The 98,434-nt window shown below is 44.5% G+C and carries 73 protein-coding genes, 1 tRNA gene and 4 pseudogenes (1 of these 78 running past the window's edge); 42 read left to right on the top strand and 36 right to left on the bottom strand.

Annotated features, from left to right (window positions below; translation table 11 throughout):
- Positions 1–37: 37 nt before the first annotated feature.
- Positions 38–916 carry a hypothetical protein gene (locus tag QUA80_RS06335; RefSeq protein WP_333422445.1) on the top strand — a complete coding sequence of 293 codons (879 nt, stop codon included), beginning with the start codon at positions 38–40 and terminating at the stop codon, positions 914–916.
- Positions 917–1,128: 212 nt separating this feature from the next.
- Positions 1,129–1,847, top strand: a pseudogene (locus QUA80_RS06330) (IS1 family transposase).
- Positions 1,848–2,160: 313 nt separating this feature from the next.
- On the opposite strand, the gene QUA80_RS06325 reads toward QUA80_RS06330, so the two are convergent.
- The 4 genes from QUA80_RS06325 to QUA80_RS06310 all read right to left on the bottom strand — a co-directional run bounded on the left by QUA80_RS06325 (position 2,161) and on the right by QUA80_RS06310 (position 20,635).
- Positions 2,161–8,067 (bottom strand): AAA family ATPase, encoded by a 5,907-nt coding sequence (locus tag QUA80_RS06325; protein WP_333422443.1) that lies wholly within the window; start codon positions 8,065–8,067, stop codon positions 2,161–2,163.
- A 64-nt stretch (positions 8,068–8,131) separates the two neighbouring features.
- A complete protein-coding gene (locus tag QUA80_RS06320) occupies positions 8,132–13,981 on the bottom strand; it encodes an AAA family ATPase (RefSeq protein WP_333422441.1) in 5,850 nt (1,949 codons plus the stop codon).
- Positions 13,982–14,066: 85 nt separating this feature from the next.
- Positions 14,067–19,484: an ATP-binding sensor histidine kinase gene (locus QUA80_RS06315; protein WP_333422439.1), complete on the bottom strand. Its 5,418-nt coding sequence runs from the start codon at positions 19,482–19,484 to the stop codon at positions 14,067–14,069.
- 161 nt (positions 19,485–19,645) lie between these two features.
- Positions 19,646–20,635 (bottom strand): AEC family transporter, encoded by a 990-nt coding sequence (locus tag QUA80_RS06310; RefSeq protein WP_333422437.1) that lies wholly within the window; start codon positions 20,633–20,635, stop codon positions 19,646–19,648.
- Between the two features lie 212 nt (positions 20,636–20,847).
- Here QUA80_RS06310 and QUA80_RS06305 point away from each other — a divergent pair, with 212 nt between their 5' ends.
- The 3 genes from QUA80_RS06305 to QUA80_RS06295 all read left to right on the top strand — a co-directional run bounded on the left by QUA80_RS06305 (position 20,848) and on the right by QUA80_RS06295 (position 25,327).
- The gene (locus tag QUA80_RS06305; protein ID WP_333422435.1) at positions 20,848–23,379 is read left to right on the top strand and encodes a VWA domain-containing protein; all 2,532 of its coding nucleotides are present in this window, start codon (positions 20,848–20,850) and stop codon (positions 23,377–23,379) included.
- A gap of 287 nt (positions 23,380–23,666) precedes the next feature.
- Positions 23,667–24,659, top strand: coding sequence for an ImmA/IrrE family metallo-endopeptidase (locus QUA80_RS06300; RefSeq protein ID WP_333422433.1), 993 nt, complete (start codon positions 23,667–23,669; stop codon positions 24,657–24,659).
- Positions 24,660–24,661: 2 nt separating this feature from the next.
- Positions 24,662–25,327, top strand: a complete 666-nt coding sequence (locus QUA80_RS06295) for a hypothetical protein (RefSeq protein WP_333422431.1) — start codon at positions 24,662–24,664, stop codon at positions 25,325–25,327.
- A 33-nt stretch (positions 25,328–25,360) separates the two neighbouring features.
- Here QUA80_RS06295 and QUA80_RS06290 read toward each other — a convergent pair whose 3' ends face one another.
- The 3 genes from QUA80_RS06290 to gyrA all read right to left on the bottom strand — a co-directional run bounded on the left by QUA80_RS06290 (position 25,361) and on the right by gyrA (position 30,360).
- Positions 25,361–26,653 carry a ribonuclease D gene (locus tag QUA80_RS06290; protein WP_333422429.1) on the bottom strand — a complete coding sequence of 431 codons (1,293 nt, stop codon included), beginning with the start codon at positions 26,651–26,653 and terminating at the stop codon, positions 25,361–25,363.
- A gap of 220 nt (positions 26,654–26,873) precedes the next feature.
- Positions 26,874–27,530, bottom strand: coding sequence for a Uma2 family endonuclease (locus QUA80_RS06285; RefSeq protein ID WP_333422428.1), 657 nt, complete (start codon positions 27,528–27,530; stop codon positions 26,874–26,876).
- A 118-nt stretch (positions 27,531–27,648) separates the two neighbouring features.
- The gene (gyrA, locus tag QUA80_RS06280) at positions 27,649–30,360 is read right to left on the bottom strand and encodes a DNA gyrase subunit A (RefSeq protein ID WP_333422426.1); all 2,712 of its coding nucleotides are present in this window, start codon (positions 30,358–30,360) and stop codon (positions 27,649–27,651) included.
- Between the two features lie 276 nt (positions 30,361–30,636).
- Between gyrA and QUA80_RS06275 the strand changes: the two genes are divergently transcribed.
- The 6 genes from QUA80_RS06275 to QUA80_RS06250 all read left to right on the top strand — a co-directional run bounded on the left by QUA80_RS06275 (position 30,637) and on the right by QUA80_RS06250 (position 34,482).
- On the top strand, positions 30,637–31,560 hold the full coding sequence (locus tag QUA80_RS06275; RefSeq protein ID WP_333422424.1) for a histone deacetylase: 924 nt from the start codon (positions 30,637–30,639) through the stop codon (positions 31,558–31,560).
- Between the two features lie 335 nt (positions 31,561–31,895).
- Complete coding sequence (locus QUA80_RS06270; protein ID WP_242716917.1) at positions 31,896–32,084, top strand: hypothetical protein; 189 nt, start codon at positions 31,896–31,898, stop codon at positions 32,082–32,084.
- A gap of 495 nt (positions 32,085–32,579) precedes the next feature.
- A complete protein-coding gene (locus QUA80_RS06265; RefSeq protein WP_333422457.1) occupies positions 32,580–33,602 on the top strand; it encodes an ATP-binding cassette domain-containing protein in 1,023 nt (340 codons plus the stop codon).
- A 190-nt stretch (positions 33,603–33,792) separates the two neighbouring features.
- The gene (locus QUA80_RS06260; RefSeq protein ID WP_333422422.1) at positions 33,793–34,122 is read left to right on the top strand and encodes a DUF433 domain-containing protein; all 330 of its coding nucleotides are present in this window, start codon (positions 33,793–33,795) and stop codon (positions 34,120–34,122) included.
- Positions 34,123–34,131: 9 nt separating this feature from the next.
- A complete protein-coding gene (locus tag QUA80_RS06255) occupies positions 34,132–34,308 on the top strand; it encodes a DUF5615 family PIN-like protein (protein ID WP_333422420.1) in 177 nt (58 codons plus the stop codon).
- Between the two features lie 6 nt (positions 34,309–34,314).
- Positions 34,315–34,482, top strand: a complete 168-nt coding sequence (locus tag QUA80_RS06250) for a hypothetical protein (protein WP_333422418.1) — start codon at positions 34,315–34,317, stop codon at positions 34,480–34,482.
- Positions 34,483–34,503: 21 nt separating this feature from the next.
- Here the strand turns inward: QUA80_RS06250 and QUA80_RS06245 are convergent, their stop codons facing one another.
- Positions 34,504–35,916, bottom strand: coding sequence for an NB-ARC domain-containing protein (locus QUA80_RS06245; protein WP_333422416.1), 1,413 nt, complete (start codon positions 35,914–35,916; stop codon positions 34,504–34,506).
- A 199-nt stretch (positions 35,917–36,115) separates the two neighbouring features.
- Between QUA80_RS06245 and QUA80_RS06240 the strand changes: the two genes are divergently transcribed.
- The 4 genes from QUA80_RS06240 (at position 36,116) to QUA80_RS06225 (ending at position 37,943) form a co-directional block, all read left to right on the top strand.
- Positions 36,116–36,328: a hypothetical protein gene (locus QUA80_RS06240; protein ID WP_333422414.1), complete on the top strand. Its 213-nt coding sequence runs from the start codon at positions 36,116–36,118 to the stop codon at positions 36,326–36,328.
- Positions 36,329–36,499: 171 nt separating this feature from the next.
- Positions 36,500–36,730, top strand: coding sequence for a hypothetical protein (locus QUA80_RS06235; RefSeq protein ID WP_333422412.1), 231 nt, complete (start codon positions 36,500–36,502; stop codon positions 36,728–36,730).
- 109 nt (positions 36,731–36,839) lie between these two features.
- Positions 36,840–37,160, top strand: a complete 321-nt coding sequence (locus QUA80_RS06230; RefSeq protein ID WP_333422410.1) for a hypothetical protein — start codon at positions 36,840–36,842, stop codon at positions 37,158–37,160.
- 54 nt (positions 37,161–37,214) lie between these two features.
- A complete protein-coding gene (locus QUA80_RS06225) occupies positions 37,215–37,943 on the top strand; it encodes a GUN4 domain-containing protein (protein ID WP_333422408.1) in 729 nt (242 codons plus the stop codon).
- Between the two features lie 93 nt (positions 37,944–38,036).
- Here QUA80_RS06225 and QUA80_RS06220 read toward each other — a convergent pair whose 3' ends face one another.
- From QUA80_RS06220 to QUA80_RS06205, 4 genes are all read right to left on the bottom strand, one after another.
- The gene (locus tag QUA80_RS06220) at positions 38,037–38,501 is read right to left on the bottom strand and encodes a DUF433 domain-containing protein (protein WP_333422406.1); all 465 of its coding nucleotides are present in this window, start codon (positions 38,499–38,501) and stop codon (positions 38,037–38,039) included.
- A gap of 446 nt (positions 38,502–38,947) precedes the next feature.
- The gene (locus tag QUA80_RS06215; RefSeq protein ID WP_333422405.1) at positions 38,948–39,283 is read right to left on the bottom strand and encodes a XisI protein; all 336 of its coding nucleotides are present in this window, start codon (positions 39,281–39,283) and stop codon (positions 38,948–38,950) included.
- Positions 39,271–39,396, bottom strand: a complete 126-nt coding sequence (locus QUA80_RS06210; RefSeq protein ID WP_333422455.1) for a hypothetical protein — start codon at positions 39,394–39,396, stop codon at positions 39,271–39,273. The genes QUA80_RS06215 and QUA80_RS06210 overlap by 13 nt, the downstream gene beginning before the upstream one ends.
- A 2-nt stretch (positions 39,397–39,398) precedes the next feature.
- Complete coding sequence (locus QUA80_RS06205; RefSeq protein ID WP_333422403.1) at positions 39,399–39,707, bottom strand: XisH family protein; 309 nt, start codon at positions 39,705–39,707, stop codon at positions 39,399–39,401.
- Positions 39,708–39,881: 174 nt separating this feature from the next.
- Between QUA80_RS06205 and QUA80_RS06200 the strand changes: the two genes are divergently transcribed.
- Positions 39,882–40,772 (top strand): ABC transporter permease, encoded by an 891-nt coding sequence (locus QUA80_RS06200; protein ID WP_333422401.1) that lies wholly within the window; start codon positions 39,882–39,884, stop codon positions 40,770–40,772.
- Positions 40,773–40,901: 129 nt separating this feature from the next.
- On the opposite strand, the gene QUA80_RS06195 is transcribed toward QUA80_RS06200, so the two are convergent.
- From QUA80_RS06195 to petN, 3 genes are all read right to left on the bottom strand, one after another.
- Positions 40,902–41,138 (bottom strand): DUF167 domain-containing protein, encoded by a 237-nt coding sequence (locus QUA80_RS06195; RefSeq protein WP_333422399.1) that lies wholly within the window; start codon positions 41,136–41,138, stop codon positions 40,902–40,904.
- Positions 41,135–41,734: a DJ-1/PfpI family protein gene (locus QUA80_RS06190; RefSeq protein ID WP_333422397.1), complete on the bottom strand. Its 600-nt coding sequence runs from the start codon at positions 41,732–41,734 to the stop codon at positions 41,135–41,137. The genes QUA80_RS06195 and QUA80_RS06190 overlap by 4 nt, the downstream gene beginning before the upstream one ends.
- Before the next feature lie 90 nt (positions 41,735–41,824).
- Positions 41,825–41,914, bottom strand: coding sequence for a cytochrome b6-f complex subunit PetN (petN, locus tag QUA80_RS06185; RefSeq protein WP_071883976.1), 90 nt, complete (start codon positions 41,912–41,914; stop codon positions 41,825–41,827).
- Between the two features lie 82 nt (positions 41,915–41,996).
- Here petN and QUA80_RS06180 point away from each other — a divergent pair, with 82 nt between their 5' ends.
- Both QUA80_RS06180 and QUA80_RS33700 read left to right on the top strand, forming a co-directional pair.
- Entirely contained in the window at positions 41,997–42,476 is a 480-nt protein-coding gene (locus QUA80_RS06180; protein ID WP_333422395.1) for a hypothetical protein, read from the top strand.
- A gap of 150 nt (positions 42,477–42,626) precedes the next feature.
- Entirely contained in the window at positions 42,627–42,980 is a 354-nt protein-coding gene (locus tag QUA80_RS33700) for an IS4/Tn5 family transposase DNA-binding protein (protein ID WP_445302207.1), read from the top strand.
- A 54-nt stretch (positions 42,981–43,034) separates the two neighbouring features.
- Here QUA80_RS33700 and QUA80_RS06175 read toward each other — a convergent pair.
- Positions 43,035–43,447: pseudogene (locus tag QUA80_RS06175) on the bottom strand (transposase); the annotation flags it as partial.
- A gap of 166 nt (positions 43,448–43,613) precedes the next feature.
- Here QUA80_RS06175 and QUA80_RS06170 point away from each other — a divergent pair.
- Positions 43,614–44,692, top strand: a pseudogene (locus tag QUA80_RS06170) (IS4 family transposase); the annotation flags it as partial.
- 5 nt (positions 44,693–44,697) lie between these two features.
- Here QUA80_RS06170 and QUA80_RS06165 read toward each other — a convergent pair.
- Positions 44,698–45,816 (bottom strand): annotated as a pseudogene (locus tag QUA80_RS06165) (IS630 family transposase).
- A 442-nt stretch (positions 45,817–46,258) separates the two neighbouring features.
- On the opposite strand from QUA80_RS06165, the gene QUA80_RS06160 reads away from it, so the two are divergent.
- Entirely contained in the window at positions 46,259–46,558 is a 300-nt protein-coding gene (locus tag QUA80_RS06160; protein ID WP_333422393.1) for a hypothetical protein, read from the top strand.
- A gap of 245 nt (positions 46,559–46,803) precedes the next feature.
- Here QUA80_RS06160 and QUA80_RS06155 read toward each other — a convergent pair whose 3' ends face one another.
- Positions 46,804–47,301 carry a pentapeptide repeat-containing protein gene (locus tag QUA80_RS06155; protein ID WP_333422391.1) on the bottom strand — a complete coding sequence of 166 codons (498 nt, stop codon included), beginning with the start codon at positions 47,299–47,301 and terminating at the stop codon, positions 46,804–46,806.
- 109 nt (positions 47,302–47,410) lie between these two features.
- On the opposite strand from QUA80_RS06155, the gene QUA80_RS06150 reads away from it, so the two are divergent.
- Complete coding sequence (locus QUA80_RS06150) at positions 47,411–47,779, top strand: phage holin family protein (RefSeq protein WP_333244809.1); 369 nt, start codon at positions 47,411–47,413, stop codon at positions 47,777–47,779.
- A 4-nt stretch (positions 47,780–47,783) separates the two neighbouring features.
- On the opposite strand, the gene QUA80_RS06145 is transcribed toward QUA80_RS06150, so the two are convergent.
- Positions 47,784–48,614: a cobalamin biosynthesis protein gene (locus QUA80_RS06145; RefSeq protein ID WP_333422389.1), complete on the bottom strand. Its 831-nt coding sequence runs from the start codon at positions 48,612–48,614 to the stop codon at positions 47,784–47,786.
- Between the two features lie 114 nt (positions 48,615–48,728).
- Here QUA80_RS06145 and QUA80_RS06140 point away from each other — a divergent pair, with 114 nt between their 5' ends.
- Complete coding sequence (locus QUA80_RS06140; protein WP_333422387.1) at positions 48,729–49,091, top strand: hypothetical protein; 363 nt, start codon at positions 48,729–48,731, stop codon at positions 49,089–49,091.
- An 8-nt stretch (positions 49,092–49,099) separates the two neighbouring features.
- Here the strand turns inward: QUA80_RS06140 and QUA80_RS06135 are convergent, their stop codons facing one another.
- Positions 49,100–49,621 (bottom strand): GNAT family N-acetyltransferase, encoded by a 522-nt coding sequence (locus tag QUA80_RS06135; RefSeq protein ID WP_333422385.1) that lies wholly within the window; start codon positions 49,619–49,621, stop codon positions 49,100–49,102.
- 24 nt (positions 49,622–49,645) lie between these two features.
- Positions 49,646–50,263, bottom strand: a complete 618-nt coding sequence (locus QUA80_RS06130; RefSeq protein WP_333422383.1) for a helix-turn-helix domain-containing protein — start codon at positions 50,261–50,263, stop codon at positions 49,646–49,648.
- A 281-nt stretch (positions 50,264–50,544) separates the two neighbouring features.
- Between QUA80_RS06130 and QUA80_RS06125 the strand changes: the two genes are divergently transcribed.
- Positions 50,545–52,140 (top strand): pitrilysin family protein, encoded by a 1,596-nt coding sequence (locus tag QUA80_RS06125; protein ID WP_333422381.1) that lies wholly within the window; start codon positions 50,545–50,547, stop codon positions 52,138–52,140.
- A 221-nt stretch (positions 52,141–52,361) separates the two neighbouring features.
- Positions 52,362–53,840: a pitrilysin family protein gene (locus tag QUA80_RS06120; RefSeq protein WP_333422379.1), complete on the top strand. Its 1,479-nt coding sequence runs from the start codon at positions 52,362–52,364 to the stop codon at positions 53,838–53,840.
- An 80-nt stretch (positions 53,841–53,920) separates the two neighbouring features.
- Here the strand turns inward: QUA80_RS06120 and asnS are convergent, their stop codons facing one another.
- Together asnS and QUA80_RS06110 are read right to left on the bottom strand one after the other, a co-directional pair.
- Positions 53,921–55,312 (bottom strand): asparagine--tRNA ligase, encoded by a 1,392-nt coding sequence (gene asnS / locus QUA80_RS06115; RefSeq protein WP_333422377.1) that lies wholly within the window; start codon positions 55,310–55,312, stop codon positions 53,921–53,923.
- A gap of 131 nt (positions 55,313–55,443) precedes the next feature.
- Positions 55,444–55,818: a DUF2203 domain-containing protein gene (locus QUA80_RS06110; protein ID WP_333422375.1), complete on the bottom strand. Its 375-nt coding sequence runs from the start codon at positions 55,816–55,818 to the stop codon at positions 55,444–55,446.
- A 123-nt stretch (positions 55,819–55,941) separates the two neighbouring features.
- On the opposite strand from QUA80_RS06110, the gene QUA80_RS06105 reads away from it, so the two are divergent.
- Positions 55,942–56,217, top strand: a complete 276-nt coding sequence (locus QUA80_RS06105; protein WP_333231368.1) for a DUF6439 family protein — start codon at positions 55,942–55,944, stop codon at positions 56,215–56,217.
- 249 nt (positions 56,218–56,466) lie between these two features.
- Here QUA80_RS06105 and QUA80_RS06100 read toward each other — a convergent pair whose 3' ends face one another.
- Complete coding sequence (locus tag QUA80_RS06100) at positions 56,467–56,955, bottom strand: anti-sigma regulatory factor (RefSeq protein ID WP_333422373.1); 489 nt, start codon at positions 56,953–56,955, stop codon at positions 56,467–56,469.
- A gap of 697 nt (positions 56,956–57,652) precedes the next feature.
- Between QUA80_RS06100 and QUA80_RS06095 the strand changes: the two genes are divergently transcribed.
- Together QUA80_RS06095 and QUA80_RS06090 are read left to right on the top strand one after the other, a co-directional pair.
- The gene (locus tag QUA80_RS06095; RefSeq protein ID WP_333422371.1) at positions 57,653–58,564 is read left to right on the top strand and encodes an alpha/beta fold hydrolase; all 912 of its coding nucleotides are present in this window, start codon (positions 57,653–57,655) and stop codon (positions 58,562–58,564) included.
- 344 nt (positions 58,565–58,908) lie between these two features.
- Positions 58,909–59,895 carry an aldo/keto reductase gene (locus QUA80_RS06090; protein WP_333422369.1) on the top strand — a complete coding sequence of 329 codons (987 nt, stop codon included), beginning with the start codon at positions 58,909–58,911 and terminating at the stop codon, positions 59,893–59,895.
- A gap of 589 nt (positions 59,896–60,484) precedes the next feature.
- On the opposite strand, the gene QUA80_RS06085 is transcribed toward QUA80_RS06090, so the two are convergent.
- Together QUA80_RS06085 and QUA80_RS06080 are read right to left on the bottom strand one after the other, a co-directional pair.
- On the bottom strand, positions 60,485–60,625 hold the full coding sequence (locus QUA80_RS06085; protein ID WP_333422367.1) for a hypothetical protein: 141 nt from the start codon (positions 60,623–60,625) through the stop codon (positions 60,485–60,487).
- A gap of 108 nt (positions 60,626–60,733) precedes the next feature.
- Complete coding sequence (locus tag QUA80_RS06080) at positions 60,734–62,425, bottom strand: transglutaminase family protein (protein WP_333422453.1); 1,692 nt, start codon at positions 62,423–62,425, stop codon at positions 60,734–60,736.
- A 422-nt stretch (positions 62,426–62,847) separates the two neighbouring features.
- Between QUA80_RS06080 and QUA80_RS06075 the strand changes: the two genes are divergently transcribed.
- From QUA80_RS06075 to QUA80_RS06050, 6 genes are all read left to right on the top strand, one after another.
- Positions 62,848–63,717, top strand: coding sequence for a DUF928 domain-containing protein (locus QUA80_RS06075; protein ID WP_333422365.1), 870 nt, complete (start codon positions 62,848–62,850; stop codon positions 63,715–63,717).
- A gap of 101 nt (positions 63,718–63,818) precedes the next feature.
- The gene (locus QUA80_RS06070) at positions 63,819–63,947 is read left to right on the top strand and encodes a hypothetical protein (RefSeq protein WP_333422363.1); all 129 of its coding nucleotides are present in this window, start codon (positions 63,819–63,821) and stop codon (positions 63,945–63,947) included.
- 73 nt (positions 63,948–64,020) lie between these two features.
- Complete coding sequence (locus QUA80_RS06065) at positions 64,021–66,177, top strand: ShlB/FhaC/HecB family hemolysin secretion/activation protein (RefSeq protein ID WP_333422361.1); 2,157 nt, start codon at positions 64,021–64,023, stop codon at positions 66,175–66,177.
- Between the two features lie 379 nt (positions 66,178–66,556).
- Complete coding sequence (locus QUA80_RS06060) at positions 66,557–69,229, top strand: NHLP bacteriocin export ABC transporter permease/ATPase subunit (protein ID WP_333422359.1); 2,673 nt, start codon at positions 66,557–66,559, stop codon at positions 69,227–69,229.
- Positions 69,230–69,582: 353 nt separating this feature from the next.
- Positions 69,583–69,975, top strand: a complete 393-nt coding sequence (locus tag QUA80_RS06055; protein WP_333422357.1) for a hypothetical protein — start codon at positions 69,583–69,585, stop codon at positions 69,973–69,975.
- A gap of 164 nt (positions 69,976–70,139) precedes the next feature.
- Positions 70,140–71,549 carry an NCS2 family permease gene (locus QUA80_RS06050; RefSeq protein WP_333422355.1) on the top strand — a complete coding sequence of 470 codons (1,410 nt, stop codon included), beginning with the start codon at positions 70,140–70,142 and terminating at the stop codon, positions 71,547–71,549.
- A gap of 172 nt (positions 71,550–71,721) precedes the next feature.
- Here QUA80_RS06050 and QUA80_RS06045 read toward each other — a convergent pair whose 3' ends face one another.
- The gene (locus QUA80_RS06045; RefSeq protein WP_333422352.1) at positions 71,722–73,947 is read right to left on the bottom strand and encodes an NHLP family bacteriocin export ABC transporter peptidase/permease/ATPase subunit; all 2,226 of its coding nucleotides are present in this window, start codon (positions 73,945–73,947) and stop codon (positions 71,722–71,724) included.
- Positions 73,948–74,158: 211 nt separating this feature from the next.
- Between QUA80_RS06045 and QUA80_RS06040 the strand changes: the two genes are divergently transcribed.
- The 5 genes from QUA80_RS06040 to QUA80_RS06020 all read left to right on the top strand — a co-directional run bounded on the left by QUA80_RS06040 (position 74,159) and on the right by QUA80_RS06020 (position 79,230).
- Positions 74,159–75,304, top strand: a complete 1,146-nt coding sequence (locus QUA80_RS06040; RefSeq protein ID WP_333422351.1) for a phosphotransferase — start codon at positions 74,159–74,161, stop codon at positions 75,302–75,304.
- 42 nt (positions 75,305–75,346) lie between these two features.
- Positions 75,347–76,465 carry a T3SS effector HopA1 family protein gene (locus QUA80_RS06035; protein WP_333422349.1) on the top strand — a complete coding sequence of 373 codons (1,119 nt, stop codon included), beginning with the start codon at positions 75,347–75,349 and terminating at the stop codon, positions 76,463–76,465.
- Positions 76,466–76,556: 91 nt separating this feature from the next.
- Positions 76,557–76,778 (top strand): hypothetical protein, encoded by a 222-nt coding sequence (locus QUA80_RS06030; RefSeq protein WP_333422347.1) that lies wholly within the window; start codon positions 76,557–76,559, stop codon positions 76,776–76,778.
- 153 nt (positions 76,779–76,931) lie between these two features.
- Entirely contained in the window at positions 76,932–78,080 is a 1,149-nt protein-coding gene (locus QUA80_RS06025) for a hypothetical protein (protein WP_333422345.1), read from the top strand.
- Between the two features lie 55 nt (positions 78,081–78,135).
- Positions 78,136–79,230 (top strand): T3SS effector HopA1 family protein, encoded by a 1,095-nt coding sequence (locus QUA80_RS06020; RefSeq protein WP_333422344.1) that lies wholly within the window; start codon positions 78,136–78,138, stop codon positions 79,228–79,230.
- Positions 79,231–79,339: 109 nt separating this feature from the next.
- Here QUA80_RS06020 and QUA80_RS06015 read toward each other — a convergent pair whose 3' ends face one another.
- The 3 genes from QUA80_RS06015 to QUA80_RS06005 all read right to left on the bottom strand — a co-directional run bounded on the left by QUA80_RS06015 (position 79,340) and on the right by QUA80_RS06005 (position 82,785).
- Positions 79,340–81,112, bottom strand: coding sequence for an NHLP bacteriocin system secretion protein (locus QUA80_RS06015; RefSeq protein ID WP_333422342.1), 1,773 nt, complete (start codon positions 81,110–81,112; stop codon positions 79,340–79,342).
- A 598-nt stretch (positions 81,113–81,710) separates the two neighbouring features.
- Positions 81,711–82,109 carry an alr0857 family protein gene (locus QUA80_RS06010; RefSeq protein WP_333422341.1) on the bottom strand — a complete coding sequence of 133 codons (399 nt, stop codon included), beginning with the start codon at positions 82,107–82,109 and terminating at the stop codon, positions 81,711–81,713.
- Positions 82,110–82,269: 160 nt separating this feature from the next.
- Positions 82,270–82,785, bottom strand: a complete 516-nt coding sequence (locus tag QUA80_RS06005) for an HNH endonuclease (RefSeq protein ID WP_333422339.1) — start codon at positions 82,783–82,785, stop codon at positions 82,270–82,272.
- Between the two features lie 581 nt (positions 82,786–83,366).
- Between QUA80_RS06005 and QUA80_RS06000 the strand changes: the two genes are divergently transcribed.
- Both QUA80_RS06000 and QUA80_RS05995 read left to right on the top strand, forming a co-directional pair.
- Complete coding sequence (locus tag QUA80_RS06000) at positions 83,367–83,723, top strand: ribbon-helix-helix domain-containing protein (RefSeq protein ID WP_333422337.1); 357 nt, start codon at positions 83,367–83,369, stop codon at positions 83,721–83,723.
- A 742-nt stretch (positions 83,724–84,465) separates the two neighbouring features.
- Positions 84,466–85,815, top strand: coding sequence for a D-alanyl-D-alanine carboxypeptidase (locus tag QUA80_RS05995; RefSeq protein ID WP_333422335.1), 1,350 nt, complete (start codon positions 84,466–84,468; stop codon positions 85,813–85,815).
- 283 nt (positions 85,816–86,098) lie between these two features.
- On the opposite strand, the gene QUA80_RS05990 is transcribed toward QUA80_RS05995, so the two are convergent.
- Entirely contained in the window at positions 86,099–87,205 is a 1,107-nt protein-coding gene (locus tag QUA80_RS05990) for an N-acetylmuramoyl-L-alanine amidase-like domain-containing protein (RefSeq protein ID WP_333422333.1), read from the bottom strand.
- A gap of 521 nt (positions 87,206–87,726) precedes the next feature.
- Here QUA80_RS05990 and QUA80_RS05985 point away from each other — a divergent pair.
- The gene (locus tag QUA80_RS05985; protein WP_333422331.1) at positions 87,727–88,884 is read left to right on the top strand and encodes a serine hydrolase; all 1,158 of its coding nucleotides are present in this window, start codon (positions 87,727–87,729) and stop codon (positions 88,882–88,884) included.
- A 273-nt stretch (positions 88,885–89,157) separates the two neighbouring features.
- On the opposite strand, the gene QUA80_RS05980 is transcribed toward QUA80_RS05985, so the two are convergent.
- Both QUA80_RS05980 and QUA80_RS05975 read right to left on the bottom strand, forming a co-directional pair.
- A tRNA-Gln gene (locus QUA80_RS05980) sits at positions 89,158–89,229 on the bottom strand.
- 101 nt (positions 89,230–89,330) lie between these two features.
- Entirely contained in the window at positions 89,331–92,138 is a 2,808-nt protein-coding gene (locus tag QUA80_RS05975; protein WP_333422329.1) for a GAF domain-containing protein, read from the bottom strand.
- A 742-nt stretch (positions 92,139–92,880) separates the two neighbouring features.
- Here QUA80_RS05975 and QUA80_RS05970 point away from each other — a divergent pair.
- Complete coding sequence (locus QUA80_RS05970; RefSeq protein ID WP_015175702.1) at positions 92,881–93,267, top strand: response regulator; 387 nt, start codon at positions 92,881–92,883, stop codon at positions 93,265–93,267.
- A 127-nt stretch (positions 93,268–93,394) separates the two neighbouring features.
- Here QUA80_RS05970 and cheB read toward each other — a convergent pair whose 3' ends face one another.
- The 3 genes from cheB to QUA80_RS05955 all read right to left on the bottom strand — a co-directional run.
- Entirely contained in the window at positions 93,395–94,480 is a 1,086-nt protein-coding gene (gene cheB, locus QUA80_RS05965; RefSeq protein ID WP_333422327.1) for a chemotaxis-specific protein-glutamate methyltransferase CheB, read from the bottom strand.
- 255 nt (positions 94,481–94,735) lie between these two features.
- Complete coding sequence (locus tag QUA80_RS05960) at positions 94,736–97,228, bottom strand: hybrid sensor histidine kinase/response regulator (RefSeq protein ID WP_333422451.1); 2,493 nt, start codon at positions 97,226–97,228, stop codon at positions 94,736–94,738.
- Between the two features lie 107 nt (positions 97,229–97,335).
- Positions 97,336–98,434, bottom strand: the 3' portion of a protein-coding gene (locus QUA80_RS05955) for a methyl-accepting chemotaxis protein (RefSeq protein WP_333422325.1). 611 nt of this gene lie beyond the right edge of the window; only the last 1,099 of its 1,710 coding nucleotides appear in the window; its start codon lies off the right edge, out of view; it ends in the stop codon at positions 97,336–97,338.

Raw genomic sequence — 98,434 nt, 5'->3', positions numbered from 1 at the left:
AAAACTTATGTTTTGCCGAGCTTGAATTGCCCATCAAGTGCGATCGCAATTTTTCCTAACTTATTCAGTAAGCCCTAAGTATGGTAAGTATGTTGAATCAACCATCGGCTCCTTCTCACGTCAGATCGATCGATTGCCCGCGACGGGTGCTAAAACATGGCATTTTTATCGTCAAGCCCAGCGATGGGTGGTAGCAGTACAATTCACTCCTGCACCCGTACCGAAAGTAAGTAGACCCATTGAATATGGTTGTATTGGTATCGACATGAATCCAGGTTCAATTGGTTGGGCGTATGTGGATGGAGCCGGCAATTTGAAGGACAAAGGCTCGATTCCCCTTCAGATGGGTTTACCTACTGGCAAACAGTCGGCTCAAATTGTGGATGCTTGCCTGCAACTAGCCATGTTAGCTGATACAAGAGCCTGCGGTATTGTTTGCGAGTCGCTAGATTTTGCCACAAAGAAAACCCAATTGAGAGAACGCGGCTCAAAGTATGCTCGAATGCTTTCTGGTTGGGCTTATAGCCGTTTCTATCAGCTTTTAGAGTCGATTTTATCCAATCGCGGCATTTGTTTATTTACTCGCAATCCAGCTTATACCAGTTTAATTGGCAAGGTTAAATATGCTCGGATGTATGGATTGTCCTCTGATATCGCCGCTGCGATTGCGATTGCTAGAAGAGGCATGAATAAGAGTGAAAGATTGCCGCGCTCTGTGTCCGCCTATCTTGGGGTGAACCCGAGAAAGCACGTATGGAGCGCGCTGAATCAACTGAATAAATTTATCGGTCAATGTGGTGTAGTTAATCGCAGACACGATTACTATAGCATCTCTAACTGGGCGGAGTTGGTTAAGGTTGTTGTCGAGTCGCAAGACCGGGCATCATCCAAGCGCTGGCGCGTTAACTCCGATTGACTTAAAGTTATACCGCTGACTTATACATAGCGAAATTTACCTGTGGGTAGGTTTGTCTAGGTTTTTAGAAGCGGTTTCAGGTTCATTACATCACAAGAAAATCCCTTTTCCACTCAACTTTCGCGCTAATGGTTTTCGGCGTTGCTGAATTAGGGTACGATCGATTGAGAGTGCGATCGCCCAAAAATAACACTTCACAAAACGAAGAGGTTATGCGTCCTGAATGCCAGTCAACTCATGTTAATAAAAATGGTCATAAAAAAGGTAAACAGAATTATATTTGTGTCGGTGGTGGCAGACAACTTATAGATTGCTATCAACCTCATAAAGTTTACTCGGAAGAAGTTAAACGTGAATGGATCAAAATGTATGTCAATGGTCTGGGTTTGCGAGCAATTGAGAGGATTTGCATCAGTACATCACACAAGCATTATAAATTGGGTATAGCTTGTAGGAGAATTGCTCCCTGATGCTTGCGAACCAGACACAATTCGCCTGGTGGGAGAACTTGATGAACTAGAAACGTTTGTCGGCTCAAAAAAAATAAGATTTGGTGAGCGACGGCAGTAAATCACTTTCAGCCAGGGATTTTAGGATGGGTATTGGGAATTCGTGCGTGCTACAACTTTTCTGCCAGGGAGCTAGTTGGCAATTGGAAATGTTACTTTTATATCACAGATGGATGGCCAGTTTACCCCATGTTTATTCCAGATGGAGACCAAATTATCTGTAAAACTTACATGACCCCAGGAGAGGGCGAGAATACGCGACTGCGACATTATTTGGCTAGACTTCATCGTAAGACACATGGCGTATTCTCCAGGAGGGAGAAATGCTCAAACATTCAATCAGGTTAGTAATTCATTATCTTAAGTTTTGGGATGTTCCGGTTCCCTATCCATCGTATCATTTCAATCGCGCTCTTTCCTAGGCAAATCGGGTAGCCAAAACATCCCTTGACCGCACTTATCATACCTCAATTCAGCAACGCCCAAATTTTTAACGGTGGATAAGTGCTCAGGCGATCGATCTTAGTGACGGAGTTGTGCTAGATTTAGCGCTCGTGCAGGCGTATAGCCAGTGGTTGGGTTTTAAAGGGCGATCGCCCCATCGGGTAGAGTTTGATATGCCAAGGGCGATCGTATCCCTAGATAAACCTCTCGGTTTTTTCAGTTTCAGGAGGTTCAGACTCGTGAAAGGCGAAAATTATCACGGTGTGATACTTGAAGGGCGGAATGTGGGTTCTATCTTTTTTCGGTAATAGGTAACACTATCTCAAATTCACTTCCTCCCCCCAAGGTAGAATTCACATTAATTGTTCCGCCGTGGGTTTCGACTACTATCTGGCGGGCGATAGCTAATCCCAATCCGGTTCCTTTTCCCACTCCTTTGGTCGTAAACAAGTGGTCAAATATCTTTTCCTTGACTGATTCATTAATGCCGCAGCCATTATCGGCAATGGCAATTTTTACCCCATCATTTTCCATCGATGTTTCAATGATAATTCGATTGGGATGAGCCTTAATTTCTGCAATGTCTCGCCCGGTATTCGCTTCGTCCAAAGCATCGATCGCATTGGCTATAATATTCATAAATACTTGATTTAGTTGTCCGGGAAAACACTCGATCGCAGGTAAATTGCCATACTTGGTAATCACTTCAATGGCGGGACGTTGGTGATTAGCTTTCAGGCGATGTTTGAGAATTAAAAGCGTGCTGTCGATGCCTTCGTGAATGTTGAAAGGAACTTTATAATCTCGATCGGCACGGGAGAAAGTGCGGAGGCTGGTACTGATATTTTTGAGCCTGTCACACGCCGCCGACATGGAATCCATCATCTTAGGTAAATCTTCTAAGGTATATTCCAAATCAATTTCTTCGGCATGGTCGATAATTTCTTCGCTCCGATCGGGGAAAGTTTCTTGATAGAGTTGCAAGTGTTCGATTAGTTCGGCAATAGTAGGTTTAGTTTCCAGGAGACTGGCAGCGATAAAACCCAAAGGATTATTCATTTCATGCGCCACACCAGCTACTAAATTACCCAGTGCAGACATTTTTTCACTTTGGATTATTTGTAATTGGGCGTTTTGCAAGTTGTGTAAGGCTCGTTCTAATTCCACTGATTTTTGCTGGTAGGCAAGTTCTGCAATTTTGCGTTCGGTAATATCATCTGCCAGCGAAGCAACTCCTATTAACTCGCCATCCGCATTCACAAGCACATTGTTATACCAAGCACAAATAATCGTTTTGCCATCCTTTGTGAGATTTTCATTAATACTGTGATTACCACCCTGCTGCGATATAATATCGGCGCTCACACCCTCTAGTTGTGCTTGAATCGCTTCAGGAACGATGAATGTGAAGTGACGACCCAAAGCCTCCTGTTTGGTATAGCAAAAGATTCGTTCTGCTGCTGGGTTCCAGTCAGTAACCTGAAAATTGATATCCCACTCTATGACGGCTAGTGGAGTTTGTTCAACCAATAGCTGGAGTCGTTGCTGGGATGCTTGCAACCGAGATTTTGCTGCACTCAACCGATCGACCGATCGCTCTAGCTGTTGGGAATATTCTAGCGCTCGCTCGTACAATTGAGCATTTTCTAGAGAAATAGCAGCTTGGGCGCAAAGCAAATTCAGGAGTGCGACGCGATCGCTCGTAAAAGCCCCCGTTGCTAAGTTATTTTCTAGATATAAAATGCCTATCAATTTCCCTTGATGCAAAATCGGGCTGCACAGAATACTATACGGCTGCTGACGGATGATATACGGATCGTTGGCTAAATTCGGATCGGCGATCGCATCTAGCAAGACAACCGTCTGCTTGTTGTGCTTGACTTTGTAGATTAGTTTGAGGGGAATATCCTGACTCTCCTCAACCCGAAGGTTCTGCAACACAACTGGGTTTGTTCCCTGGGTAATTGAGCCTTTAATCAGCAGGCGGTTATCTCGCAACAGCATTAACACGCATTTATCAGCCCCCGCATTTTCCATGACTATACAAAGCAACGAAGAAAGCAGTTTTTCGAGTTCGATTTCACCTGAGATCGTTTGGGAAGCTTTAAGAATGGCTGCTAAATCAAAAGCCACAGAGACGCTGCTACTGCTGGAACTGGGAGAACTGGTGGAGCTACTCCCCAATGAGAAGATTGTTTCTTGAGTGGAGAGGGGAGAACGGGTTTGCTCGAGGATGGGAGCCAGTAGTTGCTGATAGCAACGCTCCAAGTCGGCGACTTTGGCTTTAGCGCCCCAACGAGCATAGCCATAGTAGGCGTTCGTCATGTATTCGGCAGCAATGCGCACTTTACCCCAGTCGAGGTAAAATTTGGCGGCTAGTTCATTGGCTAGTGCTTCTTCTTGGATGTATTCGTTGGCTTTGGCTCCAGTGATGGCGCGATCGTAATGTTCAATTGCTTCGGCTTTATTGCCTAAAACCCGATACTTTTCTGCCTCAACTAAATACCATTTATGCTGATGATTCATGGGAGCATTCTGCGCCCACTGTTGCAAAATATTTTGATGGGTTTCCACCAACGCTAGAAGTTCGGCTTGCTCAATTTCTGACTGTGTAGGGAAAAGTGCCAAATGCGTCAGAGCTGTATAGAAATGAAAAATGGGAATCAGCATCAAGCCTGATATTGCCATTAAATGCTGTTTGACTTGAGCGCTATGATCTAGGGCACCCGTGTAATTGCCAAAAAAGTAGGCAAGGAGAAATTTGTAGAAGTAAGCAAGAGCGATCGCACTAAGATCGTTGTCCTGATGGTGCTTAGGAATCATCACCCTTTCATCGTAGGCATCACCAATTAAGCAATCCGACAGAATACGAGTTTCCCTCAAGTTCTGTATCGCCTGCTGTTTCATATCCAAATAAGTCTTGGCAGAATATTGCTTCACCTCTGCCAGAACGCCGCTGTAAACTGCGATCTCAGGTTCCCAAGTATCCAGTTCTACCCCACCAAAAAGGTTGGCATTTAAGTAAGTGCCAATGCTATAGCAAGCATTGAAAAAATCGCCAGTTTCCATACCAGCCGTATAGCCATCTTTACCCGTTAGCATCGTTGCTCTCAGAGCTTCCTGACGATGTTGGATAAAAGACCCAAATAGAAGTAGAACCTTGCTCTTGAATTCCCGCACGTTAAATCGGTCAATCAAGTTCAGTGCCAATCGCCCAAAGCGATAGCCTGTTTCGACTTCTCCCAAAAAGCCACACAGTACCAGACCGTGAATCACATACCCCACTGTTGATGCAGGCGAATTCCCAAACTGGAGGGATAAACTCACCATCGTCGCGCTCAGTATGGGCACTAATTCTGGCATTCCCTGGATAATAGGTGCAAATAACATTCCTAAAATTTGCATGGTTGCCTGAGTCTGAGGATCGCTCATTATCGGGAGCTCGATTAGTTCTTCAATCCGTCTATTGCTTAGTTGGCCTGCAAGAGTCTGTAGCACTTGGCTAATTTTGGCTTCGTCAGGTGCAGCCGGGAGTTCTACCCCCAATTGCCCCAAGGCATCTCTACCTACTAAAATAGCTTTTAACATCTGGCTCTGGGCTGTCAGTGCCATGATTTGAATTTCGTAAATTTTAACTTTGTCGAAAATGGTCTGTGCTTGCTGCAATACCACTGTGGCAAGAAGTTCCATGCCATCAAAGTCACCATTCAAATAGGCAACTTCCACAGCCGTAACAGACAGATTCAGAGTCAATTCATACTGATGTTGCCAGCAGTTTGTCTGGAGTAATTCCATCCCCGTTTGCAAATAAACCCTTGCTGCGGCGTAAGCTGTAGAATTTCTCGCCTTCACTCCCGCTTGCAAATTCAGTTGAGCTAACTCTTCCCGTTCCCTTGATTGAGCAATTAACTCAATTCCTAAATTCAAATGCCCCACAATATCGAACAGTTTTTCCTCAAGCTCAATCTCTGATAAATTTTCGAGCAATAACCGTCCTATTGTGAGGTGAGTCGTTTGTTTTTGGTCATCTGGAATTAGGGAATAGGCCGCTTGCTGGACGCGATCGTGTAAAAATTTGTAGGTAACATTTTGAGATTTTTCTGGCGTAACGGCTTGACTTTCTGCCCCTACATAAAATTTATAAACATCACCGATCGGTAAAATCAAACCTTCTTGCAATGCTTTCCATAAATTAGCTGCGGTTTCTACCTCCGATCGTTCCGAAACAATTGCTAATGTTGCTAGATCGAACTGATTGCCAATACAAGCAGCTAATTTCATAATATTCTGGGTTGCTAAAGGTAACTTTTCTAACTGCAACGCCATAAATTCTACGACATCATCGGTCAAGGCTTGTTGATGAATTTTAGACAGCTCGCATTGCCAACAGCTTAACTCCAAGTTAAATTGAATGAAATTTTCTTCGTGTAGGGCTTTGAGAAATTGGGTGGCAAAAAAGGGGTTACCTTGGGTTTTTTGATAGAGTAATTGTGAAAGGTTTAATGTTAAATTTTCTGTACTTTTTAGGGTGTCAGCGACTAATTGATTGATTTGGAATTGACTCAGTGGTGTTAAAATAATAGTATTAATGGTTGCTTGTTTTTTTTGAATTTCACTCAAAGTCAGCATTAATGGATGGGCTGGATTGACTTCGTTATCCCGATAAGCACCAATAATGAAAAGATGACCCGTGTCAGCCATTAATAGCTGCATCAATTTTAATGATGCTGAATCAGCCCATTGTAAATCATCTAAAAATATTACTAAGGGATGTTTGGCGCTAGTAAAGACTTGGGTAAATTTTTGAAACAATAAATTAAAACGATTTTGGGCTGCTGTTCCCGACAATTCTACTGCTGGTGGTTGTTCGCCAATGATTTTCTCTAATTCGGGAATGACTTCAATAATTACCTGACCGTTGTCTCCGACAGTTTCTAATATTTGATTCTTCCATTGCTCTAGCTGGACATCACTTTCGGTTAACAATTGACCCATTAAATCCCGAAATGCTTGGACGAAAGCAGAGAAGGGAATATTGCGTTGAAATTGGTCGAATTTGCCTTTGATAAAATAACCGCGTTGCCTGACAATTGGTTTATGAACTTCGTTGACGACAGCGGTTTTCCCAATCCCCGAAAAACCTGCTATCAGCATCATTTCTACCCCCCTATGTCCCCCCTTAGCAAGGGGGGATTCAGGGGGGTTAGCGACTCTTTCAAAGGCTTGGAGTAAAGTTTCTACTTCGGTTTTTCGTCCGTAGAGTTTGTCGGGGATAATGAAGCGATCGCACAGATCCCTTCGCCCTATTTCAAAACTACAAATTTCACCAGTTTTTTCTAGCTGACATAAACAATTTTCTAAATCGTATTTCAGTCCTAACGCACTCTGATAGCGCTCTTCCGCATTCTTTGCCATCAATTTGCTGACAATCTCTGAAAGTACAGGCGGAATTTGTGGATTAATCTCATGTATTAATGGTGCTGCTTTGGCGATATGGCAATGCACTAACTCCATCGGGTCATTTGATTGAAATGGCAACTCTCCTGTCAGTAATTCGTAGAAGGTGATTCCTAAACAATAAAAATCTGTTCGGTAGTCAATTCCTCGATTCATTCTGCCAGTTTGTTCGGGAGAAATGTAAGCCAGTGTCCCTTCTAATACATTGGGATTGAGCAGAGTTTGGGTTTCCCTTGGTAGTAACGATGCAATGCTAAAGTCGATTAATTTGACTTGCTTAGTTTCGGGATTAATCAGAATATTCGTGGGTTTGATATCTTTATGAATGATGCGTTCGCGGTATAAAATATCGAAGGTATTACAGAGGGCGATCGCGATCTCTAAAAAATTTCTCAAAGATAGCGGGTTTTCTCCTTTCAATGCCCATTCTTTCAAGGAAATGCCCCCAAAGTCTTCCATCACTAACGCATAGCCATTTCTATATGGTTCTAAACTATAAGTTTGAATGATTTCTGCTTGATGAAGGTTTTTAGCAATCGTATATTGATTGCGAAATTGCACCAGTTCGTTGAAGGTGGGATACTGGTTTTTCAGGAGTTTGATGACAACAGGGAATCGGTCATTACTACGTATAGCCCGATAAACTAAAGTGCGACTTCCTGAATAAACGGTTTCGAGAACTTGATAGTTGGGAATTTGAACGGTTGAATGAGTGTTAGTGTTTTGGTGGGAGTTATTCATTGCTGTTGTCGGTTGATAATAAATGGGTGAGTGGTTATTAAATCAGACGTTATGCTGTCGCAAATTAACTGTTTTGTTCGGGTTTTATTGGGAGGATAATTGAAAATTCGGTGCCTTGACCTTGAGTAGAATTGACGTTCAGGGAACCGCCATGTTTTTCGACTATTATAGATTTGGCGATCGCTAATCCCAATCCCGTACCTTTACCGACTGCTTTCGTCGTAAATAAATGGTCAAATATCTTTTGTTTCACCTCTTCAATCATTCCTTTCCCATTATCAGAAATAATAATTTTCACCGCTTCATTCTCTACTGAAGTTTGAACGGTAATCCGGTTATTATTCGCCTTTATTTGGGCAAACCTCTGCCCAATATTCGATTCATCCAAAGCATCGATCGCGTTGGCAAGGATATTCATAAATACCTGATTGAGTTGGCCGGGAAAACACTCGATCGCAGGTAAATTGCCATACTTGGTAATCACTTCGATGGCGGGACGTTGGTCATTCGCTTTGAGGCGATGTTTGAGTATTAAGAGCGTGCTGTCAATGCCTTCGTGAATGTTGAACGGCACTTTATAATCTCGATCGGCACGGGAGAAAGTACGTAAACTGGTACTGATATTTTTTAGCCTGTCACACGCCGCCGACATGGAATCAATTATCTTAGGTAAATCTTCTAAGGTATATTCCAAATCAATTTCTTCGGCATGGTCGATAATTTCCTCGCTCCGATCGGGGAAAGTTTCTTGATAGAGTGTCAAGTGTTCTACCAGTTCGGCAATAGTAGGTTTAGTTTCAAGGAGACTGGCAGAGATAAAACCAAGGGGGTTATTCATTTCATGCGCCACACCAGCTACTAAATTACCCAGTGCAGACATTTTTTCACTTTGGATTATTTGTAATTGAGCGTTTTGCAAGTTGTGTAATGCTTGTTCTAATTCCACTGATTTTTGCTGTAAGGCGAGTTCTGATCGTTTGCGATCGCTAATATCTAAATATAATCCATCCCAAACAATCGAACCATCCGCCTGCCGTTCGCTTCGTGATTCACCGTGAACCCACTTGACAATGCCAGATGGAGTAATAATTCGCCCTTCCCAATGCCAATGCGCGAACATTTGAACGGTGTGAGTGTAAGTTTGCTGGTAGAAATCCATATCATCTGGATGTACCATTTTGTCGAAAAACTCTGCATTGGCAACAGCTTGCTCTGGAGTAATTTCAAACAAACTATAACAGTCGGCACTGATGTAGTTTAATGATAGGATGCTATCGGGATTCAGGCCATATTGATACACCACTCCCGGCACGTTATCTACTAAGTTATGAAAGCGAGACTGAGTGGCATTCAATTCATTTAGCGATCGCTGTAGTTGTTGGGAATATTCTAGCGATCGCTCGTACAATTGGGCATTTTCCAGCGAAATAGCGGCTTGAGCGCAAAGGAGATTCAAGAGTTCGACGCGATCTCTGGTAAAGGCTCCCGTTACTAAATTATTTTCTAGATATAAAATGCCGACTAACTTACCCTGATGTAAAATCGGGCTACCCAAAATACTATACGGTTGCTGGCGGATAATATATGGGTCGTTGGCTAAGGTTGAATCTGCTGTCGCATCCACCAAAACAACAGTCTGCTTGTTGTGCTTGACTTTGTAAATCAGCTTTCGGGGAATATCCAGACTCTCCTCAATCGGAAGATGCTGCAATACGACTGGCTCTGTTCCCAAGGTAATTGACCCTTTAACGAACAAGCGATTGTCTCGCAACAGCATTAACACGCATTTATCAGCTCCGGCATTTTCGATGACTAACGAAAGCAAAGATGAAAGCAGTTTGGAGAGTTCGATTTCACTAGAGATAGTTTGAGAAGCTTTGAGAAGAGCTTTTAAATCTAGGGTATCTGAGATACTGCTGCTAGAAGAAGCCGAATTGGTGGATGTGACAGTTCCTAATGCGAAGATGGTTTCGTTCGTGGAAAAGATCGAACGGGTTTGCTGTAATATGGGAGCAAGCAATTGGGGATAGCGTTTTTCTAAGTCGGCGACTTTGGCTTTGGCTCCCCAACGAGCGTAGCAATAATAGGCTTCCTGCATATATCCGGCTGCTACTTTTTCTTTTCTACATTCAAGGTAGAATTTTGCTGCTAGCTCATTGCCGAGTGCTTCTAATTGGATATAGCCGTTGGTTTTGGCAATAGCGCTCGCGCGATCGTAATACTCCGCCGCTTGCCAATTTTGCTTGAGTATTCTGGCTTTTTCTGCCTCTACTAACTCATATTGATGTAAAAAATTTTCAGGGGCATGATTAACCCAAATTTTCCTGAGCTTCTGGTTAGCATCTACTATTTTCAAGCATTCAATCTGTTTATTTTCCTCCAAGTCAGGATATTGAGCCAGTAAAGAGAGTGAATAGTAGAAGTTATGTTCGCTGACAGTTATTAAGCCCGGTGCATTTGCAGCATAAGGTACTGCTAGTGTCATGTAACGAACTGCTTCTTGATATTTACCAATCAAGTACAAAAATAAGGCTCTAAGGACATAAAAAAGAAAGAGAGTCGTAAAATTTTTATTTGCAATCAGGTCAGACTCTAGTTGTTCAGCCTCTTGAACATATTCAGGCAATGCAAACTGACTAAAGTTATTTTCCTGCAAGTTCAAAATAGTCTGACGACCTATACTGAGAATGGTAGTTCCATATTTATGCTTGAGTTGCGTCAGAATTTGCAAATATTCGTCAAATTTCTTCTCTAATTCTGGCAAAGGCAGAGCCAGAAAAAACAGACTCACGCAATAATGAATAATTGAATACCCAGCATACTCTATGTCTCCAGTCTCCAAGCCACTACAAAATCCCTGTACGCCAATGGCTAAATCTACATTTTCTCGGGCAGGTTTTTGCCAGTGTCGGATGCAGTTTCCAAATATATTGCAAACCTTAGCATTGTATGCTTTAGCACCCAGTTTTTCTAATATATCTACCGACATTTGACCCAATTGATAACCCCGATCGATATCCTCCATAGTCGCACAAAGGAGCATCCCATAAAGACAATAACCATAGGGTGAATACTTTGAATTACCATATTGAATGGAGAGGTGAAGCAAAGTATTAATAATTTCCATCAATAATTCAGGTCGTTGAGCATAAGCTGGACCAGTTAAGGCAATCAAGACTTCCATTGCCGCTTGCTTATTTGGATCGGTCATCAGGGGAAGATTGCTTAGCTCCTCAACTTGAAGTTGCTGCTTTTGAGGTGGATTTGGTTGTAAATTTACGTTAAGTTCTTGCAGACATGACAGCCCAACTTCGATCGCTCGCTCGAACTGAGATTGCACATTATGCAACTGTAATTGTATTCGATACACAGGCACGCGGTCTAAGATTGAGACTGATTTTTTGACAGTAAAATCAATCAATTCTTCCGCTCGTTTGTAGTTGCCATTGAGATATTCGGCTTCGGCAAGACTGGTATAGAGATGATGTGAAAGTTTGTAATTAGTTTCCCAACTCTTACTCGATAACAGCATCTTACCTGTATTTAAATACTTCTGTGCTGCTTCATAAGCGGTAGCAGCTTTAGCTTTTTCACCAGCCTTTAAGTTCAGTCTGACAATTAATTCTCGTTCTGATTCTTCTAGTAAATTCACCCCGTAATTAATCTGGTTGAGGATGCCAAAAATCTTTTCATCCAAATTTTCAGCCGCAGTATTTTGTAATAACAGCCGACCGATTTTTAAATGAGTAATCTGCCTTGAATTTTCGGGAATCAAAAAGTACGCTGCTTGCTGAATTCGATCGTGCAAAAACTTATAATAACACTGTTGGGTGTTGGCAGTTGAGTGTTGGGTATCTAGTTCGCTGTTTTGATAAAATTTGTAGATTTCGCTCTGGGGTAAAACGAGTTCTTCTTGCAACGCTTTCCACAAGGATGTCGCTGTTTCTATTTCCGATTGTTCGGAAATAATGGCGAGGGTTGCTAAATCAAATTGGTTGCCTATACAAGCAGCTAGCTTCAGAATGTTTTGGGTGGCGGGGGGTAACTTTTGTAGCTGTAATGCCATGAATTCGACGACATCATCGGTGAGGGAGAGCGATCGCACTTGGGCGACATCGCATTGCCAGGAACCTGTCTGCCAGTCAAATGCAATCAATCCATCCTCGTACAATGCTTTCAAAAACTGTGTGGTGAAGAACGGATTTCCTTTAGCTTTTCGATATACTAACTCAGTCAGGGGTAGAGCGCGATCGATCGCACAACTAAAAGTATCGGCAATCAGATAATTCACGTCAGATTGACTTAAAGGAATTAGCTCGATCGTATTGACAGTTGCTTTGGTTTTTTGGATTTCCTCCAACGCCAACATCAGCGGATGAGTGGGAAAAACTTCGTTATCCCGATAAGCCCCAATAATCAATAGATAGCCTCCCTCTGTTTGGCTCATTAACAACTTCATCAAATTGAGAGATGCTGAATCTGCCCACTGTAAATCGTCCAAAAACATCACCAATGGATGCTCTGACGTGGCAAACACTTCCATGAAATTTACAAATACTAAATTGAAGCGATTTTGGGCAGCACTACCTGTCAGTTCGATCGCATCTGGTTGTTTGCCGATAATTTGTTCGAGTTCGGGAATTACTTCGATCAAAATTTGGCCGTTATCACCCAAAGCAGAGAGAATTTTAGTTTTCCAACGCTCTAGATGAGCATCACTTTCTCCCAGCAATTGTCCCATCAAATCGCGGAATGCTTGTACTAATCCAGAAAACGGTATGTTGCGTTGAAATTGATCGTATTTTCCCTTGATAAAATAGCCTTTCGATCGCGCAATCGGTTTATGTACTTCATTGACGATTGCCGTTTTGCCAATCCCAGAGAAACCCGTGACTAACATTAGTTCGGAAGCACTATTGGCGACTCTTCCAAATGCTTGCATAAGGATTTCGATTTCCGCTTCTCGTCCGTAAAGTTTGTCTGGGATCAGAAAGCGATCGCTTAAATCTCTCTGTGCGATTTCAAAATCTTCAATCTTTCCTGATTTCTGCAATTGCGCTAAACATTTTTCTAGATCGTGTTTGATTCCCAAGGTACTTTGATAGCGTTCTTCGGCATTCTTTGCCATCAGCTTCATCACTAGATCCGCAAGTACCTGGGGAATTTTTTTACTTGTAAAATTATCTGGTTTTTTCGCAATATGGCAATGCACTAACTCCATCGGATCGTCTGACTGAAAAGGTAGATTTCCGGTGAGTAATTCATACCAGGTAATCCCTAATGAATAATAGTCACTGCGATAATCTATCCCGCGATTCATCCGTCCGGTTTGCTCTGGAGAAACGTATGCTAGAGTCCCTTCTAAAGCGTTAATACTCTGAATTTTTTGAGTTTCTCTCGGCAGTAAAGTTGAGATGGAAAAGTCGATTAATTTAACTTGCTTTGTATCGGGATGAATGAGGATATTGGCCGGTTTGATATCCTTGTGAATGACGCGCTGTTGATGGATGTAATGGAGAATATCTGTCAATGACAAGGCAATCTGAAGAAAATCTTCGAGTGTCAGCGGATTTTTTTGCGTAAATTGTTGCAACGAAATGCCGCCAAAGTCTTCCATTACTAAGGCATATCCGTTGTGATAAGCTTCCAAGCTGTAGGGTTTGACAATGCCGGGAACATCTAAATTTTTGGCAATGCTATACTGATTGCGAAACTGCACCAATTCGCTAAAAGTAGGATATTGCCGTTTCATCAGTTTGATAATGACAGGTAATCCGTCATCAGTCCGAATCGCTCGATAAACTAATGTTCGACTCCCCGCATAAACTATTTGGCCGATTTGATAGTTGGTAATTTGAACGTTTACGTGCGTGTTATCGTCGAGTTGCGCCGTGTTTTTATCAAAATTATTCACGTTCTTAATTCCTGATTGATGAGTGATTTGGGAAATTTGTTTGAATGCGAAGGTAGAAGGTACGTTAACGTGCCTTTAAATTTTGTTAACTGGGTTTCTCTGCCTGAATTGGTAGGGCGATCGCAAATTCCGTTCCGCCGCCGAATAGAGAATTGACGTGAATTGAACCGCCATGTTTCTCTACTACAATCTGGCGCGCGATCGCCAATCCCAATCCCGTTCCCTTACCCACCGCTTTCGTGGTGAACAAGTGATCGAAAATGTGCTGCTTTACCTCTTCCGTCATGCCAATACCATTATCGGAAATGCGAACAATCGCCCACTCATTATCCTTCATTTCTGTCCGAATTGTAATTTGATTTGGATTAGCTCTAATCTCCGTAAAACTGCGTCCCTGATTCGATTCTTCCAGCGCATCGATCCCATTGGCTATTAGATTCATAAATACCTGATTTAGTTGTCCGGGGAAACATTCGAGCTTAGGTAAATTACCATACTTGGTAATCACTTCGATGGCGGGACGTTGGTCATTCGCTTTGAGGCGATGTTTGAGAATTAAGAGCGTGCTGTCGATGCCTTCGTGAATGTTGAACGGCACTTTATAATCTCGATCGGCACGGGAGAAAGTACGTAAACTGGTACTGATATTTTTGAGCCTGTCACACGCCGCCGACATGGAATCCATCATCTTAGGTAAATCTTCTAAGGTATATTCCAAATCAATTTCTTCGGCATGGTCGATAATTTCCTCGCTCCGATCGGGGAAATTTTCTTGATAGAGTGTCAAGTGTTCGATTAGTTCGGCAATAGTAGGTTTAGTTTCCAGGAGACTGGCAGAGATAAAACCAAGGGGGTTATTCATTTCATGCGCTACACCAGCTACTAAATTACCCAGTGCAGACATTTTTTCACTTTGAATTATTTGTAATTGGGCGTTTTGCAAGTTGTGTAATGCTTGTTCTAGTTGTTGGGAATATTCTAGAGAGCGCTCGTACAATTGAGCATTTTCTAGAGAAATAGCAGCTTGAGTACAGAGTAGATTCAAGAGTTCAACGCGATCGCTCGTAAAAGCTCCCGTTGCTAAACTATTTTCTAGATATAAAATGCCTATCAACTTACCTTGATGCAAAATCGGACTGCACAAGATACTCTTAGGTTGCTGACGCATGATATATGGATCGTTAACTAAAGTCAGATCGGTACTCGGCTCGATCGACACAGCAGTCTGCTGGTGATGCTTGACTTTGTAAATTAACTTCAGAGGAATATCCTGACTTTCCTCAACCGGAAGGCGTTGCAACACGACTGGGTTCGTGCCAACAGTAATTGACCCTTTAATTAACAGTCGATTGTCTTGCAAGAGCATTAACACGCACTTATCAGCTCCGGCATTTTCGATGACGATCGAAAGCAATGATGAAAGCAGTTTTTCGAGTTCGATTTCACCTGAGATAGTTTGGGAAGCTTTCAGAATCGCTTTTAAATCTAGGGTATCTGAGACACTGCTACTGCTAGAAGTAGTGTCATTGGTCGATGTGGCAGTCCCTAATGCGAAAATAGTTTCATTAGTTGAGAGCTGAGAACGGGTTTGCTGTAATATGGGGGCAAGCAGTTGGCGATAGCGTTTTTCTAAGTCGGCAACTTTGGCTTTAGCGCCCCAGCGAGTATAGCCGTAATAGGCTTGGGTGATGTATTCTCCAGCAATGCGCTGTTTGCCCCACTCCAGGTAAAACTTTGCCGCCAGTTCGTTGGCTAAGGCTTCTTCTTGAACATATTGGTTAGCTTGAGCTAGAGAAATCGCCCGATCGTATAGATCGATGGCTTCACTTTTTTGTCCTAACACTCGACATTTTTCTGCTGCTACCAAATCAACCTTATGCTGATAGTTCATTGGAGCATGGTGCGCCCAGTGCTGTAAAATAGTTTGGTTTTTTGCGACTCGCTCTAATGCGGTTGATACCTCACTAGATGATTGACTCAACTGTGCTAGAGCAATCAAAGAATCATATAAATAAAATGCAGCTTCGCAGACCATTCCCGTAGCTGCCGTTAAATAGTTTCTACCTAAGAGTGCATAATTGTTAGCTGGCTCAATTTCCCCAAACAAAAAGCAAAGGGTGAGCTTATACAAATAGAAGATATACAACCCAAATAGGTCATTTGCAGACAGATGCAGGGGCAAAAATTCCGTCTCCTGGAGGGCTGAGCCAGACAACAGGGTGGGATGCTCTGCCAAACCTAGTAAATTTAACATAGATTGCCAATAGATCCGGCAGTAATTGGCGGTTATCAATTGGTTAACTTGCAACAAAGCATTGTAGTAGGTGCGCGTCTCTTGCTCTAAAATGTCTAGGGGCTGACTGCACCAAAAAGAATTTAGACACAAACAGTGGCCGGTATACCCGACGATTTCCAGCGATCCGACTTCTAAAGCAGTCGTGTAGCTCTCCCTCAAGAGCGGTAACGTTTCTTTGACATGAGATTTGCGGTGTCGGATACATATTCCCATCGTCATTAATACTTCAGGTTTGGTCGCTTTAGCATCTAATTTTGAGACGACATTCAATGCCAACTGACTAAACTGTGTGGCTAAATCGACATCTTGCAAGAGATTACAGACAATGCTGCTATAGCAAACATAGTTAGAAGCGGAAAGAGGGATGTTGCCATGCTGCAAGGATAATTTGACTGATAAGGAAGTTAGTAATGGAAACAACAGAGAGCCACAGAGGTAAGCTGCCGGCTGGATGCTTGTGGCAATCTGAAGAATGGCAATAACGCAGGCATCAGTCATTATCGGCAGATGAACAAACTCTGCAACTTCCCTGTCGCCAATCAAATCGCTAATCTCTTGGATTAACTGTTGAATATCGTCTGGTGTCGGTGATTCGGTCATCGTTACGCCCAACTGTTGCAAAAGCTGGATACCGATCGCGATCGCTTCTGTCAGTTTACTCTGGGAGGTTTTTGCGCGAATTATAATTCGATAAACATTGAGCTGTTCCAGTAAAGATCTTGCCTGAGCAAGGACTGTCTCGATCGACTTTTCCATCGCCTCAAAGTCACCGCATAAAGAAGCTAATTCCGCCGCTTCGTCATAGAATGATAGTGTTATTTCATAGTGCTGCTGCCAAGCATTTTCTCCCAGCAAAGATAATCCGGTGCTGGCATATTCGCGACTAGCTTGATAGGCAGTGGCGCTTCTGGCTTTGCGACAGGCAATTAAATTGAGTTGGGCTAATTCTTCTCGTTCTGTTGGTTGGGTAATTAAAGCCGTGCCGTAGTTTAATTGATTGACGATTTCTAAAATACGGTCAACTCTAGCTGGTGCAGAAATCTGTTGCAGCAGCAGTTGTCCGATTTGGTAATGAGTCGCCTGTTTTTGGTCGTTGGGAATTAGGGAATAGGCGGCTTGCTGGACGCGATCGTGTAAGAATTTGTATGTAACAATCAGTTGATTTTCGGATGTAGGTGCTTGATTTTCTTGCCCGACATAAAACTTATAAATATCACCAATTGGTAAAACCAACCCTTCTTGCAAACCTTTCCACAAAGCCGCAGCCGTCTCAATTTCCGATTGCTGCGAAACAATCGCCAAAGTTGCTAAATCAAAAGAGTTACCTATACAAGCAGCTAACTGCAAGACATCTTGAGTCGATCGCGGTAATTTTTGCAGTTGGCAACTCATAAAAGTTACAACGTCATCTGTAACTGCTTGAGCCGTCACTTCTGATAGATTGCATTGCCAACAGCCGATCTCAAAGTCAAATTGGATTAATCCATCTTGATACAGTGCTTTGAGAAACTGGGTGGCAAAAAACGGATTTCCTTTAGTTTTTTGATAAATCAATACAGAAAGATGCCATGCTACATCTTCCGAACATTTGAGCGTGTCAGCCACTAAGTTATTTACTTGCTCTTGACTCAGTGGTGCTAAAGCAATCGTATTAATCTTTGCTTGTGATTTAGCAATTTCATTCAAAGTCAACATTAAGGGATGTCCTGGATTGACTTCATTATCGCGGTAGGCACCAATTATGAAAAGATGACTTGTATCAGCCATTAATAGCTGCATTAACTTGAGCGATGCCGAATCTGCCCATTGCAAGTCATCTAAAAATATGACTAATGGATGTGATGCACTGGTGAAGACTTGCGTAAATTTTTGGAATAATAAATTAAAGCGATTTTGTGCCGCCGTTCCTGATAGCTCTATCGCTGGTGGTTGTTCGCCAATAATTCTTGAAAGTTCGGGAATCACTTCAATAATTACTTGACCATTTTCGCCAACCGCCTCTAAGATTTTAGTTTTCCATTGCTGGGTTTTAACATCGCTTTCGGTTAATAATTGCTCCATTAAATTCCGGAAGGATTGGACGAAAGCACTGAAGGGAATATTGCGTTGAAATTGGTCATATTTGCCTTTAATAAAATAGCCGCGTTGTCTGACAATTGGTTTATGCACTTCGTTGACAACGGCTGTTTTTCCAATTCCTGAAAAACCTGCTACTAGCATCATTTCTGTTGCACCTTGACTGACTCTATCAAATGCTTGTAGCAGGGTTTCTACTTCAGCTTCTCGTCCGTAGATTTTGTCGGGGATCAGAAAGCGATCGCACAGATCCCTTTGGGCTATTTTAAATCTCTCAATTTTCTGAGTTTCTTGAAGTTGACGTAAACATTTTTCTAGATCGTATTTCAGACCTAAGGCACTCTGATAGCGGTCTTCCGCATTTTTTGCCATCAATTTGCTGACAATCTCTGAAAGTACAGGCGGAATTTGTGGATTAATTTCGCGTACTAATGGTGTGGCTTGGGCGATATGGCAATGCACTAATTCCATCGGGTCATTGGATTGAAATGGCAACTCTCCTGTCAGTAATTCGTAGAAGGTGATTCCTAAAGAATAAAAATCAGTCCGGTAGTCAATTCCCCGGTTCATTCTGCCAGTTTGTTCGGGAGAAATGTAAGCAAGTGTTCCTTCTAATACATTGGGATTGATGAGAGTTTGGGTTTCTCTTGGTAGTAAAGATGCAATGCTAAAATCGATCAATTTGATTTGTTTGGTTTCCGGGTTAATTAAAATGTTGCTGGGTTTGAGGTCTTTGTGAATGATGCGTTCTCGGTAGAGAATATTTAAGGTGTGGCATAGTGCGATCGCCATTTGCAAAAACTCGCTTAAATCGGGTAGAGTTTTCCCTTGTTGAGTCCATTCTTTGAGAGAAATTCCCCCGAAGTCTTCCATTACCAGCGCATAGCTGTTTTGGTAGGGTTCCAAACTGTAGGTTTCGATGAGGCCGGGGAAGTTGAGGTTTTTGGCGATCGTGTACTGATTGCGAAATTGCACCAGTTCGCTGAAGCTGGGATACTCGTTCCGCAAGACTTTGATGGCGACGGGCTGTTTGTCGCCAGTGCGGCAAGCTCGATAAACTAGGGTGCGAGTTCCTGAGTAAATGCGATCGAGAATTTGATAACCTGTCAATGAAAAATTTATAGTTGTCATACTTTTATTCTTCCCGTCATCCACGGGCTATTTCCACATTAACAGAGCCCCATACACTTTCCCAGTCCAGTGATTGTTAAATTAATATGACATCAAGCGCTAAATATTTGTGATTAGGATCACTGAAATAAAGCACTTTTTAAACCGCTCAACTCCTATTTTTATTGAAAATTAAATATCCTCATCCATAGAGGAATAGTGAATAATAAACTAAGGCAGCCTATGCCGATCGCAGTTACGGCTAATTCGCGATCGAGATTGAAAGCTTCGGCCAACAATGTAGTACCAAAAGCAGGAGGCATCGCCATTTGCAGCACTAGCACAAGTCGCGGTGCGCCCGCGATCCCCAAAAACGTTAATCCCGTGCCAAATACCAAAGGAACTAACAGCATTTTAATCGCCAGACAAGCTAAAACTTGTTTGAGGTTCTGCAAGGAATTCAACTTGCTCAACTGCATCCCGATCGTAATTAAAGATAAAGTAATGACAGTCCAAGCGCCTGTGGTTAACAATTCTGCGATTTGTGCCGACAGCGGCAAGCTGCGCGAGACCAACCCTAGACCAAAAGCCCACAGTGCCGGATTCAGAAAAATTGCCCGCACCGGACCCAACCAACTCTGACGGCGATCGCTTTTACCGCAGACAGAAGCAATAGCAACTCCCAGTATATTGATTGCCATGGTAGTGCCTAGCAAGTCGTAAAACAACGCCCAGGCAAAGTGTTCCGATCCTAATAAGGACAAGGTGACGGGAATGCCTAAAAAACCCGTATTACCCACCATCGTTGCTAATAAGAAGCTGCCTTGAGCGGGCAAACTCCAAGCGCTGGTGTGTTCCGGGCTATTTTGGGCGATCGGATTAAGAGTCTTGAAACGTTCGTCGCCGACACCGAAATTTATCAAAATCCAAGCGAGTCCTCCACCTGCTAGAATTGCCGCCCAAGCTATCAGCGGCGCCATCCAAATAGCGCCAGACAAATTGGCGCTGCGGATAAAAGCAACAATGCTCAATGGCGTGCCAAAGAAGAAAAGAAACTTGGCTAAATATGTAGAATAGCTTCTCGGTAGCAGGCGGCCGAGAAAAAATCCCAACGCCACCCATCCGATCGTATTTACATAAAGTTTGAGCAGCGGATTTTCTAAATAAAGCATGATTGGCTAAATCTTTACTAAATATTTACGCAGATCCGCTACTTTTGCCAAAAAAGCCCACCTTTAGCCTACCGCCGCAGTTTTCCCTGCCACCGCAGCGCTCAATATTAATGCTTATTCAGCCTCGCAGATAATTTTCCACACAGGCCTTGACATCCACAGAAGCGCGTGTAATCATAAAGTTGAGGAATAAATCAACATAGGTGAAAACTATGGCACGGCAAGCAAAACAATCATCTCAAGTTAAAAGTTCCAGCAGCCAAGCAGCCTCCAATACTCGCACCAAGTTTACCCTCTACAATTTTGCCGGAAACGCAAAGGCATTCTATCTAGTCGATCGCATTAATTTAGAAAGAAAGCCCGGTGATATCCCAGAAAAATCCGTCGCTCACAGCATCATCATCATCGACCGTTCCGGCTCAATGTATTATGACTTAGAACCGCTGAAAGAAACCCTCATCAAGCTTTTGACCTTAGACGAATACAACAATTACCAGCTAATTATCAGCCTGATTTCCTATGCTGACAAGGGGAACGTAATTTGTCATTTCCAGCGAATTCCCATTCAAGAAGTGCTGACGTTTGACTCTCCATACATCAAAGAAATTCAAAAAATCCACACGGCTGGATCTACCTGCATATCGCAGTCGATGCAACTCGCTAAATCTCTGGTTAAAGCGGGAGAAATGACAGCGATCAATTTGCACACAGACGGCTATGCAAATGACCCCAGCGCCAATTCGGAAGCTGCAAAACTAGGGGAAATTTGCGAAGAACTCAAAGACATGGATGTGTTTGCCAACACGATATCCTATGGCTATGCTGATTTTAAACTTCTCTCCAAAATCGCCAACACATTATCGGGAAATTGCATCCGCGCTGGCGAAGTCAAAATGGTTTACGATGCTCTTTACGACAGCACAAAACTGTTAGGCAGTTCCGTTGCACCTCCGCTGGAAGAACCGTTAATTAAGGAATACGATTATCAAGTTTTTGTTTCCAAAAGTGGCAATAAAATCAACGGTTCATCGAGCACTCTGAAAATCTGCGGGCTGAAAGCAGACGATCGCGGACTGTTTTACAAATATCAGAAAGTCGCCAAAGATGAGTATGACAAACTAGATGTTCCCGTTGCTCAAACTGATGAGTCGGTGTTTGCTTTTGCGAAAGCTAACCTCGCTGACGGCAATTTAAATACGGCTAAGTATGCGCTGGCGAGCACCTTCGACGCTACTTTGACGGAAAAACACGCGAAAGCTTTGACAAATGCCCAAATAGCCGAGTTTACGGAAGATTTGGAACAGGCTGTTTTTGCGCCTGATGTGTTGAAAAATCATCAAATTGGCGATCGGGTAAAAGTCAGCGATAAAATTTCCCTGCTGGAGTTAATCAAGATATTGGAGGAAAACAGCAACAGCATCATCATCAACTTGAAACACTTGCAAGAAAATTATCAGCGAAAAGGTTTGAAGCGAATTGAAGGAAAGCGAGACGAAAACGGCAACCTTGTCAAGCCTTGGCTGAAAACTGAATTCTTAGATGGTGGCGAATACGTGCAAATGGGTTCATTTGCCATCAATCAAAATACCGCTACCATCAATATGCTGATTACCCGAAAAGCTAAGCTGGTAAAAGTTGAGGATGAAACTTTAATCGCAGAAGTGGCGGGAATTCTAGTTACAGACCTCAATACTTTCAACAATTATACCATTGTCAGCGACGGCGAAGTTAATATTAAGTCGCTGCGAACCAAAATCAGCAGCAAACCAGTGTTTGATTTGCTCAAAAAATGCGGTGTCCTGGAAAAAGACGGTTTGCCCGTGCAAGAATTTGACTTCCGTTCAGAGTACGATATTAAGTTAGAGACTTTGCCCCTCGTGCCTTTTGACGGGCGTTACGGCAGCCTTGACGGAGTGTTTGAGGAACTGGCAGAAATCAAAATTCTCTCTAGCATTCTCTCGGCTCATTTGAAGGAGGAATCCGAGTCTTACACAGCGGAACAATTGGAAGAATTGAAACAGCATTATCTGTCAAAAAACCTTTACATCAACTTTCCGACGACGACGGAATACACAGATTTAAAAAGTGCGATCGCCAGCGGTTCAGTAGATTCGCGAGTCAGCTACAAAATCGACATCGGCAGCAAAAACATTCTCAACTTCGGCAAATTGCACTCTGCCAACAAATTTCTCGATCGCCTTTATGAAGTTTACCACAAAAACACGGGGGAAAAGCTAGCAAAACCGACATTTGACATCACATTAGATGAGCCTGTTGTCTTCGCACGCAAAACGCTGTCATCCCGAACAAAAATCACCAAAGTTGACGACTTGATGAAACTGATTTTCGATGAGTTTTTGGGGTTGGAGGATAACGGAATTGTTAGCGCTACTTTAGCCAAAGTGGGTGCAGATAGTTTGCTGCGCCTTTTGCAAGCGAAATGGCAGGGAGAAGATGTCAAGCGAGAGGAGTTTGTCGCTGCTTTAGCTAATGCCAACGAGCGACTGGACGCTTATGCCGAAAAAGTGTACCGCGAAAAAGTTTCACCGCTGGTTTTCTATATCGGTTCTACCGGACTTATCCCGGATGAAATGGAGGCAAAAGCGGCGACTGCTGAGGAAATTAATTCTAAATACGGCAACTTGCAATTTTCTAAAGATGAGCAAGAGGGGATGTTTTTTGAAGTCGGAGACTGCATTATTAGCGTGTATGCTAAGAATGAGTATTTCACGGTAGGGAAGTAGGAATTAGGGTGGGCATTTTGCCCACCTTGGTTAAATATGGGTGATTGAAATGAACCGCAAAGGGGCAGCGGTGGCGACTAGGAAATAGGTAGATGGGAAAAGTGTTAGGTTGCCAAGACGACAGGAGCGGAATCGTTCGGGTTTGAAACTTTCCTTTGGTTTTGCTTTTGCGAAAGTTTATCCTGTGGTAGGATAGAGAACAACGCTTTATAAAAAATCTAGTAGCCAAATTCTCTGCAATTAGGTTACAATGATATTACGCGAATTCTCATACGGAGGGCAAGCCAATGACACAAACATTATCAATGTCTGTTCTCTATAAAAAACTCTCGGCGATCGGTTTCTCAAAACGTTTCGTTCAAGAAAAAGGTTTGCCCAGTTGGTGGAATGAAGAATTAGACAATAAACCCGTCGCCGTCCTAGAGGGTGCTGGTCATATTGCCCAACGTCTGCACCTAGACCTCAAGAGTCTTTTAGCCGAGAATCAGAAGCCTCAGTTTAAGCCCTTACTTCATACCAAGTTCAAGTACCATCAACAGGATAAAGCAGACGTACCTGATGTTGCCCATCAACTTGCCTCACGGGTTGCGGAAGTGGTCGCTGACGCTATAAAGCTCGAATTTAAACCCATCCCATCCGACCCTCATCAAGTTCGTTCAGAGATAGTTGCCAAACATCCTCAAGTCACTTTATACAGCTTGCTCGATTACTGTTGGGAACATGGTATCGCTGTTGTCTATTTTAAGAATTACCCTAAAAATACCCGCAAAATTAGAGGCATGATCCAATGGCAAGCCGATCATCCCGTGATTGTCTTGAGTAGTGGTAAGACACAACCCGTATGTCTAGCATTCGATCTTGCCCATGAACTGGGTCATCTCGCCCTGGGTCATATTAAAGAAGGTATTTTGATTGATGACGATATTAAGCAAGACTGTGATGATCGAGAAGAAAGAGATAGCAATCAGTTTGCAGTTAAACTGCTAGTCAACAGTTTAGACAACTCCGTCGGCAATAAAAAATTTAAGAATGCAAAAGACCTAAAGAATAAAATTACTCAACTTCTTCAAAGTGACTCAACTATTGATCCATCTGCATTAGCTTTAAATTATTGCTGGTATAATAAAGATTATTTTCCATTGTCTTTGAAATGCGTAAATTTAATCAATCCTGCTAAAGAAGGACACAAGACTATTAACAATTTTTTAGATCAGCATCTAAATTGGGAGGAATTAAGTGACGATAATGCTGATTACTTAGACCAGATTTTAGGAGAATAGCTTTGTCTAGTTGTATCTATTGCATCGATAATGACATCATCAAAAAGCTTGCTACATTCCAGCTATTCAATAAGACTATTCAATTATTTGATGCTAGTTCTGAGCAAGTTAATATCCTAGAGACGGCACAATATAAATTTGAAGGGGATTGGAAAAAATTTGAAGGAGGGAAAAGTCGAAAACCAGAAGATCGTTTGATTAATTATAAACAAGTTCTTTACCTTACTAAGACTTTACCAAAAATATCTGAATCTGATATTGACCCAGAAATTTTTATTCAATTATCCAATATTGAAAATATCGATACAGGTGAGGCAATTCTCACAAGTCATGCTATACAAATTATCCAAAAAGATAAATCTGCTCAGATTTTTACTGGAGATAAAAGATTCATCAAAGCCTTAGCAAAAGTTAACTTACCTATCATTCAAGAATCTCTCAATCATAGATTATGGTGCTTAGAGCAGCTTGTTCTCAGAAATATTGAAGCCGATGGCTTTGAGACTATTCGAGATTTCATTGTTCCTGTTCGAGAATGTGATACAGCAATTAAGAGTGTTTTTGGTTCAGGGCTTAAATCAACACATGAGAACTCCCTAGCTACTTTAAAAAATTATATTGAGGAGTGTCGGCAGGAGGCAGGTAATTTACTAAATCCTTACAAGTAGATTTAAGTGTGACACGCTTGCCTTAGTCCTGGCTTAAAACGGAATTTCCTCATCTTCATCTTCCACAGTCTTAGCCGTCATCCGCCAACTGGTAATATACTCAATTTGCACGTCAATTTTGTTAATAGCTTCCCCTAACCGCTTTTGGATGTATTGAGTCAGCGTGACCGTAAAATCTAACTCAACTCCCACAGATAGCGCAAGTTTTGCCAAGCTAGCAAAATCTACCTTCAAAATCGAAGAACTGGATAACTTAAAATGGGGAGTATTTTCTTTATTTTGCACCAGCATTGCTTTTTTAATGCGCTCTTTCAGATGCTCAACTTCAGAATCCAGCAACTTCCATTCAGGCAAAATTTCTTTGTACCTTTCCCCCAATGCTGTTAAATCCTCACTCTCCGGTTCCGGCGCAATTTTCTTAGTAGATTTTCGCCGCTGCTGTACATTAGAATTTAACCGCAAACTCGCAATTTCCTCAACTGCCAAAGATGGATCGGAGATAAGTTTGCCTAACTGTTTTTGAATTTCTTTCGTCAGCGTCACCGGAAAATTTAACTCAATTCCCTCAGTTTGTGTCAGTCTAGCTAGGGTGAGGAAATCTACTTTCATCGTTATCGAACTGGAAAGCTCAAAATAAGAACTGTCTTTGAGGTTTTGGGCCAGCATCCCTGCTTTTATGCGTTCTTTCACTTCAGCGATTTCTGAATCTAGCGGCTTCCACCGAGATTCTATTTCCTGATATTTTTCGCCCAATGCTGTCAAGTTTTCCGTTGCGGGTTCGGGGTAACATTGGGCAAGAATTTCTAGCAGGCGGCGATGCACTCCAGCTAAATAAACCGCGTCCATCTTGGCATATTCTAGCTGCTTCTGGGTCAGGGGACGCTTTGCCCAATCGCCGCTTTGTTCTGTTTTATCTACATAAGCAATGCCGCAAAGTGTTTCTATTAAAGTTTTGAGTTGTCGATTAGGTAATGGCAGAATGTAAGCTGGAATTTTTCTCGCCATTTTTAATGTGCAAGTGACATTTTGAGCGTCGTCATTGCCCAGAAATCTGATGTCATAGCTGGCGTTGTGCAAGACTTTTTCAATATCTGGATTGACCATGATTTGGTTGATAAAATCTTTGGCCAATTCAGGTTTATCCAAGACATCTAGTAAAAAAGTGGCATCTCCACTCGAATCTGTGGAGTCAGCTAACACTTGAATCAGAGATAATCTGGGGTTGGATTTATAGTCTGCTATTTCTGTGTCAACCCACAGGATTTTAGCTTGGGAAAATTTAGCGATGAGTGCTTTGATGTCGTTTGCTGCTGTTAAATAAGGCATTTTTAGAGACTTTTGCTATTAACTTTTTGATTCTATTAAGCTATAGCAATTATCGGCTCGATTGTCAACGATTCAAGCGCCGGACATGGCTTTGCCCTGTCCTGGAGACACGCAAACTTCAGAAACCCGGTTTCTTCCTATATTTCTCGTTCCTGTTCACAAAACTCGTAGAAACCGGGTTTTTAGCCTTCAGTTTAACAAAAGAATGCAGTCGATCGCACTATTGAGGATTCCCGCGAACTTCCTCTAAAAACCAGTTGCCGACTTCTGTATTGTCCGTCTGGCGACTGCGGCGCAAACCTTCCTCTAATAAAGCAACTTTTAGCCCCGGCAAAACTTGAGATTCCGTGAGACGTTCGCTTCCCCGGTTAGCAATTATTTTGAAAGCAATAACTTGGGCTTTTTGTACGTCTACTACCCAATACTCAGACACCCCTAATTCTTCATAAATCATTCTTTTTGTCCCCAAATCGTCAACGAGAGAACTGTCGGCAATTTCAATCGCTAAATCTGGGGAAACTGCGCTATCTAAATGCACTACCGAACTGCCGCGAGGTGCCGTTTGCACCCGGTCTCCGATGTAGTAAGAAGCATCAGGTTGAGCGCCTCTAACACCGGTTTTGGCGTAGCTACAGTTGACCAGCAGTCTCATTTTTATACCTTTAGCAATGCCAAATAAATTTATTAAGATGACGATAATTCCGTTGTCATCAGCACGATCGGGCCCGACTGCTGCCTTTTCAATCCTCAACTGTCCGTTGTAATAGTAGCATTTTGCTCGATCGTACTCCGGCTGTTTAATAATTTCTATATATTCATCCCAAGTCGCTGTAACCCAGGTATCAGTTAGTAGTTGGGTTTGGAGTTGACTCATCATTACCTCACCGGAAAAAATCTTTGACTTTTCAGGGAAAACTTCTGAGTAGGGACGATCGCATTTTTACCATTCAGCAGTAAGGTGCGCCTAGCGCACCTTACAAACTATTAACCTATGACTATTCTGCCGCTTCCTCAGAGTCGGATTCTTCGGCAGATTCTTCACCGGCAGGCGGCACTAAAGCCACAGCTACGATCGAATCATCCTCGTCCAACCGCTGCACGCGCACGCCCGTTGCTGTGCGCGATTGGGTGGAAATTGCACTCACAGCCTGACGGATAATAATACCTCGGTTGGTAACGATCATCAACTCGTCATCTTCGTTGACAATTCGCAGCGCCGCTACGTAATCCTTAGCCTTTTTAGACTTAAATTTAGTAGCTGTCAATCCCTTGCCAGCCCGTCTTTGCAGTCGGAATTGAGAAACTGGAACCCGCTTGCCGTAGCCGTTGGTTGTGATTACCAACACCGAAGGAACTCCGCTGCTATTTTTATGAATTTCTTCGGCTTCTTCGCCTTCAATTTCCTCGGCTTGCAGTTCTAATTCTTCATCTTCCAATTCCGCTTCTTCATTTTCCAAGTCAGCAATTTCTGCCCCTTCAAATTCTGAGTCTTCTGTTTCTAATTGAGCAATATTAGCTCCCTCAAATTCCGAATCTTCTGTGTCCAACTCAGCAATTTCGGCAACAATTGAACTGGGTAAAATGTCCATGCTGATCAACTCATCGCCCGATCGCAATTTCATTGATTTTACACCCCGCGTCGCGCGGCCGACTGGGCGCAACTGTTCGTGATTGGTGCGGAAATGAATTGCCATCCCTTGGCGCGTACCGATGATGATGCTGTCATCCACTTTTGCTCTCCGCACCCAGCGCAGTTGGTCGCCTTCTTCTAGAGAAATGGCGATTAATCCGTTAGTGCGGATGTTGCCAAAAGCTGAAAGTGCTGTTTTCTTGATGTAGCCGCCGCGAGTCAGCATGACCAAGTATTCTTCGCTGGTGAATTCTGTGACTGATACCATAGAAGTGATTTTTTCTTCTATAGGAATCGGCAGCAGTTGCACCACGGGAGTGCCGCGGGCAGTCCGCGAACAGACGGGGATTTGATAAGCTTTGACAGAATAAACTACGCCCCTGTCGCTGAAGAACAAAACGCTGTCATGATCGCAGCAGGAAAGGAAATGTTCTACTCCGTCATCTTCTTTCATTTTCGCGCCTGCTTTGCCGCGAGTAGCGCGACTTTGGGCCTCGAAAGTGCTGACCGGCATCCGCTTGATGTAGCCTTGCTCTGTAATCAGAATAATTGCTTGTTCGTTGGCAATTAAATCTCTTTCATCGATTTCTCCTTCGGCGTGTTCGATGACGCTGCGCCTAGGAGTGGCGATTTTGGTTTGGATTTCGACTGCTTCAACTTCGACGATTTCTAGTATCCGTTCCCGGCGCGCTAAGATATCTTCCAAATCGGCGATTTTAGCTCGCAGTTCTTCGTGTTCTTGCTGAATTTTTTGCGCTTCTAATGCGGTCAAACGCCGTAACTGCATTTGCAGAATTGCGTCTGATTGCTGTTCAGAAAGACCGTAATTATCCATCAATTCTTGTTTCGCGGCGGCGGAGTCGGCAGCGGCGCGAATTAGGTGAATAATTGCATCTAAGTTTTCTAAGGCAATTAATAAGCCTTGCAGAAGGTGGTCGCGTTCTTCTGCTTTGCGGAGTTCGTATTGAGTCCGGCGAGTAATTGTCTCAATGCGGAAGTCTAGGAAGACATTGAGGAATTGGGAGAGCGTAAGTAGTTGGGGTTCCCCATTTACTAGCGCTAACATATTGGCTCCAAAGTTGGCTTGGAGGGGTGTTTGTTTGTAGAGGTTGTTGAGGACGACGCGGGGATAGGCGTCGCGCTTGAGTTCGATCACGATGCGCATTCCGTCTCTATCGCTTTCGTCGCGAATGTCGGAAATTCCATCTAATCTTTTGTCGTTGACAAGTTCGGCAATTTTCTCAATTAGCCCTGCCTTGTTTGTTTGGTAAGGCAATTCGGTGATAATAATTGCTTCTTTGTCGGGGCGGCCGGGATGTTCGATGGTTTCAATGCCGGCGACTCCGCGCATTGTAATTGAACCGCGCCCGGTGGTGTAAGCATCGCGAATGCCGGATCTCCCCAGAATTTGCCCTCCGGTGGGAAAGTCCGGGCCGGGGATGTACTGCATCAATTCCAGGTCGGTAATTGCTGGATTGTGGATTAGCGCTACTAAACCGTCAATTATTTCGCCTAAATTGTGCGGCGGAATGTTGGTTGCCATCCCTACAGCAATCCCGGAGGAACCGTTGAGCAAAATTTGGGGGATGCGTGCGGGGAGTACGAGGGGTTCTTGCTGGGAACCGTCGAAGTTGTCGCCGAAATCAACTGTTTCCGAGTCGATGTCGCGCAGCATGGAGTCGCTAGTCAGAGCTGTGAGGCGACATTCGGTGTACCGCATGGCAGCGGGCGGGTCGTTGTCAACAGAGCCGAAGTTGCCGTGGCCGTTGATCAGGCATTCCCGCATGGAGAAATCCTGAGCCATCCGCACCAGGGCGTCGTAAACCGCTGTATCTCCGTGCGGGTGATACTTGCCCAGCACCTCCCCCACGACGCGGGCGCATTTGCGGAAAGGTCGATCGGGAGTCAAGCCCAATTCGTTCATGGCGTAGAGAATGCGTCGGTGAACGGGCTTGAGACCGTCCCTGGCATCTGGTAGCGCCCGACCGACAATTACGCTCATGGCGTATTCCAAGTACGATCGGGACATCTCATTACCCAGATCCGTCGGGATTATCCGCGACTCAGAGGTGCTCATAGGTTGAAAAACTCCGTTAAAACTTTAAATTTGACCGCTATAAATGCCAAAAATGCGATAAAATCGATTTGGATTCAGTAGAGCTGCCAAATATTGCAAATTACTCCTGAAATTATATCACAATTTGCCTTTGACTTTATGGAAAAATAGCCATAAAAATTAAGATAATTGTTGTTTAGTAAAACAGGCTGCTTTGTGAAGGGGAAAAAATAGTCTAAAATCTAAAATCTGAAATCTGAAATCTAAAATCTAAAATCTAAAATCTAAAATCTCCTGATGCTACCCGTCATCTACTCCGAAGATTTCTTGCTGCACAAGACTGGAATGCTTCACCCAGAGCGACCAGAACGTTTAACGGCGATCGCCGATGCTCTGAAAGCTGCTCCCTGGGCGGCTCAAATTGAGTGGCAACTGCCCACCCCAGTGGCGCAGCGCGAACAAGAACTGTTCTGGGCTATCAAAAAAGTTCACGCGCAAAGATACATCAAAGAAGTCGAACATTTGGCTCATCGGGGAGGCGGCTACCTTGACGGCGACACGCCGATTTCTGCTGAAAGTTACGACGTAGCGCTGCTGGCTGCGAGTGCTTGGCTCGATGGGGTCGATCGAGCGATCTCCGGAAGCGAACCGGCTTTTGTGCTCGCCAGGCCGCCGGGACACCACGCCGAAAACGCCCGCGCGATGGGTTTTTGCTTGTTTTCCAATGCTGCGATCGCCGCTCACTACGCCCTGGAACAGCCGGGAATCAACCGCGTCGCCGTCCTAGACTGGGACGTGCACCACGGCAACGGCACTCAATCTTTGGTGCAAAACTGCCGGCAAATTGCCTACTGTTCCCTGCACCAATCTCCGTGCTATCCGGGAACCGGAGATACCGACGAGCGCGGGGCCTACGACAACGTGCTGAACATTCCCCTGTATCCCGGCGGCGGCATAGCTGAATACCTGAGCGCCTTTGAATCTCTTGTCGTGCCTTTTTTGTCAAACTTTCAACCGGATTTGTTGATTGTCAGCGCCGGTTACGACGCTACTGCGTCCGATCCCCTGGCGAGCATGACTCTGGATCCGTCAGATTACGGTACTTTCACCGGATACTGCCTGCAAATCACCCGCCGCATCGCCTTTGGTTTGGAGGGGGGTTACGCGCTCAAAGAGTTGGCCGAGTCGGTTGTGGCAACTATTGACCGATGCCTCAATTAGCTGGAAAATGGGAAGAGGGGAAAATGACTTTGACAAGCGGTTAGAAACCGATTCAGAGCTTTTGAGGGCATCAGCGAAGCGATTATTTGGCGATCGCGCTTGATAGCTTTTTTCCCTCTTCCTTCTGAGTTCTTCCTTCTGACTTGCGTGACAAAAATCACAAATTTAAGAGATCCAAGTCACTTGACATCAAAGTCTCGGTCACAGATTTTCAGCCAAAAAATCACACCGTGTCAATGTGTTCGATCGCCTAAATCGTCGCTCGCAGAGAGCATAATAAGATTACAATCAGGCTGTAAAAATTTTATCTGTCTCAATCAACTAGGAGGTTTATCATGTCAGTCTCCCAAATGACACTCGAAGAGTTATTTGGTCAGGTCATGTTCTCCAGTGTCGTGACTCGCCACGACCGGAGACAGCTCAGATCTGCCCTGTTAGAAAGAACACTGAATGATGATGAATATGCCATCATCAACCGACTGCTGTACAACGTGCGCCGCGGTTGGGTAAAAATTGTCGATTAAAGACGCCGCAGTCAACTTTCTGGAGGAGAGCTAAAAGTAGAACTTGCCACCTCGGGAAGTTTTTCGGTATTTAATACTTGGCTCGAAAGTTAGATGTGTTTGACAACGGTCTTAATTATCAAAATCCCGCTAAACATCAGTCTATAGGTAGAGATAATTATAAAATAACAGGTTTTGGGTGCATCTCTACTTGTTGAAAAATTGTGAGTTTTGAGTTGTTAACTGAGCAGTTATAATCAACTCAAAACTCATAATTTTTTGCAGGGGAGATGTGAGATTAGAAATTGGGAAAGACTGATGCGCTAGGGGTTGGGAACCGCTGTAAAGTTGATATTTGTTAAACGGGGATCGAAAATCAAAAGTATCAGCAGTTTCCCGTTGAGGACGATTGTGCTATCGTTACAAGCACAGCGAGTCGCATTGGTCGATCGAACATTCCGGCAATTTGAACCCGGAAGTGTCAAAATATTAACAACCAGTTCATCCCCAAAATATATGGCTCCCGCCGTTTTAATTGAAAATCTTCAGAAACGCTACGGCAATGTAGAAGCCGTTAAAGATGTTTCCTTCAAGGTAGAACCGGGGGAAATATTTGGTTTGCTAGGCCCCAACGGTGCAGGCAAAACCACAACCCTGCGGGTACTTTGTACTTTAACATCGCCAGACAGCGGACGCATTGAAGTGTCTGGTATTTCTGCTGTCAGTCAGCCGAGAATTGCCAGACAAAAACTCGGCTACGTCGCCCAAGAAGTGGCCCTCGATAAGGTGCTGACGGGGCGGGAACTCCTGCAACTGCAAGCAGCGCTTTACCATTTGCCGCGCCATAGGATTAAAGGGCGGATTGCCGAAATGGTCAAACTCCTCGGTTTGGAAGAGTGGGAAAATAAAAAGACGGGTACTTATTCCGGCGGTATCCGCAAACGCTTGGATTTGGCTGCTGGATTGCTGCACCAGCCGGATGTTTTGGTATTAGACGAACCGACTGTCGGGCTGGATATTGAAAGCCGGGTGGTGGTGTGGGATTTCCTGCGGCGCTTGCGGGAGGAAGGTACGACGGTGTTGATTACCAGCCATTATCTCGAAGAAGTTGACGCTTTGGCCGATCGCGTGGCGATTATTGACAAGGGTACGGTAATTGCACAGGGGACGCCGGAGGAGTTGAAAAATCGGGTTGGGGGCGATCGGGTGACTCTGCGGATTCGGGAGTTTTCGCCGATGGAAGAAGCCCAAAAAGCTAAAAATCTGATGCAATCTCTGCCTTTTGTGCAGGAAGTAATTGTCAACGAGGCCCAAGGAAATTCTCTCAATTTAGTAGTAACACCGCAAAGCGATGTGCTGGTGACTATTCAGCAAGCTTTGAAAAATGCGGGATTGCCTACTTTTGGGATTGCTCAATCTCGGCCGAGTTTGGATGATGTGTATTTGGCTGCGACTGGTAAGACGCTGTTGGATGCGGAGTTGGCTGCTGCTAGCAACCGCGATTTGAAAGCCGAGCAAAAACAGGCGATGCGATCGTAGTTTGAGGGAAGAGGGAAGAAGGAAGAAGGAAGAAGGAAGAGAAAGCCTTCTTCTCTTTTTTAGATCGTTCGGCGGTTGGAAACCGCGTCTACACAAACGAAGTCTGCCTTCGCAGACAAGCGAGATAAGTTAGCTATGATCTTAAGAGTGAATCGAAAAATACTATAGTGATTTTGGAGGAAATTAATAAATGAATCTTGTTTTGGAAGTTGAAGCGCCTCCTTTCCGAGAAGATGCAACAGGAGCTATTCGGGTGGGAAACTCAAGAGTTTTGCTGGAATTGGTGATTCGAGCTTTTCAGGATGGTGCGTCGCCAGAATCAATTGTGCAGCGTTATTCAACTCTGTCGTTGTCGGATGTCTATAGTGCGATCGGCTATTATCTCCGACACCAAGAAGCAGTGGAAACTTATCTCAATTATCGCGAACAATTAGCAGATTCCGTCCGTCAGCGTTTGTTAGGCATTCAACCAGATCTCAGCGTTATTCGATCGCGCTTGTTAGCCCAAAAACAATCTTGAGGGTTAACTATGCTGCGGCTGTTGAGCGATGAAAATTTTAATGGCGATATTGTTCGAGGGCTTTTCCTGCGTCAGCCAGACCTTGACTTGCTTCGCGTTCAGGATGTTGGTTTGCGAGAAGCTGACGATCCAACAATTCTCAACTGGGCGGCCCAGAACGATCGCATTGTGTTAAGCCATGACTGAGCAACTATGCCCGATTTGGCTTACGAACAGTTGAGGGATAAGGAACAAATGTCAGGTTTGTTTATAATTAACGATCGAATGCCAGTTAGACAGGCTATTGATGAACTTCTGGTGCTGGTTAACTGTAGCGAACAATCGGAGTGGAAAGGAGTTGTTTTGTATCTACCCTTGTAACAATCAGCTATATATTTAAGACTACTCTCGAACTATTTTAACATACTGTTTTAACACGGGTGGAATCGTGAAAACGGTTTCTGTTTCACCGTTCAATTTTTCGATCATTCCCCGTCTGGCTAAAGATAGAATTGCTTTACATAATTCGCCTTGCGATCCTTGACATTTTGCCATCCATTGGGTAAACGAAACAGGCTCGCTTTCATTACTAAGTTGCGAAATCGCCTGTTTTTCTATTTCAGACAACCGCTGATAGTGCTGCTGCAATATCGGTGTCAATTCGTCACCTAAAAATACTGGTTGATAGCTTAGATATTGAGAGACTCTACCGCTAAATAAGTTGTTAATGGTTTGAGCGACTAATTTTAACCACAGGGGATTACCTTGATAAAGGTTAATCAAATCAGGCCAGGTTTCTTCATCCAACAAACGCTTTTCTCTAAGAATTTCTGTTGCGGCTTCACCTAAACCGGTTAACTGCAACAAACATACTGCTGAATTATCGTCGGTGAATGTGAGGATGTCTGATGGAGGTTCCCAACTATTGAGAATTAAGCAGCTATTGTGGGGAAGTTCGCCGATGAGTTTAAATAGAGTTCCGTAGTTTTCATATCCGGGTTTATAATGTCCTGCAAGTTGCCCGCTGCTGAGAATTTGCTGCACGTCATCGAGGATGATGAGACAGCGATTTTCGCGCAATGTTTCTATTAGGATTGACAATTGAGCATCGGCGTTGGCCGAAAAGTTAATATCTGTGCGATCGGATAGAAATTGAATCAGGTTTTTGAGGGTTGTTTCGAGGGGTGGGGAGGTGCGGAGACTGCGCCAGATGATGCGATCGAATTGAGTTTGAATTTGGGGGATGAGGTGACGGGCGATCGAGCTTTTGCCGGTGCCACTCATGCCGATGATGGTGAGGAGGCGGCAGTTTTGCTCTAGAATCCAGGTTTCGAGGGCGGTGAGGGGGAATGAAGGGCGATCGTAGAAGGTTTTGCGATCGGGTGCATCTCCTAAATCGAGTCGCGGTTTTTGTTGGGTATCGTCTTGATTCGAGGTTTGTGTAAAAGGTGAGTTTTGTTTGTGGTGTAAGGTGTCTGGACAGACGTTAATGTTGCCTTTGTTTTGTACAAAATTAAAATCCCCAAAATTAAAATCTCCAAAATTTGAAACTTTAGAGATTTCATACCTCTCCATTGTGGAGCGAAAATTTGATTTCTTAACCTTTTCTCCCAATATATCAGAGAGAAGTTTCCATAATTCCCTGGCAACCTGTTTAATATGATCCTCACTGCGTTTGCAAGCTAAAGCTATTTCTGGGTATTTATGACCTTCCCACACTTGCTCTAATGTACATCTTTGTAAGGAATCAAGATGTTTTCCTGTCTTAGCCAATATCTGAGCGTCTGTCCATTGTAATACATCTTGAATGTCCATAGGGCAGTCTGGGAGTTTTGTTTGATTTAGGGTATTGTCACTTTATCGCACTTTTTCCCACTTTGACAACTAAATCCCACTGTCTAACACTAAATTATAGCTGTAATATTTTGTAAATTCTCGCTAAATCCTACTGACAAACCCCAAAATAATTAATAATATCTAGTTAAGTAACTATTTATTTACAAGGAATATTTCAATGTCATCTGAATCAATGGACAAGAAAAGAAAAGAACAAATTGAGCAGGGCAAAGAAGTGGCTGGAGAAAAAAGTAAAAAAGGTTCCTCTAGCAGCAGTTCTGGGAGTAGCTCGCAAATTGACAGGATTAACAAAGAGCTTGCCAAGCCAAATTTGACAGATTCAGCACGCCAGTCTTTGTTGAAAAAGAAAGAACAATTAAAGGGAAAGTAGCCCTAATAAGTAGGTTGGATTGAGCAAATGCAAAATCCAACCTATATGGCAATCGTCTTTTTCCCATGCTCAAGAGCGCTTTAGACAAGTGTACAAGGAAAATGAATTATTACTAAAAACCGGAAAATCAAAAAAACACAAGCGCTTTTGAAAGAAAAGAGGTAGCGAAATATGGTAATCATTCAACTGATTTCGGCAAAAACTGGAGAACCCATCAAAGGGAAAGCGGTTGCCGTTGGAAACAATGATTTTTTAAAGCTGGGACAAACAGATCGCAAACGAACTAATGAGCGAGGCGAAGTTGAGTTTTCTATAGAGCCTTGGGCTAATGGCACAATTTATGTTGATGGCAATAGTGTTCATAAAGGTAAAATACATGACTTTCAGACAATACATATCTAAGGGCTAATATTTTTGGGAGGCATGAAAGCCACAAATATACTCAAGCTTTACCCGCTACTTAATCCTTAGCAGATTTAAAAATACTAACTTTTCTAGGAGAACATGAAAAATGGAAGATCGAAGCAGAAAGTTTCACTGGAAGTATCTAATTAGCTGGCTGATTCTTGGTACTCTGGGCGGACTGGTAATGTTTATTCTAACTAAGACATCCAGTTTAACTATTGTTTTATCAATCGCGGGTACGGTTTTATTGTCTGTATCATTTGCTGGTCTTGGTATGTTATCAGAGGCTTGGTCAGCTTATAATTGGCAATTTGGAAATATAGAACACTCACCTTGGGTTTGGTATATTTACCCTCTTGCTGTCGTAGTACGCATGGTAATTAACGTTTGGTTTGTAATAATTTTTAGAAATCCATTTAGTAAGTAAATACTTGTTCGCAATACCAAAGCTAAAAATTAGAAAATTTAGGAATTCTAAACGATGAAAATTTTAATTTTGATCGCCATCGCTATTATTATCTTTTTGGTTTTTTGGTATACACAAGGCACGAGCACGAATAAATTGCGTATCCTTCTTGCAACCAGAAACTGGAAAGCAGCTAATGAAGAAACCGAGCGACTCATCACGCTGAATACTGTACGTATCGTTCGTGGAGAAATTGCTTTACAAGACTCCCTTCGCGAATTCTTAAAATGCTTTGGTATAGGTTCTGGGATGGCAAGCAAATTGAAACTGACTTACAGTCACAGCTTAAAGCTGGAAGAAATAAATCAAATACCCTGTGATATTTTACATGAAATAGACCAGCTTTGGGTACAATACAGTAAGGGACATTTTGGTTTCAGCATCCAGTTACAAATCCTTGAAGAATGTAAAAAAGCAGATAATTGGAAAAAGGAAGAAATACAGGAATTCGATCGTAATATGTTTAGGCTCACCAAAGGCTGGTATGACATAGATAGTCCTTGGTTTTCTATTTCATTAGCCGATACAGTTGAAGTTTTAATTCTTTGGGAGCGGTTAGGATGGATAACTCGCGGTTACACTCGTTTTGGCGATTACTGTTATATACCTATCCACTCTATTTATGAATTCAACTACAGTCTAAATACTCCCAAGGGTTATCTACCAGTCTTTCAGAATTGGGTGAATATGCCTGAGATCTATACTATTAATGTTTTGCAACGACTAAAAAACTGTAGATACTGATTCACTTCAAGCATAAAACCTCGGATCGGTTGCACGCAACCTCCCAGCCCTTACCAACCTCCTGGTCCTTACGATTGCTCTTTATAACGACTGCTAATACTCTAATTCCTGCCATTCTCTATCTTCCTGGTAATGCTGCAACATTACCTCAGCTTGTTTTGCTAAAATATTTTGCCTCTCTTCTAGTGGCAATTGCATAAATTCTCGGCGACAGGGATAGTCGGTTAGTGTTGGTATTTCTAAAGCTATATCCGTCGTCGGCTTCTTTTGCATCTTACGAGCCGAAATCAATGCTTCTATTCGATCGCCTTCTGCTTCCTCCGCTGCAATATCGGCATCAATTTCTTCTCGGTTAGCATGATAATAAGTCAAAGCTGCATAGACTTGAGTTAGATTTAAATGCCCGATGCGATCGACAATTTCTTCTGCACTCAAACCTTGCTTGTACCAAATAGCAATCCGGCGGACTGTAACACCCGTCCCAGCAATAATCGGACAGCCACCGTGTATCTCGGGATTGCGACTGATTAAAGTGCCTATATCGGTGATAGTTGACAAGATTTTTGCCTCCTTAGAACGATCGCTCTCTTATATGGCATAACACTGTTACAGCAAGTGCGATCGCCCGCAACAACATCACCATTTTACCTTCTGAAAAACAATACTATCTGCGGTGACAGTAACTGTATATAGCAATCCGATCTGAGTCTCACAACACAACGCCCTCTTGTCGTCCTAGACTTGTTGTATAGCAAGACTTTCAGATTTTACGGATCTAGAAAATCACTTAGGATTGCTATATCTATCCCCAGGCTTCAGTTGAGCTTCAATCTCAGCGGGAATTTCTAACTTACCATCCGAGTTGACAGTCACGGTAATATTTGATTTCAGAATGTATGCTTGCAGGTGTTCAACAACTCTATCTTGCAGAGATTATGGCAGAGATTCCATAATCTCGACCAAAGTGGCGATCGCACTTGATGACATAGCTTTATCCTCGATATTTAATTTACAGCAAATCCCGTGTACTGCCGAATATTGGGATCACGAAATCCCAAAACAATCTGTTCTTTGGGGATTCCCCCCGCTACTAACTCATTCGCAATTCCCTCTTCAGTTCCATCTCTTTGAATCCAAATTTTTCCCTCAATAATATCAACATGAACTAAACATCCGTGAACCCTAATATCGTTTTCACGCCCCAATATCATTAGCAAATAACGGTCTGAATCGCTATCAAAAACCGTTTGAATCTGAATATCTCCATAAGCATAAGGTATTTGAGCATATTCAGTCAGAATTGTTTTTATAATGCGACGATAATTTTCTACGGTTCCCATTGTACTATCTCCTCATTTTTTTCAGCAAAAACGATTAAACATACTTGATAATCCGCTCTAATGATTTGACCGAGCGGTTCAGATAATAATTCGCTAAAAACTGATTGTGTAATAGCTAGATAGAGCAGAGCTTTCGATCGGGTTCAGTTCTAGCGATTACCGAACGGTAAACTAAGTATTGACCCAGCGCATTCTCCAGGTCATTCATGTCTGGTGCGCCCACAAAACTTTTGACTTCTACAGCTATCTTTTGTCCAGCTTTCTCAGCACTAAAAATGCGCTCGGCGCCCAAATCGACGTACATATCTTTAATTCCCCATTTTAATCTCAAGGGATCGTGGGTAATTCTCCATCCGTCTTTGATGAGGGCATTTTTTACAACATTGTGATATACATCTTTAGCTGGCATATTGGAAGAAGTCAATTTTTAATCAATACGATTGTATCCTAAAACTTCCGAAACTAATTAGACAGGTAACAGGACATTCACTTTACCAGAACCCTAAACAAAAACCGATCGCCCGCCCAACACCACCAATACCTCCAGACTTGCTACTGTAAAGAGAGTTAGATTTAATCAAAATCAGCGCAAGCAATTATGAGCGGTACTGTTACATCCCCCAACAACCTCAACCAGCAGCGGCCACTCTCCACGGCATCCGCTGACACTTCCAGTTCTCTGCTGGGCGACTTCATCCAAGAAACACTCGCCTTAACCAAGCGCCTGTTTATTCAATTGCAGCGCCGCCCCTCGACGCTAGTTGCAGGCATTATTCAGCCCCTGATGTGGTTGGTTTTGTTCGGAGCTCTGTTTGAAAATGCTCCCTCCGGCTTGTTCGGCGAAAGCCAGAATTACGGACAATTTCTAGGCGCTGGTGTAATCGTTTTTACAGCCTTTGCCGGGGCGCTGAATGCCGGTTTGCCGATTATGTTCGATCGCGAATTCGGCTTTCTCAACCGCTTATTAGTCGCGCCGCTGGCTTCGAGATTTTCGATCGTCCTGGCTTCGGCTATTTTCATCGTCACCCTGAGTTTCATCCAAACCGGCGCAATCGTTACGGCGGGAGCGTTTTTGGGCGCGGGATTCCCCGGAATTGCCGGACTGGGGGCGATCGCCCTAATAGTCCTGCTGTTAGTTTTGGGCGTCACCGGTTTGAGTCTGGGTTTAGCTTTTGCTCTCCCCGGTCACGTAGAATTAATTGCGGTAATTTTTGTTACTAATTTGCCGCTGTTATTTGCGAGCACAGCCCTCGCACCGCTGTCGTTTATGCCTCACTGGCTGCAAGTTGTCGTGACTCTAAATCCCCTGAGTTACGCGATCGAACCTATTCGCTATTTGTACCTGCACAGCGATTGGTCGCTAGCAAGTGTGGTGATGCAAGCTCCTTGGGGTAATATTACCTTTGGAGGAGCGCTGTTAGTATTGCTAGCCTTTGATGTCGTAGCGCTGCTTAGCATTCAACCGCTGCTGAGACGCAGGTTTGCTTAGGGCGATCGCAGCAAATAAGCGGGCGATAGTTTAACCTGCACTGTCAATTGTAGGGACACGGCCATGCCGATATGTGTCCCTACAGATATTGCCTAAAATCTCTCTTTCTCACTACTTTTCAGAATTACTCTAAGTTGCAGGTTCGATTGGAACTTCCACAAGTTTATTTCTCGAAGAAAAACCGGATTTAATGCCGATCGCCGATTTCGGCACTTTAAACTTTTTCGCCAACAGCACGATTAATTCTTGATTGGCTTTACCCTCGACTGGCGGCGATTTGAGATGTACTGTGAGGCTGCCGTCGGGTTGTTCTGCGATGCTTTGCTGTTTGGAATTCGGTTTAACTTTGACTGTGAAAATAGTCATACTTCGACTTTTTCTGAATGTTCGATTTTTGTCCCTAAAACTTTCAGAAATTCAGCCAGCCAGTTAGAATGTGCTGGCCACGCGGGGGCGGTGACTAAATTGCCATCGACTACGGCGTCGGTAACGGGAACTTCTGTATATTTGCCGCCGGCCCGGAGTACGTCGGGGCTGCAAGCGGGGTATGCAGTGCAGCGTTTGCCTTCGAGTACGCCGGCGGCAGTTAGGACTTGCAAACCGTGACAAATAGATGCGATCGGCTTTTTGCTGTTGGCAAAGTAGCGGGTAATTTGCAGCACTTGTTCGTTGAGGCGGATGTATTCTGGGGCGCGTCCTCCGGGAATAACCAAAGCGTCGTAATCTGCCGGGTTGATTTCGTCAAAAGTCGCGTTTAAAGTGAAGTTGTGACCGGGTTTTTCGGTGTAGGTTTGATCGCCTTCAAAGTCGTGAATTGCGGTGCGAATTTTTTGTCCGGCGGCTTTTTCCGGGCAGACGGCGTGGACGGTGTGACCTACCATTTGCAGTGCTTGGAAGGGAACCATTACTTCGTAGTCTTCTACAAAGTCGCCGACTAACATTAAGATTTTTTTGGCTGTCATGTTTCCAACTCCTGTTATTTTGAGCGTGTTAAATAGGATTTAAAAAATGCGGGGCAGTTAAAAAGCTTGCCCCGCAAGCTATTGCGGAATCTAGAAACCGTTGCGTCCCCAAATGACCATTGAAATTGAGAAGGAGAACAGAACTAGCACCGAAACCCAACCGAGTGACAAAATATCCATAGCTATTTATTGAACAAACTGTACAAAATGACTCCAAACCTTATGATAAGTCAATTTGAGCCATTTTTGAAATGAGGGCGCTGTGAAAGACTCGTCAAATTTTAGTGCCGCTGAACGGGTAGAATCTTTGAAGGCAGGGAGTGTTGCTGCTTTGTCTTGTTTGCTGGCTTTTGGGGCGATCGCCCTTGGTAATAGCTTAATTCTGGCGGATAGGTTGGATTCTCTGGCGAGTTTGCAGGTAAGGGAAATTGACCTAAATTTTGCCTTGAGAGGGACTATCGCACTTTTGGGCGGTTTTTTGTTCGGCGTGACTTACCGCTATGCGATTCGCCGAGATGTTAACCCGCAGCTTAAATCTGGTGCGGTGTTGGCTTTTGGGTTGGTGCGGGCTTTTGGACAGTTGGATGCTGGATTGTTTTTTGAACCCGGGAAGATGCCCGCCCTACAGGAGTTATTGCCGTTTGCTGTTCGCGGTGCCGAGAGTGTGGTATTGTTCGCGATCGCGGGTTTGGTTTTGGATTGGGCGATCGGGCGATCGTGGATTAAGCCCTTTGATTCTTGAGTGCCAAATCTTGCAGCATTTTTACGAACAGGCTTTCCGGCCTGTTCCACAAAAGTTCAATTTTCTTGTGGGGAGTAGGGGTTGGGCACGCGAGCCCTTCTCATTACCCACATTTATGATAGTGAACAAGTAGTGCTGCAGATTAAATTTATGAACCGGGAGAATTTCACAGACCCCCAAAAATCGGCATTGGACCAATGGGGAGATGTAGACCTTGGAGATAGCCGACAGACCAACAGAGCTCTCGAGGTTGGAGCAGCGTTAGCTCAGAATCCATCAGCCAGCTTACCAACACAAATGGAAAGTTGGAATCAATTAAAAGCCGCCTGCCGACTGCTAGGGGAAAAGGATGTCACTCACAAGGCCCCATCGTCAACCCCATTGTTAAAGCACTCTTTGTCGAGCTCAACAAAGTGGCGCACCCATCGTACTCTCTCTCCAAGACACAACGGAACTAGACTAGGGCTTGCTGAATCAGTCAGGGAAAACTCAGCAAGAGAGTAACGATCTATTTAAGAGCGAGCGAACATCAGTTTAGCTCGACAATTTTTGCTGCCATTATAATTTTTGATAATGACTTACCCATAAACAGGTGTTGTTTTCGGGAATTAGTACAAAAAAACAAAAAAAAAACCGGAGCAACCGGGTAGAAAGGCTCATGACTAAAAAAGTAACCGCCATTGTTGTTTGGGAGGTATTTTAAAGTTTTGCCATCACAAGGATTCAAGCTAAATCTGCGTTTACGCAAGTCCCAAATTTTCCTTCAATTGCCTGACGAATTCTTTCATCTTCTGCTGCTTGTTTCTTTTTTTCTTTACTGACGTTTGCTGGGGTCTTCCTACAGCCGATCCGCTGATTTTAATTCCTCTTTCTTGACACCATGCTCGGTTTTCCTTGGTACGATAAATGCGATCCTCTTCGAGGGCTTCGCTAACGGCGTGAACTGATTCTGGGTAATATCCCGTAAAGCTACGATCCAATACGGTTTACTTAAGACCGAACAAGTGATAAACTAGGTATTATCTACAAAAAAGTAAATCAAGTATAGTGCCGTACAAAAAATTATTATTAGCATCTCCCAAGCTCAAAATTAGCGAGATATTCAAAGCAAGAGCAATAGCAATTCCATCAACAGAAATAGAAGCAGCTCTTCTCAAAGTAAAAGCCAAAGATAAACGGCATCGTGGGCTACCATCACAACTGGTAGTATGTCTAATCATAGCAATGAGCTTATGGTCAAAAGACTCTATGCGCGACGTACTAAAAAATCTGATTGATGGACTTAATGAAGTCTGGTTGAAAACTGGTAAATATTGGAAAACTCCCTGCAAGGCAGCTATTACTAAAGCCCGAAAAAGATTAGGACCTCTTGCGATAGGCCAGTTGTTTCATCAGTTGGTACGACCAATGGCTACAACTGAAACAGTGGGAGCTTTTCTGAATGGATTGAGAGTTGTAGCAATAGATGGAACCTGCTTAGACATCCCCTCTGGGTGATGAAAATGCCAGAGTTTTTCGCCGTCCAGGTAGCCGTCCAGGTACAAGAGCTGCTTTTCCCTTTCGCTAGATTAGTTATTTTAGTAGAAGCATGAACGCATTTAATATTTGATGCCTTAATATGCCCATACAAGATGGGAGAAAGAGTCATAGAATTAAGATTATTGCGCTCAGTTACTAAATAAATGTTGTTAATGTGGGATAGAGGTTTGCATTCATATGCGATGGTGTCAGCCACTCTCAGCAAGGGTTATAACTATTTAGGACGAATTCCGTCAAATATTAAATTCCTCAACGAAACACAACTATAAGATGGTTCTTACTTAAGTTTTATTAATCCTCCAGGCAAATTCAAAAAAAAAGGATTTTAGCCCATTCAAGTCAGAGTAATTGAGTACACGATTGAAAACTTAAACGACCCAACAGCCGAAACTAAATATAGTTTAATTACTTTATTGAACCCTCAAAAAAATCCGGCTAAGTTATTGTCTGCCGAATATCATCAACGGTGGGAAGTCGAAAATACAATTGATGAATTAAAAGTACATCTCGGAGAACGAAAAACTCATGTTCGTTCTCAAATACCAAGAGCAGTAGTGCAAGAAATTTATGGCCTATTATTAGGACATTGGGCTGTGCGGTCATTAATTTGTCAAAAAGCGCATAGTACAGAAATTTCCCCATTAAGTATTTCTTTCACGGGGTACATTAAGCTGTTGCACATTTAAACTGTGATACAAGCATTGCCCTTATTTTTGATTTTGCGACCCCATTTAATTATTAATTGCCCTTCATTTAAGAGGAGCTGCAATAAATACTCTAGCTCTTCAATAGATGTAAAAAGTCGATTGGCAATATATTCTTTTGTCGAATGCCATACTAATTCAATTAAGTTATAGTCGGGGCTGTATTTGGGGAGTAATTATCAATGGATATTAGGCATTTCTGTTTCAATTTTTTTGAGGTACTCTTCTTTTTTATGAAAACTAGCACGATCGAGAACGATTACTATTTTTGCTTTTTTTTTAGCAAATTCTGATGCTCGATCTCCTGCTGATACCATTCATTCATTAATTAATTAGCTCTTCATCAAACAGTTTTAGCACTCGCTCAAAATTAGATTAATTACCTTTTTTGATGAACTCAACCCACCTATTTTTATCGCTATTTCTTACTCCTCCTCTTACATTAACTCTGCCTTTTCTTCGGTATCCTCTGACCTGTTTTCGGCTGCTTTTTTTACACCAGTTATTTCTTCTGGTGACTCTTGAACTCAATCCACTCTCGTCCCAAAACCATACCTGTAATCGTTCTGGAGTTTCTTTTTCTACTTTTAAATATTCTGCTAGTTTTATTTTAAACGCTGTTCTTTTTTCGGGATTTCTCTTGGACTCCCGGCTATACTTAGCCCAGATGTAAACATACTTTTTTTGCTTTAATATCCTCCGAACTTGTCCTCCGCTTAATTTGATTCCTGTGGACTCTTCTAAGTATGTTGCTAATCTCTGCGCTGTCCATTTTCCAAAATCATCTCCTAATTCTTGAGGGTCTTTCTCTAGAGTTTCTAATAATATTTCTCTAGATTTATCTGTGGCTTTTTTGTGGTTTCCTTTCATTCTCTCATCTATTAGACTTTCTAAATTGTCGGGTTTCTCTTCATACACCAATAAGATACTTTGTTGACTGAACCACCCAAAAAGTCAGCGATTTTAGATTGTGTTTTGCCGTCATCGAGCAATAATAAAATCAGAATTCTTTCTCTGACATTTGCCTTGTCTTCCTCTTTTAAAGCTTTCTGTAGTTTCTCTATTTGTTTGGGATTGAGATGGTTTGGGGCTGGCATTTTTGTAGTGATTGACTAAACTAAACTTTTATTATACCCTATTTAAAGGCACAACAGCTTACGAGTTATTCGTCGTGCTGTCCCAAAATTTCAGCGATTAGAACCACAAGAAATCCCATTTTTTTAACTTGGTTGAATTTGGATATACTTGATACAACTTTACCGCAAAGAGTTCTGAGAAATAACCCAAGAGTTGTCAAAAAACCTGTTTCAAAATTTAAATCCAAAAAAGTTAAACACAGAGGTACTGGAATAAAAATGAATCCTCCTGTTTTTAATATCTTAAAGCCTGCCAACCCTTAAGTAAACCGTATTGGCAAATAGCCAGGGAAGCAATCACCGTCAAACCACCAACCAGCGGCCCTGAACGTAAAGAACTACCGATTAGTGGATGGTGCATTCGTTGTTGGGAAGTCCGGGAGGATAGTTCAGAGGGATTGGAATGGATTCTATTTACCGCTGTTGCTGTGACAGATGCGACAGCAGCAAAAGAACAATTGGATTGGTATTAATCGAAGAGTATCACAAGTGTCTCAAAAGCGGTTGTGGGATTGAACAACGGCAATTGGAGACTGGAGACGGACTGCTGAGATTGCTAGGATTTTTGGCAGTTGTAGCTGTCAGGTTATTGCAGTTACGTACTGCTAGTCGTATGGATGGAGCTGCAGACGCTTGTCAATTCGTCCCTAATTATCTGTTAAAAGTCCTTCGGCCCGCCGAGGCTTGTTTGAGGAGCAATTGACGAGCGTCTGAATTTGGGAAATCTGTAGCTCGCTTGGGTGGTTTTATTGGCACAAAATCGGATGGGAATCCAGACTGGCAGACGTTATGGCGTGGTTGGGCAAGATTGCAAGATATGTGTTGGGCACTCCAATTAGCAGCCCAACACTTTTGAAAATGCGGGTTGAAAAATGTGGGTAATGACAAGGCTTCTAGCCCGCCCCTATCAATATTCCAGAAATTGAAATTAGGTAATGATAAAATAAATCAGCGGCATCCCAAGGAATCGCGAGTAGAAATCCCTGTTTGAGAATTAATTCCGGTGGCCTTTGTACACAATTCTTTAACTTGTGCTCCGTCCATAATTGCGTCAGTAAAGTCAGCGCCGGTGATATCAACTCCGTCAAAAGTAGAACGCAGCAAAATCGTTTCTGCTAAAATGGCATCACTTAAATCGGCATTAGTAAATTTCACTTGATCTATCATTGCATTAGTTAAATTGGCGCCGTGCAAATTAGCCTGAGTCATCACCGAAGCGCTCATAATTGCTCCCCGCAAATCGGCATTAGAAAAATTAGTCAAGTCCATATTAGCGTTAGAAAACTCAGCGGCCCGCAGCATTTGACCCGAAAAATCGCGTCTTGTCAGTTCGGCGTTGCTAAAGGACAGCGGAGGAGCGTAATATTTAGATTGAGCCTGGGCTGGCTGCTGCAGGATGAAGATAGTTAGTGCCAAGAGGAATGCTGCTAGTTGCCGGAGTTTCATAAGTCTGATATTCTTGCAAGGTGGGTATTTCGTAGTGTATCCCGAACTTTGGTCGATCGACTAAACAGTTACAATCTTAATTAAGAGTGATGGAGATGGAAAAAAAGATATGCTAAGTTTTTTCTTAACTTGGATAGTAGCAGCGGTTTCGCTGATCGTTACCGCTAACATTGTACCAGGTATTTCGGTGGTGAGCTTTCCGGCGGCGATGCTGGCTGCTGTTGTTATCGGATTGGTGAACGCGGTTGTCAGACCGATTATTACTTTGCTGACGCTGCCTTTGAGCATTATTACTTTAGGTTTGTTTTTGTTTGTTGTGAATGCAATTTCGCTTTCCCTGGCTTCGTGGTTGGCGGGTGCGTTCAATATCGGCTTTGCGGTTAGCGGTTTTTGGCCGGCTTTGTTTGGTTCGATTGTGCTGTCATTCGTTTCTGGGTTAATTGGTCGATTTGTGAATGCCAATACTTTGTCTCAGTAATAGATTATTCCAGATACTCGATCGGGCAAACTGCAACCGCTACTGTTACAGCAGAACCCGCCCTAACCCCTCCTTGTAAAAGGGGGGGATTTTTAGCGCGAAATATTTTTTTAGGGACTAAAAGCCTTTCACGGGCGGGCTGGATGCCCACCACACAAGCAGATTCACTCTTCGCTTCACAGGCATCTTGCCTGTTGTTGAGAATTGTGGAACAGGCATCTTGCCTGTTATCGAGCATGGTAGAAGATATCAGTTCGATCGCACAAAGTGCTGCTGCTTCTGCTACACTGGGCGTCCCGACTTCTTTGACTGCAATATTTGAAGGATTGGGGACTTCTACGGAACTTAAAATGTCAGCCGCAAAGGTTTTTAACGGCCAATTTCGCTCTTGACAAAGTTCCAGCAAGCCGACTTCACCTGATTTAGTGTCTATTGTAGCAATACCTGCGATCGCACTTTCGGCTAAATGATAGGCACGGCATACTTGTTTAATCGCAGTTTCGATTAATTCTTTGTGGGTTCCGCGTTCGCAACCTATCCCTATCCACAACACTCTTGGATGCCACTGAACCTTTGGCAAAGCAGATTCCGGCGAAAATTTTCTGTGCGTGAAACTAATCCAAATTCGGGCTTTGATAGTTGATAGATTTTCACCCTCCCAATACAAAGAATGTTTTTCGGGCAGACTGTTTTGCCACAAAGTAGAACCAACTTCTTGAATTACTTCTACAGTTTCCCCTCGAGCAATAGCCGCCGCCACTCCTGTCCAGTCACCTTCCCCCCGCTGCCAACCGCTGGGAATGTGTAGCATATCTAACGTAAATTCAGAGAGCATTATTCACAGATATAATCTTTAGTTTCACTCCGACCGCAATCTGTTAAAAAAGTTACACTCTTACTTAAAAAGTTCTGTATAATTTTAGCACAAACTGCAAAAAAAACATTTAATATGGTAGAGTTGAACCAGTTACTGTTAGAGTTTGAAAGCAACCTCACATGGGAAGCAGTGATCGAAGAATGGAAGGAACGTCGCGACTTTTGGATGAGCGAGGTGTCAGCAGCAATTGACCAAAAACACCTAGCCAAATTGCTAGTTGAATTAGAATCAAATTTTCAGCGACAAGCGGTACAAAGTCTCTGGAAAATGATCCGTGAAAGTTGGGTAGCAGAATGTCATATAGCATCGACGCTGGAAGAAGTATCAAGTCTACTGCTGGAACTTGAAAGCAATACAACTTGGGAAGTAGTGACGGATGAATGGCAGAAAAACCGGGAGAATTGGGTACAGCAAATGTACAAATTTATAGAGTAATAATTCACTCAATCAAAATCCACTTTCATGGTGAATGATGTCCCTCCTGTGCGGTTGATTGTCTCGCTTCCCTCAATTACTTTAAATCCAGATCGCTCGTACAAACTCAGCGCTCGATTCGAGCTTCTGACACTCAGGGATACCGATCGATAAGATGCTTTTGCTGCTGACAGCAAACGAGTCAGCAACTGCGTTCCTACACCCTGATTTGTATATTCTGGAAGCACGGCGATCGCCAATTCCGGGGTAGTATCGTCAACCCAGCCAAAGCCCTTGTCATCCTCTGCAAACAAACGCAGCCAGGCTGCTCCTACTGGCTGGCTGCCGTTCAATTCGATCGCTGCGAAGCCCAAATCGCTTGCACGTCCCCAATTCTGGACATATTTCGCAATTAAAGGATGATTGACAACAGCTTGCACCGTTGATTCACCTTCTTCTGCCATGTGCGCCGCTTCATACAGCATTTGCCACAAAAAAGGCTCGTCTTCCTGCGTTAGCGGTCGAATAGAATAGTGCAAAACTTTCCTCATAACAAGTTTTCCCTGTTGCCCTAATTATTCATCTTTAATTAAAACCCCATTCAGAAAAATATCTGCGAGTCCTTCAGCCATTTCCTGCATTTGCTGCACAGAAGCATTCGGTTCCATAATCGTATTTTGACTGAAACCCGCGACTGCAAACATTCCCAAAAATACCTGAGCGACAATCTTCGGATTCATCTTCCGATAAACTCCTTTTTCCATAGCCGTCTCAAAAAAAGCCTCAGCCACATTAGTCATTTTTCCGATGACTTCCAACTGAATTCGATCGCGCAAATCCGGGTGAAATTGCGCCTCCAAAAAACACACCCGCATCATGTCGCTATTTGAGCGGATATTCAGCATCCGCCGCCGCATCACCTGAGCCACTGCTTTGTAACTGCCCATCTCGCTTAATTCAGTCAGCAAATCCGTCAGCAACTCCACCCATCCTTCCGTCGCCACCTCAATCAAAATCGCTTTTTTATTATCAAAATGCCGAAATAGCGTACCCTCCGCCACCCCCGCCGCCGCTGCTAAATCGCGAGTTGTAGTGCCGTCGTATCCGCTGCGGGCAAACAACCGCTGAGCGGCTTGTAAAATCCGCTTCTTGGTTTCTGTTTCAGAAGGAGGAGACTGATTAAAAATTCGCATGGCTTTGCAATCGGTAATTGGCGACTTGGAACTACTGGTTCGGGACTGAAGGGCTAAATAATGTTAAGTTTTAAGTTGTGCGCGGCTTTAATCCCCAACTTAAAACTCCTCGCCGGGCCCCAGACCCTTTGTGAGATTTGCTGTATCAGCCTAACATCTGGGGCGCAACAGATCGCTTATGCCTCCAAAAATCTTTATCCTTAAAAAAGAATCTCTGGCCGCCGAGCACAAACATTTTTTGTTTGACAATCCAAAATCTAAAATCTAAAATCTAAAATCGAATGATCCCGCAGTTCCAAAAACCCCGTGAAGCGAAGCTATCCCGTAGGGAATCGCCCGCGAGCCAAACTCGATTCATCGCCTTCCTGCTGGCCGCTGTACTGCTGTGGTGGGGCATTTCTCCCGAAATCGCCCTCGCCCGCCCCAACCCCGCTAGCGGCTCCCAAGCAGTCTCTGTTCAACCGTCGCTCGATCGAGTAATCAGCCAAGTCACCGAATTTAAGCTCGACAACGGCATGACATTCATCGTGCTCGAAAGGCCAAGAGCACCCGTAGCATCGTTTCTGATTTACGCCGATGTGGGCGGGGCAAACGAACCCGACGGTCAAACAGGTGTCGCTCACTATCTCGAACATTTAGCCTTCAAAGGCACGCCAAAAATCGGCACTACCGACTACAAAGCCGAAAAGCCGCTGCTAGAAAAACAAGACCAACTCTTCGAGCAAATACAAGCAGCCAAAGCCAGTGGCAAAACTGAAGAAGTCGCCACATTAAAAGCAGAATTTGACAAAGTTGAAGCCGAAGCTTCGCAATTTGTCAAGCGCAACGAACTGGGCAAAATAGTCGAACAAGCCGGCGGAGTCGGACTAAATGCCGCTACTTCTACCGACGCCACAATGTATTTTTACAGCCTTCCAGCTAATAAGTTAGAAATGTGGATGTCGCTGGAATCCGAGCGATTTCTCGAACCAGTATTTCGGGAATTTTACAAGGAAAAACAGGTAATTTTAGAAGAGCGCAGGCTGCGAACCGAGAATTCTCCGATCGGACAAATGGTTGAAGTTTTTGCCAACAAAGCTTTCTCTGTTCATCCCTACCGCCGCCCCGTAATTGGCTACACTGAAGACATTCAAAACCTCAGCCGCAGCGACGTGCAGAAGTTTTTCGAGACTCACTACGTCCCCAGCAAGCTGACTGTGGCGGTGGTAGGAGACGTGAAAGCTTCGGAGGTGAAGCGACTCGCTCAAATTTATTTCGGCCGTTACAAGGCTTCACCAGCACCTCCAGAATTGCAAATTGTCGAACCTCCTCAAACCCAAACTCAGGAAGTGACGCTGCAATTAAAAACTCAACCTTGGTATTTGGAAGGATACCACCGGCCGGCGATGAATCATCCCGACAATGCGATTTATGAAATGATTGGTTCTTTGCTCAGCGATGGCCGCACTTCTCGGCTTTACAAATCTTTGGTAGAACAGCAGCAATTGGCGCTCGCGGCTCAAGGTTTCAGCGGTTATCCGGGGGACAAGTATCCGAATTTGATGTTATTTTACGCTCAAACTGCTCCGGGCCGCACGGTTGATGAAGTAGCCTCCGCTTTGAGCAAGGAAATCGATCGCCTGAAAACTGAGCCGGTTTCTGATTTGGAATTGGATCGAGTGAAAACTCAGGCGAGAGCCGATTTGTTGCGATCGCTCAATTCTAATATGGGCATGGCATTTTCCCTGCTGGATTATCAAGTAAAAACCGGTTCGTGGCGAAATTTGTTCAAGGAATTGGATGCGATCGCGGCTGTTACTCCCGCTGACATTCAGCGTGTTTCTCAGGCAACTTTCCGCCCGGAAAACCGCACGATTGGTAAGCTTTTGCCGCTGTAAGAACAAGGAAGAAGGAAGAAGGAAGAAGGAAGAAAGACTCGTTCTCAGGCTCTGCCTGGGAACGCAGATCCAGAGGCTTTGCCTCGATTTAGAATCGGCGGTTGAAACCGATCCTGCACAAACGAAGTCTGCCCGCGCCGACTAAGAAATAGACTCGCATTTAGGGCAAGTACCAAGCACCGCCCCTACGCTATGTCACAATAAAAAACTTAGGAGAAAGAATGAAAATGACTAAATTGAGACTGAAAAAAGTAAAGTTATTTCTGCTGTCGCTTTGCTTTTTTACTGTTTCACTTGGCACGTTTAATTTGTTACCTTCCTTTGCGGCACCAAAACACTACGACGAATTAACATTTCCCCCGCTGTCAGAAATTAAACTGCCTAAATACACTCGTTTCGAGCTGAAAAATGGCATCCGGGTGTATCTGATGGAAGATCGGGAACTCCCTTTAGTCGATGGAACGGCGCTATTTCGGACGGGCGATCGTTTTGAACCTGCCGATAAAGTTGGATTGGGAGGTTTGACGGGAGAAGTGATGCGAACTGGCGGCACTAGCCGACATACGGCTGATGAACTAAATCAGTTGCTAGAACAGCGAGCAGCTTCGGTAGAAACGGGGATTGATGTTACTTCTGGTACCGCTAATTTTAGTGCTTTAGCTGAAGATGTGGAACCCGTGTTTGATTTATTTGCGGAAGTGATTAGGGAGCCAATATTTGCTCAGGAAAAGTTAGATTTAGCGAAGAAGCAAACTCAAGGTGCGATCGCCCGCCGCAATGACGATCCTAACGACATTACCGGCCGCGAGTTTGACAAGTTAATTTACGGCGATCGCAGTCCTTACGCGCGCACGGTAGAATACAAAACCCTCGCCAATATTTCCCGCGACGATGTGGTGAGTTTCTACCAGAAATATTTCCATCCCAAGAATATGATTTTGGGTATTTCCGGCGATTTTGATACAGCTAAAATGCGATCGCTCGTCGAGCAAAAATTTGGCAACTGGCAACCGAGTCAAAGTGCAGAAGTGCCTGCGCTACCAACGGTATCGCCAGCAAATGGGGGCGGCATATTTTTAGTCAATCAGCCGCAATTAAGTCAAAGTTACGTGCAACTGGGACATTTGGGCGGAATGCTCAGCAGTCCAGATTACGGTGCTTTGGACGTAATGAACGGGGTTCTCAACGGTTTTGGCGGCCGTTTGTTTAATAATGTGCGATCGCGCCAAGGCTTAGCTTATTCAGTATACGCCGCTTGGAGTCCGAGATATGACTATCCGGGGGTGTTTGTCGCAGGAGGCCAAACGCGATCGGATGCAACAGTACCGTTTATCCAGGCAATTCGCGCCGAGATCGATCGTATCCGCACCGAACCAATTACCCCGGCAGAATTAGCTTTTGCTAAAGATTCCACACTCAATTCTTTCATCTTTAAATTTGAAAATCCAAGTCAAACTTTGTCGCGATTAATGCGCTACGAATACTACGGTTATCCCGAAGATTTCATTTTTCGCCACCGCCGCAGCATCGAAGCAGCAACAATTGCCGACGTGCAGCGCGTAGCCAAGACCTACTTGAAACCGGATAATTTGGTAACATTAGTAGTGGGAAATACGGCGGCAATTCAACCGCCGTTATCGAGTTTGGGAACTTCGGTCAAAGTGCAATCTGTTGATATCACAATTCCCTCGGCGACTTAATTTATTTGTGATTATGAGTCGCCGATCCGGGTAAGGACACGGCAATGCCGTGTCCCTCCTCTTTGTCGCACAATCCTCAACTAAAAATCAATGCTCAAAGGTGCTCTCGGAAACGGAATCACATCCCTAATATTCCCCATTCCCGTCATAAACTGCACCAGCCGTTCAAATCCCAAACCAAACCCAGCGTGAGGCACAGTACCGTAGCGGCGCAAATCCAAATACCACCACAATTCCTCCTTATTCATACCCTGGGCTTCCATGCGCCGCTCCAACACATCCAGCCTTTCTTCCCGCTGCGAACCGCCGATAATTTCCCCAATATTAGGAGCCAAAACATCCATTGCTCGCACCGTTTTTTCGTCCTCGTTTAAACGCATATAAAATGCTTTAATTCCGACGGGATAATCGCTGACAATAGTCGGCTTTTTAAACAAATCCTCAGCCAAATAACGCTCGTGTTCCGACTGCAAATCCAAGCCCCAACTTACCGGAAAATCAAACTTTTTGTCGGCTTTTTCCAAAAGTGCGATCGCCTCGGTATAAGTAATCCGCTCGAATTGATTGTTAATGATATTTTCAGCCGTAGCCAAAACTGTTTTGTCAATGCGCTCGTTGAAAAACTCCATATCTTCCGGGCAATGCTCCAAAACGTATTTAAAAATGTATTTTAAAAACGCCTCACCCAAATCCATATCTCCCTGCAAATCGCAGAAAGCCATCTCCGGTTCAATCATCCAGAACTCAGCTAAATGCCGCGAAGTATTAGAATTTTCCGCTCTGAAAGTAGGGCCAAAAGTGTAAACATTGCTGAAAGCCATCGCCATAACTTCCGCTTCCAACTGGCCGCTAACTGTTAAATAGGCGCGCTTTCCAAAAAAGTCTTTAGTATAATCAACCTCTTGCGAATCAGTGCGCGGCACGTTCTTTAAATCAAAGTTGGTAACGCCGAACATTTCCCCCGCACCTTCGCAGTCGCTAGCAGCAATAATCGGAGTGTGAACCCACAAAAAACCGCGTTCTTGAAAAAATTGGTGTACCGCCGCCGAACAAGCATTGCGGACTCTAAAGACGGCACCGTGGGTGTTTGTGCGCGGCCGCAAATGCGCGATTGTCCGCAAGAATTCAAAGGAATGGCGCTTTTTTTGCAGCGGATAAGTTTGCGGGTCTGCATCGCCGTAAACTTGCACTTGTGAGGCTTTCAACTCAATTCGCTGTCCCTTCGCCGGAGATGCTACCAACACTCCCGACACTTCTAGAGATGCACCTGTATTCAGTTGTTTCAGTAGATTTTCAAAGTCTGGCAAATCGGAATTTATGACTACTTGCAAGTTAGCCATCGCCGAACCATCGTTGACTTCGACAAAGGCAAATTCTTTCAATTCGCGTTTGGTACGAACCCAGCCTTGAACAGTTACAGTTTCGTCGGGTTCACCTGCGCGCAAAATTGCTGCTATTCGTTGATTTGTCATATTCACTCCTGTTTATTTAATATTTTGCACCATATTTCTCTCTTTTCTCTGACTCAGCGTTCTCTGTGGAACAGGCGTCCCGCCTGTGAATTTCTGCGGTTCATTAAAAAAATCATAAATCTCAACATAGTTCAACCTGTATAGGATTTCAAAATCCAACCGATCAAAATGCCGAGTCCCCCAAAGCGAACTGCTTGCCAAAAAGGTTGTTTTATGCTTCCCCAAGAAAACAGGCTGCTTTCTAAATTTAATTCGATAGTTTCCAATTCTTGCTCAATTTCCCGCAATTCTTTTTTGAGTTGGGGCAAGGGATTTTGGCGTTTAGACTGGCGGATTTCTTCGCGCCGATGGCCGAGTTCGACTTGGCGCTGTCGATCGACCTGAATTTGAGTGTACCGTTCTTTGACTGCCGCGAGCGATCGCTCCACTGCTGCGAGGGCTTGAACAAACTCGCTTTCATCATCTTCCGGTGTCTCTCGATTTAACTCTGATGGCTGTTGAGGCATTTCGATCTGCAAACCTGACAATAATTTAAAAAAACCGATTCGCTATGATTAGTTGTAATATTATGTCCAGTATATTATTTGTTAAAGTTAGAAACGGCAGCCAAATCCCTATAATTGCCACCTATGCTTGAAACTACACAAACAACCCAAACTGTCAACCTCAACGAGCTGAGCACGGTAGAACTAGCCCAAGCTCTAGCCGCGCGCCTCGCCATCCACGAAAAAGATTGGCACCGCCTCAAAGCCAACCGTTCCGCGCGGGCTTGCGAGCAAGCCGCGGCCGCTCTGGTCTTTTTGCTCAAAAAACAGCCGGAAGAGGCTCTCCCGCGCTTACAACAAGCAGCAGGATGGCTGGATCGATCGATATCGGCTCCTCCCTGTCCCACCCACGGCAAATAATTTATTTTGAGCGTTGAGTCTTGACTTTGGACTTGATTAGTCGCTCAAAATTTAGACAATCGCGCCGCTCGATCGAGCAGCGCGATTGTGAGATCAAAAGATTTATAATTTTCGATCTCAAAACTCACATTTTGCATTACGATCAGCTATCAATAGCCAGGTCTTTCAAATTCTCAGTCCAAGGTTGGGCCCGGAAACGAAAAAATTTGCAGGTCTAGCTGAGGTGAAAACTGCTACCAAATATAGGTGCTAGCGCAAGCGAGGCAGCCGGGAGCGACTGGGAATTTCTTTGCACAGCCGTAACTCTGTACCTTCAGAATTCCACTCTACGCGATCGAATATTTGGTAAAGAATAAACAAACCTCTACCACATTCTTGTTCAACATGGGGGAGTGCAGATTCATCTGCAACATCGTCTGCTAAGAGACTGTCGCAATCATCGGTATAAAGGTTGCAATTGCAAGGGGCATTAAAGCCAGAACCTTCATCCGATATCACCCACCAATATTGGTTTTGGACGACCGAAAAACGGACTCCAACAGTTTTAGCTGGGTCTAACTTGTTTCCATGCTTAGCAGCATTTACCAAAGCTTCTTGAAGCCCCAACCGCAATTCCGCTTGCCAGCGATCCGGAAGCTCTGCTAGGAGCAGATCCAAAATAGGACAAAGGTATAGGGTAGAAGCGAAGCTAATCGTAATCCAATTGCGTCCGACCGGACGGGCTGAAATAGCAATCACTCAGAAAACTCCCTAACTTTCAGGTGGATAAAGTTCACACCCTGCATAGTTGGCTCCCTAGTATTCAAAATGCTAATTAATTGAGCGGCGCAGCTCTATTTCTATCTTAGAGTATCCAAGCAGTTAAGAACAGCAAAGCACGTCACAAAATATTCTGCGATTCTCAGAAACTTCCGTCTAGAACCATCAGTAATTTTACTTATAACTTCTGCCTGCAGCCCGATGTTTGATGTCGGCTTTTGCCAACTAGCAATGCTTGGGCTCGCTGCCTCTTTGAAGCCGTCAACTGCTGCGTATCAAACGATCCCCACCTTGAAAAGCTTGCAAATATCTATAAACAAGCCGATCCCTTGACCCTGGCAAACGGAGTTCTGGCCTGGCAGCCCCTGGTTGGCGCCGATTGCCCCAAAACTTGTTCTTGCCAGCGCACAGCAAAATTATCATACCTAGGTGTGTTGCAGCAAAAACCCGATATCTTTCCCAAATGCGATCGGGCAAAATATCTCCTATTGGTGCGACCCTCACAAAATCAATATTCGTTACAAAACTTATTGTGTCTGAGTGAGATCGTCCGCGAGAACCCAACTCGCCCAAACTGACGAATGCTTTGCTACACGAACCCCGGCGCGTTTGCGACTCTTTATAAATCTGAACGTCGCGATACAATAGTTAAAGTAAATAATTATTTCTTTACATCATGCAAACAACCCCAGCCATCACCACAGCCCCCATAGCCGGCACTTACTGGCAGTGGCGGGGGCATTCAGTATACTACGTTAGATCCAGCGACCGGCATCCAGAACGCCCTCCCCTGCTGTTAATTCACGGTTTTGGCGCTTCCACAGACCACTGGCGCAAAAATATCAGCGGCCTGAGCAAAGACTTTGAAGTGTGGGCGATCGACCTGATCGGATTCGGGCGATCGGCAAAACCCGAATTGCAGTACAGCGGCGACCTCTGGCGCGACCAACTCCACGACTTTATCACCAACATCATCGGCCGGCCCGCCGTTCTAGCCGGCAACTCCCTCGGAGGCTACGCCGCCTTGTGTGTAGCAGCCGGGCGCCCCGAATCAGCCGCCGGACTCATATTGATCAACAGCGCCGGCCCCTTCAGCGAACCGCAGCCCGCACCCGAAGCCCCGCCTTTGCAAAAAGCCATATCTGCGGTAGTTAAAACCTTATTTCAGCAAGATTGGGCAAGTTTTCTGCTGTTCCAGTACGTGCGCCAGCGATCGACAATTCGGAAAACCCTGGAAAAAGTTTATCTCGACCAAAGCGCCGTCACAGACCAATTAGTAGAAGAAATTTACCTTCCCTCCTGCGATCCCGGTGCCTCCAAAGTATTCGCTTCCGTATTCCGAACACCTCAAGGCGAAAAAATTGACGTATTGCTGAGTCAATTAACCAGCCCATTGCTAATGCTGTGGGGAGAAGCTGACCCGTGGATGAATTCTACAGAAAGAAGCGCTAAATTTCGCAAACACTATCCGCAGTTGACAGAACACTTTATTAAAGCCGGTCACTGTCCCCACGACGAAGTACCAGAACAGATAAACGAACTGATTCGCGCATGGATAATTGATAAGGGCATAGGGCATAGGGCATAGGGCATGGGGCATGGGGCATGGGGCATGGGTTACTGGTTATTGGTTGCTGGTTATTAGAACGAACAACTAACAAGAAAAATAGGACAAATAAGCAATAAGCAATAACCAATGACTAATGACTAATGACTAATGACTGATGACTGATGACTTAATTTAACTTTCTGGTTAATCTCAACTCACATATTCTGAGGAGACAGAAACAATGACCCGCAAAAAGACTCGCCGCAATTTTATATTGAGCAGTATAGCTGTTGCCAGCGGTATTGCAGGTGCTACTGATGACTGATGACTTAATTTAACTTTCTGGTTAATCTCAACTCACATATTCTGAGGAGACAGAAACAATGACCCGCAAAAAGACTCGCCGCAATTTTATATTGAGCAGTATAGCTGTTGCCAGCGGTATTGCAGGTGCTAAGGCACTCGAACAGCAGGATCGGGAAATCGCAGCCGCACCCAATAACCAGGCGGCCGCCACAGTAAAAATGCCAGAACGACTGTTAGGCAACACCGGCGTGAAAGTGCCGATTTTCGGTTTGGGTGGGGCCGGACAAACACCGCTGTCGCAGCAGGGAAAAGAGGCAGAAGCGGTGGCGCAAATTGAACGCGCGATCGAACTAGGCATTCGTTATTTTGACACGGCAGCCGACTACGGGCCCAGCGAAGAAAACTTAGGCAAAGTTTTGCCAAAATATCGATCGGGCCTATTCTTAGCCACAAAAACTGCCGCCAGAGACAGAGACGGCGCGTGGAGAGATTTAGAGCGATCGCTCAAAAGATTGAAAACCGATCGGCTAGACTTGTGGCAACTCCACCACGTCTCATTCCAAACAGAATTAGACCAAATTTTCAGTGCCAAAGGAGCAATAAAGGCGATCGAAGAAGCCAAACAGCAAAAAATAATTCGTTTTTCCGGCATCACCGGACACCACGAACCAGCCATCATTGCCGCAGGCTTGCAGCGCTATCCTTTTGACACCACATTAATCTGCCTCAACGCCGCCGAAAAACACCATCCGCGCTCCTTTGTTACCAGCGCTTTACCAGTCGCCAAAGCCAAAAACATCGGCGTCATAGCCATGAAAATACCAGCTTACGGCAAATTATTTCAAAACGGTGTTTTAGATGGAATGCACCAAGCAATGGGCTACACGCTTTCACTTCCCGGCGTGCACTCTTGCATCATCGCTGCCGACTCAGTAAAGCAATTAGAAGAAAACTTCAAAGTCGCCCAAGCATTCCAACCCCTGAACACAACAGAAATGGCAGCACTTGAAAAACGCACCGCCGCCGCTTGGCAAGAAAATACATTTTTCAGAGAGTGGACTTAAAATACCAACTCTAGAATCCCCTTTTTCCTTTGTATTTATGGTGGCGCGGGCGAGACGCCCGTGAATCATCTTACAGCAGATTCCCCGTTCGTGAAGTACAGTCGCCTATCCTTCGATCCCTGTAGGGAGACGGCAATGCCGTGTCCCTACTCGCTCGACCTGGAATACGCTGTATGTGCGCTCGAACGGCTGCAATCAAATCAATTGTTTTGTAGTGAGGACTTGAGTCCTCATAAAACTACTAGGAGTCAAGTTCTCACTACAAACCTACAACGTTTATGTTACCCAACTTGCTTTTACCTGCGGTGAAAATACAGCAGATTCTACGTTTATGAAGTACACCCGCCTATCGTTCGATTCCCGTAGGGACACGGCGCCGTGCCGTGTCCCTACACTCCATAAACTTGGAATATGCTGTATAGCTACCGCCAAGTCGATCGGGAGATTTTAAATTGCTGAAACCATTGCGATTGTTGCTTCTTGTTTTTTCCTTCTTCCTTCTGGTATATCTCAAATCAAAAAATAAGACGACCTGGTTGGGTCGCCTTATTTTTTATCATAAAATTTGCAATTTGTCAACAGCAAACAGCTACTGTTTTTTCCGTTTAGCCTTATCTAACCGCCTGCGATCGCGCCACTCAGCCGCCGTCAAATAAGCGACCCCGCCAGTCACAATCAGCAGCAGTACAAAAGCCACTAAAACGAGAACATTAGCAATCGAAAATTCCACAACGCCTCTTCCTCTGATTTTACATTTTCTACTTTCGATTTTAGATTAAAAATGTTAACAATTAACTGTAAAATGTTGACGGTTAACTGTTAACTGTTAGCACTCGATTCAAACTGCTGGCAAATCTTCCAAAATTGTAAACCTCACATGATTAATTGCCAGACTCCCCACGGAAACCTCCTCCTTATTTAAAGGAAGACCCCCGCTGGTGAGACTTTGAAACCGAATTCCCTTGCCAATTTCTACGTGATACCAAGCCAAACCCATAAAAAATCGCAAAGGATAAGGGCCTCTGTCTTGAATATCATCAGGATTAGATTCCATCGGCACCCAGCCAAAACCCGGAATGTAAAATTCCAGCCAAACGTGATTGAAATCAGGCTCCAGCGACACCCCTTTTCTGTCCGCAAAAGCCGGACACTTGTAGCGCCCGATCGTGCGGCAAGCAATCCGGTTCAACCTTGCCAAAGCCAACAACAACCCCACGTACTCGCCGCAAGAACCGATGCCGCGGCGCAGTACAATATCGGGAGTGTCAATGTGAGGCCTAATCCCGTAAGAAAGTTGGTCGTAAACAAAATTGCGAATGCTCAGTAACTGCCTCAGAATATTAGTTTCCGAGCCAATGGCAGCCACAGCAGCCGATCGCACGATCTCCGTATCCATCGCCAAATTATCATTATCCACCAAATACTTAGCGGCAAACTCCGGCGACAGCTTGGGAATCTTTTCGACATCCCGAGGCGACAAGTGATACTTAATCGATCGAACTTCTAACAAAGCCTTCCAGCCAAAAATTCGGCGTTCCCCAGGGTGCAGCCGATCGAACTTAAACACCGCCACCCGTTCCCCTTCCTGAATTTCCTCAGTAAAAGGCATTCCGATCGGCGTCACACTCCTTACCTTTTGCCGGTGAGTTTCCGAAGGCAAAGCAATCCGCCACTCCAAATTTTCGATTTCTACCTCATCGAGAGGAGACAGTTCCTCCGCATAAGACATTTCCATCAAAAAACCGTTTGACAGAGCGTAGCGGTCAGCTTCATTGTAGTGAAAAGACAAAGGCTGAATAAAAGTGCGATCGCGCTTCGTCAACTGAAAAGGATCTTCTGAATTCGGATCGTCCCGGATGTAAAGTTCATCCCCGGCATAAGCCACGTACAGAACCTCCTCCCCAGTTTCCACATCCTTGTGAAAAGCCAAACCAGAAGGCGATTCAAAGGGAGTCAAAACGCTAAATTTAATCTCCCCAGTTCCCCGTTCCAAACAGTAAACAGTTTGCTCAGTCTTATCGCACACCCAAATTTCCTCATCCCGGACTGTGATATTTTCCACCCCAATACCCGGAGCGTAAAACCGAGTAATTTCGCGACCAGTTTTCAGGTCAAAAACCAGAATCGAGTTTAATCTTTGGCAAGTCGCATAAAGCGTAGATTGCCACACAGCAATCCCGTCAGCAGGATAAGAAAGCGAAACAAAATGTTCCGGCTTGAGTTCAGTTATCGCCCCGTCCCGAATTGCGCCCCGACAGCAACAAATATCCTCATCCCGCGCAAACCAGAGAGTATCTTCCGAAATAGCCAGCCCGGTTGCGCCGGCAAACTTAGCCGTTTGATAAGGATTCAAAACAGTAGTGTTGTCACTTTCTCGATCGATCTCCAATAGCAGCCCTTCGGCGCGATCGACAGCGAACAATCTATTTCCTAAAAAAGCAATGCCGTGCAGTGCCAAGACTCCTATGGGTCTTACCATCCGCAGCCCCGAAGGTTGTTTGTCCGAGAGAACAGGTGAATCGAGATTCATGTTAAATTTCTTGCCGCTATTGTACAGAAAACCTGATGTGTAAGTTGTAGCCGAGCGCTTGAGGTTCACAAGCAAAATTGCCGAGGTTCCTGATATCCAGGGCTGACGCATCAACCGGGTATTTTTAAGAAAAGACTCGTTGTAGCCTCTTGTCAGACCTAAAAAACCCGGAATATTTGTCTGGGTCAAAGTTGGGTTTAACAAGCTCAACCTAACTTGCGGCCCTGAATGCAACTAAGTATAACCACTAAGCTACCACTGAAAAACGCGACCGCGAAGTCCATGTCGATTGGAACGGCCAAACTAATCGTATCTGCCTAAAGATATAAATTAAGTACAACAGATTGCAGGATTCCCCAAAACCTTGGGTAGAATAAAATCGTGCGACAAAGTTTTTCGGTTCATCAGAAGGCAGGTTGGTCATGGCTTGGAAGTCTGCTCTAAACATCGGTGCCTTTTCCTTAATTCTGTCTTTAGAGGCAGTTGCCACCGGTAGTTTCTTAATACCAGCAGAGGCTATCAACAGCCCCGCAAACAGCGTCCAGCGCCCCTCACGACCCCAGCTACCTCTCAACTGGCAAACAGTTCAACCCCCTGAATCAAGCGGAAACAAACCGAACAGCCAGCAATTGAGAGCCGCATGGAATAACTTTCAACCGCCGGAGGACGGAGTACCTGGAAGGCGGGAAGGGGGAGGAACCCGCGGCTTAGAATGCCCCACGGCCACAACTGCTTTAACTGCCTTGATTCCCCAATCAACTATGGGGCAAACCATATCAGCAAAACCGACATTTTTTTACTACCTTCCCGTAGCCCTCGACAAAACAGTTCAGTTTGAGTTAGCAGACGAAAGGGACAAAACACTATACAAAAAAAGTTTTCGGATGGTAACTAGCCGTGCAGGTATCGTTAGCGTCAGCCTCGGCTCCGACGGCAACTCGCCAGCCCTGGAAGTGGGAAAAAACTATCAATGGTACTTTACTATCAAATGCAACCCAAAAAACTCTACAGATGATGTTCTCGTTTCCGGGTGGATCAACCGCACTGCACTCGCCCCAACCGTGAAAATAGAGTTGGATCGATCGCCCGACAGCCGCGCCAAACTCAGCATATTCGCCGAACAAGGTCTCTGGTACGAGTACCTGGCAACTCTAGCTCAATTGCGTATAGAGTCTCCCAGCGATGCCAGTTTAGCGCTCAAGTGGTTAGAAGTGTTGAACTCAGTCGAACTTGGCAACATCGCCCAAGAACCATTAGTCACCAGTGAGTTAACACCTATCACAAGAAAATAATTCGACACCAGTTTCAAAAAAGAATGCAACCGTAGCCCCCTGCCCCAAACCCCGATCGCCATAAGTCATTGCCAAATCAAAAATCTAAAATCTAAAATGGTATGACTTCTGGAGCAAGTATCAAAAACCCGGTTTCGATTGTCGTATTTGACAGTGCTACAGATGATTTTTGCCTGTTCCGCGTTTTTTGGTCGATCGTCCTCAATAAATTAAAATTTTTGTACTCGTAAGCAGTTCCGCCTCGCTTGCCTCTTGAAAGCCCGACTGGGGAAATTTTTATTGTTAAATTGCGCTCAATACTAAATGATAAACTGGCAGAGTCAAGCAGCATACCAACTTATTTTAGACAAAATATTAATTATGCGCCCGAGTGCAAATATTGCAATATTTCGGTTGGCGATTTCGCTTCTGACTGGGCTCCCGATCGCTTGCTTTTATGCCAATAAAGCTATATCCCAAACTGCCGATATTTCTCAGTTGCCAGCCGCCGCTGACAACTCAGCAGATCCGGGCAACGAAGTATTAGCACTGCAAAAACTGGAAATCAAGCAAAATGAAACTGCCACAAATTTAAATCAACTCCCCGATTGGATCGAGACCGACTCCGAACCAGAAGCACAATCGAACCCCGCCGAGAACAGGCAAGATGCCTGTTCCACAATCGATGAAACTGCTTGTGGTGCTGGCATCTTGCCCGAATCAAAAAATCTGGTTGACAGCGATCCCCAATGTCAGAACCCGCTAGATTGTAATTTTTTAGCCCAGAACCCGCAGACGCCACCGGGAAACCTCCCGCCCGACTTAAACCGCGATCGTCGAGTACCAAATCCGCTGTTACCGCCGACTCAGCCAGATCCAAATCGCGATCGATTTCTGCAACCGGCCCCCCAGCCTTCGCCAGAACCTCCCCAATTACCGCCAACAGTAGCGCCTAGCCCTCCGTCGCCAGTTCCCCCAACCCTGCCGAATACAGCAATTGAGGTGCAGAAAATTCAAGTAGTTGGCAGCACAATTTTAAGTCAAGACGAAATTAATGCCTTAGTCAAGCCGTTAGAGGGCAGTTCTGCCACCCTAGAACAACTCAAACAAATCGCCGACAAAATTACCGAAATTTACCTCAATCGTGGCTACATCACTTCGAGAGCAGTCTTGCCGCCCCAAACTATCACCGCAGGGGTAGTCCAAATTCAAGTTATCGAAGGCAAGCTAGCCCGAATTGAGGTAGAAGGAACTAAAAGATTGCATCCAAGTTACATCCGCAGCCGGATTCGACTCGGTGCCGGAATGCCTTTAAGCACAGCTTCCTTAGAAGACCAACTGCGGCTGTTGCGGGTCGATCCTTTATTTGACAATGTAGAAGCCAGCCTGCGGGCTGGGGATAATGAAGGCGAGAGCATTCTGATAGTCCGAGTCTCGGAAGCTAATCCGTTTCAACCTACTTTCAGCTTTGACAATTATTCGCCTCCGAGTGTCGGTTCCGAAAGATTGGGAGTTAGTCTGCGGCACCGCAATATAACAGGAAATGGCGACGAACTTGCAGCGGCTTATTATCGATCGCTTGGCGATTCAGACGTGTTCGATTTCAGCTACCGCATCCCGCTAAATGCGATGAACGGCACTTTGCAGTTGAGGGCGGCACCGAACCGAAACAGTATCGTACAAGAACCTTTTGACAGTTTTGACATTTCGGGAAAATCGCATTTATTTGAAATTAGTTACCGCCAGCCGCTGCGGAGAACCCCGATCGAAGAATTTGCCTTGTCTGCCGGTTTTACTTATCAGACAGGCAGAACTTTTGTCGCCGGCGACCCCTATGCTTTTGGCATCGGGCCGGACTCCAATGGTGTCAGCACTACGAGTGCAATTAAGCTGGGACAGGACTACATTCGGCGCGACCCCCAGGGCGCTTGGGCCTTGCGATCGCAATTTACGATCGGCACTAGCTTGTTTGATGCTACTCAAAACGAAGGTTCCGATCCAGACGGACAATTTTTAAGTTGGCTGGGTCAAGTGCAGCGAGTACAGCGATTGAATGACAAACATTTATTAATTTTGCAGGCAGACTTGCAGTTGTCAGCTAATAGTTTGTTGCCTTCCCAGCAATTTGTAATTGGCGGCGGGCAATCTTTGCGCGGCTACCGCCAAAATGTCCGTTCTGGCGATAACGGCCTCAGAGTTTCCATCGAAGATCGGATTACTTTGCAGCGCGATGCTTCGGGAAATCCCAAACTACAATTAGCTCCATTTTTGGATGCGGGTACGGTATGGAACGTTGCGAACAATCCTAATAAATTAACCAATCAGACATTTTTAGCAGGTGTGGGTTTGGGGGTAATCTGGGAACCGATACAGCGGGTGAACCTGCGCGTAGATTACGCTTTTCCTTTGGTGAGGATTAGCGATAAAGGCGACAATCTGCAAGATAACGGCATTTACTTCAACATAATTTATACGCCCTAAAATGAGCGATCGCCAGCTCTGCTACGCATATAAATTGTCTGTTATGGCAGAGGAGATATGGGAACAGGGGGGGAGTGGGAGATGAAGAAAATATGGCGCTGCTCAATAGCGCGATCGATCGATCGTTGAGGAATGGGGACATCCTAGAATTTGAAAGCTTGACCTCAATTCATAGCACCATTATGCAACGCCTTTTTTTAAACTTTATTACTGCCAACTTATCTTTTTTGAGACTACTATAGCGATGCTAAATCATTTGTGAATTTCTTACTCCCTCCCCGCGAGTTCGGGGAGGGCTGGGGTGGGGTAAAAAATTTACGACTCCCGCAAGGATTGCTATACGATCGCTCTATAATGTCAAAATGTAAATCTTTCTCCAATGGATATCCTTTACTGCCTCAAAGGAAATGAACCGCTGTTGTTGGACGATCGACAAAATATCTGGATTATCAAAACTGGTCTTTTAGCATTGTTTGCCACTAAAGTCAAGGATAGTTTAGTTAGCGGCGATCGCCAATATTTGTTCGATGTGGGTGCGGGGGAAGCTTTATTTGGTGCAGCGCTGGGAGAAGAATGGGGGCTTTTGGCCGTGGCGATCGAACCCACAGAATTATACCAAATTAAAACAGCAGATTTGGTCGCGCAGGTAACAGTTGGTGAAGAAAAAGCAATTGGGTTAGTGAATGGTTGGGTAAACCGTTTAAAGAAGACATTCAGCCAGGAATACACAGCGGCGTTCGCTTCGCAGGAATTATCCTTCATCAATTCCGAGAGTGCTGCTTCACTGCCAAACATTTTAGCCGATTTACATACCGATTTATTTAATTATTTGAACTGGCAGGAGTTGCAGAAAACAGAGGCGGCTTTTCGACAACTTCAAGAAAGAGAAGAACTGAATCTAATCGCAGTCAATTCAGCCCTGTCTAAGTTAGCGGGTGTGGTCAAACCGCAGCAAGAAACGGTATCCTTCCAGCAAGGAATTCCTTTGTTAATTGCTGCGGGTGCAGTGGGAAAAGCGATGGGAATAACGATTAGTCCTCCGACGCAGTTGGAAGAACTCAAATCTCTAAAAGATTCGGTGGAGGCTATAGCGCGTTCCTCCCAATTTCGGATTCGGATGGTGGTGTTGGAGGATGGCTGGTGGCGAAGAGAATACGGCCCTGCTTTAGCTTGCACAATTGCAGGGCATCCGGTGGCTTTGTTAGTTGTTGGTAACGGTTACGTTTTGTTCGATGGAGTAACTCAAACTCAGACGAGGGTGAATGAGACGGTGGCGGCGACTTTGGCACCGGAAGCTTACCAGTTTTACCGACCGTTACCTAGTGTGATTAATAATGTGCTGCCCTTGTTAGAGTTTGGCTTCAAGGGGTATGAAAAAGACATCGCCAGCATTATGGCGGTGGGAATTATTGCTACCCTGCTGGGGATGGTGGTGCCGCAGGCGACGGGAATTTTGGTGGATAGTGCGATTCCAGATGCCGATCGCAATTTATTATGGCAATTAGCGCTGGCATTGTTGGCGCTGGGTTTGGGAAGGTCAGCGTTTGGGATGTCTCAAGGGATTGTGGCGCTGCGAGTCGAGAACAGCGTTGATAGTTCGTTGCAAATGGCAATATGGGATAAACTCCTGGGATTGAGTCCGGCTTTTTTTCGGGAATATACTTCCGGCGACTTGCTCAACCGCACCTTGTCAGTGAACCAAATTCGCAAGATACTGTCGGGGGGAACGCTACGCACTTTGATGAGTGGAGTGTTCGGTTTGCTGAATTTGGTGCTGATGTTTGTTTACAGTTGGCAACTCGCTTTTGTGGGGGTGGGGATAGCTTTGCTGACAACCGCAGTCACGTCTGCGGTTAATTTTTTGGTAATCCGCAATTTGCGACGGCTGCAAGAATTGGATGGCGAGATTAGCGGGTTGGTGGTACAACTCATTAATGGGGTGGCTAAGCTGCGGGTGGCGCAGGCGGAAGACAGGGCGTTTGCAGCTTGGGCCCAAAAGTACGGCGATCGCATGAAGTTGGAAGCTGGTTTGCAGCGCCTTCAAGATAGAATGGGCGTGTTCAACGAGTCGCTGTCCTTGGTGAGTTCGGCACTTTTGTATTGGTTTGGCGTACTGTCGATTCAGATGGCCCAAGCTAATGACGGTAGCGGGTTGACGACGGGTACGTTTTTGGCTTTTAATTCGGCGTTGGGGATTTTTAGCGGCGCTGTAAGCAGTATTAGCAGTACCGTGACTGATATTTTGGGAATTGTGCCGCTGTGGGAACGGGCAAAGCCGATTTTGCAAACGAAACCGGAGTACGAACTTCATAGAGTAAATCCGGGTCAGTTGCAGAGTGGGGTGGCTTTGGAGGGGGTGACTTTTCGCTATCGGGATGAGGGATTGCCTGTACTCGACGATATCACTCTGCGCGCTCAACCGGGTGAATTTGTGGCGATCGTCGGGCCGTCGGGAAGTGGGAAGTCAACGATTGTCCGGTTGTTGTTGGGATTTGAAACGCCGAATTCGGGAAGGGTTTGTTACGATGGCAAAGATTTGGCGGAGTTAGATTTGGTGGCGGTGCGAAGGCAGTTGGGGGTCGTGCTGCAAAACGGTCGGATTGGTAGTGGTTCGATTTTTGAGAATATCGCGGCTGGGGCCTTGGTGTCGCACGAAACAGCTTGGGAAGCGGCGCGGATGGCGGGTTTTGCTGAAGATATTGAGCAAATGCCGATGAAGATGCACACGGTGATTAGTGAGGGGGGAACCAATCTTTCGGGAGGGCAAAAGCAGCGGTTGTTGATTGCCAGGGCCCTGGTGAATCAGCCGAAAATTATTGTGATGGATGAGGCGACGAGTTCGTTGGATAACCGCACGCAAGGGATTGTGGTTGAAAGTTTGGATAAGTTGAAGGCGACGAGGATTGTAATTGCCCACCGATTGAGTACAATTCGCCATGCGGATCGGATTTATGTTGTTGAAGCGGGGCGGGTGGTGCAGGTGGGGAAGTTCGAGGAGTTGGTGCAGCAAGAGGGTTTGTTTGCACAATTGGTGGCGAGACAAATGGAGTGAAAAAGGTAGAAGGCAGAAGTTTATTATGCGATCGCAATTTTATTGTTTCTCTGTCAGTTGGGTAAGTCGTCAACCTCAACCACAACCAGCTAGCAAGTCTTACTGAGGAAGTAAGTTGATAGCTGGTCAACCCTCTTGGGGGTGAAAAATTTTGAGCGATCGCGCAACCTGGTTTCCTGACACTCAGCGAGTGCCAGGTATCAAAACGCGAAAGAGGTTCCTCGAATCACGCGATCGCCACAATCGACATACCAGATTACCCTGCTAAAATCCCCATACCACGGCAATAAGAGTTCTCTATTTATGCCAAAAGACATAAATATTACTGTTGAAATTGATACTTTTTTATATCTATGGGTAAATTTCACGCAGGATGTAATGATGCAACAATTACTAATAGTAAAAAATGCTCGATCGCAATTAAAACAAACACAAGAAAACTTGAAGGAGAATTTATGTCTAACATTCAAATCGCTGGTTTCCAATCTAACCTTATTGAAGAATTGGATGATGCAGATTTAATGGCAGTAGTAGGTGGCGGCATTGTTGGTGATCTTGCTAGTAATCTTACTGGAGCCATCTCAGACTCTGGCAATCAGGGTACACCAACATCAGCGACGATCCAATTCGCAGGAAATACTGTTTCTGGAGCTGGGCAACTCGTAAGCGGTAATGTGGGTACTTTTGGAGAGGTACTTTTACAGGGCGTAAACGGCACAGCAACTGATCTTGGAAATAGTTTATAGGGTGTGGATAGCAATACTTCATTCCGGCATTATAATACCTAACACTCTCTGAACTACCAAAAAGGACTGGAGTTAAAAACTAACTCCAGTCCTTAATTTTTTTGCTTTATATAAGTACGCATATTTTGCACTATGTCAATTTGTAAGTCATAATAATCGAAAAATTGAATATTGCCAAGAACTTTATGAAAATATTTACGCCAAAATATATTTTAACTACCTCAGTTCCTCAATTTTTTAGGTTTAAACATAATGGTACTACTTACCGAACAGAGGTTCTAGCAGGTGTCACGACGTTTATGACTATGGCTTACATTTTGGTCGTGAATCCCAGAATCTTATCAAATGCTATATTTATCAATCAGCCTGGTGATTTGTTCAATCAGCTTCTGACTACCACTGCCATTTCCTCGGCGATCGCAACTGCTTTAATGGGACTATTAGCTAATTACCCCTTTGCCCTCGCTCCCGCAATGGGTCTAAATGCTTTTTTTGCTTTCTCAGTTGTGTTGGACTTGCAGATGAATTGGCGGTTGGCGCTAACATCTGTCCTCATCGCAAGCTTAATTTTCACTTCGTTGATTCTATGCAATATCCATGTCCAAATTATTAAAGCGATTCCAGCTTCCCTCAAACACGCCACGGTAGCGGGTATTGGTTTGTTCATCGCCTATATTGGTCTTTCTGGTGTTCCTGAACCTCCCACTCTCGGAGCAGGTATTATTGTTGCTAGTAAAGCGACCTTAACAACTATTGGCTCCTTCAGGCAACCAGCTACTTTACTCTCAGCTTTTGGTTTATTGCTGACCGCTACTTTGGTAGCACGTCATGTTAAAGGAGCGATATTATGGGGTATTTTCGCTACAGCGCTGTTAGGTTGGATACTAGGCATTGCTCCCTCTCCTGAAAAAATTATTGCCTTACCTGAATGGCCGCAAGACTTGATTAATCAAGCATTTACAGGTTTGAATTACCTTACACCCAAGCAAATCTGGAATTTTGTGTCTATCACACTTACCTTTTTATTTGTAACTTCTTTCGACACCATTGGCGCACTTACTGGTTTGGGACAACAGGCTGGTTACATCAACGAAAATGGTGAATTGCCTCGCGCTACTAAATCTTTGTTGGCGGGTGCTGCAGGCACAACTTTTGGGGCATTGATGGGCACTTCTCCATGCGCGACCTATCTGGAATCTGCCTCCGGCATATCAGAGGGGGGCCGGAGTGGTTTCACATCTGCGATCGTAGCAGCCCTGTTTCTGCTTTCTGTATTATTTACTCCCTTATTTGCAGCAGTGCCTGCTTTCGCTACAGCACCTGCATTAATTATGGTGGGTTTTTTGATGATGAGTAGCGTGCAAAACATTAACTGGAAAGATCCAGCAGAAGCAATTCCTGCATTCCTAATTCTTCTCACTATGCCCCTTACTTACTCTATTGCAGAGGCATTGGCAATTGGTTTCATTATTTACCCTTTGATTAAAGTTTCTCAAGGACTGGCTCATCAAGTTAATAAAACTGCATATTTTTTAGCAGCTATCTCTGTGTTTCACTTCGTACTAAGGAATTAAATGGTAGTGCTAACATCAATAAGGCTCAACTTTTCGCTTGATGTTACAAAACTCACCTTCAAGCGGGCTTATAGCAATTGGAAAATCTGGAATTCATACCTGTATTCAGCAACCCCACTTAAGACTCTATCCCTAGAAGCCCGACTTCTCTAAAAAGTCGGGCTTCTAAAAATCATCCTTCGCTGCTAAGCAAACGCACATAACTCCCCCCTTGGGCCCACAACTGCTCATGAGTACCCCGCTGTACAACCAAACCCTGCTCCAGTACAATAATTTCATCGCAATCCCGAATCGTACTGAGTCGGTGGGCAATCACAACACAAGAACAACCGCGCCGTCGCAAATTCCGGTCTATCATCAACTCAGTTTGAGCATCCAGCGAACTGGTTGCCTCATCCAACACCAACACCGCCGGATTTCTCACCAAAGCGCGGGCAATTTCCAATCGCTGGCGCTGTCCCCCACTCAAATTCATTCCCCCTTCAATCAGCTTCGCCTCGTATCCTCCGGGCAATGATAGAATCGTGTCGTGAATCGCTGCATCCTGACAAGCCTTTATCAAATCCGCTGGCGCTACAGTCGAATCCCACAAAGTGAGATTTTCCCGCACAGTTCCACCAAACAGAAAGATATCCTGTTCCACCATTGCCAAAGCAGAAGTTAAAACAGAACGCGAAATCTGTTTTCTGGGTGTACCATCAAAGAGAATCTCTCCCGACCAAGGTTGGTAAAGACCGCAAATTAGCTTAGCAACGGTAGACTTACCAGAACCGCTAGTCCCCACAACCGCCACTCGTTGACCGGGTTTCAAACTCAAGCTAAAATTTTCAATCAAGGGCTTTTCTACCCGACTGTAACCAAAAGTGATATTCTGCAATTCAACATAACCCTGCAAGCGAGAGGTGATTGGTGATTGGTGAAGAGAAAAAGTTGTTCCCCCTTTTTCCTTTTCCGCTTCTCCCCCTCTTTCCACCTCTGAGTCCACTGAATTTTGCAATACATCATCCAGTCTGTTTAAATCGGCTTCCAAATCTTGCAACAAACTGCCAAAATTAATTAAACTGTCGATCGGTCCAAAAAAACCAGCCATTAAACTTTGGTAAGCAACCAGCATCCCCACACTCAGCGTCCCGTCCATTACCTTCAAGCCGCCGACTGTTAATATAGAGGCTGTCATCAAGGCCGACAGCAGCGTGGGTAGGATTGTTAAAACTTGAGATTGTAAACCTAAATCCTGCTGTGCGTTCAGCGCTTTGGCGTAGTAGCCGGCGAACTTGGCAAACGAGTCGGACTCCAGACCAGAAGCTTTCAGTGTTTCGATCGTTTGAATGCCTGCGATCGCCACCCCGTTCACCTTACCATACTCCTGCGCCAGCTTGAGATTCGCATCCACCCGCGTCCGCAACATCAACTGTAGGGCGAAGAAATTAATTGAGGCAAAAACCAGGGCGATTCCTGTCAGCAGGCGATCGTACTGCAGCATAATTAAAAAGTAAAAAATCATCATCACCGTGTCGATGATTGTTTTACCCAAAGTACCCGAAAGTATCCCCGCAACCTTGTCATTTAGCGACACGCGACTGCTAATTTCACCCGCAAACCGCTGTGCGTAAAACCCAACTGGCAAACGCAAAATGTGCCAGACAAACTGCCCCGACATCGTTACCGACAGCTTCAACATCAAATTCCGCAAATAGGTAAGTCGCAGGGAAGCGAGAATACCCCTGAGTAGCGCCGTGAGAACCATTCCCAGCACCAAAGGCTGTATCCAATCTTGGCGTTCGGAAACCAAAATTTCATCCACGAATACTTGGGAAAAAGCAGACACTGCCAAGCGAGGAACGGTGAGCAAAAACCCCGCGAACAGCGAGAATAAAATGGTACCCCAAGAGTGCCGCAACCGCGACACTAAAGCCGCGATAGTGTTCCTTTTTTTACCGCCCTTTTGAAAAGAAGGGCCTGGTTCCATTACCAGGATAACCCCAGTGTAAGCGCGATCGAACTCTTCCAAAGAAACCGTTCGTCGTCCGGTAGCCGGGTCGTTCAGATAAACGCACTTTTTCCCGAACCCCTCTACTACCACAAAGTGGTTAAAATTCCAAAATACAATGTAGGGTGAGGGAATGCTTTTCAGTTTTTCCAACTGCGCTTTAAACCCTTTGGCATTTAAACCATAGTTCCGCGCTGCTTTGACGAGATAAAAAGCACTAGAACCATCTCGCGACACGCCGCACTCGCGCCGCAGTTCCGCTAGCGGGACAATGCGCGAGTAATATCCTAGAATAATGCCCAAAGCAGCAGCACCGCATTCTACAGCTTCCATTTGCAGTAGTGTAGGAGTGCGAGTGCGATTGGGTTTAGTTAGCTGTAAAATTTTCCGAATCAAGACAAATTGCATAATTAATAAAAAACACCACCCAAGAGTATCCCACTTATGCAAATATACTCTTGGTGGACGGTAAAGTGTTCGTATTTCCGGTGGAGGCTGTGAGGTGTTGCCATAAAATTACGAAGACACGATTTATGCAGTGAGAATTCGTTGATGCTGCGTTCTCTGGCAAACAACCACCGCAAACGAAAGATTAATTTATATTTAAAAAGAGTTCCTTATGCCATTCCTGTTAAATTCTCATAATGTTTTAAATTATTTAGTCGATCATAGCTTAGGCAATAATTTTGAACGATCGCTAATTAAGATCGAGCTAGTTGCCGCTAAAAACTTTAACTTATTAGTGACTTTCCCCGATAGTCGCAAGCTATTAATTAAGCAAGAGCGGCACAATCATTCGGGGCAAGCAGCAGGAGAGCTTTTAGGAGAGTGGCGGGTCAAAGACTTCTTGCAGGAATTTTCAGAACTAAATTACCTATGCCTATTTTTGCCTGATGTGCTGCATTTTGATGCGGAGAATTCTATTATTGTCCAAAGATATTTAGATGAATATCATAATTTAGCGAATTTTTACCAAAAATACAATAATTTTAACAGTGAAATTGCTATAGCGATCGCCACCATCCTCGCCACCATCCATCGAGCCACTTTCAACCGCCAAAACTATCAGGAATTCTTCTCGGCAAAACCAGATAATCTCAGCCCTGCTCGCGTCCCTTACTGGATTCGCAGTATAGAAGAGATCGGACCGGAAATTTTTGGTATAGTTCCCGCAGATGGGCTGAAATTCTTTAAGCTCTATCAGCGATACGAAAGCTTGGGGCAAGCAATGAGAGAACTTGCCGAGGTTTTTCAACCCTGCTGCTTGACCCACAACGACCTCAAACTCAACAACATTCTCCTCCACACCAATTGGGAACAAGAAAGTTCTAACATCGTGCGGCTGATTGATTGGGAACGCTCTTCTTGGGGAGATCCTGCCTTTGATTTGGGAACACTCATTGCCAGCTACCTGCAAATCTGGCTGAGTAGCTTAGTTATTAGTAAGTCTCTGACTATTGAAGAATCTCTGCGTCTGGCTATGACCCCACTGGAACAGCTTCAACCTTCCATTGCTGCTCTGACAAAAGCTTATTTCAATCACTTCCCGGAGATTTTAAAGCATCGCCCCGATTTCTTGCTGCGAGTCGTGCAATTTGCAGGATTGGCATTAATTCAACAGATTCAAGCCATGATTCAGTACCAAAAATCCTTTGGCAATAATGGAATTTGTATGCTGCAAGTTGCCAAGAGTTTGTTAGGTCGTCCGCAACAATCCTTGGCGACTGTTTTCGGAACCGCAGCTACAGAACTAACTCAATTTTAGACCTGCTGCTGCTCTTGATGTTTAAATCGCAACGAAACTATCATGCAACTAGGAAAATTCTCTCAAACTCAACAACCTAATTCTGCTTCACAACAGCTACTGGATACTTTGCAAGACATTGTTAACAATGTGCAAATCCACTCCAGCTTCTGTATCAGCCATCCAAATTACAAACCTTTGGAATTACCAGATGAAGTGGTCGTCCGCTTCCAGCGAATGCCTGCGGATATTCAGAATAAGTATTTGAGCCTGCAACTGCGAAGTTTTCTCTACGGTATCTATTACAACGGTTCTATGCGAAGAGTTCTCGCACCAGACCCCGATTCAGATAGTTTGGCACTCCACCAGGATTTAGAAAATAACACCCGCTTGGGAGTAGACATAGCATTTTACGAACAATTGCACTCCTGCAACGGGGGCACTGGGTATTTCGATCGAGGTTGGTCTGTGGTGAGGCAAGAAAATGACGGTACTCTTGCTGTGAATAAGGGCGGTTTGACTTTACACATTAAGCCCCAGAAGCATCTGCAACTCGCCGAAAACGCTGCTATCGGTGAGTTGGTAGCGATCCGAATGCCTCGTAATTTAGTGCAGAACGGGTTCTACGTGGCAGTTGGCAATGCCGGACTGCGGAGTGAGAGTCATCCTGACCGCGAATTACAAATCGTGCGAATTTACTTCAATTTCAGCCCAGAAGGTGCCGTAGCGGTGATGGGAAGTCTGACGCGCGAGTTAAACAACATCTCGATTCCCTTTCATTTTAAGACGCTATACAATCCTGATGATTATCAGCGCTACGACTCAGGCGTGCTCTATTTCGAGAAAAGTCACTATGAAGCCGTCCGGCAGGTTCTTGAGAGTGTTTATGCAGAAACAAAAGCGCACTTTAACGCAGATGTCCCCCTATTCACCAAGTTCCTGGCACCAGGCGTCGGTTTAGCAGAGGAACCAGACAGCAAATTTGCCGACCAAGAAAGCTTTGGGATGAACCGCTGCCAAATACTTGCCAATGGTTTGCTGGAGGCTTGGCACTCAATAGATGACTCCCCGCAGGCGCGGATGACCTCTATCCTCCAGCAATTCTCACTTTTGGGCGTTGAATTGCTGCGTTCCTACCTGAATGCTAATTCTCTGGATATATATACGCATATGAATTTTTGATGAAGATTAGCTCTTATGGCAGAAGAACTTACTACTGGAGAATACTGTATGCTAAATTATTAATTTCAAGACACATAGAAGGGAAAATCAAATGATTAATCCGAAAAATAATGACGAAAATAATGACGTGACAATCGCCGGAACTGACTTGTTTGCCGATTCCGAAAGCTTCTTGAATGAACTGACCGATAGTGAATTGGTTCAAATAGTAGGAGGAGGCGTAAAGGTAGGACTAGATGTAGCTGGCAATGAAGTAGGGGCAAATCTTTCCGATCAGTGTAGCACCTTAAGCTTATTGCTCTGCGAATATTAATCGCTTGCTCAAAGCATAATGCTTGGCACCTAAAACCAATTTGCCTAGTTAAATAGAGAGTGGAATAATAACCCCTCTCTAATACCTATTCTGTGGTTTATTTATTAAATTTATCGGGTCTGAAAACACACTCGTCTAGAAAAAGTATCTGTTGTGGCTATCAAACTCAACTATAAAAACCTATTTGATTACTTAATTGATGCTGCTATATGCCACAAAGACGACTTAGACCATCTGAAAGTTGACGTTAATAATAGCAGGACTTTTCATTGGGTCGTCGAGTTGACTAGAAATCAGGGCAAGCTATTTGTTAAGCAGCTACCTCATTTTAGTAGACTGGATAACGATCTTAGGATTTCTAAAGAGTGGAAGCTTTATAATTTTTTGCAGTCTCACAAAGATTTAGATTATGCTTCCTCCTTAACTCCAGAAGTCCTGCATTTTGATGACAGCAATTCGATACTTATATACAAATGCCCAAATGATTATATTACCTTAAAAAGTTTTTATGAACATCAGGAAGCTTTCCCAATAGCGCTAGCAGAACTGGTGGGAACAACTTTAGCAAAGCTACATTCACAGACGATGAGTTCTCAGAAATGCCACGCTTTTCTGACTGAACTGGAAGAATGTAAATTTAACTACCAACTTCCTTATCCCGATTATCTTTCTGACTATCTTGTCAGCCGGATTGAACCTGAGAGTTTAAAGAAGACTCAAGCGCTTTCTTGGAGATTTCTTGGTATTTTTAAACAATCAGATGCTGTGAGGGAAGTAGTTACAGAACTGGTGTTGAATCATCGCCACTGCTGTTTAACACACAATAATATTCAATTTCATAAGATTTTCATACCCCAGCATTGGGATAAGTTACGATCGGAAATTCAGAATTCCGCTCGAAGCCTAATTAAGATTATTGATTGGGAAGCATATAGTTGGGGAGATCCAGCTTGCGATTTAGGACAAGCAATTCTTGGCTATTTTCTCTTCTGGATCGACAGTACGATCGCGCATCGTGCTATTGAAATCAAAAAATCTCTACAGCTAGCCACAATCCCTCTAGAAGCCGTTCGTCCTTCAATTGTAGCCATGACCAAAGCTTATATCAATACTTACCCAAAAGTTTTAGAAGATTATCCAGAATTTCTCAAACGGGTTGTTCAGTTTGCTGGACTTGGTTTAATTTATCAACTCTTAACAGAGTTTCAACTTCAGCCAGAGATTGCTTTAAGTCGCCAAAACCTTTATTTTTTCATTGCTGCACAATTACTATGCAAACCAGAAAAATTCCTGTCAATTTAAATTTTATAATTTTTGATTCAATACCCTGTTACAACTGGATGTAGGAGTATCTATCATGCAATTCCCACCTACTTTACAAGAGACTTTACATGATATTGCTAGCAACATTCAAATAGAATCCTCCGAATTCCGCATCAGTCATTCTCACTATCCTGCTATAGAAACTCCTGCTGCTACTGTGGCACAACTGCAAAAAATGCCTCAAGCAAGTCAGGATAAGTATTTAAACTCCCAGTTATTAGAATTTATACATAGCATTTACTTTGAAGGTTCGCGTATCAGAGAAGTCAGCCCAGGAATTAAGACGAACGAACAAATTCTCCAAGAAATAGATTCCAGAGAAATAGACTGGGAATTTTACGAACAACTGGATAGAAACAATCACGGAAAAGGTTTTTTTCATCCCGGACACCGCATCGTTAAACAGGAAGCTGATGGTAGCCTTGCCGCAGAATTCGATGGTGTGGTTCTACACATCCAGCGAGCTCGTCATCTTCCTGTAGCCTTGCAATCTGCTGCTGTAAACGATCCAGTAGCAGTCTTGTTACCTTCTAGCTATATTAATGGAGATAGGTATAGAGCAAATGGCGATGGCATAGGTGGTTTACCGCCTCTCAAGTTTCACAGTGACGGAATAGTTGTTTACTTCAACTTCACTCCAGAAGCTGCTGTTTGGAGTATGAATTATTTAACGACAAAATTGAATGAAGTTCAAGTTCCCTTCGCCTTCGAGGTGTTACACAATCCTTTGAACTACAGCTTGTATGACTCAGGATTACTGAAATTTCCTTATAATCCAGACGAGTCTTACCGATACAAAGAAATTCTTTTACCAGTCTTACAGGCGATTTACGCAGAAAATAAATCTCACTTTCGGGATCGGGTTCCCATATTTACTAAGGTACTCGCACCTGGTATTGGGTTAGCCGAACATCCGGCTTCTGAACTGAAGTTCGGATCTCAACAAAAGTTTGGAGAAAACCGCTGCGAAATTGTTGCCAATGCTTTGTTAGCAGCTCATCAAAACAATGATGAATCAAAACAAGCTCGGATGAAATATATCATCCAAAACTTTGAGCGGTTGGGGCTTGACATAGAGCGTCCCTATCTGAATCCTAACTCGGAAGATATTTACACACCATTAGACTGAAGCAAGGGTGTGAGTTGATTCGTGACAGTTTGAAAATTCCCATAGCAAATATTTGATCGTAATTCTGTCTTTTTTGCTCATTTTCCTGTTAAAAAAAACCTGTTTATTTTCAATAAACACCAGTCCAAGAGCGAAACATAGGAATAATATAAGAAATCGGAGCCACTTCTCCTACTTTGACCCGAACTAATGTAGTAGTACCTGATGAAAGTTTTAACTCAGGCCCCTTGGAAGAAGACCAATTATAACCGCTCTTTGTAGTTGCATCTTCTTGCAATTGAACAAAAACTTGCACTCTGGCACCATTCTCACCAGCCAGACTTTTCGCTAACTCTTCATTGCCAACAATTGCAGCAATTTCCTGAGTTGTCACCGAAAAAGGAGAAACCTTCGTTACTACCCCAACAATACCACCGTAGCGCTCGCGCTTGACAACGCTGGGCGTAACTTGTACATTCATACCTTGTTTAATTTGTTTACCATCTTTATCCGCCAAATAAACAAGACTTTCCAGTTTGACATTAGAATCTTCAGCTTCAATTATTCCCAAACGAGTTCCAGCGCCCACAATTTGACCCGGAATAACGCTGGTTTCTAAAACATACCCATCATGTTTGCTGATAACTTGACTTGACTGAGCCAATTGCACTTCTAATTGAGAAATATTGTCTTTTATTACTTGAGTTTGATTGGTTTTGTCAATAGACTTTTCTACGTCTTGTTGAAGCAGTTGGCTTTTTTGAGCTTCGATTTCCTTAATTTTGGTTTGGAATTCGTCAATTCTATTTTGAGCTTGTAGGTATTCGCGCTCCGCATTAGTTTTTTGGATTTGGATTTCTTGTAAGTTGGTTTTGAATTCGTCAATTCTATTTAAGTTTTGCTGGTATTCCCGTTCTGTATTGATAACTTGAACGTCAATTTCTTTAATAGCATTCTTGATGTCATCAACTTTATTGAGATTTTGGAGATATTCCCGTTCGGTATTGGTTTTCTGAACATCAAGTTCCTTAAGTTGCGTGTCGATATCCGACACTTGCGTCTGCGCGTTCAACAATTCCTGTTCCGACTGCAACAGCACATCCTGACTGACGATTTTTTCTTCAAACAAACCGCGACGAGCTTCTACCCGCTGTTGCAAAGTTTTTAGCAACGCGCTAATTTGTTGCTTTCGCTGCAGAAGACTTTTGCGTTTTTCTGCCAGTGCTGCGAGAGTTTGTTGGCGCAGCATTGGCGTAACTTGCTCTCGGCGCACACTTTCCTCCAGACTTTTACGCTTTTGTGCAAGTGCGGTGAGAGTTTGTTGGCGCAGCACAGGCGTAACTTGCTCCCGGCGCACACTTTCTTCCAGACGAAAGCGTTTTTGCTCTAGTGCTTTGAGCGTTTCTTCTCGCAGCATTGGTGCGAGTGACTCGCGACGAAAACTTTCTTCTAAGTCTTTCTGCTGTTGCTGAAGCGTTATCAATTGTAGCGCTATCTGCTGCTTTTGCAGAGTTAAGGTACTTTGATTCTGCTGTTGCAGTTGGGCTAACTTGGCTTTTTGTAACTCTAATTCTTTTTGAAGTTGGGACTGATCGATCGTAGCGAGTACCTGCCCTTGTTTAACTCTATCTCCGGCCTTAATATTTATGTTTAATATTTGACCTTCCTTAGGCGCTTGAAATTGTACCACATGACGGGGACGGATCAATACGCCAGCACCGGTAACTGTGAGAGGAATGCGCCCAACTACACTCCAAACGCCAGCCCCAACAATTAAACAGCCCATCGTAACCAAAGGCAACCAAGTTTGAGGGCTGACTACCCGCATTAGTTTGTCGAGTTGTTCGGGTGAGGAAAGGCGCTCAAGCGCTTCTTCACGGAAGAGTTTGTTGCCTGAAGGCATACATTTTTTGTGTTTGCTTGGCTAGTGATATTTTCTATAGTAAGCTTTAAAGTCCCATGATACTTTACCTATTAGTTTCACTTCAAAAACCCTAATTTGGCGTTGCTGAATACAGGTATGAATTCAAGATTTCCAATTGCTATGGGCCCGCTTGAGGGTGAGTTTTGTAACTTCAACCGAAAAATTGATTCATACCGTGAATCAGCAACGCCCTTTTCAGACTACCGAGATTTGAACTCGTCGGAATATCTTTGGGGGCTGTTTCAACATCAATAAACTGATGACCGAAAGTAATTAGGTCCGGGGCCAGAGGATTCATCCGTGGAGGGAGAAAAAAAGCTCCGAATCATCTTGTGCTCGCCCCCGAATTCATCCGTGGGGTCGATTCTAAAATCTAAAATCTAAAATCTAAAATCGATTGACCGCAATCTACACAAATGTGATGAGTGCTTACCTCGGATCTTAGCGTTCTTACGGATGTGTTGGGAACAGCATTCAGGACATTGCATGAGGTTTGACCTCCATTTATAGCACCTTTATGCAAAGCGGAAAATATTTCCTTTTTGCTTGTTCCCTCTTGGTTGTTTAACATCCGATATTAATCGCCGATTTCCCCGACAACTTCCGCAGCAGCCTGAGTTTCGAGCCAGAGTTTGAGCAGCAAGAGCTCCGCCCGATCGCCCAACACCGTCGCAAACACGCCGTCAGCCCCCTCAGATGCGCCAGAAATCCACGTCCCCCGCAGAGTCACTTCTACAAAGTCAGCATCAGCAACACAAAGCTCGATCGCATCGTTGTCGTCTCGCCGGGCCTCAGATTCCAACAGAGACAGCGCCGCCAAATTCGCGGGCAGCAAAAATGCCGCAGTGCTCGGTTCGACGCTGATGCTTTGACCAACTCGCATAGCCAGCACAACTCGCAGCGCCACTAACTGTTCGGGAGATTGAGCCAAACGCTCGAGGTTAAAGCCCGTTTCAGTGTAAGTCAACTTCAGCATATTGACAGCCCTAAATTTGGAATTGAAAGTTGAAAATTGGTAATTGAAAATTGGTAATCGGGAATTGGTAATTGGGAGTTAGGGCAGATTTTAGATGAGAATTACGCATCAATTTAAAATCTAAAATCTAAAATCTAAAATCTAAAATTCTTCCCATTATTTATTCCCCAATTTGGTATTCGTGCCAAAACAGTTCTGCAAAAGCAACAGTGGGGTGTATGGGGGCTTTCGGCTTAGTTCGCAGAGACATTCCAGCTTCTACGGGAGTTCGATCGCCCTTACGAGAGTTGCACCGTTCGCAAGCCGTCACCACGTTGTCCCAAGTATGCGGGCCGCCCTTCGAGCGAGGCATCACGTGATCCAGCGTCAAATGCCGGCTGCTACCGCAGTATTGGCAAGAATGAGCGTCGCGGCGCAGAACTTCCCGGCGATTGACCGGGGGGACTTTCCACAGGCGTTCCCTGTTGCCAAAAGTCAAGCGGATTTGTTCGGGTACGTGGATGCTGCTGCTTGGCGATCGTACCAGCCAGCCCTTGCCAATGCTAAAATCCAGAGGTTCAGCCTTGCCTGTTACTAAAAGTACGATCGCCCGTTTGATGTTGACACGGCTCATCGGTAGGTAATTCTGAGAAAACACCACCACAGATTGCCTCAATACATCAGTTACTACGGTCACGGCTTGCTCCTCCTCATTTGGATTTTGGATTTTAGATTTTAGATTTGGGATTTGTTGGGATTTGGAATTTTCGATGCAACGCCTGCATTGGCTATATCTAGTTTTTGCGAATTCCCCAAGCCTTTGGGAATTTCTCAAATATCCAATCAAATGCCCCCGCTTCTGTTACGAGAGAAGCGGGGGCTAGAAAAACTGCGTTCGTGCAAATTTTCATCCTGTCTTGGTACAGTCGTTTAGCTGTACCTCCCGCTTCGCGTATCTCGATATGGCTGTGCGACTTGCAGGCCGTCTCGGTCTACCTCGTTGTAATTAATTTCTGAAATTTGTCCTAATCCACTATAACCGGGTTTAATTAGGCCCCGCCCCCCGCACGAGGTCGCTGCGACAGTCGCAAAACCCGTCCTAAAGACGTGCCATAACGACTCGGAGCGACCCCTTGGGCGATCGCACTTCAGTTGACAGGTGGAGTAGGTGGGAAGAAATTTCAAAGTCGGCAGAAAGTGGTAAGAGACCTTTAAATCTAGCTTTAAACATACTACACTGATATTACACATATGTCCACCCGTCACGGAGAAAAAATTATGCATACCCTACCTAGAACCTCAACCACCGAAATGGAAGTCACCAGCATTCGACTCGAAAGAGAACTCAAAGAGAGACTCAAAGAACTCGCGGGCAATCAAGGCTATCAAGCTTTGATTCGAGATTTGCTCTGGAATTACGTGCAGCAGAAGTCTGGAGAGTACCGCCAGATGTTTTCTCGATCGGATATTCGAGCCAGCATTAATGCCACAGCACAGCAGGAGGAACGCTGCGCGCTTACAGGAGAGTTGATTCGACCGGGCGGGCCGATGTTATTAGGACTGACGATGCACGGCGAAATGGTTCCGCTGAGTATGGGGAGTATGGCGGGATTAAACAGTTTACCCAATTTGTAAGAGCGATCGGCCTGGGGCCTTCACCCCAGGCGCTGAAGATCGTACTATTTTAGATTTTAGATTTTAGATTTTAGATTTTAGATTTGGGAATGGCTTATAAGATCGGGGTTTAGAGCGCTGGTCTAGAGTTGCATTATTTTTGGGAACTGGTATAAAAATACTTCGGACTGTTGTTGATTGCCAACCGTAGAATCAGGATTTCAAGGCGATTCGGCAATAGAACTACCAACTGACATCATGTTCGGTCGAGCGACAGCGATTTTTGTAGGGGTGGGTTCACCAACAATACCTGCCAACAATTGACAATCTCAAAAACCCACCCCGACCGGGATATTATGGTTAACCGATCGCAGATGACATGACATCTTGCACCATTTTCAATCAGCTTTTTATGGGCGGGTTCTCCTACCCAACCCTACTCCCCACAAGCAATTGCACTTGCGGTGGAACAGGCCGGAAAGCCTGTTCTTGAGAATGATGCAAGATGTGAGCTACTAACGAAAAATCGAAGGTTTCAGACTACGAACTAAAACAGTCCGGGCTATTGGTATAAAATCCCGCAGTATTGAAACAATATCTATTTAACCAACCGCGAAGACGCCAAGAGCACGAAGAAAGATGGAGAAGAAGATAGCTAATGCCAGCGGTTCCGGATTCTGGTAACGCAGGTGCGGATGCTCCAAAACGCACGGGCTAGTGCTAAACTTTCCATCGGGCGTGCTGACAGACGATCGTAAATTTGATGGAAAAAATTAAAGTAATGCTGAAAAACCGCTACTTGACTGCTGCGAGTTCGATCGCCCTTCTCACAATTATTGCCGGCTGCGCAGCTACTGAATCACCTGAACTTGCATCTCCCTCTCCTGTAGCTGAATCTTCTCCGCCGCCGGTTAAACCAAGTAAGCCTCAGCCCTTAATAGTCTCTGCTACCAATCCCGAAACCCCCACAAATACCAAAATCCAGCAATATCTCAACGGCTTGACAGCACAAGGTTTTGCCAAAGAAGACCAGGGGATCTGGATGCAATCTGGCAATACTTTGTTAGCGAATCATCAAGGTACAGTTCCTCTGTCAGCCGCTTCTATTACCAAAGTAGCAACATCTCTGGTAGCGCTGCAACAATTCGGGCCTGAACATCAATTTATTACTTTAATTGGTACAACTGGAAAAATAGAAAACGGTGTATTAAAAGGCGATTTAATTGTTCAGGGAAGCGCCGATCCGTTGTTTGTTTGGGAAGAGGCGATCGCCCTCGGTAACGCCTTAAATCAAAAAGGTATCCAGCGAGTCACTGGTAATTTGATAATTGCCGATAAGTTTTACATGAACTTTGAACTCGATCCCCTCAAATCGGGAGAATTGCTCAAACAAGGATTGAACAGTCAAATCTGGCCCAGCGAAGCCGCCGCCCAGTATCAAACCCTGCCTCCCAATACGCCAAAACCCCAAATAGCAATTGAGGGTACTGTAAAAGTTTTGTCAGCACCTCCCAATGACGTGCAACCTTTAGTCAAACATTATTCTTTGCCCCTCGCCGAACTGATCAAAAAAATGAATCAGTACAGCAACAATCTCATGGCAGATATGCTAGCGGATACTGTCGGCGGCGCTAAAATAGTCGCCCAAAAAGCAGCAGCAGCAACCGGAGTTCCGCCGGCAGAAATTCAACTCGTCAACGGTTCGGGATTGAGCGAAGAAAATCTCATTTCTCCCCGGGCTGCTTGCGCGTTGTTTATCGCTTTAGAACGCTATCTTCAACCTTACAGCATGACAGTTGCGGATGTCTTAACTGTAGTTGGGAAAGATAAAGGAATACTGTCAGAACGACCGCTTCCCAAATTAGCAGTAGTCAAATCTGGCACGTTGGATAATGTTAGCGCTTTGGGCGGAGCGCTGCCAACTCAAAAACAAGAAACAGTGTGGTTTGTGATTATGAATCGCGGGGCAAATGTCGAGACATTTCGCACTCAGCAAGAGGTTTTGCTGAAAAGCTTTTTGAATGAGTGGGGAAGCGTTCAAGTTTCGCCGCCCGAATTAACGCCAAATCCTGCTAGAAATAGTAAGGTATCTCGCAGCGAAATTGTTCAATAAACTGTTGTGCATTTAATTTGTATATTCCGGGCGGGCTAGAAGCCCACCCCACAACAGAGTTTTTAGGGTGCGTCAATCGATTTTAGATTTTAGATTTTAGATTTTAGATTGACTTGCGCGAGATAAGTGCTCTTTCTTGAGGATTTTAGATTTGAGATTTTGGATTGATTCCACGGATAAATCGCGTGGCGGGTACCACCTTTGAAATTCCTGGTCAGCATAGAAGTTTTGAATTTGCAGCTAAAATAATGCAAGCTGATGCACCCTAGGAGTAGAAACTAATTTAATTAGGGGTTTTCGCCCTCGCTACCACAATGCCGATCGCACTTTCGACTCTCCTAATATATCTCTGCAAGTCGTAAGCAACTGTCACCTCCCCAGCAGGCGAAGCGTGAATTAAACCCATATTGCCGTCAGCATTGCGGTAGACTAAACCCGTGTGGGTGACATCCAATCCTTTAATCTCCGTGGCTACCGCTACAATATCCCCCGGTTTTAACTGAGAATAAACACTTTTTATCCGATTTGTCGGGATGTAATTAACAGTAGTTTTGGCTAAGTCTGCTTCTTGGCTGACAATGCACTGATAAGTCGCTTCGTCTTTGACCATTTGCGGGTAACTGCTGCGGTGCTGGCTCATGAAATTTAGTGTTTTATTCATAGGCACTCCGCCCAATTTAGCGGTAATATTTTCCACTGTTTGCCGTTTTTGATTGTCGTTAATCCATTCGGAAAAATAGTGCAACCTGCTGCAATAACCGTTCATTTTACCGTTTAAATACCGCTGTTCTTCTATGCGATTTACAAAATTTTGATAGTCGTAATCTTGTACTGCTACGCCCCTGGCGATCGCCAAAACTGTTTCTACAAACAAAACGCAATCAAATTTATTCAAAGTTACGACCAACTTTTCTTCGCCGGATTTGTCCAGCAAACCCTCGGCGTAGGGTTTTCCTAGGAAATAATCGGCGATCGCCTGGACGATTTCTCCGAGCGAGCGATCGTGCAAATTTTGTCGTTTTGCATACTGTACAACCTTTTCAAAACGTGCTATGTCTTCTGGTTGTGCAGCGGTTTCTCTCTCCGTATTATTTGATTCCGGTCGTCTCGCCAGCACCTTCAGCAATTCGGAATAAGAAATTTCCGCTAAATTGTTGAAGTCCCAAAACAGACTCGGGAAACTGGAAACAGTTTGCTTGTTTGTTACTTCCCGATTTTCGCTTTCTCCCGTCAAGGAAACCGCTACATCTGCTCCCTGTCCTGCTGTTTGTCTATCGACAACATATTCCCCAGCAGGTTGAGACTGAAATGCCCAAACATCACGGATTAAAAAATTATTCACGCTGGCGATCGCAAATCCCAAAACAGCCAGACTCAAAAAATTTCTCATGTTTTTCAAAGGATTTTGCTTCAACTGAGTGCTATCCTGAAATTTTTACAATTATTAGAAGTCTCAATCAGCCTAGCAGACCGATAAAATTGGCAACAGCACACTCGATCGACACACTTGTCATTTAGACGCCGCCCTATTATAAACTGATCGTGCGAGTTTGATACCACAACACAATGCAAGTAGAACGCCGACGCAGCCCAATCGGGCCCCAACGCCCAGTCCAGCCCCAACGCCAAAGCAGCGAGCGTCCAGTCAAGTCCCGACGCCAAAGCAGGGAGCGTCCAGTCAAGTCCCGACGCCCAATCCAGACCCGACGCCCAATAGACTTGTTGCAAAAGTCACTCTCAATTCTTGAAATTATCTGCGTTAATCTGCGTTCATCTGCCTTGTATCTGCGGTTGACCGATCGAGCAAAGATTCATGAAAGAGGTATAATCCAATCCCGACGCCAAAGCAGCGAGAGCCCAGTCCAATCTCGTCGCCGAAGCAGCCAGGGCCCAGTCCAATCTCGTCGCCGAGTGAGGACGAAATTTTCTCGGTTAAAATACCGTAACATCCTGTGCTTGATTGCCGGGGCGATCGCGATCGGTTGGATTGTCACAATACCGTTCAGAATTCGCCGTCCCCCAGAACCGCCAGTCATCTTGACTCAACAGCCCATCTCGCCTCAAGAAACACTCTCGCCTCCGACAATTGAACCATCGGAAAATTTAGCCGACCGTCAAAGCGAGCCTACCTTCAGCTACAACATCAAAACACCTCCCAATCCAGTTTACTCTCAAGAATTGCAAGGGATTGTTGATGAATCTGTGAAGATTGCAACCAGCAAAGGACTGCCGGCAGAACGGCTATCAATTACCTTATTTGATGTCAGCAACTCCAAAACTCACACCTTTGCCGGATATCAAAATCAAACTCTCCGATTTCCCGCTAGCGTTGCCAAATTATTTTGGATGGCAGCCTTTTACTCAGCCATCGAAAAAGGCCTGATTACGCAAAGAGAATCTTCCTTTAAAAACGACCTGGAGCAAATGATTCGCATCTCCAACAACGATGCTGCCAGCAGGCTTTTAGATAAAATCACAGATACAAAATCCGGCGGAAGGCTCGCAGGAGAAGAGTTGCAAACCTGGCTGAAAAAGCGGACGCAAATTAACACATTTTTCCAGTCAGCAGGCTACAATGATATTCGTATAAGCACCAAAAATTATCCCATATACTATTTGAGGCAAGAAGGTCCTATCGGTCGCGACTTGCAATTGCGGGGCGATGCTTCCCAACCGATTCGCAATCAAGTAACTACCGACCAAGCCGCCAGATTAATATATGAAATCTATACTAGGCAAGCGGTTTCTAGCGTCGCCAGCCGCAAAATGGCTTACTTGCTGACCAGAGATTTAGACCCCAAGGCATGGAAAAATGACCCTAGCAATTCGATAAAAGGATTTCTCGGCGAATCTTTACCAACTAATATTTATTTTGGTTCCAAAGTGGGCTATACTTCCAAATCCCGCAGCGAAGCGGCATTTGTTAGAACTTTAGACGATCGCGCGATTTATATCTTAGTTGTTTTTGCAGACGATCCTGCTTATGCCAAGGACGAAACAGCTTTTCCGGCCATTTCCCGATACGTTTTCGATCGGCTAAACACTCGCGGCCCCAGCAGTTTGCAGTGATGTTGAGTAGGGCGAATTCACTCTTTTTATATGAGGACTGACGCAAAAAAACCGGTTTCTGCCACAAATTCAGCACTGGCGACCAAATAAACCGGTTTCTGGATCGAAAATATCAGGTTTTAGACCAAGCCCGCAGCCAGAAACCCGGTTTGTTACAACATCCTGTGAGCAACCCCTAATTAGATGTGCAGTTAGGGAGTCCCTACTGTTTTGTCTGCAAAGCACGGACTAAAAACTATCAGTTAGATAATTGATTGAGCGGACACAATTTAACTGGGGCGAAAGGATTCGAACCTCTGAATGGCGGGACCAAAACCCGCTGCCTTACCACTTGGCGACGCCCCAACGTCTTAACCTTCACTATCTTAACATTCAAACACAGAAATCTGTCAAGCATTTTGACAATAAAATTTAAAAAATGTTTTTGAAAGCGATCGCCCGCAGGTTTATGCTTTGAGTTCAGGGGGGCGAGCTACCGGGATTTCAATCCTGAAATCCGCTCCCTGTCCCGGTTCCGAGATACACTTCAAACTTCCTCCGTGTTTTTCCACCACTATCTGGTAGCTGATAGACAAGCCGAGTCCCGTACCCTTGCCTACAGGTTTAGTGGTAAAGAAAGGGTCAAACAAGTGGCATTTAGCTTTTTCGGGCAATCCGGGCCCGCTATCTTGAATCCGAATCACCACAACTTGACCCCTCGACTTTCCTGACTCATCAGCCTGAGAGTCTTGGCCCACTACCGCCGTCGAGATTTTGATCGTCTTGGGTGGAGGCTGATTTTCTAATGAGTCGATCGCATTCGCCAAAATATTCATAAATACTTGGTTGAGTTGTCCGGGATAGCACTCTACCTTCGGCAAGTCGCCGTAGTTTTTAATTACCTCAATTCCCGGCACTAGCCCGTTTGGCTTCAAGCGGCTGTGCAAAATCAGCAGCGTGCTGTCAATCCCTTCGTGAATGTCCACCGATTTCATCTCGGCTTCGTCGTGCCGCGCGAAGTTCCGCAGAGACAGGACAATTTGGCGGATGCGTTCAGTTCCCATCTCTATTGAAGACAGAATTTTCAGCAAATCCGGCACTATAAAATCAACATCGATTTCTTCGTTTTTGTCGAGAATTTCGGGGCAAGGTTGGGGGTAGTGCTTTTGATACAAGTGCAGCAAATCCAGCAAATTTTTCATGTACTGCTTGCAATAAGTCAAGTTGCCGTAAATAAAATTAACCGGATTGTTAATTTCGTGGGCGACGCCGGCGACCATTTGACCGAGAGAGGACATTTTTTCGTTTTGGATCAGCTGAGCTTCTTTCTGCTGCAACTGCTGCAAAGTTTCCGCCAGTTGACGGGCTTGAGTTTGAGCGGCTAAGGCTGCCGCCCGGGTTTGGGCGTAGAGTTCGGCTTGGTCGATCGCGATCGCCAGTTGATCCACCACCGCTTGCAGCAATTCCACTTCGCTCGTCGCCCAGGAACGGTGGCTGCTGTAATGGTTGCAAACTACAGCACCCATTTGACCGGAGCGAGTCTTGAGCGGCAGCAGCAGGTTAGAAACAATCCCGAGACTGCTCAAAAAAGCTCGCGTGGGCGGTTCGATGCACAGTGCTGTTGCAGCGTCGCCGATCCGGAGCGTTTGGCGGTGGCAAATTTTCTCGGCCAGCAGGGTTACTTGTTCGATCGGGTATTCTGTAAGCCGGTCTTTCACTTCCGGATTTGCCGCTTCGTGGGTGATTGCAAAGCTTGGCTGCCCGTCTCGCGAGACGGAGTACCACAAAAAGTAGCACTGGTCAACCTGCAACAAGCTGCGAATTTCGTTGACAGCAGTCTCTAAAATTTTGTCGAGGTCGAGGGAATTCCGCATCTGGCTGGCGAGGCCGAAGAGCAGGCCTTCCCGGCGGCTCAACAATTCTTCTCGGGCCGCGTGGCGATCGATCGCCACGGCGATGGCGTTAGCCATGCAACCGAGAACTTCTAGCGCTCGCTCGCTTGCCAAAGCGCTACTGCACAGAGCCATCACTCCCACCAGCCGCTCCTCGACAATCAGCGGATAGGCAACGGTGCAAAGAGACGGGTTGGACATTAGGCACACAGGAGCCGTTTGGAGTTTTCCCGATTCGGTTCGCACCCAATCTTCTATTTCCCGTGTCCGCTCTTGGCTGCTAAGTCCTGAATAGGCCTGCAATTCTAACCGCTCTGTTTGCAGGTTGAACGTCCAGATGCTCGCCCCTGTGGCGTCGAGGTACTCTACCATTGCCTCGGTGCAGCGGTTGAGGATGACCGATATTTTCCCGCCTTGTCCGAGGGCTGCACCGACTTTAGCTTGCAGGGTTCCCAAGCGAGCTGGCTCTTCTAGGCATGCTGCCGTTAGTTGGCGATCCGAGGTGTCCTGGGGGTCGGCAGCGATTTCTCTGATTTGTTGGGTATCGTCCGCGCGCCCGATGCCCGCTGAAGCTGCCCACACATATTGAGATTTGTCTGTTTCGCCCTGCGTCGGGAGCTTTTTTGTTCCGTATATTCTCCTGCTGCTCTGTGGCGTATGTACCGCACACAAGCAGCAGCGGTTCGAGCCAGAAACTAACTCCGAGATTTGCTGGCTGTTCGAGCTGATATCTTCTACCTCTGGCAGCGGTTTCTGAGCTTTGGCTAATTGCCAGCGCAGATCGACCAAACTTGCAACTTGCCGACTCAAAGCTTGCAGACCTTCTATCGTTTCTTTTGTCAAGTCTCGCGGCACCGAGTCCATGACGGATAGCACTCCCAGCACCTGCCCATCTGAGCTCACAACTGGGATTCCGGCGTAAAATTTGACGAAGGGGTAGAAAACGATCAGCGGATGCTCGCCAAATCTCACATCTGTGGAAGCGTCTCGGACAATGGCGGCAGGCAGTTCTTTAAACGAATTTATAGGGAGTTCGATCGCAAATTCCGGAGCAACTGGCGGTTTTTGCAGGGAAATTGCCCGGTCAAATTCTGAGTTTGAGTTTGAGCCGGCTGCGAACTCTTCGGGAATTTGGTCCAGGGCGCGATCGCAAAAATTCAGGTAACAGTCGGCCAAAGTTCGATCGATACCTAACTGCGACTTCAACCAGTGGCGGTTACCGTCAATCAAGCTCAAGAAAGCAATAGGAGTTCTGCTCATTTGAGCTGCCAAACCTATTAAATTATCCAAGCAAGCGTCTGGAGCAGAGCCGAGAAGCTGATACAAGTCAATGTTATGGAGCTTGAACACTTTTTTACCAAGAGGCAAGGGTGCTTTCATCATGTGTAACTGCCCGTCTAGTTGCTGGCAACCGCCCTTCTCAACACTTCCCTTGAAAAACAAGCTGTGAATTCTGTGCTGAGAGACTCTGGGCGCAAGTTCGGCGCAGGTTGCTGGCGCCGAATTCAGACAAACCTCTTGACCGATCTGGAAACTTTTGAGTTATGGGAGTTAGAGCACCCCAGATCTAAGACTATATAAATTATACTTCCAGTTGACTGTGCTTTTGAATACCTCCGGCTCTCTAAATCTAAGAGCCTCTGTTGGGAGGAAGCCTCTTTCCCAAATTTATGACGATTGCTTACCTAGAATTTTTTTATCAGTTTAATTGTATTTTAACAGACTTGTCTAATGGTGGGTAGCTGGCTTGCTGGTAAATTAAAATCAGGGGTTTGTGCCACAATACCAGTGTCCTTTACCGAGCTGTGCCTTAGCTTGGAGTTCAATTACAGTTAGGAGATGAATTACAAAAGATTGGTAAAATGTTAAACTTTGTAACAATAGTTGTTCAAACTCGACCTTTTAGGGTTTATGGGCCAGGATGCACATTTTGCAACTGTTGTAATTGCCGATCGACAACTCTCCCAATCGCTTTTTTCGAGTTTGAGGTAAAAAAAACAGGGGTAAAGTTTCAACTAACGCTCCAACGGGGTTGACAATTATTGCGTAGAGGCAACTCTCAAAAAATAACTGCAGGAAGTATGTTTTGTATTTTCAAGAACTATAAATAAACAGGGAGAAGAATATGTCTGCAAGTAGCAGTCAAGTACCAACTATTTTGGCAGTTGATGATAGCGTCGTGATGCAAGGACTTGTTAAACAGGCTTTAAGCAAAGAGTTTCGAGTTCTCGTAACCGACAATGCAGTGGATGCTTTGTCAACGATTTATCACGAACAAATTTCGGTTTTGTTGCTCGATGTTTCCATGCCTGGTATTGACGGATTGGAACTCTGCCGCACGGTGCGGAGCTTGCCTCAGTTTCAGAATTTGCCGATCGTAATGCTGACAGCGCGAGATGGAGCCTTTGATAAGGTACAGGGGCGTTTGGCGGGAGCAACAGAGTATTTAACTAAGCCGTTTGATGCTGATAAGTTGCGCGAGGTAATTGGTAAGTTTATCAAAATCAAATAATCGGAATTAGGAAAAAAAATTGGTTTTGAGTAATTAATGAAGTAAAAAGTTGCGATCGCGCTCTCCGATCCTGGACTTCTTTAACAGGTCGGGGGCGGGGCATCCTGCACTATTTGCGAGGTAAGTCCTAAATTTTTAATTTAGCCAGAAGTAGGGGAGCGATCGCACTGATAGGTAGAACATATTGGGCGGCACCGAGGGCGATCGCCTCCTTGGGCATTCCGAAGACAATGCAGCTAGCTTCGTCTTGGGCGATTGTCAACCCCCCTTGTCTGGCGATAGCCAACATTCCGTCAGCACCATCTCTACCCATTCCTGTCAGCAAAACCCCCGCTGCTGCCCGACTATAAAAATTAGCTACCGACTTAAATGTCACCGTTACAGAAGGGCAGTGTCCCGCAACACGAGCAGCTTCTGAATAAACAAATCGCCCTTGAGAGTCCAATTCTAAATGACGTTTTTCTGGCGGGAAATAAACAGTACCTGCTTGTGGCAATTCCCCAAAAGAAGCTATCTTAACAGGCAGTTTCGATTCATAACCCAGCCAATCAACTAATCCTTGCAAAAAACCTTCACTGATGTGCTGGACACAAATTACAGGCACCGGAAAACTAGCAGGAAGTTTAGAAATAATCGCGTACAGTGCTTGCGGCCCGCCTGTAGAAGCCCCTATAGCCAATACTTTAATAGTTGGAGGTTTAACATTTTCATTGGAAAATTTGTAATTAGGAACTGGTGCTTGGTTGATTTTTACAATTTGATTACTATCTTCTGTTGGCATCTTTTTTTGATGCCGTGTAAATACTTTAACTCCAGAGAGAATTTTAACTTTAGCTATTAATTGATTTGCTAGGTGAGCGTAATCAGATACCAACCCGCCAATCGGTTTCGGAAAAACATCCAATGCACCAGCCTTTAACACTTGAAATACATTCTGAGTATCATTCGCTTGCACTGAAGCACTAATTACTAAAATTGGTAGCGGATATTTCTTCATTACTTCTTCGGTAAATTCTAACCCGTTCATTGGTGCCATGTTCAAATCCGTACAGATTACTTGGGGCTGAAGTTTGGGGATTAATTCTAGTCCTTCTAATCCGTTGCAAGCGGTTCCTACAACTTGGATTTCTGACGAAGACTCAAAAATTCGTTTGAGGACGAGCGTAACTACAGGAGAATCTTCAACTAACAATAGTTTAATGGGCGATAACATCAGTTTGCTGGGGAATGGGGGAATGGTTCATGGGGAATGGAGAATAGGGCACTTGTGCTGCCCTTCGACTTACTTCCCTTCGGCGCGCAGGGTGAGTGGCTACGCTAAGCACGTGTCCCTCAGTAACCGCGCAGTCAAAGTATTGGGCATTGGGCATCGATGCACTGGTAATGGTGCACTGGGCGCTGGATATTGGGCCTTGCTAATTGGTAGTAAATAACAAATGCCTCATAACCAAGGAGTAATGACTAATGACTAAACTAACCTTTTTAGTGTCTCTACCAGCACATCTTGATTGAAAGTACCTTTAGGAATATAAGCATTTGCCCCCGCATCAGCCCCTCTTTTTTTATCTTCATCCGATGCCAAAGATGTCACTAAAATTATCGGCAACTCACTGTATTCTTTTTGCTCCCGAATCTTAACAGTCAGGGCCAAACCGTCTAAGTTTGGCATTTGTATGTCAGAAATCACAGCATCAAAATCGCGAGTTTTTAATTTATGGAAAGCATCCAATCCGTCTACCGCAGTCACAACTTCGTAACCCGCACCTTCCAGGATGCGCTTTTCTTGAGTGCGCGTGGCGATCGAGTCTTCTGCTAATAGTATAACTTGTTTTCGGGTGGCAGTCTCAAGTTGCGATCGCGCACCAGAAACCCCACGAGACGAAACTTGCTGGCGTACAGATTTTATCAAATCGTGAGGATTGAGTACCATACAAACTTCCCCAGTAGCGAGAATTGTGGCACCCGAAACATTTCGCACCCGTTTCAGCAATTGACTTTGAGGTTTCATCACCACATCCTGTTCGTCTATCAAAGCATCTACAAATAACCCCAATCTTTCCTCCCCTACTTTCAAAACAATACAAGGAATTTTTGAATTTAAATTTTGGAAGTATTTTTGATGTTTAATCAGAATTTCGCTCCCGTTTTCCTGTCTCACATACCGATTTTTGTGCCACCATTGTCTATTGTTTAATTCTAGTAAATCTGTCAGATGAGCAACTGACAGAGGCTGACCCTTTGAAAGGATAGTTTCCTTACCTTCTATCGCAAATATCTCAGACTGAGACACCTGTTGTGCCGTATCTACAAACTCGACTGGCAGAGCATAAGGAATGTCTTCAACTACGACAATTAATACATTTGCTGTAGCTAAAGACGTGCTGATTTGCAGCCTCAAAGTGCATCCTTTTCCAGGTAAAGACTCTACTTGAATACTACCTTTTAAGGCTTCAACATTAGTGCGAACTACATCTAAACCTACACCGCGTCCAGAGACTTCTGTAACAAATTTTTTGGTCGAAAAACCAGGAGTGAAAATTAAAGATTGTACTTGAGTTTCGGTCATTTCTCCCAGTTGTTCGAGCGTACAAATATTACGTTTGATAGCAGTTTGTTTAATGCTCTCTAGATTTAGTCCCCGACCATCATCAGCAACTTCAATAATAATATTGCTAGCAATATTATAGCCTTTAATTCGGAGAGTAGCCACGGGATCTTTACCTAGTTTTTTCCGTTCCTCAACAGTTTCAATACCGTGGTCGATCGCATTTCTAATCATGTGCATTAAAGGGTCTTTCATTTCCTCTAAAATGCGTTTATCTGCTGTAGTTTCGCCTCCTTCAATCACTAATGTAACTTCTTTACCTTCCCGTTTCGCTAAGTCTCGTACAGTTCGAGGAAATAAATTAAAAATAGTAGACAAAGGCAGCAGTCTCAGAGTGCGAATTCCTGATTCTAATGCCTCGGCGATTAATTCGAGTCTGGCAGTATCTTCATAAACTCGATTTCTCAAGCGGTTGACTAAAGTTCCGAGACGTTCTAAACGTTCTTCTGTACGTTGATAGTAATCCTGCAACTGACTAAATTTACCGTTGGCTTTAATACCGTTTTCATCTATTTGCATCCGATCGACATTCAAGCTCGTTACAAAATATTCTCGGCTCCACTCTTCCCACAAAGCTGTAATTTGTTCGATCTCTGCTACTCGGTGTCCTAGCCGAGTTTTTGTGACAGTAAGTTCTCCTGCTTGAGTCATTAAATCGTCTAAATTTTGAGTAGCAACGCGAATGGTTTCAATGCGGTAAGATGAGGTTGAGGATGCAGTAACTGCCGACTGCGAAGCCGACGCAGGGGCGGGCCCAGAAGGTGCCGGCAAGTTTTGAGCTTGCAGTATAAATTCTGGCTTGGATTGTAGGGGTAAAAAAGAGGAATTTTGCTCTAAGTTAAGGACTTCAGAAGTTTCAACATTTGTTTCTAGTTCTTTGGTAGAAGGCTCAGTAAATTGCGCTTCTATCAACGGTTGTTCTGGTACTTGCGAAGATGAGGGCTCTACTATTGAGGCAGCAGCCTGTGGCTGTGGCTGACTAGAAGCACCCATCATGCTAGCGAGGATGTAGAAAGTATTAACGCCGGAATCTTCGCCGGTAACGGCTTCGTTAACGAGTTTGCGGATGGCGTCTAAACCTTGCGAAAGTCGATCGCTAATATCTGAATTTAGTGGAGTTTCTCCCCGCTTGATACCTCCCAAAATATGCTCCATTTGATGAGCTAAAGATGCTACATTTTTTACTCCCAGCATTCCAGCATCACCTTTAAGAGAATGGGTTTCCCGCAACAATTGTTCTAACTTAGCTAAGTCGTCTGGATGTTGTTCTAAGTACAGCAATCCGTCGTCTAGTTTCTGTAAGTGTTCTTGACTAGCGACTTTAAATACATCTCGAAGTTCTCTATCTTCAATCATCATACATTATGTTTTTGAGTAATAAGTAATTGGTGCAAAATCAGGGTAATTAGTAATAATTACTATGGCTAATAATTTTATAATTACTAATAATTAATAACTGATAACTACACGATTTCTTTAAGATTAAAGGCAGCTTCTGTAAGTTGTTGAGTACCCATTTTAACTTGAGTAATGCCGCTGACTGTTTGAGACGCGGATTCCTTCAGAGAACTCATGGCATCACCTACTTGCTGAATTGCGATCGCCTGCTGTTTAAGATTAAAAGAAATTTGCTGGTTGCTAGCAAACACCAGATTGCAAGCTTCCCTCACACCCGTAAAAGCTTCTGCCGTATCTTGTGCTGTTTTCACCCCTTCTGCAACCGTTTTGCGACTATCTTCAGTTGCTTTCACCGTTGAGTCGATCGCGCCCTTAATTTCTGGAATAATACCATTAATCTTTTGTGCTGCTTGTTGGCTTTCATCTGCTAACTTACGAATTTCGCTTGCTACCACCGCAAAACCTTTACCGTACTCGCCGGCTCTGACTGCTTCAACAGCGGCGTTGAGAGCCAGCATATTAGTTTGGCTGGCTAAATCGCTAACCAAACTTGCGAGAGTCGATATATTGCCAATCTGACTCGTGCTGTCGTCGAGTCGATGATTTTGCTTAGAAATTGCCACCACAGCTTCTCTAAGATTCAGCATTTGATTGAGAGTTTGATCTACCTTTTTAGTACCTTCTTCGGCGAGATTTAAAGCTTGGCGAGCGGCAGCGGCAACAGACTCAGCTTGCTCGGCTGTTTGCTGAGAAGATCTGCCCAAATTTTCTAGAGTTATAGTTGTTTGATTGACAGAGACAAATTGCCGATCTGCTATTTGCTCTTGGCGAGTCATATTAGATTCTATTTGCCGTGAAAATGACGATATTTGGTAAATCAACCCCCGAATAAGAGCAACAATTTGTTGCAAAAAAAACCACCCAAATCCCAGCACCACAGCCAGGGAAACAATAGCAATAAACCCTGCTATTTTCTGAAGAGAATCAATCGAATCAAATAGCAATTTTTTGGGTGAAGTATCCACAATCACTAAAAATTGACTTTTATTTTCTTTGCTGGGAAAAACTGTTTTATAGCTAATCACTAGCTCCTTATTATCAATATTTCCCTGAGTCCCTGAAAGTATTTTAGCAACAATGTCTCCTGAATAATCATTTTTGACA

This window comes from Microcoleus sp. F4-D5 (genome assembly GCF_036704885.1).
Lineage (GTDB): Bacteria > Cyanobacteriota > Cyanobacteriia > Cyanobacteriales > Microcoleaceae > Microcoleus.
This window is presented reverse-complemented; position numbering and strand designations above follow the sequence as displayed.

Coding starts and splice junctions, on each gene's coding strand:
- QUA80_RS06075 (WP_333422365.1), top strand. CDS start 62,848: ATGGCTTGGAAGTCTGCTCTAAACATCGGTGCCTTTTCCTTAATTCTG.
- QUA80_RS06290 (WP_333422429.1), bottom strand. CDS start 26,653: ATGCCTTATTTAACAGCAGCAAACGACATCAAAGCACTCATCGCTAAA.
- QUA80_RS06200 (WP_333422401.1), top strand. CDS start 39,882: ATGAGCGGTACTGTTACATCCCCCAACAACCTCAACCAGCAGCGGCCA.
- QUA80_RS06035 (WP_333422349.1), top strand. CDS start 75,347: ATGCAACTAGGAAAATTCTCTCAAACTCAACAACCTAATTCTGCTTCA.
- QUA80_RS06260 (WP_333422422.1), top strand. CDS start 33,793: ATGAATCTTGTTTTGGAAGTTGAAGCGCCTCCTTTCCGAGAAGATGCA.
- QUA80_RS06285 (WP_333422428.1), bottom strand. CDS start 27,530: ATGATGAGTCAACTCCAAACCCAACTACTAACTGATACCTGGGTTACA.
- QUA80_RS05970 (WP_015175702.1), top strand. CDS start 92,881: ATGTCTGCAAGTAGCAGTCAAGTACCAACTATTTTGGCAGTTGATGAT.
- QUA80_RS06215 (WP_333422405.1), bottom strand. CDS start 39,283: ATGGGAACCGTAGAAAATTATCGTCGCATTATAAAAACAATTCTGACT.
- QUA80_RS06120 (WP_333422379.1), top strand. CDS start 52,362: ATGAAAATGACTAAATTGAGACTGAAAAAAGTAAAGTTATTTCTGCTG.
- QUA80_RS06315 (WP_333422439.1), bottom strand. CDS start 19,484: ATGACAACTATAAATTTTTCATTGACAGGTTATCAAATTCTCGATCGC.
- QUA80_RS06225 (WP_333422408.1), top strand. CDS start 37,215: ATGAAAATTTTAATTTTGATCGCCATCGCTATTATTATCTTTTTGGTT.
- QUA80_RS06070 (WP_333422363.1), top strand. CDS start 63,819: ATGACTTCTGGAGCAAGTATCAAAAACCCGGTTTCGATTGTCGTATTT.
- QUA80_RS06230 (WP_333422410.1), top strand. CDS start 36,840: ATGGAAGATCGAAGCAGAAAGTTTCACTGGAAGTATCTAATTAGCTGG.
- QUA80_RS33700 (WP_445302207.1), top strand. CDS start 42,627: ATGAACCGGGAGAATTTCACAGACCCCCAAAAATCGGCATTGGACCAA.
- gyrA (WP_333422426.1), bottom strand. CDS start 30,360: ATGAGCACCTCTGAGTCGCGGATAATCCCGACGGATCTGGGTAATGAG.
- cheB (WP_333422327.1), bottom strand. CDS start 94,480: ATGTTATCGCCCATTAAACTATTGTTAGTTGAAGATTCTCCTGTAGTT.
- QUA80_RS06080 (WP_333422453.1), bottom strand. CDS start 62,425: ATGAATCTCGATTCACCTGTTCTCTCGGACAAACAACCTTCGGGGCTG.
- QUA80_RS06040 (WP_333422351.1), top strand. CDS start 74,159: ATGCCATTCCTGTTAAATTCTCATAATGTTTTAAATTATTTAGTCGAT.
- asnS (WP_333422377.1), bottom strand. CDS start 55,312: ATGACAAATCAACGAATAGCAGCAATTTTGCGCGCAGGTGAACCCGAC.
- QUA80_RS05990 (WP_333422333.1), bottom strand. CDS start 87,205: ATGAGAAATTTTTTGAGTCTGGCTGTTTTGGGATTTGCGATCGCCAGC.
- QUA80_RS06275 (WP_333422424.1), top strand. CDS start 30,637: ATGCTACCCGTCATCTACTCCGAAGATTTCTTGCTGCACAAGACTGGA.
- QUA80_RS06150 (WP_333244809.1), top strand. CDS start 47,411: ATGCTAAGTTTTTTCTTAACTTGGATAGTAGCAGCGGTTTCGCTGATC.
- QUA80_RS06135 (WP_333422385.1), bottom strand. CDS start 49,621: ATGAGGAAAGTTTTGCACTATTCTATTCGACCGCTAACGCAGGAAGAC.
- QUA80_RS06310 (WP_333422437.1), bottom strand. CDS start 20,635: ATGCTTTATTTAGAAAATCCGCTGCTCAAACTTTATGTAAATACGATC.
- QUA80_RS06065 (WP_333422361.1), top strand. CDS start 64,021: ATGATAAACTGGCAGAGTCAAGCAGCATACCAACTTATTTTAGACAAA.
- QUA80_RS06245 (WP_333422416.1), bottom strand. CDS start 35,916: ATGGACATTCAAGATGTATTACAATGGACAGACGCTCAGATATTGGCT.
- QUA80_RS05975 (WP_333422329.1), bottom strand. CDS start 92,138: ATGATGAAAGCACCCTTGCCTCTTGGTAAAAAAGTGTTCAAGCTCCAT.
- QUA80_RS06110 (WP_333422375.1), bottom strand. CDS start 55,818: ATGCCTCAACAGCCATCAGAGTTAAATCGAGAGACACCGGAAGATGAT.
- QUA80_RS06300 (WP_333422433.1), top strand. CDS start 23,667: ATGACACAAACATTATCAATGTCTGTTCTCTATAAAAAACTCTCGGCG.
- QUA80_RS06095 (WP_333422371.1), top strand. CDS start 57,653: ATGCAAACAACCCCAGCCATCACCACAGCCCCCATAGCCGGCACTTAC.
- QUA80_RS06055 (WP_333422357.1), top strand. CDS start 69,583: ATGGGTAAATTTCACGCAGGATGTAATGATGCAACAATTACTAATAGT.
- QUA80_RS06060 (WP_333422359.1), top strand. CDS start 66,557: ATGGATATCCTTTACTGCCTCAAAGGAAATGAACCGCTGTTGTTGGAC.
- QUA80_RS06160 (WP_333422393.1), top strand. CDS start 46,259: ATGGATTCTATTTACCGCTGTTGCTGTGACAGATGCGACAGCAGCAAA.
- QUA80_RS06105 (WP_333231368.1), top strand. CDS start 55,942: ATGCTTGAAACTACACAAACAACCCAAACTGTCAACCTCAACGAGCTG.
- QUA80_RS05960 (WP_333422451.1), bottom strand. CDS start 97,228: ATGATTGAAGATAGAGAACTTCGAGATGTATTTAAAGTCGCTAGTCAA.
- QUA80_RS06125 (WP_333422381.1), top strand. CDS start 50,545: ATGATCCCGCAGTTCCAAAAACCCCGTGAAGCGAAGCTATCCCGTAGG.
- QUA80_RS06045 (WP_333422352.1), bottom strand. CDS start 73,947: ATGCAATTTGTCTTGATTCGGAAAATTTTACAGCTAACTAAACCCAAT.
- QUA80_RS06235 (WP_333422412.1), top strand. CDS start 36,500: ATGGTAATCATTCAACTGATTTCGGCAAAAACTGGAGAACCCATCAAA.
- QUA80_RS06130 (WP_333422383.1), bottom strand. CDS start 50,263: ATGCGAATTTTTAATCAGTCTCCTCCTTCTGAAACAGAAACCAAGAAG.
- QUA80_RS05995 (WP_333422335.1), top strand. CDS start 84,466: ATGGAAAAAATTAAAGTAATGCTGAAAAACCGCTACTTGACTGCTGCG.
- QUA80_RS06325 (WP_333422443.1), bottom strand. CDS start 8,067: ATGAATAACTCCCACCAAAACACTAACACTCATTCAACCGTTCAAATT.
- QUA80_RS06305 (WP_333422435.1), top strand. CDS start 20,848: ATGGCACGGCAAGCAAAACAATCATCTCAAGTTAAAAGTTCCAGCAGC.
- QUA80_RS06190 (WP_333422397.1), bottom strand. CDS start 41,734: ATGACAGCCAAAAAAATCTTAATGTTAGTCGGCGACTTTGTAGAAGAC.
- QUA80_RS06090 (WP_333422369.1), top strand. CDS start 58,909: ATGACCCGCAAAAAGACTCGCCGCAATTTTATATTGAGCAGTATAGCT.
- QUA80_RS06195 (WP_333422399.1), bottom strand. CDS start 41,138: ATGACTATTTTCACAGTCAAAGTTAAACCGAATTCCAAACAGCAAAGC.
- petN (WP_071883976.1), bottom strand. CDS start 41,914: ATGGATATTTTGTCACTCGGTTGGGTTTCGGTGCTAGTTCTGTTCTCC.
- QUA80_RS06155 (WP_333422391.1), bottom strand. CDS start 47,301: ATGAAACTCCGGCAACTAGCAGCATTCCTCTTGGCACTAACTATCTTC.
- QUA80_RS06240 (WP_333422414.1), top strand. CDS start 36,116: ATGTCATCTGAATCAATGGACAAGAAAAGAAAAGAACAAATTGAGCAG.
- QUA80_RS06010 (WP_333422341.1), bottom strand. CDS start 82,109: ATGCTGAAGTTGACTTACACTGAAACGGGCTTTAACCTCGAGCGTTTG.
- QUA80_RS06265 (WP_333422457.1), top strand. CDS start 32,580: ATGGCTCCCGCCGTTTTAATTGAAAATCTTCAGAAACGCTACGGCAAT.
- QUA80_RS06255 (WP_333422420.1), top strand. CDS start 34,132: ATGCTGCGGCTGTTGAGCGATGAAAATTTTAATGGCGATATTGTTCGA.
- QUA80_RS06030 (WP_333422347.1), top strand. CDS start 76,557: ATGATTAATCCGAAAAATAATGACGAAAATAATGACGTGACAATCGCC.
- QUA80_RS06140 (WP_333422387.1), top strand. CDS start 48,729: ATGGTAGAGTTGAACCAGTTACTGTTAGAGTTTGAAAGCAACCTCACA.
- QUA80_RS06270 (WP_242716917.1), top strand. CDS start 31,896: ATGTCAGTCTCCCAAATGACACTCGAAGAGTTATTTGGTCAGGTCATG.
- QUA80_RS06000 (WP_333422337.1), top strand. CDS start 83,367: ATGCATACCCTACCTAGAACCTCAACCACCGAAATGGAAGTCACCAGC.
- QUA80_RS06145 (WP_333422389.1), bottom strand. CDS start 48,614: ATGCTCTCTGAATTTACGTTAGATATGCTACACATTCCCAGCGGTTGG.
- QUA80_RS06015 (WP_333422342.1), bottom strand. CDS start 81,112: ATGCCTTCAGGCAACAAACTCTTCCGTGAAGAAGCGCTTGAGCGCCTT.
- QUA80_RS06020 (WP_333422344.1), top strand. CDS start 78,136: ATGCAATTCCCACCTACTTTACAAGAGACTTTACATGATATTGCTAGC.
- QUA80_RS06250 (WP_333422418.1), top strand. CDS start 34,315: ATGCCCGATTTGGCTTACGAACAGTTGAGGGATAAGGAACAAATGTCA.